Source organism: Neopoerus faecalis (genome assembly GCF_029218125.1).
Lineage (GTDB): Bacteria > Bacillota > Clostridia > Oscillospirales > Oscillospiraceae > Oscillibacter > Oscillibacter faecalis_A.
The window spans coordinates 1-114,928 of sequence record NZ_JARFXX010000002.1 but is presented as its reverse complement, the minus strand read 5'-3'; the positions used below and the strand labels follow the sequence as shown (position 1 = coordinate 114,928).

The 114,928-nt window shown below is 53.0% G+C and carries 109 protein-coding genes, 3 tRNA genes, 1 pseudogene and 1 riboswitch (1 of these 114 cut by a window edge); of the genes and pseudogenes, 56 read left to right on the top strand and 57 right to left on the bottom strand.

The annotated features are described in order from the left end of the window. Both PY311_RS02850 and PY311_RS02845 read right to left on the bottom strand, forming a co-directional pair. Window positions 1–966: the 5' portion of an ABC transporter permease gene (locus PY311_RS02850; RefSeq protein WP_286147172.1), read on the bottom strand. 24 nt of this gene lie to the left of the window's left edge; the window shows 966 of its 990 coding nt (coding positions 1–966); it begins with the start codon at window positions 964–966; its stop codon lies off the left edge, out of view. 91 nt (window positions 967–1,057) lie between these two features. Then, window positions 1,058–2,059 (bottom strand): ABC transporter substrate-binding protein, encoded by a 1,002-nt coding sequence (locus PY311_RS02845; RefSeq protein ID WP_286147171.1) that lies wholly within the window; start codon window positions 2,057–2,059, stop codon window positions 1,058–1,060. A 453-nt stretch (window positions 2,060–2,512) separates the two neighbouring features. On the opposite strand from PY311_RS02845, the gene PY311_RS02840 reads away from it, so the two are divergent. Beyond that, window positions 2,513–3,586 carry a M24 family metallopeptidase gene (locus tag PY311_RS02840; RefSeq protein ID WP_286147170.1) on the top strand — a complete coding sequence of 358 codons (1,074 nt, stop codon included), beginning with the start codon at window positions 2,513–2,515 and terminating at the stop codon, window positions 3,584–3,586. Window positions 3,587–3,731: 145 nt separating this feature from the next. Then, entirely contained in the window at window positions 3,732–5,348 is a 1,617-nt protein-coding gene (locus PY311_RS02835; protein ID WP_286147169.1) for a putative manganese-dependent inorganic diphosphatase, read from the top strand. An 87-nt stretch (window positions 5,349–5,435) separates the two neighbouring features. Here the strand turns inward: PY311_RS02835 and PY311_RS02830 are convergent, their stop codons facing one another. The 7 genes from PY311_RS02830 to rpsT form a co-directional block, all read right to left on the bottom strand. Continuing rightward, a complete protein-coding gene (locus tag PY311_RS02830) occupies window positions 5,436–6,872 on the bottom strand; it encodes an amidohydrolase (RefSeq protein WP_286147168.1) in 1,437 nt (478 codons plus the stop codon). 21 nt (window positions 6,873–6,893) lie between these two features. Then, window positions 6,894–7,616 carry an amino acid ABC transporter ATP-binding protein gene (locus tag PY311_RS02825; RefSeq protein ID WP_286147423.1) on the bottom strand — a complete coding sequence of 241 codons (723 nt, stop codon included), beginning with the start codon at window positions 7,614–7,616 and terminating at the stop codon, window positions 6,894–6,896. Window positions 7,617–7,620: 4 nt separating this feature from the next. Next, a complete protein-coding gene (locus PY311_RS02820) occupies window positions 7,621–8,280 on the bottom strand; it encodes an amino acid ABC transporter permease (RefSeq protein WP_286147167.1) in 660 nt (219 codons plus the stop codon). Between the two features lie 24 nt (window positions 8,281–8,304). Then, window positions 8,305–9,144: a transporter substrate-binding domain-containing protein gene (locus PY311_RS02815; RefSeq protein ID WP_286147166.1), complete on the bottom strand. Its 840-nt coding sequence runs from the start codon at window positions 9,142–9,144 to the stop codon at window positions 8,305–8,307. Between the two features lie 237 nt (window positions 9,145–9,381). Continuing rightward, window positions 9,382–9,984 (bottom strand): TIGR01440 family protein, encoded by a 603-nt coding sequence (locus PY311_RS02810; RefSeq protein WP_286147165.1) that lies wholly within the window; start codon window positions 9,982–9,984, stop codon window positions 9,382–9,384. Between the two features lie 99 nt (window positions 9,985–10,083). Continuing rightward, a complete protein-coding gene (locus tag PY311_RS02805) occupies window positions 10,084–10,599 on the bottom strand; it encodes an ECF transporter S component (RefSeq protein ID WP_286147164.1) in 516 nt (171 codons plus the stop codon). Between the two features lie 221 nt (window positions 10,600–10,820). Beyond that, on the bottom strand, window positions 10,821–11,084 hold the full coding sequence (gene rpsT / locus PY311_RS02800; RefSeq protein ID WP_286147163.1) for a 30S ribosomal protein S20: 264 nt from the start codon (window positions 11,082–11,084) through the stop codon (window positions 10,821–10,823). A 182-nt stretch (window positions 11,085–11,266) separates the two neighbouring features. Between rpsT and gpr the strand changes: the two genes are divergently transcribed. Further along, window positions 11,267–12,172: a GPR endopeptidase gene (gene gpr / locus PY311_RS02795; protein ID WP_286147422.1), complete on the top strand. Its 906-nt coding sequence runs from the start codon at window positions 11,267–11,269 to the stop codon at window positions 12,170–12,172. A gap of 41 nt (window positions 12,173–12,213) precedes the next feature. On the opposite strand, the gene PY311_RS02790 is transcribed toward gpr, so the two are convergent. Continuing rightward, window positions 12,214–12,969, bottom strand: a complete 756-nt coding sequence (locus PY311_RS02790) for an exodeoxyribonuclease III (protein ID WP_286147162.1) — start codon at window positions 12,967–12,969, stop codon at window positions 12,214–12,216. Window positions 12,970–13,131: 162 nt separating this feature from the next. Between PY311_RS02790 and PY311_RS02785 the strand changes: the two genes are divergently transcribed. The 8 genes from PY311_RS02785 to PY311_RS02750 all read left to right on the top strand — a co-directional run bounded on the left by PY311_RS02785 (window position 13,132) and on the right by PY311_RS02750 (window position 21,520). Further along, entirely contained in the window at window positions 13,132–14,481 is a 1,350-nt protein-coding gene (locus tag PY311_RS02785) for an MATE family efflux transporter (RefSeq protein ID WP_286147161.1), read from the top strand. 55 nt (window positions 14,482–14,536) lie between these two features. Continuing rightward, on the top strand, window positions 14,537–14,950 hold the full coding sequence (locus tag PY311_RS02780) for an EamA family transporter (RefSeq protein WP_286147160.1): 414 nt from the start codon (window positions 14,537–14,539) through the stop codon (window positions 14,948–14,950). A 387-nt stretch (window positions 14,951–15,337) separates the two neighbouring features. Further along, window positions 15,338–17,386, top strand: a complete 2,049-nt coding sequence (gene metG / locus PY311_RS02775) for a methionine--tRNA ligase (RefSeq protein ID WP_286147159.1) — start codon at window positions 15,338–15,340, stop codon at window positions 17,384–17,386. Between the two features lie 263 nt (window positions 17,387–17,649). Continuing rightward, window positions 17,650–17,826 (top strand): hypothetical protein, encoded by a 177-nt coding sequence (locus tag PY311_RS02770; RefSeq protein ID WP_286147431.1) that lies wholly within the window; start codon window positions 17,650–17,652, stop codon window positions 17,824–17,826. Between the two features lie 76 nt (window positions 17,827–17,902). After that, window positions 17,903–18,553, top strand: coding sequence for an HAD family hydrolase (locus PY311_RS02765; RefSeq protein ID WP_286147158.1), 651 nt, complete (start codon window positions 17,903–17,905; stop codon window positions 18,551–18,553). A 415-nt stretch (window positions 18,554–18,968) separates the two neighbouring features. After that, a complete protein-coding gene (locus PY311_RS02760) occupies window positions 18,969–19,448 on the top strand; it encodes an RNA polymerase sigma factor (protein WP_350309694.1) in 480 nt (159 codons plus the stop codon). Continuing rightward, entirely contained in the window at window positions 19,438–20,511 is a 1,074-nt protein-coding gene (locus PY311_RS02755; protein ID WP_286147156.1) for a DUF4825 domain-containing protein, read from the top strand. Before PY311_RS02760 ends, PY311_RS02755 begins: the two co-directional genes overlap by 11 nt. 118 nt (window positions 20,512–20,629) lie before the next feature. Beyond that, a complete protein-coding gene (locus tag PY311_RS02750; protein ID WP_286147155.1) occupies window positions 20,630–21,520 on the top strand; it encodes a YitT family protein in 891 nt (296 codons plus the stop codon). An 84-nt stretch (window positions 21,521–21,604) separates the two neighbouring features. Here PY311_RS02750 and PY311_RS02745 read toward each other — a convergent pair whose 3' ends face one another. The 3 genes from PY311_RS02745 to PY311_RS02735 form a co-directional block, all read right to left on the bottom strand. Then, complete coding sequence (locus PY311_RS02745) at window positions 21,605–21,973, bottom strand: DUF4368 domain-containing protein (RefSeq protein ID WP_286147154.1); 369 nt, start codon at window positions 21,971–21,973, stop codon at window positions 21,605–21,607. Between the two features lie 51 nt (window positions 21,974–22,024). After that, window positions 22,025–23,899 carry an ATP-binding protein gene (locus PY311_RS02740; protein ID WP_286147153.1) on the bottom strand — a complete coding sequence of 625 codons (1,875 nt, stop codon included), beginning with the start codon at window positions 23,897–23,899 and terminating at the stop codon, window positions 22,025–22,027. A gap of 63 nt (window positions 23,900–23,962) precedes the next feature. After that, window positions 23,963–24,038, bottom strand: a riboswitch (cyclic di-GMP riboswitch). A gap of 89 nt (window positions 24,039–24,127) precedes the next feature. Continuing rightward, a complete protein-coding gene (locus PY311_RS02735; RefSeq protein WP_286147152.1) occupies window positions 24,128–24,283 on the bottom strand; it encodes a hypothetical protein in 156 nt (51 codons plus the stop codon). A 120-nt stretch (window positions 24,284–24,403) separates the two neighbouring features. Here PY311_RS02735 and PY311_RS02730 point away from each other — a divergent pair, with 120 nt between their 5' ends. From PY311_RS02730 to PY311_RS02675, 12 genes are all read left to right on the top strand, one after another. Next, entirely contained in the window at window positions 24,404–24,997 is a 594-nt protein-coding gene (locus tag PY311_RS02730; protein WP_286147151.1) for an NUDIX hydrolase, read from the top strand. Between the two features lie 12 nt (window positions 24,998–25,009). Then, window positions 25,010–25,732, top strand: a complete 723-nt coding sequence (locus PY311_RS02725; RefSeq protein WP_286147150.1) for a response regulator — start codon at window positions 25,010–25,012, stop codon at window positions 25,730–25,732. An 81-nt stretch (window positions 25,733–25,813) separates the two neighbouring features. After that, window positions 25,814–27,628, top strand: coding sequence for an ATP-binding protein (locus PY311_RS02720; RefSeq protein ID WP_286147149.1), 1,815 nt, complete (start codon window positions 25,814–25,816; stop codon window positions 27,626–27,628). A 24-nt stretch (window positions 27,629–27,652) separates the two neighbouring features. Then, on the top strand, window positions 27,653–28,900 hold the full coding sequence (locus PY311_RS02715; RefSeq protein ID WP_286147148.1) for a hypothetical protein: 1,248 nt from the start codon (window positions 27,653–27,655) through the stop codon (window positions 28,898–28,900). Window positions 28,901–28,932: 32 nt separating this feature from the next. Continuing rightward, complete coding sequence (locus PY311_RS02710; protein WP_286147147.1) at window positions 28,933–29,742, top strand: hypothetical protein; 810 nt, start codon at window positions 28,933–28,935, stop codon at window positions 29,740–29,742. 225 nt (window positions 29,743–29,967) lie between these two features. Beyond that, on the top strand, window positions 29,968–31,269 hold the full coding sequence (gene murA / locus PY311_RS02705) for a UDP-N-acetylglucosamine 1-carboxyvinyltransferase (protein ID WP_286147146.1): 1,302 nt from the start codon (window positions 29,968–29,970) through the stop codon (window positions 31,267–31,269). A gap of 87 nt (window positions 31,270–31,356) precedes the next feature. After that, complete coding sequence (locus PY311_RS02700; protein WP_286147145.1) at window positions 31,357–32,151, top strand: MBL fold metallo-hydrolase; 795 nt, start codon at window positions 31,357–31,359, stop codon at window positions 32,149–32,151. Next, window positions 32,139–32,621: a 23S rRNA (pseudouridine(1915)-N(3))-methyltransferase RlmH gene (gene rlmH / locus PY311_RS02695; RefSeq protein ID WP_286147144.1), complete on the top strand. Its 483-nt coding sequence runs from the start codon at window positions 32,139–32,141 to the stop codon at window positions 32,619–32,621. The genes PY311_RS02700 and rlmH overlap by 13 nt, the downstream gene beginning before the upstream one ends. Window positions 32,622–32,689: 68 nt before the next feature. Further along, entirely contained in the window at window positions 32,690–34,417 is a 1,728-nt protein-coding gene (locus tag PY311_RS02690; RefSeq protein WP_286147143.1) for a phospho-sugar mutase, read from the top strand. 218 nt (window positions 34,418–34,635) lie between these two features. After that, window positions 34,636–35,511: a YitT family protein gene (locus PY311_RS02685; RefSeq protein WP_286147142.1), complete on the top strand. Its 876-nt coding sequence runs from the start codon at window positions 34,636–34,638 to the stop codon at window positions 35,509–35,511. A 98-nt stretch (window positions 35,512–35,609) separates the two neighbouring features. Then, complete coding sequence (locus tag PY311_RS02680; RefSeq protein ID WP_286147141.1) at window positions 35,610–36,530, top strand: DMT family transporter; 921 nt, start codon at window positions 35,610–35,612, stop codon at window positions 36,528–36,530. 147 nt (window positions 36,531–36,677) lie between these two features. Continuing rightward, window positions 36,678–38,018, top strand: a complete 1,341-nt coding sequence (locus tag PY311_RS02675; protein ID WP_286147140.1) for an MATE family efflux transporter — start codon at window positions 36,678–36,680, stop codon at window positions 38,016–38,018. 44 nt (window positions 38,019–38,062) lie between these two features. Here PY311_RS02675 and PY311_RS02670 read toward each other — a convergent pair whose 3' ends face one another. Beyond that, window positions 38,063–38,635 carry a TetR/AcrR family transcriptional regulator gene (locus PY311_RS02670; RefSeq protein ID WP_286147139.1) on the bottom strand — a complete coding sequence of 191 codons (573 nt, stop codon included), beginning with the start codon at window positions 38,633–38,635 and terminating at the stop codon, window positions 38,063–38,065. Between the two features lie 317 nt (window positions 38,636–38,952). Between PY311_RS02670 and PY311_RS02665 the strand changes: the two genes are divergently transcribed. Beyond that, window positions 38,953–41,961, top strand: a complete 3,009-nt coding sequence (locus PY311_RS02665) for a hypothetical protein (RefSeq protein WP_286147138.1) — start codon at window positions 38,953–38,955, stop codon at window positions 41,959–41,961. A gap of 3 nt (window positions 41,962–41,964) precedes the next feature. Further along, complete coding sequence (locus PY311_RS02660; protein WP_286147137.1) at window positions 41,965–44,175, top strand: efflux RND transporter permease subunit; 2,211 nt, start codon at window positions 41,965–41,967, stop codon at window positions 44,173–44,175. Between the two features lie 279 nt (window positions 44,176–44,454). On the opposite strand, the gene PY311_RS02655 is transcribed toward PY311_RS02660, so the two are convergent. Next, on the bottom strand, window positions 44,455–45,600 hold the full coding sequence (locus tag PY311_RS02655) for a DUF2974 domain-containing protein (protein WP_286147136.1): 1,146 nt from the start codon (window positions 45,598–45,600) through the stop codon (window positions 44,455–44,457). Window positions 45,601–45,726: 126 nt separating this feature from the next. Between PY311_RS02655 and PY311_RS02650 the strand changes: the two genes are divergently transcribed. Both PY311_RS02650 and PY311_RS02645 read left to right on the top strand, forming a co-directional pair. Further along, window positions 45,727–46,326, top strand: a complete 600-nt coding sequence (locus PY311_RS02650; RefSeq protein WP_286147135.1) for a single-stranded DNA-binding protein — start codon at window positions 45,727–45,729, stop codon at window positions 46,324–46,326. 164 nt (window positions 46,327–46,490) lie between these two features. Continuing rightward, window positions 46,491–46,565 (top strand) — tRNA-Cys (locus PY311_RS02645). A gap of 99 nt (window positions 46,566–46,664) precedes the next feature. Here PY311_RS02645 and PY311_RS02640 read toward each other — a convergent pair. Continuing rightward, a complete protein-coding gene (locus PY311_RS02640; RefSeq protein ID WP_286147134.1) occupies window positions 46,665–47,915 on the bottom strand; it encodes a tyrosine-type recombinase/integrase in 1,251 nt (416 codons plus the stop codon). Between the two features lie 102 nt (window positions 47,916–48,017). After that, complete coding sequence (locus PY311_RS02635; RefSeq protein ID WP_286147133.1) at window positions 48,018–48,689, bottom strand: helix-turn-helix domain-containing protein; 672 nt, start codon at window positions 48,687–48,689, stop codon at window positions 48,018–48,020. 330 nt (window positions 48,690–49,019) lie between these two features. Here PY311_RS02635 and PY311_RS02630 point away from each other — a divergent pair, with 330 nt between their 5' ends. The 8 genes and pseudogenes from PY311_RS02630 to PY311_RS02595 all read left to right on the top strand — a co-directional run bounded on the left by PY311_RS02630 (window position 49,020) and on the right by PY311_RS02595 (window position 52,353). Further along, a complete protein-coding gene (locus tag PY311_RS02630; protein ID WP_286147132.1) occupies window positions 49,020–49,205 on the top strand; it encodes a helix-turn-helix transcriptional regulator in 186 nt (61 codons plus the stop codon). Between the two features lies 1 nt (window position 49,206). Beyond that, a complete protein-coding gene (locus PY311_RS02625; RefSeq protein ID WP_286147131.1) occupies window positions 49,207–49,905 on the top strand; it encodes a replisome organizer in 699 nt (232 codons plus the stop codon). 3 nt (window positions 49,906–49,908) lie between these two features. Beyond that, complete coding sequence (locus PY311_RS02620; protein WP_286147130.1) at window positions 49,909–51,165, top strand: replicative DNA helicase; 1,257 nt, start codon at window positions 49,909–49,911, stop codon at window positions 51,163–51,165. After that, entirely contained in the window at window positions 51,159–51,329 is a 171-nt protein-coding gene (locus PY311_RS02615; protein WP_286147129.1) for a hypothetical protein, read from the top strand. The genes PY311_RS02620 and PY311_RS02615 overlap by 7 nt, the downstream gene beginning before the upstream one ends. Before the next feature lie 27 nt (window positions 51,330–51,356). Further along, window positions 51,357–51,560 (top strand): hypothetical protein, encoded by a 204-nt coding sequence (locus PY311_RS02610; RefSeq protein ID WP_286147128.1) that lies wholly within the window; start codon window positions 51,357–51,359, stop codon window positions 51,558–51,560. Continuing rightward, window positions 51,553–51,843: pseudogene (locus PY311_RS12770) on the top strand (hypothetical protein); the annotation flags it as partial. The gene PY311_RS02610 and the pseudogene PY311_RS12770, both read left to right, overlap by 8 nt. Before the next feature lie 120 nt (window positions 51,844–51,963). Then, the gene (locus PY311_RS02600) at window positions 51,964–52,191 is read left to right on the top strand and encodes a hypothetical protein (protein ID WP_286147430.1); all 228 of its coding nucleotides are present in this window, start codon (window positions 51,964–51,966) and stop codon (window positions 52,189–52,191) included. Window positions 52,192–52,194: 3 nt separating this feature from the next. Further along, window positions 52,195–52,353, top strand: a complete 159-nt coding sequence (locus tag PY311_RS02595; RefSeq protein WP_286147127.1) for a hypothetical protein — start codon at window positions 52,195–52,197, stop codon at window positions 52,351–52,353. A gap of 1,090 nt (window positions 52,354–53,443) precedes the next feature. On the opposite strand, the gene PY311_RS02590 is transcribed toward PY311_RS02595, so the two are convergent. Further along, entirely contained in the window at window positions 53,444–53,638 is a 195-nt protein-coding gene (locus PY311_RS02590; protein ID WP_286147126.1) for a RepB family protein, read from the bottom strand. Between the two features lie 335 nt (window positions 53,639–53,973). Here PY311_RS02590 and PY311_RS02585 point away from each other — a divergent pair, with 335 nt between their 5' ends. From PY311_RS02585 to PY311_RS02565, 5 genes are all read left to right on the top strand, one after another. Further along, on the top strand, window positions 53,974–54,201 hold the full coding sequence (locus PY311_RS02585) for a hypothetical protein (protein WP_286147125.1): 228 nt from the start codon (window positions 53,974–53,976) through the stop codon (window positions 54,199–54,201). A 72-nt stretch (window positions 54,202–54,273) separates the two neighbouring features. Further along, entirely contained in the window at window positions 54,274–54,444 is a 171-nt protein-coding gene (locus PY311_RS02580) for a hypothetical protein (protein ID WP_286147124.1), read from the top strand. 297 nt (window positions 54,445–54,741) lie between these two features. Beyond that, window positions 54,742–55,215, top strand: coding sequence for a hypothetical protein (locus PY311_RS02575; RefSeq protein ID WP_286147123.1), 474 nt, complete (start codon window positions 54,742–54,744; stop codon window positions 55,213–55,215). Window positions 55,216–55,258: 43 nt separating this feature from the next. Beyond that, window positions 55,259–55,504, top strand: a complete 246-nt coding sequence (locus PY311_RS02570) for a hypothetical protein (protein WP_286147122.1) — start codon at window positions 55,259–55,261, stop codon at window positions 55,502–55,504. Between the two features lie 1,219 nt (window positions 55,505–56,723). Next, entirely contained in the window at window positions 56,724–57,224 is a 501-nt protein-coding gene (locus PY311_RS02565; RefSeq protein WP_286147121.1) for a hypothetical protein, read from the top strand. A 37-nt stretch (window positions 57,225–57,261) separates the two neighbouring features. On the opposite strand, the gene PY311_RS02560 is transcribed toward PY311_RS02565, so the two are convergent. Further along, complete coding sequence (locus tag PY311_RS02560; protein WP_286147120.1) at window positions 57,262–57,828, bottom strand: hypothetical protein; 567 nt, start codon at window positions 57,826–57,828, stop codon at window positions 57,262–57,264. A 58-nt stretch (window positions 57,829–57,886) separates the two neighbouring features. On the opposite strand from PY311_RS02560, the gene PY311_RS02555 reads away from it, so the two are divergent. The 3 genes from PY311_RS02555 (at window position 57,887) to PY311_RS02545 (ending at window position 60,502) form a co-directional block, all read left to right on the top strand. Further along, window positions 57,887–57,962 (top strand) — tRNA-Pro (locus tag PY311_RS02555). A 227-nt stretch (window positions 57,963–58,189) separates the two neighbouring features. Next, window positions 58,190–58,263, top strand: a tRNA-Val gene (locus tag PY311_RS02550). Window positions 58,264–58,501: 238 nt separating this feature from the next. After that, on the top strand, window positions 58,502–60,502 hold the full coding sequence (locus PY311_RS02545; protein WP_286147119.1) for an ATP-binding protein: 2,001 nt from the start codon (window positions 58,502–58,504) through the stop codon (window positions 60,500–60,502). Between the two features lie 295 nt (window positions 60,503–60,797). Here PY311_RS02545 and PY311_RS02540 read toward each other — a convergent pair whose 3' ends face one another. The 11 genes from PY311_RS02540 to PY311_RS02490 form a co-directional block, all read right to left on the bottom strand. Continuing rightward, window positions 60,798–62,294: a tyrosine-type recombinase/integrase gene (locus PY311_RS02540; protein WP_286147118.1), complete on the bottom strand. Its 1,497-nt coding sequence runs from the start codon at window positions 62,292–62,294 to the stop codon at window positions 60,798–60,800. Next, window positions 62,258–63,460, bottom strand: a complete 1,203-nt coding sequence (locus PY311_RS02535; protein WP_286147117.1) for a tyrosine-type recombinase/integrase — start codon at window positions 63,458–63,460, stop codon at window positions 62,258–62,260. Before PY311_RS02535 ends, PY311_RS02540 begins: the two co-directional genes overlap by 37 nt. A 358-nt stretch (window positions 63,461–63,818) precedes the next feature. After that, on the bottom strand, window positions 63,819–64,181 hold the full coding sequence (locus PY311_RS02530) for a hypothetical protein (protein ID WP_286147116.1): 363 nt from the start codon (window positions 64,179–64,181) through the stop codon (window positions 63,819–63,821). Further along, entirely contained in the window at window positions 64,178–64,621 is a 444-nt protein-coding gene (locus PY311_RS02525; protein ID WP_286147115.1) for a helix-turn-helix domain-containing protein, read from the bottom strand. The genes PY311_RS02530 and PY311_RS02525 overlap by 4 nt, the downstream gene beginning before the upstream one ends. Then, window positions 64,621–64,830, bottom strand: coding sequence for a helix-turn-helix domain-containing protein (locus PY311_RS02520; protein ID WP_286147114.1), 210 nt, complete (start codon window positions 64,828–64,830; stop codon window positions 64,621–64,623). The genes PY311_RS02525 and PY311_RS02520 overlap by 1 nt, the downstream gene beginning before the upstream one ends. Before the next feature lie 461 nt (window positions 64,831–65,291). After that, the gene (locus tag PY311_RS02515) at window positions 65,292–66,209 is read right to left on the bottom strand and encodes a HipA domain-containing protein (protein WP_286147113.1); all 918 of its coding nucleotides are present in this window, start codon (window positions 66,207–66,209) and stop codon (window positions 65,292–65,294) included. A gap of 14 nt (window positions 66,210–66,223) precedes the next feature. Next, window positions 66,224–66,646: a helix-turn-helix domain-containing protein gene (locus PY311_RS02510; protein ID WP_286147112.1), complete on the bottom strand. Its 423-nt coding sequence runs from the start codon at window positions 66,644–66,646 to the stop codon at window positions 66,224–66,226. Between the two features lie 223 nt (window positions 66,647–66,869). Next, on the bottom strand, window positions 66,870–67,046 hold the full coding sequence (locus PY311_RS02505; RefSeq protein WP_286147111.1) for a hypothetical protein: 177 nt from the start codon (window positions 67,044–67,046) through the stop codon (window positions 66,870–66,872). Continuing rightward, complete coding sequence (locus PY311_RS02500; RefSeq protein ID WP_286147110.1) at window positions 67,027–67,695, bottom strand: hypothetical protein; 669 nt, start codon at window positions 67,693–67,695, stop codon at window positions 67,027–67,029. The genes PY311_RS02505 and PY311_RS02500 overlap by 20 nt, the downstream gene beginning before the upstream one ends. Window positions 67,696–67,816: 121 nt before the next feature. Further along, window positions 67,817–68,281, bottom strand: coding sequence for a DUF6550 family protein (locus PY311_RS02495; RefSeq protein ID WP_286147109.1), 465 nt, complete (start codon window positions 68,279–68,281; stop codon window positions 67,817–67,819). Beyond that, entirely contained in the window at window positions 68,278–68,601 is a 324-nt protein-coding gene (locus tag PY311_RS02490) for a DUF6809 family protein (protein ID WP_195615058.1), read from the bottom strand. The genes PY311_RS02495 and PY311_RS02490 overlap by 4 nt, the downstream gene beginning before the upstream one ends. 361 nt (window positions 68,602–68,962) lie before the next feature. Here PY311_RS02490 and PY311_RS02485 point away from each other — a divergent pair, with 361 nt between their 5' ends. From PY311_RS02485 to PY311_RS02450, 8 genes are read left to right on the top strand one after another with little or no spacing between them, the layout of a single operon-like run. Continuing rightward, a complete protein-coding gene (locus PY311_RS02485; protein WP_286147108.1) occupies window positions 68,963–70,675 on the top strand; it encodes a phosphoadenosine phosphosulfate reductase domain-containing protein in 1,713 nt (570 codons plus the stop codon). Window positions 70,676–70,694: 19 nt separating this feature from the next. Beyond that, a complete protein-coding gene (locus PY311_RS02480; RefSeq protein ID WP_286147107.1) occupies window positions 70,695–71,570 on the top strand; it encodes a DUF4007 family protein in 876 nt (291 codons plus the stop codon). Continuing rightward, the gene (locus PY311_RS02475; RefSeq protein WP_286147106.1) at window positions 71,567–75,094 is read left to right on the top strand and encodes a DUF6079 family protein; all 3,528 of its coding nucleotides are present in this window, start codon (window positions 71,567–71,569) and stop codon (window positions 75,092–75,094) included. Before PY311_RS02480 ends, PY311_RS02475 begins: the two co-directional genes overlap by 4 nt. Before the next feature lie 11 nt (window positions 75,095–75,105). Beyond that, a complete protein-coding gene (locus PY311_RS02470) occupies window positions 75,106–76,239 on the top strand; it encodes an aminotransferase class V-fold PLP-dependent enzyme (RefSeq protein WP_286147105.1) in 1,134 nt (377 codons plus the stop codon). Window positions 76,240–76,260: 21 nt separating this feature from the next. Continuing rightward, window positions 76,261–78,420 carry a DEAD/DEAH box helicase family protein gene (locus tag PY311_RS02465; protein WP_286147104.1) on the top strand — a complete coding sequence of 720 codons (2,160 nt, stop codon included), beginning with the start codon at window positions 76,261–76,263 and terminating at the stop codon, window positions 78,418–78,420. Further along, window positions 78,407–78,598 (top strand): hypothetical protein, encoded by a 192-nt coding sequence (locus PY311_RS02460; RefSeq protein WP_286147103.1) that lies wholly within the window; start codon window positions 78,407–78,409, stop codon window positions 78,596–78,598. Before PY311_RS02465 ends, PY311_RS02460 begins: the two co-directional genes overlap by 14 nt. Beyond that, entirely contained in the window at window positions 78,595–80,670 is a 2,076-nt protein-coding gene (locus PY311_RS02455; RefSeq protein WP_286147102.1) for an AAA family ATPase, read from the top strand. Before PY311_RS02460 ends, PY311_RS02455 begins: the two co-directional genes overlap by 4 nt. Beyond that, window positions 80,670–81,209 carry a hypothetical protein gene (locus PY311_RS02450; RefSeq protein WP_286147101.1) on the top strand — a complete coding sequence of 180 codons (540 nt, stop codon included), beginning with the start codon at window positions 80,670–80,672 and terminating at the stop codon, window positions 81,207–81,209. Before PY311_RS02455 ends, PY311_RS02450 begins: the two co-directional genes overlap by 1 nt. A 204-nt stretch (window positions 81,210–81,413) precedes the next feature. Here PY311_RS02450 and PY311_RS02445 read toward each other — a convergent pair whose 3' ends face one another. Beyond that, window positions 81,414–82,460, bottom strand: coding sequence for a Fic family protein (locus PY311_RS02445; RefSeq protein ID WP_286147100.1), 1,047 nt, complete (start codon window positions 82,458–82,460; stop codon window positions 81,414–81,416). A gap of 835 nt (window positions 82,461–83,295) precedes the next feature. Here PY311_RS02445 and PY311_RS02440 point away from each other — a divergent pair. Both PY311_RS02440 and PY311_RS02435 read left to right on the top strand, forming a co-directional pair. Further along, window positions 83,296–83,922, top strand: a complete 627-nt coding sequence (locus PY311_RS02440) for a hypothetical protein (RefSeq protein ID WP_286147099.1) — start codon at window positions 83,296–83,298, stop codon at window positions 83,920–83,922. A gap of 102 nt (window positions 83,923–84,024) precedes the next feature. After that, window positions 84,025–84,579 carry a hypothetical protein gene (locus tag PY311_RS02435; RefSeq protein WP_286147098.1) on the top strand — a complete coding sequence of 185 codons (555 nt, stop codon included), beginning with the start codon at window positions 84,025–84,027 and terminating at the stop codon, window positions 84,577–84,579. A 68-nt stretch (window positions 84,580–84,647) separates the two neighbouring features. On the opposite strand, the gene PY311_RS02430 is transcribed toward PY311_RS02435, so the two are convergent. The 6 genes from PY311_RS02430 to PY311_RS02405 all read right to left on the bottom strand — a co-directional run bounded on the left by PY311_RS02430 (window position 84,648) and on the right by PY311_RS02405 (window position 89,302). Further along, window positions 84,648–85,877, bottom strand: a complete 1,230-nt coding sequence (locus PY311_RS02430; protein WP_286147097.1) for a tyrosine-type recombinase/integrase — start codon at window positions 85,875–85,877, stop codon at window positions 84,648–84,650. A gap of 55 nt (window positions 85,878–85,932) precedes the next feature. Next, the gene (locus PY311_RS02425) at window positions 85,933–86,151 is read right to left on the bottom strand and encodes a helix-turn-helix domain-containing protein (RefSeq protein WP_058963782.1); all 219 of its coding nucleotides are present in this window, start codon (window positions 86,149–86,151) and stop codon (window positions 85,933–85,935) included. A gap of 67 nt (window positions 86,152–86,218) precedes the next feature. Further along, window positions 86,219–88,159 (bottom strand): MobP3 family relaxase, encoded by a 1,941-nt coding sequence (gene mobP3 / locus PY311_RS02420; protein WP_286147096.1) that lies wholly within the window; start codon window positions 88,157–88,159, stop codon window positions 86,219–86,221. Further along, window positions 88,147–88,314, bottom strand: a complete 168-nt coding sequence (locus tag PY311_RS02415) for a hypothetical protein (protein ID WP_286147095.1) — start codon at window positions 88,312–88,314, stop codon at window positions 88,147–88,149. The genes mobP3 (PY311_RS02420) and PY311_RS02415 overlap by 13 nt, the downstream gene beginning before the upstream one ends. Before the next feature lie 56 nt (window positions 88,315–88,370). Next, entirely contained in the window at window positions 88,371–88,577 is a 207-nt protein-coding gene (locus PY311_RS02410) for a hypothetical protein (protein ID WP_286147094.1), read from the bottom strand. Between the two features lie 179 nt (window positions 88,578–88,756). Continuing rightward, window positions 88,757–89,302 carry a helix-turn-helix domain-containing protein gene (locus tag PY311_RS02405; protein WP_286147093.1) on the bottom strand — a complete coding sequence of 182 codons (546 nt, stop codon included), beginning with the start codon at window positions 89,300–89,302 and terminating at the stop codon, window positions 88,757–88,759. A gap of 566 nt (window positions 89,303–89,868) precedes the next feature. Here PY311_RS02405 and PY311_RS02400 point away from each other — a divergent pair. Continuing rightward, on the top strand, window positions 89,869–90,633 hold the full coding sequence (locus PY311_RS02400; RefSeq protein ID WP_286147092.1) for a sigma-70 RNA polymerase sigma factor region 4 domain-containing protein: 765 nt from the start codon (window positions 89,869–89,871) through the stop codon (window positions 90,631–90,633). A 132-nt stretch (window positions 90,634–90,765) separates the two neighbouring features. Here PY311_RS02400 and PY311_RS02395 read toward each other — a convergent pair whose 3' ends face one another. The 12 genes from PY311_RS02395 to PY311_RS02340 all read right to left on the bottom strand — a co-directional run bounded on the left by PY311_RS02395 (window position 90,766) and on the right by PY311_RS02340 (window position 103,390). Beyond that, on the bottom strand, window positions 90,766–91,731 hold the full coding sequence (locus PY311_RS02395; protein WP_286147091.1) for a hypothetical protein: 966 nt from the start codon (window positions 91,729–91,731) through the stop codon (window positions 90,766–90,768). 34 nt (window positions 91,732–91,765) lie between these two features. Continuing rightward, window positions 91,766–92,464, bottom strand: coding sequence for a hypothetical protein (locus PY311_RS02390; RefSeq protein WP_286147090.1), 699 nt, complete (start codon window positions 92,462–92,464; stop codon window positions 91,766–91,768). A 239-nt stretch (window positions 92,465–92,703) separates the two neighbouring features. Then, on the bottom strand, window positions 92,704–94,563 hold the full coding sequence (locus PY311_RS02385) for a DEAD/DEAH box helicase (protein WP_286147089.1): 1,860 nt from the start codon (window positions 94,561–94,563) through the stop codon (window positions 92,704–92,706). Window positions 94,564–94,626: 63 nt separating this feature from the next. Continuing rightward, a complete protein-coding gene (locus tag PY311_RS02380) occupies window positions 94,627–95,358 on the bottom strand; it encodes a DEAD/DEAH box helicase family protein (RefSeq protein ID WP_286147088.1) in 732 nt (243 codons plus the stop codon). A 42-nt stretch (window positions 95,359–95,400) separates the two neighbouring features. After that, window positions 95,401–96,927: a site-specific DNA-methyltransferase gene (locus tag PY311_RS02375; RefSeq protein WP_286147087.1), complete on the bottom strand. Its 1,527-nt coding sequence runs from the start codon at window positions 96,925–96,927 to the stop codon at window positions 95,401–95,403. Further along, window positions 96,917–97,216 (bottom strand): hypothetical protein, encoded by a 300-nt coding sequence (locus PY311_RS02370; RefSeq protein WP_286147086.1) that lies wholly within the window; start codon window positions 97,214–97,216, stop codon window positions 96,917–96,919. The genes PY311_RS02375 and PY311_RS02370 overlap by 11 nt, the downstream gene beginning before the upstream one ends. A gap of 134 nt (window positions 97,217–97,350) precedes the next feature. Then, entirely contained in the window at window positions 97,351–99,132 is a 1,782-nt protein-coding gene (locus PY311_RS02365; RefSeq protein ID WP_286147085.1) for a GmrSD restriction endonuclease domain-containing protein, read from the bottom strand. An 84-nt stretch (window positions 99,133–99,216) separates the two neighbouring features. Beyond that, the gene (locus tag PY311_RS02360) at window positions 99,217–100,665 is read right to left on the bottom strand and encodes an RNA/DNA-binding domain-containing protein (RefSeq protein ID WP_286147084.1); all 1,449 of its coding nucleotides are present in this window, start codon (window positions 100,663–100,665) and stop codon (window positions 99,217–99,219) included. Further along, window positions 100,658–100,873 (bottom strand): helix-turn-helix domain-containing protein, encoded by a 216-nt coding sequence (locus PY311_RS02355; RefSeq protein WP_286147083.1) that lies wholly within the window; start codon window positions 100,871–100,873, stop codon window positions 100,658–100,660. Before PY311_RS02355 ends, PY311_RS02360 begins: the two co-directional genes overlap by 8 nt. 378 nt (window positions 100,874–101,251) lie before the next feature. Next, window positions 101,252–101,698, bottom strand: coding sequence for a DUF6550 family protein (locus PY311_RS02350; protein ID WP_286147082.1), 447 nt, complete (start codon window positions 101,696–101,698; stop codon window positions 101,252–101,254). A 25-nt stretch (window positions 101,699–101,723) separates the two neighbouring features. Next, window positions 101,724–102,680, bottom strand: a complete 957-nt coding sequence (locus tag PY311_RS02345) for a tyrosine-type recombinase/integrase (RefSeq protein WP_286147081.1) — start codon at window positions 102,678–102,680, stop codon at window positions 101,724–101,726. Then, a complete protein-coding gene (locus PY311_RS02340; RefSeq protein ID WP_286147080.1) occupies window positions 102,677–103,390 on the bottom strand; it encodes a tyrosine-type recombinase/integrase in 714 nt (237 codons plus the stop codon). The genes PY311_RS02345 and PY311_RS02340 overlap by 4 nt, the downstream gene beginning before the upstream one ends. 185 nt (window positions 103,391–103,575) lie before the next feature. On the opposite strand from PY311_RS02340, the gene PY311_RS02335 reads away from it, so the two are divergent. Beyond that, window positions 103,576–105,441, top strand: a complete 1,866-nt coding sequence (locus PY311_RS02335; protein WP_286147079.1) for an AAA family ATPase — start codon at window positions 103,576–103,578, stop codon at window positions 105,439–105,441. On the opposite strand, the gene PY311_RS02330 is transcribed toward PY311_RS02335, so the two are convergent. After that, complete coding sequence (locus PY311_RS02330) at window positions 105,394–105,885, bottom strand: hypothetical protein (RefSeq protein ID WP_286147078.1); 492 nt, start codon at window positions 105,883–105,885, stop codon at window positions 105,394–105,396. The genes PY311_RS02335 and PY311_RS02330 overlap by 48 nt on opposite strands. Window positions 105,886–106,054: 169 nt before the next feature. Between PY311_RS02330 and PY311_RS02325 the strand changes: the two genes are divergently transcribed. Then, a complete protein-coding gene (locus PY311_RS02325) occupies window positions 106,055–107,779 on the top strand; it encodes a DUF262 domain-containing protein (RefSeq protein WP_286147077.1) in 1,725 nt (574 codons plus the stop codon). A gap of 77 nt (window positions 107,780–107,856) precedes the next feature. Here the strand turns inward: PY311_RS02325 and PY311_RS02320 are convergent, their stop codons facing one another. The 7 genes from PY311_RS02320 to PY311_RS02290 all read right to left on the bottom strand — a co-directional run bounded on the left by PY311_RS02320 (window position 107,857) and on the right by PY311_RS02290 (window position 114,851). Further along, a complete protein-coding gene (locus PY311_RS02320; protein WP_286147076.1) occupies window positions 107,857–109,479 on the bottom strand; it encodes a tyrosine-type recombinase/integrase in 1,623 nt (540 codons plus the stop codon). After that, window positions 109,443–110,645 carry a tyrosine-type recombinase/integrase gene (locus PY311_RS02315; protein ID WP_286147075.1) on the bottom strand — a complete coding sequence of 401 codons (1,203 nt, stop codon included), beginning with the start codon at window positions 110,643–110,645 and terminating at the stop codon, window positions 109,443–109,445. The genes PY311_RS02320 and PY311_RS02315 overlap by 37 nt, the downstream gene beginning before the upstream one ends. Continuing rightward, entirely contained in the window at window positions 110,646–110,948 is a 303-nt protein-coding gene (locus PY311_RS02310; protein WP_286147074.1) for a hypothetical protein, read from the bottom strand. Window positions 110,949–111,064: 116 nt separating this feature from the next. Continuing rightward, entirely contained in the window at window positions 111,065–113,032 is a 1,968-nt protein-coding gene (gene mobP3 / locus PY311_RS02305; protein WP_286147073.1) for a MobP3 family relaxase, read from the bottom strand. Continuing rightward, the gene (locus PY311_RS02300) at window positions 113,020–113,433 is read right to left on the bottom strand and encodes a hypothetical protein (protein WP_286147072.1); all 414 of its coding nucleotides are present in this window, start codon (window positions 113,431–113,433) and stop codon (window positions 113,020–113,022) included. The genes mobP3 (PY311_RS02305) and PY311_RS02300 overlap by 13 nt, the downstream gene beginning before the upstream one ends. A gap of 798 nt (window positions 113,434–114,231) precedes the next feature. Then, complete coding sequence (locus tag PY311_RS02295) at window positions 114,232–114,645, bottom strand: helix-turn-helix domain-containing protein (protein WP_286147071.1); 414 nt, start codon at window positions 114,643–114,645, stop codon at window positions 114,232–114,234. Continuing rightward, on the bottom strand, window positions 114,642–114,851 hold the full coding sequence (locus tag PY311_RS02290; RefSeq protein ID WP_286147070.1) for a helix-turn-helix transcriptional regulator: 210 nt from the start codon (window positions 114,849–114,851) through the stop codon (window positions 114,642–114,644). The genes PY311_RS02295 and PY311_RS02290 overlap by 4 nt, the downstream gene beginning before the upstream one ends. Between the last annotated feature and the right edge of the window lie 77 nt (window positions 114,852–114,928).

The window sequence follows — 114,928 nt, the reverse complement described above, 5'->3', positions numbered from 1 at the left end:
CGTTGCCTCCGCCTCGGCGGAGACATCTGCCCCGCCGGCCTTCACAGAAGCATGGAAATATTTGCCCTTCCAGTAGGGAATGGACAGGAACACCGCCACCACCAGCGCGGAGAGCGCCTTGAGGTAATTGGGGTTCAGGCCCATGGCCAGCACCGCCTGCATGACGATGTAGTAAATAATAGCGCCAATGGACACGCTGACCAGCTTCAGCGCGAAATTGCGGAACACCTTCCCCAGCAGCACATCGCCGATGATGACCGCGGCAAGGCCGATAACGATGGCCCCCCGGCCCACATTGATCTCGTTGGCGCCGTTGTACTGCGCCAGCAGCGCGCCGGACAGGGCCACCATGCCGTTGGAGACCATCAGGCCCAGCACCTTATTGAAATCGGTGTTGATGCCCTGCGCCCGGGACATCCGCTCATTGGAGCCGGTGGCCCGCAGGGAGCAGCCCAGCTCCGTGCCGAAGAACCAGTACAGCAGCGCGATGAGCACCACCGTAAAAAGGCCTACTACGAAGATGGGATGGCGGTAAAACGGCCGCGTCCCCTTGGCAACGTCCTGCACGAACCGCAGAGAAACCAGCAGCTTTTCCAGCACCTCCGGGTTTGTAATGCTGATGGCCACGCTGGCTTTCATGCTCATGATGGCCATGTTGATAGACCACAGGCTCAGTTGGGTCAAAATGCCCGCTAAAATGGCCGGGATGCCGCACAGCGTATGGAGCAGCCCCGTGACAAGGCCCGCCGCCATGCCTGCCAGCACCGCCGCCAGCAGTGCCGCCGGCAGGCTCACGCCGCCGCTGAACAGCACGGCGAACACCGCGCCGCCGGTGCAGAATGAGCCGTCCACCGTCAGGTCGGCAATATCCAGAATTTTATAGGTAATGTACACGCCGATGGCCATGATGCCCCAAATCAGTCCCTGGGACACGGCGCCGGGCAGCGCATTGATGAAGCCGGTCATAAATCAGTTCCTCCGTGTGTTGGGCCGATGGCCCGAAATCGTGGGGAGAGCGGCGGAGCAGAGCGCTCCGCCGCTGCGTGTGTGCCGCGTTTTAGGCGATGGCCTCATACCCCTCGGGTACGGTGATACCCAGTGCCTCACAGGCGGCGGGGTTGTACTTCTTGGTGAACTGAGGCGCGTACTCGATAGGCATTTCCGCCACATTGCTCTCGCCGGTGAGAATCTTCACCGCCATCTGGCCAGTGGTGACGCCCAGATCATAGTAGCTGATGGAGAGGGTGGCCACGCCGCAGCCGGAGCAGACGCCCTCCTCGCCGGCGAACACGGGAATCTTGCCGTGGCAGATGTTGTCCACAATGCCGGTGTTGTTGGCGATGGTGTTGTCCGTGGGGACATAGAGCACATCGCTGTTGTCAGCGGCAGTCTGGGTCACGGACGCCATATCATTCGTGTCGGAGAAGGGATACTGGGTGCAGGTGAGACCCAGCGCCTCCAGCGCGGCCTGTACCGTGTCCACCTGATACTGGCTGTTGGCCTCTGCGGAGCAGTACAGCAGGCCCACGGTCTTGGCATCGGGGCACCACTCGGGAATCATGGCAGCCTGCTGGTCCAGCGGGGCCAGGTCGGACGTACCGGAGACATTGGTACCCACGGTGCCGTTAAAATCAGGGATATTCAGCGCCACGCCGTACTCCGTAACGGCGGTGCCCAGCACCGGGATGTCGCCGGTAGCGGAGGCAGCGGCCTGCAGCGCGGAGGTGGCATTGGCCAAAATCAGGTCCACGTTCTCGGAGACAAAACCGTTGACAATGGTGGAGCAGGTGTTGGACTCACCGGCAGCGTTCTGCTCCTCAAACCGGACCTGCTCGCCCAGCGCCTCCGTCAGAGCATCCTTAAAGCCCTGCGTGGCGGCGTCCAGCGCCGGGTGGGGCGCCAACTGGCAGATACCCACCAGATACGTCTTGGCGGCGTCATTCCCGTTGGCGGCGTCACCGTTATTTCCGGCAGGCGTCTCCGCCTTGGAGCCGCCGCAGGCGGCAAGGCCCAGCGCCATGGCGCAGGCCAGTACAAGCGCAAGCAGTTTCTTTTTCATGGTAATCTTCTCCTTACATTTTTTGTTTTCTGATGAAAGCTGTTTTTCCCCCGGGTGCTGCCGGAACCGGCAGCACTGCGGTAAAACAAAGAGGGGGTTCTGTCCGCGGAACAGAACCCCCTCGCGTTTTTCACGAAAAGCCTATTTCTCACAGGACAGCTTTAAATTTTCGGCGTCATAAAAGAAGCCCGCGTAAAAGCGTGCGTAAGTAAAGTAATAGGCATAGCTGTTCTGACGCATAGCGAACTCCCTTCTGCTCTTTAAAGCTGTTTGCTGTTATTACCATACAGCTTTAAACCGATAAAGTCAACTGTAAATTCTGACAAAAAGCGTCTTTTTCAGAACAGCGGAAATTTTTTTGACATCGCCTGCCGGTTCTGATAGACTTCTGTTGTATCAAAGCCGAGCGCCTCATCGGCGCCGATGGTTTTTTCGAAAAGAGGAAGCGAATATATGAATCACTTTGCCAAAATTACTGAGAGCTTGGAGACACAAGGGCTGGACGCCATGCTGCTCACCTGCGAGGCCAACCGCTTTTACGCCTCCGGCTTCCATTCTTCCGGGACGGATGGTATCGCCCTTGTGACCCGCCGCCATAACTACTACTTTACGGACAGCCGCTATACGGAGGCCGCCGCCCGTTCTGTGCAAAACGCCGAGATTCGGGAGGCGAACCGCCAGCACCCCTATTCCGCCCTCATCAACGCGGTCATTGACGCGGAGGGGCTGAAGCGGATAGGCTACGAGGACGAGTACGTCACCGTGGCGGATTGGAGGCGCTACACGGAAAAGCTGCACGGTGAGCTTGTTCCCGCCTCGGCGCTTCTCTGGCAGCTCCGTGCCGTAAAGGATGCCGAGGAGCGGGACTGTCTCATTCAGGCCCAGCGCATTGCCGAGCGGGCACTGACGGAAACGCTGAACGATATCCGCCCCGGCGTGCCGGAGCGGGAGATTGCCGCGCTGCTGCTCTACCGGATGCTGCACTACGGCGCGGAGGACAAGTCCTTTGACCCCATTGTGGTCTCCGGCCCCAACGGCAGTCTCCCCCACGGCGTTCCCGGGGATAAGCCCATTCAGGCCGGGGAATTTGTCACCATGGACTTTGGCTGCAAGTACGGCGGCTACTGCTCCGACATGACCCGCACCGTGGCAGTGGGTCATGTGACGGAGGAAATGGATACCGTTTACCATACGGTCCTTCAGGCCCAACTGGCGGGCATCGCCGCGGCAAGGGCCGGCGTCAGCGGCGCGGCGGTGGACGGCGCCGCCCGGACGGTCATCGAAAACGCCGGCTACGGCGCATTTTTCGGCCACAGCTTCGGCCACGGCGTCGGCGTGGAGATTCACGAAAGCCCCAACGCCTCCCCCGCCAACGCGCAGCCCCTGCCCGCCGGGGCAGTCATCAGCGCGGAGCCGGGCATTTATCTGCCGGGGAAGCTGGGTGTCCGCATTGAGGACGTTGTGATTCTCTCGGAGACCGGCTGCGAGGACATTACGTTGGCTCCCAAGGAGCTGATGATTCTCTGAAACACCGTCTCCGGCCGCCTTTTTCGTCAAATGGGCTGTGGAAGCGCCTGCTTCCACAGCCCATTTTGTGAAAGGCAACGTTGACAAACCGGGCGCGCACATCGTATCATTCTAAGAGAAAATACAGCTAAAAAGGAGTTTCCGTATGGATACCGTATATATTACCGGCCACCGCAATCCCGACACGGATTCGATCGTGTCCGCCATGGCCTATGCCGCCCTGAAAAACGCGCTGGGCCAGCGGCAGTACCGCGCCGCCCGTCTGGGGCAGATCAGCGACGAGACGAAGGCCGTGCTGCAGAAGTTTGACGCCCAGCCCCCGGAGCTCATTCACAACGTCCGCACACAGGTGCGGGACCTTGTGTACGATACGCCCCCTACCCTCTCCCCCGCCGCCACCATCAGCCGGGCATGGCAGATGATGCAGGCGGACCACATTTCCGTTATGCCCGTGTGCAATGAGGACGGAACACTGTACGGTATGCTCTCCGCCGGCGATGTGGCCAACTACGATATGCTGGCTGTCCGCAATTCCGGTGTGAAGAATGTGCCGGTATTCAATCTGCTGTCCGTTTTGGAGGGCAAGATCATCAACGAGGGCGGCGAGCTGCGGGACGAAATTTCCGGCGAGGTAACAGTAGCTCTGCCCGCCGGCCGGGAGAATCTGCTGTTCTCCTCGGCGGACAGCATCGTGGTCTGCGGCGACCAGCCGGATATGATCAAGCGGGCGCTGGAGCTGCGGGTGAGCTGCGTCATCGTCTGTCAGGCGGAGGTCAGCAAGGAGCTTTTGGAGCTGGACACCGACACCTGCATCATCTCCACGCCCTACGATGCCTACCGGGCTGTGCACCTTGTCTGCCACGCCCTGCCCATCGAGCGCATCTGCAAGAGCCATGACCTCGTGAGCTTCCATCTGGACGATTACATCGACGATGTGCGCGACACCGTTCTGGAAAGCCGTTTCCGCGCCTACCCCATTTTAGATGAGAACGAGCACGTTGTCGGCACGCTGTCCCGGTATCACCTGCTGCGTCCCCGGCGCAAGCAGGTCATCCTCATGGACCACAACGAAAAGGCTCAGTCTGTCCCCGGTCTGGAGCAGGCCAACATTCTGGAAATCGTTGACCATCACCGGCTGGCGGATATTGAGACCGGCAACCCCATCTACGTCCGCAACGAGCCTGTTGGCAGCACCGCTACCATCGTGGCGGGTATGTATCAGGAAAAGGGACTGATGCCTACCGCGAAAATGGCCGGGCTCATCGCCGCTGCCATCGTGTCCGACACGGTCATGTTCAAGTCCCCCACCTGCACCCAGCGGGATATTGACATCGCCAACCGGATGTCCCGCATCGCCAACGTCCCGCTGGACGAGCTGGGCCGGACCGTCTTCTCCGCCGCCTGCGGCGAGGACAAGAGCGCCGAGTCCATCCTCACGGCTGACTATAAGGAGTTCCACATCGCAGGACACAATCTGGCGGTCAGTCAGGTCACGTGCATGGATTCCGACCTTTTAATGAACCGCAAGGACGAGTTTTTAGACGCCATGCTGCAAAAAAAGACAGCAGGCGAGCTGGACGCCGTTCTGCTGATGATCACAGACGTTCTGCGGGAGGGCTCCTATCTTCTCTACATCGGTGACGAGGAGAGCATCCGGCAGGCCTTCGGCATCACCGGCGAGGAAAAGCACGCCTTCTTCATTCCCAAGCTGATGAGCCGGAAAAAGCAGATCATCCCCGCGCTGTCCGCCCTGTGGGGCTAAGCGGCGGCTTACAATTTTTCGTATATACCAAGCACCCCCGGCTTCCAAGAAGCCGGGGGTGCTTTTATCATTTTATGAGTTGGTTTCTTAATAGCGGCCGATAGGCGGCGTGACGTAATCCGGCAGCGGGCAGTGATAGCTGCCGCCGTTTTTCCGTTTCAGCTCCTCCCGGGCCTTCTCGATCAGTTCCGGCTGCTCCATGGTGCGGATGGCCGCCAGCGTCATGGCCTCCGCCGCCCGCAGCATTCCCTTCATGCCGATGGGGGAGCAGGAAAAGGCGGTATTCTGCCAGGAGTGGCCTACATTGCCAAGGCAGGAGGCCGCCATGTGGAGCATGACCGTGGGCGTGGCATAGCCCACATCGCCCACATCGGTAGAGCCGGAATGATAGCCGGTCTCCTTGGGGTCAAAAGGATGAATCACGCTGTCCAGCGGCCGTTCCAGCGCGGCGTCCAGCTCCTCCGGCTCGAAATACGCCCCCAGCTTTTCCCGGATACCCACCATGGTTGTCCGGGGATAGGTGTGGAGAAATTCGGAGGCCAGACGGTAATCATCCTCCGTCCACTCCGGCGCGCCCAGCTCCCGCATACACGCATCCGCCACGGCGCCCAGCGTGCGGTTTGCCATGTAGTCGGAAAAGGCCATGGTGATCTCATACTGCATCTTCGTGCCGGTCATCAGCGCCGCGCCCCGGGCCACGTCCACCACCCGGGTGAACAACTCCTGCACCTGAGAGACCTTGGGGGCACGGACCTCGTACTTGATGACCGCGTGGCTCTGGACCACGTTGGGGGCCGTGCCGCCGGGGTCGGAATAGGCATAGTGGATGCGGGCCGCGTCAATTATATGCTCCCGGAGGTAATTGCAGCCCACGTTCATCAACTCCACGGCGTCCAGCGCGCTGCGGCCCAGATGCGGCTCCGCGCCGGCGTGGGCAGCCACACCGTCAAAAGTGAAATTCGCGCCCATGATAGCCACGCTGCCCTTGGAGCCCACCTCGTTCACGCTTTCCGGGTGCCACGTATAGGCAAAATCCACCCCATCGAAATACCCGGCCCGGGCAATGAACTGCTTGGCACCGGCGCCCTCCTCGGCAGGACAGCCAAAGAGAATCACCATCCCGTCCTTATGCTCCCTGACGAGATAATCCTTCAGCGCCGCAGCGGCGGCAAAGCACCCGGCCCCCAGCAGATTGTGGCCGCAGCCATGACCGGCTCCGCCGGGCTCCACCGCCTCCTGCACCGGGCAGGCGGCCTTCTGGCTCAGGCCCGCCAGCGCGTCATACTCCGCTAAAAAGCCCACCACCGGCTTGCCGCTGCCGCACTTGTATGCAGCGGTAAAGGCCGTTGGGATTCCGGCAATACCCTCCTCAATGGTAAAGCCCTCCGCTTTCAGCGCGGCGATCAGGGCGGCGGCGGACTTCGTTTCCTCATAGGAAAGCTCCGCATAGCCCCAAATCTCCTTTGCCAAGGCAACGGCGGTGTCCGCCTTGGCGGCTACCAGCTCCTTTACGGTTTCAATCATGCCCTCAACTCCTTTCATCCCTTAGAGCACCATACTCAAAAATTTGATGGTGCTCGGCTCGTGGGGACAGGTGAATATCTGCTCCGGTGTCCCCTCCTCCTTGATCACGCCATCGCATATAAACAGCACCCGGTCGGAGATTTCCCGGGCAAAGCTCATCTCATGGGTGACGATGAGAATGGTCATGCCGCTGCGGGTCAGCTCCCGGATGACGTTCAGGACCTCCTTCACCATCTCCGGGTCCAGCGCGGAGGTGGGCTCGTCAAACAGCATGACCTCCGGCTTCATAGCCATGGCCCGGACAATGGCAAGACGCTGCTTCTGGCCGCCGGATAGTTTCCGGGGATATTCGTCCGCCTTATCTCCCAGCCCCACCCGGCGCAGCAGGGCCATGGCCTCCTCCCTGGCCTGCTCCTTGGGAACCTTCTTCTCCAGCACCGGCGCCAGCGTCACGTTTTCCAGCACCGTCATGTTGGGAAACACGTTGAAATGCTGGAATACCATACCGATGCTCTGACGGTATTTGGCGATGTTCAGCTTTTTGTCCGTCACATCCTGTCCCTTGAACAGCACCTGCCCGGAATCCGGGGTCTCCAAAAGATTCAGGCACCGCAGGAAGGTGGACTTTCCGCCGCCGGAGGGGCCGATGATGGACACCACCTCGCCCCGGCGAATTTCTGTGGTGATACCCTTGAGGACCTCTAATTTTCCGAAGCTCTTTTTCAGATTCTCCGTCCGTAAAATCGCGTCAGTCACTGACGGTCAGCCTCCTTTCCAGAACACCCAGCAGCCGGGACAGCACAAAATTCAGCACAAAGTAAATCACGCCCACAATGGTCAGGGATTGCAGGGCAAGGAACGTGGCGGACTGGACCGTTTTGAAGCTGGTCATCAGCTCGCCCACAAAGAAAACGGAGGCCAGCGATGTTCCCTTCACCGTGGAAATAAATTCGTTGCACAGGGCGGGCAGAATGTTCTTCACCGCCTGCGGGAAAATCACATGGCTCATAACATGGGACTCGGAGAGGCCGATGCTGCGGGCGGCCTCCCACTGGCCCTTGTCCACAGCGCCGATGCCTGCCCGGATGATCTCGGAAATGAAAGCGGAGGCGTTCACCGCCAGTGCCGCCACGATGCACTGGGTATCGCTGAGCTCAAAGGGGACCAGCTTGGGAAGGCCGATCCAGAAAAAGTAGAGCTGGAGCAAAATGGGCGTGCCCCGCAGGACCTCGATATACGCCTTGGAAATGCCCCGCAGGAGCTTGAATCGGCTCATCCGCATCAGGGCTACCAGCACGCCCAGCAGTGCGCCGAACAGCACCGTTACGGCGGAGATCCACAGCGTCCCCCAAAGTCCCGAGAGATACACCGGATAATATTTTACCAGCAGCTTTCCTACCTTTTCCATGGTTCCCCCTCCTTGCTCCGGCAGTTATTCGATGCCCAGCTCCGCGGCTGCGGTCTGGTACTCACCGTACCATGTCTCAATGCTCCCGGCGTCCTTCAGCTCGGCGATGCACTCATTGACCACCTCGGCCAGAGACTCCGTTCCCTCCTGCGGCATGGCCACGCAGGTGCCGTTCATGTTGGGGTCCACATCAAAGCGGTAATCCGGGATGGACAATCCGCCGTTGGCGTCGGCATACAGTTGTGCGGAAGCCGTGGAGCAGATGCACACATCCGCCTTGCCCTCAGCCACTGCCAGATAACCGTCCGTCATATTGGCCACCAGCTTGAACTCCTTGCAGTCGCCGTTTCCATACTCGTTATACAGCGCCTCCTGTACGGAGCCGCTCTGGGTGATGACCACGGCGTCCTTCAGCGAATCCAAATCGGTGTATTTCCCGACATCCTCTGTGCGGACAATGAATCCGTAGCCCGTATTGGTGGAGTAATACACATCACTCAGCCGCAGGCTCTCCGCGCGGGAGGGGGAATAGGCGATAGCGGAGATGGCAAAATCATATTTGCCGTCCGCAATGCCGGAGAGTACAGCGGTGAAATCCAGCGCTGTGATCTTCAGCTCCACACCGAGCTTATCCGCGATGTACTTGGCCACCTCAATGTCCATGCCCTGATACTGCTCGTCCCCGCTCTTAGTGGGATCCACATATTCATAAGGCGCGAAATACGGCTCCGTGCAAAGCTCGATACAGCCCTTTTCCTTAATCTGCGCCAAGCGGTCCTTGCCCGCATCGCTCTTGCTGCCGCCGCAGGCCGTGCAGACCAGCGCCAGAGCCGCCGCCAAAATAACTGTAAAAACCTTTTTCATATCCGTGCCCTCTTTTCAGTGGATTTCGGGGTGTTTCTTCTCTCATCTGTTGCTCCTTATTTTAGCAGGCCGTTTTCTTTACGTCAATACTTTAGCGTGGTAATTCACTACCAAATTACCATAAAAAATTTTGTGGACCCTTGTGCTTTTTTGACATACACCGCTGCACGCGGACATTCTGTGCAAAAAAGTACCGCCCAGAGCATACGCTCCGGGCGGTACTTATCTTGAAACCGCTTAATCCTCACAGGGATAGCCGTTTTTCAGCTCCTCATCGTAAACGGCGCGATCGCCGCCGATGAACTTGGGCCGGGTCCGGGCCGCAAGGACCATGGCCTGCCCGATGTGGTTCTGGGCCAGCCGCACCGGCACCGCCACTTTTTTCAGGTGCATTCCGATGAGCGTACCGCCGATGTCCAGTCCGGCATCCGCACGAATTTCCTCCAGTGCCGCCGGATGCCGGAACGCCTGATAGGCGGCGGTCGCAAAGGAGCTGCCCGCCTTGGGCTGTGGCACCACATTGACGATCTCCGCGCCGGGAACGGCCTCCCGCTCCACGATCAGCGCCCGGTTCAGGTGCTCGCAGCACTGGGCGGCCATGTAAACGCCCATGGGGGTGAATACGCTGTCAAGCCCCCGGAAAATGGCGTTGGCAACCTCCGGTGTGGACCAGCTTCCCACCTGATGCCCCACCACCTCGCTGGTGCTGCATCCGATCACCACGATCTGTCCCTTATGCAGTCGGGCCGCCTCCGCCAACTGCCGGGCCGCAGCGGCCGCCTCCTGCCGAATTTGCTCCAAAAGCCCGGAATCCTGCAATTCATGTACAATCCCTGCCATCGTTGACCATCCTTTCACACGCCGAAGCTCGTTTTCCAAAAAGCGGTACAAGCCGTGAGAGGCAAAAGCCTCTCACGGCGTTCCGTTGATTTCTGTCAATTAGAGACCCAGACCGGCCTTCTTCGTGACCTTTGTGCTCTCCAGCACCACAGCCAGCACCATGCCGATGGCAATACCGGCCACGCCCTGCACAATGTTGCCGGGAATGCTGGCCGCTGCGGCCAGACCCTTGCCCAAAATCGTGGAGGCGTAGGCGAAATAGCCCAGCACCATAATGACCTCGCCCACAATGCCGCTGACCAGCATGGCGTTCTTGCCGCGGCCCAACGCTCTGAAAATCAGCGCGGCGGCAATGGCGTCCACCGCCTTAATGACCAGCGTGCCAGGGGCATAATGAGCATAGACGCCCAGCAGGTCCACCAGCATGGAACCGATACCGGCAGCGGCGCCGCCGTACCACGGGCCCAACAGCCAGCCGGAGAGCAGCACGAAGCAGTCGCCCAGATTGACATACCCGCTCATGGGAGAGGGAATCTGAATGATGCTGGTGGCCACATACACCAATGCTGCCATCAGGGCGCTGAGAACTAACTTCTTAACTTTCTGATCCTTCATCACAATCACCTGTTCCGGCGCGTTGCGCCTGTTATTATTGGCAGTATACCGCATATTGATATTATCTCAATATCCAGAATTTACAAAAATAATAAGGTCAGATAAAAATACAACCTATCGCTCGTTCCTTTTGGTAACGTTGAGGGGAGAAAAATCACCCAAGAAAAAGCAAAATAATATAAAAAAAGGAACGTCCAGCGGACGTTCCTCTCATTGGCTTATTAACCGATCTTGTTGAGCTTCAGGGTCATAGCGCTCTTGCGGTGAGCAGCCGTGTTCTTGTGCAGAACACCCTTGGCGACAGCCTGATCGACCTTCTTGACCGCAACCTTGTACGCGCCATCGGCCTCGGTGCGATTGCCTTCAGCGGCAGCCACCTCGAACTTCTTGATGGCGGTCTTCAGCTCGGACTTCGTAGCCTTGTTGCGCGCGTTGCGGACCTCACCGATGAGAACACGCTTCTTGGCAGACTTAATATTCGGCAAACCAAACACCTCCTCCTGATATTTCTTGGCGCGGCTTCAGCTTTTTCCACCGTGCAGAATGATATTTTAGCAGAGAACTTTTTAAAAAGCAAGTCTTTTTTTGAGATTTCTTTATTTTTTTGCATAATGCGGATATCTCCGCAGATGATAGGAACAGAAGCACAAGATTTTGTATGCGGGAGGTGTCATTTTTGTTTGAAAAGCGCACAGACCTTGCCTTGGAGGCCCGGGAGCTGTGGCAGGAATCCGCCGGAAAGACTACCCGCCTGCCGGGAGTCAAGGCCCGGGAAACAAAACTGCAGGGCTACCCCCTGACCCGGGTGGACATTCTGGATGAGGCAGGCAAACAAGCGCTGGGAAAGCCCGTCGGCAGCTACCGCACGCTGGACCTCACCGCCTTCTGGCAGCGGGGCGACGGATTTTTCGACCGGGCCGTGCAGGCGGCGGGGCAGCAGCTCCGGGAGCTGCTGCCGGAGCAGGGGACCGTTCTGGTAGCTGGATTGGGAAATCGGGCCATGACGCCGGATGCCGTAGGTCCGCTGGCAGCGGATAGCGTTCTTGTCACCCGGCACCTGCTCTCCGCACAGCCCAAGCAGTTTTCCGGCTTCCGCGCCGTGGCCGCGCTGCGTCCCGGCGTTCTGGGGACCACCGGCATTGAGGCCGCCGAGGCAGTCCTGAGCCTGACGGAACGCCTGCAGCCCGCCGCCGTCATCGCCGTGGACGCGCTGGCGTCCCGCCGGACGGAGCGGGTCTGCGCCACTCTTCAGCTCAGCGACAGCGGAATCGTACCCGGCAGCGGCGTCGGCAACCACCGCGCCGCGCTGAACCGGGACACGCTGGGCGTGCCGGTCATCGCCGTGGGCGTTCCCACCGTGGTAGACGCCGCCACGCTGGCGGCAGACCTGTTAGAAGCTGCCGGAATCGGGGACATCGACCCGGAGCGGCTGCGAAGCGGCCAACAGGGACTCATGGTCACACCCCGGGACATCGACTTTCAGGTGCGGGAGCTCGGCAAGGTCATCGGCTACGCCATCAACTGGGCCTTGCAGGACTTGGAAATTGAGGAAATCAACGCCCTTCTGAGCTGACGCGCCGCGAGCTGTACACCTGTCAAGACAGGTGTATGGTTTTAAATATCCAGCTCCAGCACCACCGGGCAGTGGTCGCTGCCCATGACCTCGCTCCAGATGTCGGCGCTTTTAATACGCTCACGCAGCCGGTCAGACACGATGAAGTAGTCGATGCGCCATCCGGCGTTGTTTTTCCGGGCGTTGAACCGATAGCTCCACCACGAATATGCCCCGGTCTTATCGGGATAGAGATAGCGGAACGTATCCGTAAAGCCGCTTTCCAAAAGCTGCGTCATTTTCGCCCGCTCCTCATCAGAAAAGCCTGGATTCATGCGGTTGCTCTTGGGATTTTTGATGTCGATCTCCTCGTGGGCCACATTGAGGTCTCCGCAGTAAACCACCGGCTTTTTGGCATCCAGCTCATGAAGATAGTCCCGCAGGTCATCCTCCCACTCCATGCGGTAGTCCAGCCGGGAAAGCTGGTCCTTGGAGTTGGGCGTATAGCAGCAGACAAGGTAAAATTCCGGGTACTCCGCCGTAATGACCCGGCCCTCGTGGCGGTGGATGTCTGCGCCGAAATCGCAGGTGACGTTCAGCGGCGTCTGCCGGGTGAACACAGCCGTGCCAGAATAGCCCGCCTTATCGGCGCTGTTCCAGTAGCGCGTATAGCCCGGCAGCTCAAATTCCGCCTGCTCCGGGCGCATTTTCGTCTCCTGAAGGCAGATGACATCCGCGTCGGCAACCGCGCAGAAATCCAGAAAGCCCTTGCCAAGACAGGCCCGCAGACCGTTGACGTTCCAAGATACAAATTTCATAGCGTCTCCCCGCCGCCTTTTAGGCGGCATCTTTCAAGTATGCTGCTATTTTATCCGATACGCGCAGAAAACGCAATGTCCGAGCCGTAAATTGCCGGGACGCTCTTGCTCTTTTTGTAAAAGGGGTGTACCATATCATTAAAAAATATTCTGAGGTGAAACGTGAGCAAACGCGGCGGTGTACGGAATATGACCACAGGCAGTCCCCTGCGGCATATCCTTTTATTTTCCCTGCCCCTGCTGGCGGGCAACTTTTTGCAGCAGTTTTATAATATGGTGGATAGCTGGGTCGTCGGCAACTACGTCAGCGATGCGGCGCTGGCCGCCGTGGGCGTGGGCTTCCCGGTGCTGTTTTTGTTCTCCTCCCTGTTCTCCGGCATTGCCACCGGCGGCACGGTGGTCATCGCGCAGGCATTGGGCGCGCAGAAGCCGGAGCGGGTACAGGCGGCCATCGGCACGCTGTATACCGCCTTTGTCCGGGGCATTCTCCCCATCACCGCCGCAGCCGTGCTGCTGGTGCGGCCGCTGATGGTGCTGCTGCGGGTGGACCCCGCCGCGTGGGCGGAGACCCGGACATATCTGTTGGTGGTCTGCGCCGGAATTATCGGCAGCATCGGCTATAATCTCAACGCCGGCATTCTCAGCGGCGTAGGCAACAGCTCCGCAACGCTGCTGTTTTTGGCGGTGTCCACCATTTTGAACATTCTTCTGGACCTGACGCTGGTGCTGGCGGCGGGACTGGGCGTTTTGGGCGTGGCGCTGGGAACGGTCATCGCACAGGCGTGCAGTTGGCTTTTCGGCATCTGGTACATCAACCGCAATTACCCGGCGCTGGCCATTCATCCCTTCAGCGGCATTTTTGACAGGAAACTCTTTGCCGAGATCATCCGCATCGGCCTGCCCAGCGGACTCCAGATGTCCCTTGTGGCGCTGGGGGCCATGTTTGTGCTCTCCAAGGTCAACAGCTTCGGCAAGGCGTTTACCGCCGGGTTCAATGTCGGCAACAAGCTGGACACGCTGGCCTTCCTCCCCACCCAGAGCATGGCCGCCGCTGTGATCTCCTTCGTGGGGCAGAACATGGGCGCCGGGCAGGTGGACCGGGCCAAACGTGGCACACTGATCTCCGTGGGCCTTGCCATCGGCTGGACGGTGTTTTCCTCCGTCCTTGTGGTGCTGTTCTGTGACCCCCTCTCCCGTATTTTCTCCCCGAACAGTACCGTGATCGCGGTCAGCGCTGTTTATCTCAAGACCGTAATGCCGCCCTACTTCCTGTTCTCCACGCTGTTCGTGCTCAACTCCGCCATGCGGGGCGCCGGGGACAGCGTATACCCCATGGTCAACGTAGTGGCCTCCGTCATTTTGATTCGCGTTCCGGCACTGTATCTGCTGGCGGACCACCTCGGGCCGGAGTATATGTTCTGGAGCTACGGCATCGGCTGGGTCATCACCTGTGCCCTGTCCGTTTACCATTACGCCGCCGGGAAATGGCTGGGGAAATACCGGGCGGATTAGTTTGTATTCCCTTCGGACATCGATTCCCGAAATAGAAAGAAAAGAGTCAAATATCATGTGGCTCCTGTTAGCGTTAGCGTCCTCGGTCTTTGCGGCCCTGACCTCCATCCTGGCGAAAATCGGCATTGACGGTGTCAATTCCAATCTGGCCACCGCCCTGCGTACCGCCGTAGTACTGGTAATGGCATGGGGAATGGTGTTTCTCACCGGTGCCCAGAGCGGCATTGGGGAGATCAGCCGGAAAAGCTGGCTGTTCCTGATTCTCTCCGGTCTTGCCACCGGCGGCTCATGGCTGTGCTACTATAAGGCGCTGCAATTAGGCGAGGCGTCCAAGGTCATCCCTATCGACAAGCTGAGTATCGTCATCACCATGGTGCTGGCGGCGGTCATCCTAAAGGAGCAGTTCACGCCCAAGTCCATTGTCGGCTGCGCCCTTATTGCCGCCGGTACGCTGCTGATGGTGCTGTAAAAGCGGTTTTTCTTGACAAAAATGGGCGTCCGCTGTATACTTTCGGTATCTTGGAGCAAATTGCATAAAAGCAGGCAATGATGGGGAGAGTACGTCTCCCCCGCACGCAAAAGAGAGTCCCGGAAGCTGAAAAGGGACGCGGAGCGGGAGGCGGAACATGGCCCCGGAGCCGCGCGGAAAGCGCCCTTGGGCGTCCAAGCGCGCCGGGTACGCCCGTTACAGCGGCAGGATGCGGTCCGCCGCACCCGCAAAGGCCCAAGCCGCGAGGCTCGGACGAAGCAAGGTGGTAACACGGCCCTTTCGCCGTCCTTGAGTCACGCACTCAGGGACGGCGTATTTTTTTCAGCAACACGAAATTTAAGTAAGATAGAATCGAGGAATACAACTATGGGAAAAGATACGTTCTATATCACAACACCGATCTATTACCCCTCCGATAAGCTGCACATCGGCCACACCTACTGCACGGTGGCCACGGATACGATTGCCCGCTATCACCGCCTGAAGGGCGAGGACGTTATGTTTCTCACCGGCACGGATGAGCACGGCCAGAAGATCGAGCAGAAGGCCAATGAGGCCGGTGTGACGCCGCAGGAGTTTGTGGACCGCATTGTGGACGGTCCCCGTGGCGTCCGTGATCTGTGGAAGCTGATGAACATTTCCAATGACCGCTTCATCCGCACCACGGACGACTACCATGTCAAGGCCATCCAGCGCATTTTCAGACGGATGTATGACAACGGCGATATCTATAAGGGCACTTACAAGGGCAAGTACTGCACTCCCTGCGAGTCCTTCTGGACGGAGAGCCAGCTCAAGGACGGTTGCTGCCCCGACTGCGGCCGCCCGGTGGTGGACGCTGAGGAGGAGGCTTACTTCTTCCGCCTGAGCAAGTACGCTGACCGTATCCGGGACCTGCTGGAGAACACCGACTTCCTCCAGCCCCGCTCCCGCGTCAATGAGATGGTGAAAAACTTCATCGATCCCGGTCTCGAGGATCTGTGCGTTTCCCGCACCAGCTTCACCTGGGGCATCCCCGTGGACTTTGACCCCAAGCACGTTGTCTACGTGTGGGTGGACGCCCTGAGCAACTATATCACCGCGCTGGGCTATGAGAATGACCGCTATAATGACTACAAGAAATACTGGCCCGGCATCAACATCGTCGGCAAGGAAATTGTGCGGTTCCACTCTATTATCTGGCCCGCCATGCTCATGAGCCTCGGTGAGCCCGTTCCCAAGCACGTATTCGGCCACGGCTGGCTGCTGCTGGACGGAGGCAAGATGTCCAAGTCCAAGGGCAATGTGGTGGACCCCTATGTGCTGGCGGAGCATTTTGGCGTGGACGCTCTGCGCTTCTTCCTGATGCGGACGTTCCCCTTCGGCTCTGACGGCAACTTCTCCAACGAGCTGCTGATTCAAACCATCAACACCGACCTTGCCAATGACCTCGGCAACCTTGTCAGTCGCACCACCGCCATGGTAAGTAAGTATTTCGGCGGCAAGCTGCCTGCCGACTGCGGCGCCACGGCGGACGAGAAGCAGCTGGCCGCCATGGTCCGCATGGGCAGCAGCGTGGAGCTCTCCGCCAGCGGCGACACTGTGGACCCCGTGCTGTACGATGCCCAGCTGGTGGCTCAGGCCGCCGGTCTGAAGAAGGCCTACGCCCACGAGATGGAAACCTTTGCTCCCCACAACGCGCTGGCGGAAGTTTTCAAGGTCATCCAGCGCGCCAACAAGTATATCGACGAGAACGCTCCCTGGGCGCTGGCCAAGGACATGGAAGCCAACGGCGCGCGGCTTGCCCATGTGCTGTACGTTCTGCTGGAGGCCACCCGCATCTGCGGCACACTGCTGACGCCGTTTATGCCCGAGAGCATGGACAAGCTCTTTGCCCAAATCGGCGCCGGTGAGGCAGAGCGGACTTGGGAAAACGCGGATCTGTGGGGCGTTCTGCCCGAGACCGTTGCGGTGGTCAAGGGCGAGAACCTGTTCCCCCGCCTGGATATGGACAAGGCGTTGGAGGAGCTGGAGGCCGCCGAGGCCGCTGCCCGCAAGGCCGCGCTGCCCGCCGTGGAGGTGGAGCCGCAGCTCACGGAAAAGGTGGACTTCGACACATTCTGCAAGTCTGACTTCCGCGCTGTCAAGGTCAAAGCCTGCGAAGCGGTGAAGAAGTCTGAAAAGCTCCTGCGCTTCACGCTGGATGACGGTACCGGCACGGACCGTCAGATTCTCTCCGGCATTCATAAGTTCTATGAGCCAGAGGAGCTGGTGGGCAAGACGCTGGTGGCCATTGTGAATCTGCCGCCCCGGAAGATGATGGGCTTTGAGAGCAACGGTATGCTCCTCTCCGCCATCCACACGGAGCAGGGTGAGGAAAAGCTGAACCTTATCATGGTGGATGACAAGATTCCGGCGGGTTCCAAGCTGTGCTGATTACTTAGGAGGGGGACTTGTCCCCCTCCTAACCACCTCCCACCAGTCTGCGGACTGGTGAACGTGCCCAAGGCACTTAGATCAAAGTATTTTTGTCAGGCACATGTCCTGACAAAAATGATTTCAATTTTTCCATGCGGGACACAAAGTATCTTCATCAGAGTATCATTCGTCAGGCAAAAAAGTCCCTTGCCCCGCGCGGGCAAGGGGAGTCCCCCAGGGATGCCCTGGCAAACATCATCTGAATTTTAAAGGAGATTTCTTTGATGAAAAACAAAATAAAGCGGGCGGTTATTTCGGTAGTTGTATTTGCAGTGATTTATATATTATCTGGTTTTATCATTGGTTGGCATAGCTATGATATGTATCTCAAGGCAATTGAATTTTTAGCTGCTATCATAGGTGCAGGGTGCTATTGGATCGGCAGTAACGAACAATAAAATACCAGGTTTTTCATCTGCGCTCTATCGGCGCAGATGCTGTAAGTTTCAAAATTTACGGAGATTGAGGTCATTCATGCGGTTACAAAGCGCGATTTTTGATATGGACGGGACCCTGCTGGACTCCATGCCCACGTGGCGGGAGCTTGGCCCCGCCTTTTTGCGGGAGGCCGGCATCCCCGCCACGCCGGAACAGGAGCAGATGCTCCGCACCATGACAGACCACGAGGTAATTCCCTATCTCCGGGAGGTCTGCGGCCTGCCGTGGTCGGAGCAGGAGATCATGGACAAGATCATCGCCCGGATGGAGGATTTTTACTCCACGGCGGTGCGGCCGAAGCCGGGACTGGAAAAATTCCTCTCCATTTTGAAAATGGAAGGCGTGTGGATGTACGTGGCCACCGCCACCCACCGCCGCCTGACGGAAAAAGCCCTGAAAACGGCGGGCATCGACCACTATTTCCGGGGCATCGTCACCTCCGCCGACGCCGGAAGCCACAAGTCGGAAAGCGCCGAAATCTACGAGATGGCCCTGCGGCGGCTTCAGTCCAACAAGCGGGACACCGTGGTTTTTGAGGACGCCCTCTACGCTGCCCGCACCGCCAAGGCGGCGGGCTTCCGAGTGGCCGGTGTCTATGACGTGACCGCGGAAAAGGATCAGGCGGAGCTTCAGCGCATCTGCGACTATTACATCCGCTCCTATGAGGAGTTGGTGGAAACACTGTAATTTTTCAGGTAAGCAGTCATCGATAAGGTGATGAATTTTCCAAGGCGGTAAGGAAGAGTGTGCGCGGGAAACTCAAGAAGGGATACACCGTCACAGCATGACGATTCCCAGCCCTGATAGGTTGCCAATCATGCCGTTTCCTCGAAATATCCTCGCTGTATCTGCCGCAGGCAGCGCTTCGGCTGTTTCCCTGCGCCATTTCAATCAGAAATTTTGAGAAGCCTTTAAGGCTCTCAAAATTTGTTCAGCGTGTGAAAAAGTCTTTTCGACACGCTGAACATGGGTCCCGGTGGGGGCCCGTTTTTTCTATCCGGAAGCAATCCGCAAAATTTTTTGCACCGCCGTGTAACGAAATGCCCCGCCGGGGGATATACCCTATGAAAACACCGGGAAAGGAGGAACCGCTGTGGAGGATATGGAGGCCGTTTACCGCCGCCACGCTCAGACCGTTTATAAGTTCCTCCTGTCCCAATGTCACAGCGCCCAAATGGCAGAGGAGCTGACACAGGAGACCTTTTATCAGGCGGTGCGCTCTATTGACCAGTTCGACGGCAGCTGCAAGGTGTCCGTCTGGTTGTGCCAGATCGCCAAGCACCTGTGGTATCAGCATTTGCGGAAGGCCAACCGGGAAACGGAGCTTCCTGAGGAAGCAGAGCTGCCGCTGGTGCCCTCCGCCGAGGAGGAGGCCGTCAGCCGCTCCGGGCAGTTAGATCTGCTGCGGCGGGTCCATGAATTACCGGAGCCGGGACGTGAGGTGGTCTACCTCCGGGCCTTCGGCGGGCTGTCCTTCCGGGAGATCGGCGAGGTGCTGTGGAAATCGGAAAACTGGGCCCGGGTGACGTTTTATCGGAGCAAGGAACGCTTGCGGCAAGGAGGCAATGACCATGAAGAATGATTTGACCTGCGGGGTGGTGCGGGACCTTCTGCCCTCCTATGTAGAGGGGCTGACCGCGCCGGAGACCAACGAGGCGGTGGAGCGCCATCTGTCGGACTGTGCGGACTGCGAGCGGCTCCGAGCTGAGCTTGCAAGCAGGGACGTCCCCGGCGCGCCGGAGGAGGTCAAGGAAGTCGATTATCTCAAAAAAGTCCGGCGCCGGGGGCGGCGGCGGGTCATGATAGCAGTGGCCGTTACCGTTCTAATTTTAGCGCTGGGAATTGCGGCCAAGCTATTTCTGATCGGCTCGCCTGCCATCTGGGACAACTGGGAAAATCCCAACTGGATGGCTTACACAAACGTGCCGAATCAGCTGGACATCCGCTTCTATTCCGAGTTTCTGGACACGGCCTACTGTAACTGGAACGTGACCAATGAAAACGGCATTGTCCGTGTCAGCGCGCGAAAGGTTCTCCCCTCGGTTTTCCATGATACATCGGATCATTGGGAGCATATTTTGCTGAACGGTGTGCGGGAGGTCTGGGTGTCAAATCAGTTGGTCTGGCAGGGCGGTGTCATGATTTCCCCGCAGATCGACCGTGTCTATCAAGCCAAGACGCCCTATGTGGGCAATGCCCCCGCCGTGGGGCGGGTAGTCAGTGTCGCAAGATTCAACTTGTGGGGTGACTACACCATGGAATTGCAGACCTCTGCCCAGCCCTACCGGCTGACCCTGCGCTATTCCAGCTCTTTTACCCCGGAAGGGATGGAAAGCGGCACCAAAGACATCTTTCAGGATATGGCGGCAACATTGGTTGCCATCGGCAACCTGGACGAGATCGAATGTGCCTTTCAGGGCGGCAATGACCAGTCCTGGTCCTATGTGCTGACGGTGGAGGAACTGAATCAGGCTCTGCCTCAAATCATTTCTGCCTACAATGAACGGTTTTTGAATCAAAAGGACTGTCCCCTCTATGCCAGCGTGAAGGACTACGGGGATTCCTGTGCCGATCTGGATCAGCTGTATGATGCTATGTGGTGGGCCATTGAACTGGGTGCGTATACACCTCAAGTCCAATCATAAAAAAGGTTCCGGCGTCCGCGGACGCCGGAACCTTTTTTATCGGGACCTTAACGTCCTCGTTCTGGTCACACACCTGTGGAATATGGTATAATGGAAAAAACGAAAAGTGAGGGGTCCCATGAAAAAAAAGCTCCGCACCCTGACTGACGGACTGCGTTGGTCCTCCTTTGCACTGCTGTTGGCCGCCGGTATCATCAACGCCATCGGCGTCACCATGTTTTTGGCCCCGGTGCACCTGTACGACAGCGGCATTTCCGGCACCTCCATGCTGCTCTGGCAGATCACGCCGGAGCGGTACACCCTGTCGCTGTTTCTTCTGCTGCTGAATACGCCGCTGTTTCTGTTCGGCTGGCGGAAGCAGGGCACGGTCTTTACGGTGTACTCCCTCTGGGCGGTGCTGGTGTACTCCGGCGCATCGTATCTCATTACCAACGTCCTCCCTATCGACGTTTCCACTGCCTCGCCCTTTGCGGGGAAGGATCTGCTGCTGTGCGCCCTGTTCGGCGGGCTGATTTCCGGCATCGGCAGCGGTATGACCATCCGCTTCGGCGGTGCCATTGACGGCGTTGAGGTCATGGCGGTCATCTTTGCCAAGGGGCTTGGTTTGACAGTGGGGACGTTCGTGATGATCTACAACGTGCTGCTCTACATCGCCATCGGCTGTATTTTCAAAAGCTGGGTGCTGCCGCTGTATTCCATCGTGACCTACTGCGTGGCTATCAAGGCGGTGGACTTCATTGTGGAGGGTCTTGACAAGGCCAAGTCCGCCATGATCGTCACCAATCAGGAAACTGCCATCAGCGCGGCGCTGTCGGAGGCCTTCGGCCGGGGCATCACCCACATTGACGCCCGAGGCTTTTACTCCGGACAGGAGCAGACCATCATCTACTTTGTAGTAAATCGCTTCCAGATCGCACGGCTGAAATCCATTGTGACTTCCATCGACCCCAACGCCTTTATCACTATCTCGGACGTATCGGACGTTTTGGGAAAGAGCGTACATAAGTAAAAAAAGCGGGACAGAGGTTTTAGCGTAATGTCAACAAGGAAGTTTTTTAACTGATGAGAGAAGCAGCGTAATGTACTTTGTATGTTACGCTGCTTTTTTCTTGTGTTTTACAATGATTTGCAAACTTTCTGCCGCACCGATAAAGGTGTAGTAGATTTCAATTCGCTGTTCCCGGTGTCCGCTGCTCTTATCGCCCTCATGAACGATGATCTTCTCAATCAGGTCACGGAGCATAGCAGGTGTCAGTTCCTCGAAGTCAGCATAGCGGTACTCCGGCAGGCTCTCCAGCCGCAGGGCGATATGCCCGCCGATATCCGTGTATTTGATGGCATTGGAGATAATGTTGATAAGAATCTGTTTGAGGCGGTTTTCATCGCCCATCACCACGCGGTCGGTACACTCACACTGTACGGTGAGCTGCTGTCCCCTTTTTTCGGCAAGGGAGTGGAGCATATCCGCGCTTTCCCGCAGACAGGCCGCCGGGTCAAAGGGCTGCTTAACAAGCTACACCATACCGTGCTCCAACTGGTTCACATCCAAAATGGAGTTAATGAGCATCAGCAGGTAGTTGCCCTCTTTCGTCACATTGTTCAGGGCGCTTTCCAGCTTCTCCGGGTCATTTTTATATTTCTGAGCGATCTGCGTCATGCCGAGGACCACATTGAGGGGCGTTCGGATGTCATGGCTCATTTTAGAGAAAAAGTCCTGCTTGGCCGTGGTGGCCTCCTCGGTCCTTTCCAGCGCCGCCGCAAGCTCCCCGGATATTTTCTCCTGCCGCTTTTTGCTGCGGGAGGACTGGATATACAGCGCCGCCATCAATACCAGCAGAATAATGGTGGAGGACACGACCGCAAGATAAATGGGATAGTCAAAGAGATACTCCGCCAGCGTCGGTATGGCGGTTTGTTCCAGATATTTCTGCACGATCTCCGCGCTGATGCCGTCGGCGACACCCGCCAGCGTCTTTTCCCACGAGCCGTAAAAATGAGTGCTGTCATTGGCGTTGACGCCCATGCTCAGCTCCAGCACGGCCCCCGGCACGATATCCACCCGCAGTCGGTTCTGCAGATCATCCCGCGCAAGCCGCTGGGCCGTATAGGTCATAAGCAGCGCGGCGTCCGCCTCGCCGGCGAGGACCTGCTGCGCGCATTTCTCCGCCGTGCCGACCACGGTAAACTCCATGTCAGGCCATACGCTTGAAACGATCTCCCGCACGGAGATATGCTCGTCATCCGCCACGAGTCTTTCGATTTTTTCCGATGCGCCGCGAACGCGCAGGACGGACACGGTTGTTGACAGGTATGGCTCCGTAAGCCTGTAGCGGCAGCCGGTCTCATCCTCGTTGCCGCCGCTCATATCCATCCAGATATCCACATCACCGGCTTCGACAAGGGCCTCATATTCCTCTTTCGATGCCACCGGCACGATCTCATAGGGCAGCTCCAACGCCTCTGCTGTTGCCCGGAAAATATCTGCCGCAATGCCGCAGGCCTCACCGTTTTCATACCATAAATAGGGATTGGCGTCCGGGTTCATGACTGCGCGAATCGGCTCGCCGCCATCCTGCATTTTCTTCAGCAGCGTTTGCTCCGCTTCTGTCAGCTCCCGGTTATTCTCCTCAGAGCCGTAGTATTTATTATAAAACTCCGTCCGCCAGTTGGGCGTCTCCACATTCATGCTGTCGATGGCATCGTCCAGCCGGTCGATCAGCGCCTGATCCTCCTTGCGCGCCATGATGTAATAGGGCATCTCGCCGAAATTTTCAATGGTCTGCTCGTCCTCCGGAATACGGATATAGCTGTTGACAAGGGCGTCCACCTCATCGTTGACCAGCGCGTTGGACAACTCCGTGGGCGTTTCATAATAAATGATGTCGCAGTCAAAGCCCTTTTCCTTCACGAAATCCAAAAACACGCCGTTGTAGGTATGCCGCCGCAGAAAGCCAACCCGAATCCCGTTGTAAGTCCTGTAGTCCCCTGCTACGATTCGCTCATTGCCCACCTTGATGTTCATGCAGGTAGATGAAGTAATGGCCGGATGGGTAGAAAAGGCGAATTTTGCCTCCCGCTTTGCCGTTCGCCGGGCCGCCGTGTAAATATCCAGCTCGCCGTTTCGCAGCATGGCCTCACATTTGGAAGCGGTCTTATCGTAGCCCACATAGGAAAAGGTGCATTGCAGATATTTGGAGATTCCCTGCATCATCTCGTAGCCATAGCCGGAGCGCTTGCCGTTTTTATCTTGAATATGGTAGCAGTCAAAGGCGTAAAATGCCACCTTATAATCCGGCGTGTCCAGCCGCTCCATAGCATCGGCCCGAATGGGACACAGGGATACGAGCATGAGCAGCAGGCTCATGACCGCAATGCACTTTTTTCTCACGGGTCCTACCCTCCTGAATAAGTATAGCACCCTATGGAAATATCCATAAGGTGCCTGTGTGATTCTCATAACTATCTGCCATTTTACAGGCCCTATAGCTTTGCGTCACGGCCTTTTGACCGCTTTGCCCATATTCATTTTCCGTCTCCGCGCAGGGCGAAAAACGGCTGCCCCTGCTCGCTGTCTATCCAGCGGGGGATATGCCTTTCTCGGTACGTCTTGTGATGCTCAGTGTATTATATCGGAAAAAACATACTTTTTCAGCAGATTTTTGATGACAAAGTAATTCCCCGGCGGGCGTGCCTGACCCCGCATTTCTTTTGCCCCTAAAGCGTGCTGCGACACAAATGCACTGCCTTGGAAAATCGCTTTGTCATAGGTCATAGCCGCGCCGCGCTTTTTTGCAAAGAGCTTTCTGTTTTTCGGCACCGATTCCTACCCTCCGTCCGGTAAGTCAGATGTTCCTCTTTGCTTTTGCACGATTTCGTGCTATACTATAAGGTGATGAAATATAGATGGGCGTTTGCCCGGAAAGCAGAGGTCAGCACCGTGAAGATGCCTGAAAATCTGACGGAGGTCAAGCTCCGGCAAACAGATATATACACCGGAAAAATTCTCAAGCTGCATATTGATGATGTCCGACTGCCCAACGGCAGGGAGGCCGTGCGGGAGGTTGTGGACCATGTGGACGGTGCGGCCGTGCTGGCGCTGGACGAGGAAAACCGCGCACTGGTAGTCTGGCAGTACCGCTATGTGTTTGGCAGGGTCATGGCGGAGCTGCCCGCCGGAAAGCTGGATCCCGGCGAAGACCCCGTCACCGGCGCACTGCGGGAGCTGAAGGAGGAAACAGGCGCCGAGCCGGGTACGCTCCTGCCGCTTGGCCGCATGATTCCGGCCCCCGGCTGCTACGGGGAGACATTACACCTGTTTTTAGCCAGGGATTTGACCTTTGGCCCGCAGCATTTGGACACGGACGAATTTCTCAATGTGGAGCGCGTTCCCTTTGACGAGCTGGTGCACCGCTGCGTCAACGGAGAGATCGACGATGGCAAAACCGTGGCCGCCGTGCTGCGGGCCAAGGTGCTGCTGAATCTGTAATGGGAGGACAACATGGAACAGAAGGCTGAACAGCAAAAAACCGTTCTGATCGTGGAGGACGAAAAAAATATTGTGGACATTCTGCGCTTTAATCTCCAGCGGGAGGGCTACCGCACTGTGGAAGCCTATGACGGGGCGGACGGTCTGGAAAAGGCCCGGAGTGAAAATCCGGACATCATCCTGCTGGATGTGATGCTGCCGAAGATGATCGGCTTTGACGTCTGCCGCACCCTGCGGGACGAGGGCAACAATGTGCCGGTCATCATCCTCACCGCCCGGGAGGAGGAGGCCGACAAGGTGCTGGGGCTGGAGATCGGCGCCGACGATTACATCACCAAGCCCTTTTCCATGCGGGAGCTCATCGCCCGGGTGGGAGCCAACATCCGCCGCACGGCCATGAACGCCGCCGCTTCCGCCAGCGCCGCCGAAACGGCCATGCCGGTGACCGGCGGGCTCTCCATCAACACGGACAGCCATCAGGTTTTCCGGGATGGTACACCTCTGGAGCTGACCACCCGGGAATATGAGCTTTTGACTTTCCTTGCCAGCCACCCCAACAAGGTCTACTCCCGCATCGACCTGATGGAGCAGGTCTGGAATTACGGCTACGTGGGCGATGACCAGCGGACGGTGGACGTCACCGTCCGGCGGCTGCGGGAGAAAATCGAAACGAACCCCGCCAATCCCAAGTACATTCTGACCCGCCGGGGCGTGGGCTACTATTTCGCGGTCTGAGTCTGCCGCTTTCAATTTTTCTCCCGGTGAGGACACGCCGCCCCACGGCGGGCAGTCCCCACGGAAAGGGTGGTGAACCGTTTGTTCCGCAGTCTCCATATCAAGCTGACGCTGATTCTCCTGCTGCTCATCACATCGCTGATGGCGGTGGTGGGCGCGTTTTTGACCACCAGTGTCACCAGCTTTTATATCGACAGCTTTTATCAGCAGATGAGCAGCGCTTTCGGCGCAGACCGAAAGGCATTTGTGGCCGACCTCCGCAGCGCCGCCGGACAGCCGGACGGTGCCGACCGCATTCAGGAAATTTTAGAGGTCAATGCCGGTATGCTGGGCATTGACTACCGTACCCGCAATTACTATGTGCTGGACGGGACCTCCGGCACCTATCTTGTGGGCAGCTCCGATGCCGCCGCCCTGCCCCGGGAGCAGTCCGCCAATCTGCTGACTGCCCGGAATGCCGTAGCGCAGGCGGACAGCGCCACCGTCGGTGACGAGAGCAATATTTCCGCAGATTACATGGACGTTGCCATTCCCATTTTCGGCGGGGACAACGCCTATATCATTTACATTTTAGACAATAAGGACACAGTCTCCGAGCTGAACAACCAACTGTTCCAGATCATTATGCAGGCGCTGTTCATCGGGCTTCTCATCTCCGTGCTGCTGAGCTTCCTGCTCTCGAAAACCATGGTAGGCCCCATTGAAAAGCTGACCGTCGGCGCGGAGCGGGTGGCTGCCGGAGACTTCGGCAGCGAACTGCCGGTGGAGTCCACGGACGAAATCGGCATTCTCACCGGCACGTTCAACGAAATGGCCGGCGTGCTGCAATCAACGCTGGCCGCCGTGGAAAACGAGCGCAACAAGCTGGATACGCTGTTCCTCCACATGACGGACGGTGTGGTGGCTTTTGACCGCGAGGGGCATCTCATTCACTGCAACCCCGCCGCCACGGAGCTGCTGCACCGGGATATTGACGAGAGCTGCACCTATGAGGAGCTGCTGGGGGACCTGCATCCCTTTGACAAGGTGCTGGCCCTGCAGAAGCCCAATTACATTGAGGACGAGCTGGTGGTGGGCGACCGGACGCTCGCGCTTTACCTGACGCCCTTTTCCGATCAGGCTCAGGGCGGCGTTTTGATTCTGCTCCATGACGTCACGGAGCAGCACCGCAATGAGGAGCGGCGGAAGGAATTTGTCGCCAATGTGTCCCATGAACTGCGTACCCCGCTTACCAATGTCCGCAGCTATGCCGAGACCATCCGGGATGCCGGTGACGATCTTCCCCGGGACATGGAAAACAGCTTCCTTGACATTATCATCACGGAAACGGACCGCATGACCCATATCGTGCAGGACCTTTTGACACTGAGCCGGTTGGACGGGGGCCGGGCCGACATGGTATTCACCCGTTTCCCCTTCGGGGATGCCATCGAGAGCGTTGTCCGCTCCAACAGTCTTAACGCCAAGCAGCGGGGCCATGAGCTGACCTACGCGCCGGAGGGTGAGCTACCTCTGGTCATGGGCGACCGCAGCCGCTTGGAGCAGGTCATGATGAACATTCTCGGCAACGCCATCAAATATACCCCCGATGGCGGCCATATCCGCGTCACTGCCGGTGCCGGGGCAGACACCGTCTGGATGGAGGTCTGCGATGACGGTATCGGTATCCTGGAAAAAGACCGCGACCGCATTTTTGACCGCTTTTACCGGGTGGACAAGGCCCGATCGAGAGAATCCGGCGGCACCGGCCTCGGCCTCTCCATTGCAAAGGAGATCGTCCAGCGGCACCACGGCACCATCACCCTTGCCCCCCACGAGGGGCCGGGCACTACAGTCCGTCTGGAGCTGCCCATCACCCAGTCCGTACCGGAAACCTCCGGCCGGAGCGTACAGTAATTTTCAGGAAAGGAGCGGGCGAATATGCGTCACCGGGACTTTATTCAAAATATCACCATCACGCTTTTGACGCTGTCGGCCGTTTTCCTGTTTTCCCGGACGCAGTTTTTCCAGTTGGGGGCCGCTGCCGGCAGCGGCTATTGGCAGCACCTCACCGCGCCCATCGGCAGCGGCGAAACGGACACGGCTCTGTCCGACCGCCTCCTTGCCCCGGTGCGGCTGGCGGTCTCCGGCGAGTACGGCCGATACGGCAGCGTGTCCCTGACCACCGGCGGTGAGGAATTTACACCGGTGAAGACACTGCTGCGTGAGGTCATCGGCTCCGCCCGGAGTCTGTCGGATTCCTCTTGGGCCGTCTTCCGCGCCGCGCTGGAAACCCCCTCCGTTTACTGCGATTTTCTCTCCGCCCTGCCTGTGGAGTATCTATCGGACCTCATGGGGGCGGAAACGGACCTTTCTCTGACCGTGCGCGGCTTAGCCGCCGCAGAGCAGGGGGAGCAGGTCATCCTTTTGCTGTGGGACGGCGGGAGCCGCTATTATCAGTGCGCCACCGCCGTGCAGCGCTCCGCCTTGCAGGAGGTGCTGGAGCAGTTTGATTTTGGTGTCTCCACCTTTGCTTTTGAAGAAGAAGCCGGTCAGCATCTGGCGCCTCTTTCCCTGTTCCCCGACCCGCTGCCGGAGCTGCCTCAACTCACCGCCGGTGACGCGGCAGTATCCACGGAAACGCTGCTGACCGCGCTGGGCTTCAATCCCCACACAAACTCCCGCTATGTGGATTCCGGCGGCGCGGAGGTCATTGTGGAGGGGGACCGGGTCATCCGTCTTGGCAGCAGCGGCGCCCTTTCCTACAGCAGCGGCGGCGAAGCCGCTCTGACGGTGGAGGGCAGCGGGACTGTCCCCTCTGCCAGCGAGGCGGTCAGCGGCGCTCTTGCGCTGCTGGAGCAGCTTTTGCCGGAGGGCGGGGAGACCACGCTCTATCTGTCCGCCTTCCGCCGGACTGAGAGCGAAACGCATCTGACCTTCTCCTATCAGTTCAACGGCGTGCCGATTCATTTTGCCGATGGCTCTGCCGCCGCCGAGATCATCCTCACCGGCAATATCATCTCCACGCTGTCCCTGCGGCCCATGCTGTACCTTGAGGACGGTTCCTCCGCTCTGCTGCCGCTACGGCAGGCCATGGCCATTGCCGAACGGCAGGACGGGGCCGAGCTGTCCATCGGCTATGCCGACGCCGGGACGTATCCCCTATCCGCCGTGTGGCTGGCGGACTGACGTAAGTTTCTATGTAAGGAAGTGAGAGCCGTTTGGAGCGCTATCGTCTAAAGAACATCATCATATTGATTTTAGCGCTGCTGAACGCCTTTTTGCTGGCGGCGCTGTCCATCCGCGGCTCCGGCGCCCGCACTGCCCGCCGCACCCAGCAGCAGGAGCTGGTGGCTCTGTTCGCCGCTGACGGAATGGAGCTGGACCCTGCCCTGATACCGGAGGATACCGCCGTGTCTGTTTATACGCTGACACGGGACGAGGCACTGGAAAAAAAGGTGGCGGCCTATCTTTTGGGGGAAACCCCGGAGGGGGCCTCACAGGGCGGCGGCATTTACACGTACAGCACCGCCCGGGGCGCGGCGATCTTCCGGGACATCGGCAGCTTTGACGCCGCCGGGACGCTCTCTCAGGGCAGCGCCGAGGATTTCTGCCGGGATTTTTGCGAGGAATTTTCCTACTCCGAGCCGGTGTTTACACTGGACGATACCGGCAGCGGGACCGCCGCCGCCGTGCGGCTGTGGAACCGCGCACCTGTTTTCAATGGCTCTATTACCTTTACCATTGACCACGGAAGCGTTATGACCGTCAGCGGCTCCCTATTGCCGGACACTGCCGTGGAAACGGCCTCGGATACGGAGCCTCTCACCGCCTTCGCCGCCCTGATTGCTTTTCAGCAGATGCGCCATGAGTCCAGCTCCGTTGTCTCCGCCATTACGGAGATCAGCCTGTGCTACGAGCTGCAGAACACGGCCGCGGCCTCTATGACGCTGGTCCCCTCGTGGCAGATCGTCACGGACACGGCCATCTTTTATGTAAACTGCATATCCGGCACCGTCCGCAGGGCATGAGACCGACTGAAAAATGCGCGGTTTGGAAAATTTCGGACGGTTTTCAATGAATGATTTGCTTTTTACAAAGCGATATGCTATACTGTCATGAGAATATCAAAGTGGGATTTTCTGCTTTTTTCAAATGAGGACTGTTCCTCTGCATGATGAGCCGCATCAAAGGGAACGCTATTCCCGAGACAAGGCTGTTCCATGCGTATATTACCTTGAAACGAGGTCACGAGCTTGACAAAATATATCGTTCACGGCGGTAAGCCCCTGTTCGGCGAGGTGGAGATCAGCGGCGCGAAGAACGCCGCCGTTGCCATCATTCCTGCCGCTATTTTGGTAGACGGTGTCTGCCGCATTGAAAATATCCCCCAAATTTCCGATGTAACGGCGATTCTGAAGATTTTGGAGCAGTTGGGCGCCTCCATCCGCACCATCAACCGTCATACGGTGGAAATCGACAGCCGCCATATCCACACCACCCGCACCTCCTACGAGCTCAGCCGGAAGCTACGGGCGTCCTACTATCTCATCGGCGCGCTGCTGGGGCGCTTCGGCAGAGCCGAGGTCGCCATGCCCGGCGGCTGCAATTTCGGCGGCGTCCGCCCCATTGACCAGCACGTAAAGGGCTTTTGCGCGCTGGGCGCCGGCGTTACCACCGAGGGGGGCTACATCAATGCCTCCGTGGAGTCCGGCTGCCTCACCGGCGCCAACATCTATCTGGATGTCGTGTCCGTCGGCGCCACCATGAACATCATGATGGCCGCCGTATTGGCCAAGGGCGACACCGTGATTGAAAACGCCGCCAAGGAGCCGCACATCGTTGACCTTGCCAACTTCCTCAACTCCATGGGCGCCGATATCCGCGCCGCCGGTACGGACACCATTAAAATTCGCGGCGTGGACCGTCTCACCGGCGGCTCCTACGCCATCATCCCCGACCAGATTGAAGCCGGCACCTATATGGCCGCTGTGGCCGCCACCGGCGGACAGGTCCTTGTCAAGAATATCATCCCCAAGCACATGGACTGCATCACCGCAAAATTGCAGGAGTGCGGCGTTGAGGTGGAGGAACGGGATGACACGCTGCTGGTCCGCCGTACCCATCGGCTGAAGCGGGCTAACATCAAAACACTGCCCTATCCCGGCTTCCCCACGGATATGCAGCCCCAGATGACCACAGTGCTGTCTCTGGCCGAGGGCACCAGTCTGGTAACGGAGAGCGTTTGGAGCAGCCGCTACCGCTATGTGGACGAGCTCAAGCGCATGGGCGCCCACATTCAGGTGGATGACAAGACCGCCGTGGTGGAGGGCGTGGAAAAGCTCACCGGCGCCCCCATTCAGGCCTATGACCTGCGGGCCGGTGCCGCCATGGTCATTGCCGCTCTGGCCGCACAGGGGGAAAGTGAGATTTCCAACGTGCAGTATATTGAGCGCGGCTATGAGGACATCATCGGAAAGCTCCGGGCACTGGGCGCGGACATCCGCGCCATAGACGAGCCGGATGAAAGCTCCCTGCCCACCGCACAAATCTGTTGAACCCTACGTCCGTCAGGGAGTGTGCCGGCCTTGACCGGCGCGCTCCCCGGCGGACGTTTTTTCATTATACAAAGCGAGGTATTTTTCTTGACCACCGTACATACCCTTGCCAGCGGCTCCTCCGGCAATGCCGCCCTGCTTTCCTGCGATGGCGCTTCGTTTCTGATTGACGCCGGCATTTCCTGCCGCCGCATCACCGCCGCGCTGAAGGCGCTGAGCCTATCCCCGGCAGAGCTGGACGCTATTTTTATAACCCACACCCATTCCGACCATATTTCCGGTATGGGAACGCTTTTGAAGAAAACGGCCTGCCCCATTTTTGCCACGGCCCGCGCCTGCCGGGAGCTGCGCTACCGGTTGACGGACATTGACGCCCGTCTTATGGCCATCGACTGCCCCACGCGCCTTTTGGGCGTAAGCGTCACGCCGATTCCCACCTCCCACGATTCCCCCGGCTCCTGCGGCTGGCGGTTCGACACGGAGGATGGCAGCATCGGCTTCCTTACGGACACCGGCTATGTTACCGATGAAGCGCTGGACCTGCTGCCGGGGGTGGACCTTGCCATCATAGAGGCCAACCACGATGTTGAGGCGCTGTGCTCCGGGCCGTATCCCTACTCCCTCAAGCAGCGCATTTTAGGGCCGGAGGGACACCTGAGCAACGAGGATGCCGCCCGCCTTGCGGTCACGCTGGCGGAGGCAGGCGCCTCTGAGCTGGTGCTGGCGCACCTGAGCCGCGACAATAACACCCCGGCCATGGCGCTGAACGCGGTCACAGCGGCGCTGGAGGCCGCGGGGCTGTCCCTGCCGGTATCCGTGGCGCCCCGGGAGTGCACCGGGCCGTGCCACACCGCTCACAGGAGGGCCGTATGCAAAAGGTGACGATCATCTGCACGGGAAAGCTGAAGGAAAAATTTTATCTGGACGCCGCAGCGGAATACGCCAAGCGGCTGAGCCGCTTCTGCACGCTGACAATTTTGGAGCTGCCGGAGGAACGGCTGCCGGAGTCTCCCTCCCCTGCCCAGATCGAGGCGGCGCTGGCCCGAGAGGCCGATGCCGTGCGGGCAAAGCTGCCTGCCGGATGTCTGCTCATCGCCATGTGCGTAGAGGGACAGGAACGCTCCAGCGAGGCGCTGGCCCGCTATCTTGCGGAGGCCGCCGCCCGGGGTGCCGGACACATCGTCTTCCTCATCGGCAGCTCCTACGGGATGCACCCCTCTCTGAAACAGCAGGCCGATCTGCGGCTGTCCATGTCCCCCATGACCTTTCCCCATCACCTGCTGCGGGTCATGCTCTTGGAGCAGATCTACCGGGCCTACCAAATCAACGCCGGAAGCAAATACCATAAGTAGACGCGCCGGTTTTTTATTATTTGCCGTTTTCCTATCAATTTGTTTATATCTATAAGGAGGTACTGCAAATGGATTTCATGCAGGAATACGAAAAGTGGCTTCGCAGCCCTGCCCTCTCTCCGGCCGAGCACGCCGAGCTGGAGGCCCTTCGGAATGACCCCAAGGAGATTGAAAGCCGGTTCTTCGGCCCGCTGGAATTCGGCACCGCCGGGCTCCGGGGGACCATGTACACAGGTCTGCACAACATGAATATCCATGTGATTCGCTGGGCTACACAGGGCTTTGCCAACGTCATCGCCGCCGAGGGCGAGGAGGGCAAGCGCCGGGGCGTGGCAATCTGCATGGACTGCCGCAATCACTCCATGGAGTTTGCCCGGGCCGCCGCCGAGGTCTGTGCTGCCAACGGCATCCATGTCCGCATTTTTGAATCCCTGCGGCCCACGCCGGAGCTGAGCTTTGCCGTGCGGGAATACGGCTGTCAGGCGGGCATCAACGTCACTGCCAGCCATAATCCCAAGGAGTACAACGGCTACAAGGTCTACTGGTCCGACGGTGCACAGCTTCCGCCCCACCATGCCGAGGCGATTGCCAAGGAGCTGACACAGATCGATATTTTTGATGGCGTAAAGCGCATGGCCTTTGACGAGGCCGTGAAGGCGGGCCTTATTGAGACCATGGGCGATGAGACCGACCGCAAATTCATGGCCCATGTCACAGCCATGATCAATGACCGGGAGACCGTTGCCCGGGTGGCAGACAAATTCAAGCTGGTCTACACGCCGTTCCACGGCTGCGGCTACAAGCTGGTGCCGGAGGCACTGGAGACGCTGGGAATCAAGCATTTGATCTGCGTGCCGGAGCAGATGGTCATTGACGGGAACTTCCCCACGGTGGTCTCCCCCAACCCGGAAAACCCGGAGGGCTTTTATCTGGCCATTGACCTTGCCAAGAAAAACGATGTGGACTTCATCCTCGGCACGGACCCGGACAGCGACCGTGTCGGCATCATGGTGCGAAACCATGACGGAGAGTTCCAGCCCGTCACCGGTAATCAGACCGGCGTGCTGCTGCTGGATTACCTCATCGGCGCCATGAAACGTGCCGGCAAGCTGCCGGAAAAACCGGTGGCTCTTAAAACCATTGTGACCACGGAAATGGCCCGGAAAGTAGCGGAGAGCAATGGCGTAAAGTGCTTCGATACCTTCACCGGCTTCAAATTCATGGCGGAAAAGAAGAACGCGCTGGAGGCCAGCGGTGAGGGGAAGGTCATTTTCTCTTACGAGGAGTCCTACGGCTATATGCTGGGCGATTACGTCCGGGATAAGGACGCGGTCACGGCCTCCATGCTCCTGACGGAGATGGCGGCATGGTACTACGCGCAGGGCATGACCCTCTTTGACGCGCTGAACGCTCTGTATGAAAAGTACGGCTACTACGCTGAAAAGACCCACAATCTGGTGATGCCCGGTCTGGACGGTCTCCGGGACATGGCAAAGCTCATGGCGGACCTCCGCGCCAATCCCCCGACGGAGATCAGCGGCGTGAAGGTAACGGTCCGCAAGGATTATACCGATGGTAGCGTCATCGACTGCGCCACCGGGGCCAAGAGCCGCATGGAGCTTTCCGGCTCCAACGTGCTGCGCTACGAACTGGCCGATGGGACAGTGATTCTGGTCCGTCCCTCCGGCACGGAACCGAAGATCAAGGTCTATATTCTGACACAGGGTGCGGACGCGGCAGAGGCCGCCGCCAACATCGAAAAGTACGGCAGATGGGTCGCCGCCCTGAAGCCCTGAGCTTTTTTCCTCGCAAATTGGTAAAGCGCCGCCCGGAGTCTTCATTTCCGGGCGGCGCTTTTTTGTTTTCCGGCATTTTGGCGGGCATTTTGCAGGTTGCAAAAGTTTTCTTGCATTTTTCACTTATTTTTGCAAGATTTCTTGCATTTTTGGCAAAATGGGCGTATACTCCGTGGCTGGAACGCCGTTCCAAACCAATGCCAAAGGAAGTGTTTCCCTTGCGGAATGAGCAGAAAAAGCAGCTTAAAAGCTATCTCATTGTCACGGCGTCCGCCGTTTTAATGGGCTTCAGCTATGAGCTGTTCGTATTTCCCAACGCCTTTGCCCCTGCCGGACTCAACGGTCTCATCACTATGGTGCAGTATCTGTTCCACATCAACATCGGCTATCTGTCGCTGCTTCTGAACCTGCCGCTGATTTTTCTGACATGGCAAAAGCTGGACGCGGATTTTGCGAAAAAGAATCTGGCCTTTGTGCTGGTATTCTCCTTTGTGACGCTAATGCTGGGGCACATAGACCTCAGCGCTATTGCCTATCACACGGACAACGGCACCTCTACCATTTTAGGCCCCATGGTCGCCGGCGCCATCAGCGGAGCGGTGGGCGGCACGGTCATCCGCCAGAACGGTTCCACCGGCGGCACGGATATTGTGGCGGCATGGGTGCGGAAAAAGTACCCGGAGGCCAGCTTTGTCTGGGTCATTTTCTGCCTGAACGCCTCTGTGGCCGCCCTGTCATTTTTCGTATATGGCTACCGCTTTGAGCCGGTGATTCTCTGCCTGATCTACTGCTACCTCACCTCCAGCATCAGCGACCGCATCCTCAAGGGCGGCAAGACCGCCCTGAAGTTTGAGATCGTCACACAGGACCCGCAGGCCCTTTCCCAGCGGCTCATTCAAGAGCTGCACCACTCCGTCACGCTGCTGTCGGCGCAGGGGATGTATTCCCACACCCCCCGCTCCATGCTGATCTGCGTGGTGAACCGGCACCAGATCGTCCGTTTTCAGGAGATTTTAGCGGAGTTCCCCAATACATTTGCCTATGTCTCCACGGTCAATGAGACCGTCGGCAACTTCAAGCGCATCACTTCCTGACAAAATAGATTTCAAACCGGCCCCGGAGGGCCGGTTCTTCATTGACAGGCGCACCCGCCCCGATTATAATGCTTCCGTGACTTTTCGACTTGATAAGGGTGATTTCTACGAAGCAGACCATCTCTCCCGCGCTGCGGGGCTCTCTCTGCGCCGTGATCGGCGGTATCTTCTGGGGCTTTTCCGGCACCTGCGCTCAATATCTTTTCTCCAATTTTCATGTGCCGCCGCTGTGGCTTTCCTGTACGCGGCTGTTTTTCACCGCCATTATTCTGACGGTTCTGGCCCTGCTGCGCCACCCCGCTGCCTGCCGGGACATCTGGAAGGACCACCGGCACGTAGCGTGTCTGGCGGCCTACGGTATTTTCGGCCTCATGGCCTGCCAGTCCGCCTATATCATGGGTATTTCCTATTCCAACGCCGCCACCACAACGGTTCTGCAAACTCTGAGCCTGGTTTTTATTCTGCTTATCACCTGCGCCCGTGTCCGGCGCTTTCCCACGAAAATCGAGACCGCCGCGCTGCTTCTGGCGCTGTTCGGAACGTTTCTGCTGGCCACCGGCGGCAAGCCCGGTCAGCTTGTCATCTCCCCTGCCGGACTTCTCTGGGGCCTTGCCACAGCGTGGGCCGTTGTACTGTACAGTATGCTGCCGTCAAAGCTCTTGGAGCGCTATGACCGGGAGACCGTCACCGCCCTCGGCATGGCGTTTGCCGCCGTGACGCTAAACCTTCTCTGCCGGAGCTGGCGCTATGATGTTCAACTGCCCCTGCGGGGCTGGCTGGCGGTGGCCGCCATTGTGGTGCTGGGCTCCGTGGTCTCCTTTTCCCTCATCATGCAGTCCATCGTGGATATCGGCCCCTCCAAATCCTCCATGCTGGCCTCCTCGGAGCCGCTGTCCGCTACGGTGTTTTCCGTTTTGTGGCTGGGGACCTCCTTTTCCGGGACGGACCTCATCGGCTTTGCCGCCATCATCAGCACCATTTTCCTGCTGACCCGTCCGGACAAAAATACTGCCTCTTGACTTTCCCGCCGGAATGTGATAGAGTTACCGGCAGTCATCGGAGGGTCTGTGATCGTAATTGCAAGGCTGGATAAGATGCCGGGTGCGCCCGGAATCTTATCCGGCTTTTTTGTTGGAAAAACATTCTTCGTTCGGGAGGTTTGATTTATGGAGCAACAACACGATTTTACCAAGGGACCGATTTTACCCCTTCTGCTGCGCTTTGCGCTGCCGGTGCTGCTGGCCTTGCTGCTTCAGGCCATGTACGGTGCCGTTGATTTACAGGTTGTGGGGCGCTTCGGCACGGCGGCGGACATCTCCGCCGTGTCCACCGGCGGCCAGATCATGCAGTCCATCACCATTGTCATCACAGGGCTTGCCATGGGCGTGACCGTGCTGCTGGGACAGCGCATCGGTGAGTGCAATCTCCGGGAGGCCGGGCGCGCCGTAGGCTGCGGCATCTGCCTGTTTGCCATCGTTGCCGCAGTGGTCACGGTGGTGATGCTGCTGGCCGCGCCCCAGACCGCCGCCATCATGCACGCCCCGGTGGACGCCTTTTCCGGCACAGTGGCCTACACCCGCATCTGCTCTGCCGGTGCGGTATTCATCGTGGCCTACAACATTCTCGGCAGTATTTTCCGGGGCATCGGTGATTCTGTTATGCCCCTCATTACGGTGCTGATCGCCTGTATCTGCAACATTGCCGGTGACCTGCTGCTGGTGGGCGGCTTTCACATGGGCGTAGCCGGAGCGGCCTATGCCACCGTGGCGGCGCAGGCCATCAGCGTGGCCCTTTCCCTGATTTTGATTCGCCGCCGCAAGCTGCCCTTTACGCTGGAACGGGGCGACATCCGCCCGGACGCCGCCCTCATCCGGCAGATTTTGCGCTTGGGCAGTCCGGTGGCCCTGCAGGACCTGCTGGTAAGCCTTTCGTTTCTTGCCATCATCGGCATCGCAAACTCCATGGGCACCGTTCCCTCCGCCGGTGTGGGCGTGGCGGAAAAGCTGTGCGCCTTTGTGATGCTGGTCCCCTCGGCCTATATGCAGTCCATGTCCGCCTTCGTGGCCCAGAACATCGGCGCGGGGCAGGCGCGCCGCGCCGCCCGGGCGCTCTGGTGCGGCGTGGCGACCTCCCTTGCGGCAGGTTTCATCATGGGCTGGTTCACATTTTTTCACGGCGATATTCTGGTGGGCCTGTTCGTTGATGACGCGGCGGTCATTGCCGCCGCATGGGAATATCTGAAGGCCTACGCCATCGACTGCCTGTTCACCAGCTTCCTCTTTTGCTTTGTGGGTTATTTCAACGGCTGCGGCCAGACGCTCTTTGTCATGGTGCAGGGTCTACTGGGTGCCGTGGGGATTCGCCTGCCGCTGGCGTTTCTCATCAGCCGTCTGCTGCCCGGCTCCATCTTTGCCTTGGGGCTGTCCTCCCCCTGCTCCACTCTCATTCAAATTCTGCTGTGCGGCTTCTGGTATGTCCGCTGCCGAAAGCAGTGGAAGGACGCATAAAAAATCCCCATTGGGTCTGACCCAATGGGGATTTTCTTTTATTTTTATCCGGCGTTCTCGCTGCGGCTGCTTTCGCGCTCCAGCGCCAACCGGATATTTCCGTCCAGTAGCCGCCCCAGGTGGTCGATGTACGCCTCCGCGTCATATTTCATCCCGTCCTGAAGCCACAGAGCAGTCAGGCCCTCCAGCGCGGCGGAGTAAAATTCCGCCAGCACCCGGATGTCCTCCTCCTGTACTGTCAGACCCTCGGCCTGTCCCTGCACATAGGTCATCATGGCTCCTAAAATGACCTTGTGGTAATAGCGCCGCAGTGTGCCCTGATTGGCGGAATTATAAAGGTGAAACACCGCCCGCTTATTTTGCATGGCAAAGTCCGTGGCGTCCAGAAACGCCTCCTGCCAGCTCTCGTACCGTCGCATTTTCGTCAGAAAATCCGCAGCCTCCATCTCAAAAATATCCTCTACCAGTGCATAAATATCCGCGTAATAATAGTAAAAGGTATTGCGGTTCACCGCGCCGGTCTCCGCAATATCCTTAATGGAGATCTTATCAATGGGGCGCTCGTTGAGCAGCCGGATAAACGCCCGCCGGATGGCATTTTTTGTTTCCTGCGCCATGTTTTTCCTCCAATTTTTCTCTTTTATATACCATCAGTTGACAAGGGCAAATATGCCCTTATCAACTGATGGTATGATGTGTTGATTATACACTGAAAGCAGCTTCCACTTCAAGGAAAATTTTTAACGGCGCCTTTACTGAAAATTCAGGCAATTTCTCGAAACCGCCCAAATTTTCTCAGCGGCGCTCTCCATAGAATCAGGCACAGGCCAAGGTATGTCCATATTCTTCCCCGGAAGAAGCTGGTAAACTGATATTATAAGAGAAGCCCCCGGCAAGCTCCCGCAAAAATTGTGTGTAAAAGGAAGAAAATGCCATGCGTCATCCAGTAAGAACCGCGAAACGGCAGCTTCTCCGCTTCGGAAGCTGCGTCCTCTCCGCCCTGCTGGCGTTGAGTTCTGTCCCCGTGTCCGCAGTGGATAACGGCGTGTCCCCCGTCTATGATGAGGCCTATTATGCCATGACGGATTACTATGGCAATCTGACGGAGGGCAGTGTGGTGAAAAGCTATCTCACCAACGGCTATTCCACCCTAACGGACTACGGCCAGTATGACGAGGTGCTGAACCTGACGGACGGGACCGTTCCCTCCTCCGCTGGCGGCATGACCACCTTCCGCTTTGACGCCGGCACGGCGCCCTCTCATTTCTATTTTGAGGGTAAGACCACCCGTCCCTTTGAGGCGCTGCCGTGGACGCTGGCTGTCAGCTACAAGCTCAACGGCGTTCCCACCCGCGCCGAGGAACTGGCCGGAAAAACCGGCGTTGTGGAAATCAATCTGGACGCCATTCCCAACCCGGACGCTATCGAGTACGCCCGGAACAACTACACGCTGGAGGCCATGGCCATTTTCAATCAGGACGATATTCTCTCCCTTGAGGCCCCCGGTGCACAGGTGCAGCTCATCGGCAATCTGCGAGCTGTGCTGTTCATCGGCCTGCCCGGCGAGGAGTGCCACTACACCATCCGGGTCGGCAGCGAGGATTTCTCCTTCGGCGGACTGACGTTCATGCTGGTCCCCGCCACGCTGAGCCAGCTGGAGGAGATTGCCAAGCTCTCCGAGCGCAAGGATGACCTTGAGGACAACTACAATAAGCTCTCCGGAAGCCTTGATTCTCTGCTGGACGCGCTGTATTCCATGACCGGCAGCCTCAACGCCTCCGCCAGCGGCTTGGATAAACTAAACGAGGCCCGGGGCATCTTCTCGGGCGGCAAGGGCGTTCTCTATGATGGGACCGACGCTCTGCGGGAGGACCTTTCCAACCTGTCCGAGCTTTTGGACCCGGTGGAGGGGCAAATTGAAACGCTGAGCCGCACCATTTCCGATTCCAAATCCGTCCTGAACAGCATGAGCAATACCTCCAGCGACCTCCGGGACGAGCTGGAGGACCTTGAGGACGCGCTGGACCGGCTGGAAAGCACCGGCGATCTGCGCGATGTTCTCAGCGCCTGCAGCAAGCTCAGCGGCAGTCTGGTGTCTCTGCGGAACGCGCTGGGCGTCACCGGCAGCACTGTGAAGAAGGACACCACCGAAGCCATCGACAATGTACAGGGCGTTGGCAGCAAGACCATTGAGCAACTGAAGGCGGCCCACAGCGCCTATGCTTCCGACCGGCAGACCTATTATACCCTTGTCCTGAAAAAGCAAGGTCTGGAAGAAACACAGGCAGCGAGTCTGGCCAAGGTGGCAGCGGGCGCTATGGCAGCCGGTTCCGTAGACGCGGCGACCACCGCATTGAAGGGACAACTGACAAAGCTTGAGCTTGCTTATGCTGCGGCGGCCACAGAAGATGAAAAAGCTGAAATTGAAGCTAACATCATCGGCATAAAGGCGGCGATTCAATATTTACCCGCACTGGAACAAGCCTATCAGTCCAAGGAGGCCATGAGCTTCCAAACATTCTGTCAGAAGGTACTGGGGCAGAGTCCCGCCGACGCCAAGCAGACCGCCGACCTCTGGCTGCTGTATGCCAGCGGCAAGTTGAAGACAGACGCTGGTACTACCACCATCACCGGTGAGCTGCTGCAAAATGATCCCGAGGAGGGCAGTGGCTCCGACAGCGGTTCTGTTTCGGACAGCGGCTCCAATTCCGGCAGCGAAAGCCCATCCGGCGGCGGTTCCGACGCTGGCTCGAACACCAACGCCGGTAACAACAGCGGCAATATAACCGGTTCCGGCAGTTCTTCCTCCGGCAGTTCTTCCTCCGGCAGTTCTTCCTCCGGCAGTTCTTCCTCCGGCAGTTCCGATTCCGGCTCCGGCAGTACCGGCAGCAGTGACAATAACAGCCAGAACAACGCTTCCGGCGATAGCAATGACACCACCGGCGATGGCAGCACCCCGTCCGCCCCCGCAGAGGGCGGTGAAAACGGCACGAACGGCAATGAGGGTGAAACCGGCAATACCGGTGCTGGCAGCGTTACCACCGGCGATAATAATGCCACAACCACAGAGGGCGGTGAAACCGGCGCAGACGGAGGCAAGGGCGAAACCGGCGGTTCCACTGCAGCCACTCCCGGCGAATCCGAAAGCGTAGGCGGAGCAGCCATCGACCTGATTGCAGGAGGATTGGACAGCGCCACCAAGCAAATCAAGGACCTGCAAAGCGGCCTATATACCACCATGGACAATATCGCCAAGCCCACCGGCCGGGTCATTGACGATTTGGCCGCGCTCTGCGCCCGGTTGAGTGAACTGACCTCTCTGCTGAATAAGGCCGAAGACCTGACGTCAGCGCTCTCCGGTGCCAGCGGCGAACTGCGGAGCATTCTCAAGGATGCCGAGGAATTGCAGGACCTTCTGGATGAGTACGAGCCGACCCTGCAGGAAACGCTGAAAACCGTCAGCAGCCTCAGCGTCAGCGCCAACAAGGCCATCCGGGACACGCAGAAGCTGGTCACAGACACCGAGGCGCTGCTGAAGGCAGCGGGCACACCGCTGGATGCCGGTACGAAGCAGTCCCTTGAGGCGCTGGCCTCCGTGCTCCGGGGCGCGGCCCGCACCATGAGCACTGCCGGTGAGATCAAGGACGCCAAGACGAGCATCTGCGAGATCATTGAGGACACGTGGGACGAATACACCGGCGATGTCAACAATCTCCTGTTGATGGACGCCACCGCCGAGGCCGTTTCCCTGACGGACAGCCGCAACCCCGCCCCCCAGAGCATTCAGGTCCTCATCCGCACACAGGAGATCACAGAGCCGGAGGAGGATGAGGAGGAAGCGGCAGCTGCAGCGGCAGAGAAGACCACATTCTGGGGCCGTATCGCCCAGATGTTCAAGGACCTCTGGGCCGCTGTCACCGGCCTGTTCGGCGGAAAGGACTGAGTCATGATCGAACGACTTGCCAAATGGCTGACCCGAAAGCCGCGGCTGGTGGCGCTGGCGGCTGTGATCATGCTCATTCCCGCCGCTATCGGCTATATCTCTACCCGCATCAACTATGATATTCTCTCCTATCTTCCGGAGGATCTCGAGTCCTCACAGGGTGAGAAGCTGCTGGAGGAGCCATTCAAAATGGCGGCTACCAGTATGCTCATTGTGGAAAATATGCCCGCCGGATACACCAACAGCCTCATCAATGACATCAAGGCCATTGACGGTGTTTCCAACGCCATCTGGATCAGCAATCTCATGGGTATCCAAATCCCCACGGATATGATTCCCGCCAATTTCCGGGATATGTTCTTCGCCGGGGACGCTACCATGATGATTATTCAGTACAGCCATCCCGGCGCATCGGACGAAACCATGGAGTGCATTGAGCAGGTGCGAAAGATCTGCAACGAAAAATGCTTTTTGGCGGGCTTCTCCGTGGTCATCAAGGATACCCGCGACCTGATGGATAGCGAGCTTCCCATGTTCGTAGGCCTTGCGGTGCTGCTGGCCCTCTGCGCCATGCTGCTGACACTGGAATCCACGGTGCTGCCCTTTATCTTCCTTGCCAGCATCGGCTTTGCGGTCATTTACAATTTCGGCAGCAACATATTCTTAGGCGAGATTTCCTACATCACCAAGGCCATTGCCGCCGTGCTGCAATTAGGCGTCACCATGGACTACTCCATTTTCCTCTACCACCGCTACGAGGAGGAGCGGGCCAACTATACGGATAACCGGGACGCCATGGCCGCCGCCATTGTTGCCGCGTTCCGCTCCCTGTCCTCCTCCAGCGTAACCACCATCGCAGGCTTCCTGGCCCTGTGCGTCATGCGGCTGACACTGGGGCGGGACATTGGCATCGTCATGGCCAAGGGCGTGGTGCTGGGCGTAGCCACCGTGATTCTGGTACTGCCGAGCCTTGTGCTGATTTTCGATAAGCAGATCACCAAGCACAAGCACAGAAGCCTTCTTCCCAGCTTTGACCGGATGAACACCTTTGTCCTCCGGCACCACAGGGCCATTATGGTGCTGTTCATCCTCTTGTTCATCCCTGCCTACTACGCTCAGTCCCACGCCGGAATCTACTACAAGCTGGACGAGTCCCTGCCCCGGGACCTGCCCTCTATTGTCTCCAACGAAAAGCTCAAGGACGATTTCGACATGGCCACCTCTCACTTCATCGTTCTGCGGGACGATCTGACGCCTGCGGAAATGTCAGATATTGAGACCCGGATGGAGCAGCTCAAGGGTATCACCTCTGTGGTCTCCTACCACAAAATACTGGGGACCGGCATCCCGGATTTCTTCATCCCGGACGCCGTGAAGGATATGCTCAAGCAGGGCGGCTATCAGCTCATGATGGTCAACTCCAGCTACGAGCCCGCTACCGACGCCGTTTCCGGCCAACTGGACGAAATGAACGCCATTTTGAAAGAATACGATGAGCACGCCATGATCACCGGCGAGGGCGCCATGTACCGCGACCTCATCGACACCACCGCCGTGGACTTTGTGGTGGCGAACTACCTTTCCATCGCCTGCATTTTCCTCATCGTGGCATGGGCGTTCAAGTCCATTTCCATTCCGGCGGTGCTGGTGGCCACGATTGAGCTGGCCATTTTTCTCAATCAGGGCTTCTGCTACTTTTCCGGGGCCTCCACGCCCTTCATTGCTCCCACCATCATCAGCTGCGTGCAGCTGGGCGCTACCGTGGACTACGCTATTTTGATGTCCTCCCGCTTTCAGGAGGAGCTGCAAAGCGGCAAGAGCCGCATAGAGGCCATCCGCATCGCGGCGGATTCCTCTGACGCCTCTATCATTACCAGCGCGCTGGTGCTGTTCTGCGCCACGCTGGGCGTGTCCTTTGTGTCCTCTATCGACCTCATCGGCGCCATCTGCATCATGCTGGCCCGGGGCGCGCTGATCTCCGCGTGCATCTGCCTTCTGGTCATGCCCGCCGTGCTGTATGTCTGCGAGCCGGTGTTCAACAAAACCACGCTCCACTGGCGGACGCCCGCGCCGCCCCAAAAGCCCCGCATTGCCAAGGCGTCCAAAAAGGCGATTGCTCAGCCCGCTTCTACGGACGAGGCGACTCTGCCGGAGCAATCCGCGCCGGAGGCCGCCCCTGCCAAGGAGAAAGAGCGGGACACCGCCAACGTATAACAATGCCAGACACAGCAGGACGCACCGCTTTCGCGGTGCGTCCTGCTCAGCGTGTCGAAAAAGTCTTTTCTCCCCGCTGAGCAAGTTTTCAGAACTTTATAAAAGTTCTGAAAACTTAGGATTTTAATGGCGCAGGACACCCTTCTTGGGTTTCCCGCGCACACCCTTCCTTACCGTTGCGGAAAATTTATCACTTTATCGACAGCCTCAGCAGGACGCACTGCGAAAGCGGTGCGTCCTGCTTTCTATCTATTCGCCGTTACAATTTCAAATGGGCTTCTATTTTTCCTTTTTGCCGCCTAACAGCGTTTCAGCATCCTCCTGCAAGCCCTCCAGCGTCATGCGGAGATTGCTCATAAACAGGATGCCGGTGAACCTCAGCAGCGCCTCCCGGGTCTCCTTGTCCAGATTTTTCAACGCCTTCACCATGGTCCCCGCCGTTTTAAAGCCCTCCGCCCGCAGGTCTGTCAGTGTTTTTGCGCCGGATGCCTCTAAGATTTGGAACACGCTGTCCACAAACTGCTCCCGCCGGGCTACCGGCAGCTCCCTGACCCACGCCCGCAGCTCCCGGTCCGTCAGCTGGGCCTGCCGCGTAACGCCGTGCAGATGCACAAAATGATTGCCCCGCACTTCCCACGAAAAACCGTCATGCTGCATCAGGCCCTGCTGGCTGCTGTCCACCACGGTGTAGTCCTCCTCATGCTCCAGCAGCATTCCCACCACCGAGGACTTGGGTACGATGGTGTGGATGCGGTCCTCCAACCGCCTGTGCTGCGGCAGGGACAATATATCGTCCCGGAAGCCCGGCCCATCGTTGGACCATACCGCACAGATGCGCCGCTGTACCGCCGCCGGGGCAAATACCCCGGCCCACACTGCCAAATTGCCGCCCTTGGAGTGTCCGCCCAGCCGCAGCTTCAGCCGGGGACACAGCCGCGCTATTTCCTTTGTGTACGCCACCGCCTTTTTCTGCGCCGGGACCTCTGCCATGCAGCTCAGGTAAAAATCCTCCTTCCAGCCCGCCAGCGTATCGTCTGTTCCCCGGAAGGAAAAATAGGCCGTTCCGTCTCCGCAGAGGATGGTCAACGCCGCGAATTGCTCCGCCCGCTCCGTGTCCAGATGCTCCCGGTAGCCACACAGTTCCATATCCCGGAACCGCGGCGTTTCCGCCATGCGCCGCAGCATTTCCGGGATGCGGTTGGGCACCAGAACACCCATATTGACCAATTCGCCCCGGTTTCCGGCCTGCCAGCGCTGCGCTGCCTGCCAAAGCGGCACACGCGGCCCCTCTCCCGGTGCTGGAACGATGCCGCTGAAGTCTATAAAGGAAAGCTCCGCTAAAATCAGGTTATCCACCTCGTTGAACGGGCTCTGACGCAGAGTCAGGTCCCCCCGCCAATCCAGATAATCCAGTAAATTTGCCATCTGCACACCTCCGCACAGTTCTATGGTGCTATTATATCCGCCGCCGGCACAGGTTACAAGTGGTTCTATCGCTCCGCGCCGCCGCATAGGATGAAGCATCACAGACGAGAGGTGGACGAGACAGCGATGCAAGCATACAACGAGGTACTTTTAGAGGGTGTTCCCACCGGGACGCCGGAGCGCTCTCACGAAAATCACGGGCAGGTCTTTTACCGGCAATTCATAGAGGTCCCCCGCCTTTCCGGCACAGCCGATCTGCTGCCTATGCTGCTACGGCAGGAGCAGCTTGCTGGTGTTCATTCAGGAGAGCCGCTGCGAATCGATGGACAGCTCCGCTCCTTCAATAACCGCACCGTCACTGGGCGGCGTCTGATTTTGACAGTCTATGGAAAGGCGCTGCTCCCGCCGACCGGCGAGGCCGTGAATCAAATCATCCTCTCCGGCACGCTCTGCAAGCCGCCTGTCTACCGCCGGACGCCGCTGGGCCGTAGCATTTGCGATCTGCTGCTGGCCGTTCCCCGGAATTATGGGCGTGCGGATTATTTGCCGGTCATCGCGTGGGGCCAGACCGCCCTGCAGATCAGTACTCTTGATGTCGGCGCGCTGCTTTCGCTGAAGGGGCGAATCCAGAGCCGCATTTACCGAAAGGTCACGGATACAGGGACAGAGGAACGGACCGCCTATGAGGTCTCGGTCATGAATCTGCTGGATACCCCGGAGCTCTGACCTAAATAATCTGCGCCGCTGTCCGAAATTCCGGCAGCGGCGCGGGGCATTTCGCCCTTCTTCCCTCTGCTTCGTCCCTCTGCTTCGTCAAAAAATAATGCTTGACAAAATGCTCATTATACGGTATCCTATATGAGCATTCAGCAAAATATAAATATAGTTTTGGTGACATAGCCAAGTGGTAAGGCAAGGGTCTGCAAAACCCTGATTCCCCGGTTCAAATCCGGGTGTCACCTCCAGAACGAAACCCTGTAACCGCAATGGTTACAGGGTTTTTATCATGCTTGTTTTAAGGCGTTTACCCCATCTTTTACCCCTTACAGAAATTTTACCCCATTTTAGGAGCCGGAAACGGTCTTGATGAACTGCTCCATGCGGCTTGCGCTGTCCTGTTTCATTTGGTCTGTCACATGGCCGTAAACGTCCAGTGTGAAAGCGGCTGTGGCATGGCCTAAATTCCCCTGCACGGTCTTAATATCGTCCCCGGAGCGGAGCGCCGCCACGGCGTAGCTGTGCCGCAGATCGTGAAAGCGGGCGTCCGGTCTGCCGATGGACGCAGCGGCTTTCTTAAATGCCCGATAGAGGGTCGGCTTCGTGATATGGTTCCCGGTCGCATCCGTAAACACAAGGCCGCTTTGCTGCCATAGCGGGCCAGCAAGGAGCCGTTCCTTTGCCTGCTCTATCTTCCGATGCCTCAGACACTCTATGACAAAGGGTGCCGCCGTGATCGTCCGGGCCTTGCTGTTCTTTGTGGGAACAAGCTGGTATGCTTTCATGTCCTTGTCCTGATGAAGCTGCATCTGCTTGTTGATCGTCAGAATACCGTTATCAAAGTCCACACAATCCCATGTCAGCCCCAATAGTTCCCCTTGCCGCAGGCCGGTGAACAGGGTCACAAGGAAAGCGTCCTCGAACGGGTTCCCCCGGATAGCTTTCATGAAGTCTGCGATCTGTTTTTCATCAAGAGGCTTTATTTCCTCTTTCTGGACTTTTGGCAGCTTGCAGAAATCTCCATCCGCAGGGTTTAGTGGGATATATCGGTTGATTACTGCCTGCCGCAGAGCGCCATGCAAGACACCATGCACGTTCTTCACCGTCTTTGCGGACAGCGGAGCCGTTTCATAAACCGTTTTTCCGCCCTTCTTGACGATCTTTCCGGCCTTATCTCTTACAGGCACTTTCTTCCCGCTGGTCATGAGCGTATTGAAGTACTTTTGTACCGTGTGGGTATCCAGTTCTCCCAGCTTCACCGCCGCAAGATAAGGCTTGATATGGAGCCGTATATCATCCTTGTAAATCTTCACTGTGCGGGGCTTTACACCCTCAAGGTATGTATCCGCCCAAATGTCCAGCCACTCACCCAGGGTCATTTTACACGGTTCCCGGTATGCTTTATTGTCCACCGCCGCCACAGCCTGTGCCAGCTTTTGCCGGACTTCCTTTTGGGTCTTGCCGTAAACGGATTTTCTGACCGGCTTTCCTGTGCCGGGATCATGCCCCACGATAAAGCGGGCCTCCCATGTGCCGTCTGCCCGCTGCCGGATGCTTCCGGACCCTTGCGCCGCTCTGGTATTTGATTTTCTTGGCACTGCAATTCCTCCATATTTCGTGTTATGATTGGAGGGCAGTAGGCCGTTGCAAGTTTACTGCCCCCATGACCGCTTCCGGTGTTCCAGCACCGGGGGCGGTTTTTATTCTTTCTGTTTCGGGATATCAATATTTCTCGTTCCTTGCTGTACTTCATGCGCTACCGCGCTAAGAATATTTCTCAATGGCTCCGCTACTCTATTCCACAAGGCATCGAGCAGCACATCACACGGAGCAGAGAACGGCTCCTTTGCCCCGTCTACATTGAGAGTAATTTTCCAATTACGATCAAATCGTCCAGTAAACCGCATATAGGACCATGCATTACCAAGTACACGGACAAATTCAGGGCTTTGGAGTAGTACATTAAGTGCAAGAAATGCCCGCGCTTCTTCTTGCAAAGTATATTCACACGGATTTTCAACGCTACTAACCTTTTCGTTTGCTTGATTGCCCAAATCTGCCGCTGTTTCCGCCGCCCCCGCAATAGAAGCAATTTGATTTGCTGCTTTTTCTGAAAAGCCGAGTTCAGCGAGTGTAATTTGCCGGGATGCATCGTAAGTGTAATCAGATAGCCCTAATAGCCAGTCTGATGTAACACCACAACGGTCCGCAATTTGGGCCAGTACATCAGCTTGCGGCAAACGATCTCCATTTTCGTAGAAGCCAACAGTGGGACGAGAAACACCAATTCTTTCAGCAAAATCTTTTTGCGATTCCGCTCCACGCAATTCATTGAACCGCTCCGCAAATTTTAGTTTTCGTTCTCGCTTCATTTATTCACATCCTTGCTTTAAAAATCTTCGTTTGTACACACCTGCATCAACTTTTCTCGGACCAGTTGTGCACGCTCTTGTTGTTTGCTATAATCAGGATAGCAGATAACAGTTGAAGAGTCAACAACAAATTTTATTCTGGAGGTTTTTCATGACTAATTTCGAAATTCGCCGCAAGGCAGCGGGAGCAGGTGTAAAACTCTGGCAAATCGCTGAAGCTCTGGGAATTGCAGACTGCAGCTTTTCCCGGAAGCTCCGACGTGAACTCTCCCCAGAGGAAAAAGACCGCATCTTACAAATTATCAAGGAGCTTTCAAAGGAGGCAGAGCGATGACACCGGCTGAACCCGTGGCGGTTAATATGACGCAAGCCGCGCAGCTTTTAGGGGTATCAAGGCCCACTCTCTACCGACTTGCCAAGGTGCCGGGCTTTCCCGTTGTTCATCTCGGCGGCTGTACGCGGGTGCTGGTGGATGATCTGCGGGCATGGGCGCGGCAGCAGGCGCAGGAGGAATAAAATGGCGAAGCGGAGAATGTTCTCGCTGGATGTGGTTGACACGGATGTATTTCTCGACCTCCCAGCCAGTTCACAGAGTTTGTACTTTCATCTTGGTATGAGGGCTGATGATGACGGATTTGTGTCATCTCCTAAAAGGATTACAGCAATGGTTAATGCTTCTGGGGATGACTTAAAATTACTGATTGCGAAAGGCTTTATTATCCCGTTCGAAGCTGGCGTATGCGTAATCCGGGATTGGAAGGTAAATAATTACATCCAAAGTGACCGCTATGCGCCATCAATTTACATTGAAGAAAAACAGCATTTGTCTTGTGAAAAAAACGGTCGATATAGTTACTCGGATACACCGTGTATACAAAATGTTTCCAAAGCGGATACACAGGACAGGAGAGAAAAGGGAAGAGGAAGGAAGAGTAATGGGGCGGCTACGCCGCCACGCGCGAAGCGCTTCACCCCGCCCACGTTAGCAGAGGTTCAAGCCTATGTGGCTGAACGCCATTCAGCGGTGGACCCGCAAGGCTTTATCGACTTTTACGAGGCGAAGGGTTGGATGGTTGGCAAGACCCCCATGCGAAGTTGGCAAGCGGCTTGCCGAAATGCGGAGAACTGGGATAGGTGGAGACATGATGCGAAACAGTCAAATTCTGAGCAGCCCGCTCCACAGTTTGACCCGGTAACCGAAACATGGCGGAGGTAGCACATGGAAAATGTTTTGAATGAGTACGGCGTGATCGGCTCCCTGCTGATCGATGCCACGCTATTCCCGGAGGCTTCCGGGCTGTCCGAAGATGATTTTACACTTGTCCCGCTCCGTGAGGTATTCCGGGCCATGCGGCGGCAGTTCGCAGAAAACGGCAGCTTTGACGCGCTCACCGTTCGGGCAGAAGCGGGGCAGCATTGCCCGGAGGTGACGGACAAGCTTCTGCTGGAATCAATGGAAATTACACCCACCACCGCCAACCTTACCGTCTATGTGTCCGCCGTCAAGGAAGCTTTTTTGAGCCGGAAGCTGGCAGTGCTGGGAAACGAGCTGGTTTCCTCTGGCCGTACCCCCGCCGAGGCATTAAGCCATGCACGGACGGTCATCCAGGAACTTGCAGAGGACGGCGGGGCCGGAGAAGCAACGACCGTTGCCGACGCTCTGAATGCCCTCTGTGACCGGGTCGAGCGTCAGGCTGAGGGGAAAGCCCCCTGCGTTCCCTCTGGCCTTGCCGGATTGGACAAACTGCTGGGCGGCGGTTACATCAACGGTGGGTTACATATCATCGGCGCAAGGCCCGCTGTCGGCAAATCCGCCCTTGCCTTGCAAATCGCACTGAACGCCGCCAAAACTGGGACGAGGGTTGTCTATGCCTCGCTTGAGATGACCTCTGAGGACTGCTCCGCCCGTCTGGTGGGCAATCTGGGCGGCGGTTCTGCGGCTCGGTTCATGTTCGGCGGAACGTTGGAGGAAGAAGAATACAAGCGGTTTGCAAGCGGGATGTCTCAGCTTTCCAAGCTGCCCATCGTATTTAACCGCCATTCCGGGATGAACGTCCGGCAGATTGAAGCCCTGTGTTTCCGGGAAAAGCCGGGTCTGCTGGTGGTCGATCACTTGGGGCTGCTGGAACCACCGGAAAAACGCCTATCGCTCTATGAATCTACCACCCGGAACAGCCGTGCGCTCAAGTTGCTGGCTATGCGGCTGAATATCCCCGTGCTGTGCCTTTGTCAACTGAACCGGGCCGCTGCCTCTGACCGCTCCGGTGAGTTCCGGGCTACCATGGCCAATCTCAGGGAGAGCGGAGCCATCGAACAGGATGCAGATACTGTGTGCCTGCTGCACGATCCGCCCTGCGAGAGCAGCGGAGCGGGAACACCGTCTCTGCTGGAGCTGTGGCTTGACAAGAATCGACGCGGGCCATGCGGTCATGTCGATGCAACCTTCTACAAGGCGACCGGGAGGATCGTATGCTAACTCTCGAACAAGCCTGCACCATTCTGCGAGGCACAAAGCCAAAGCGCCGCAAGCGTGATCGCTACCGCCAGAGGGACGGTCTACAGCATCGCTTTGCGCCCCTGCTGGATGTGTCAGACCGTGACAAATTTGAACAGAAGCTCAACGATTATTTCCGGCTGTGAGCCGGTCAGAACAGAAAGGACAACATTATGAACGGAAATAAAATTCTTCAGATCATTCCCGCCCCCGCCAATTTGCTATGGGGGTTCGACGGCCATGTTTCCCACCCGGTAGTCTGCCTTGCTCTTGTGGAGCTGAGCAGCGGAGACAGGGAAATCCATGCTATGGGGCTGACCAACTGCGAGATCATCGAAGATTTGAGTGAGGCCGGGGCAATCCTGATGAATGAGTGAAAGCAGGAGATCGGTGACAAGCGGAAGAATGTCACAGCGCAAGGGTGCGGCGGGGGAACGGGAGCTTACAGATCACCTCCGCCGCGCCGGGTATCCCGTTTCGTGGGGCGGGAACAGGACATACGGGACTGTGCCTGATGTGTTTGGCCTACCCGGTATCCACATTGAGTGCAAGCGCGTGGAGCAGTTGAACATAGCAAAGGCAATAGAGCAAGCTGTACGGGACGCAGAACGGTTTCAGGATGGTTCCCCGGCAGTGTTCCACCGCAAGAATAAAGCCCCATGGCTCGTTACCATGAGGCTTACCGACTGGCTTTCCCTGTATGCCGCCGCACAAGATCACAACGCGCACGCGCGTTTTTTTATACATCCCTTATCCGATTTTTCTATGAAAGGAGCCACTATGAACGTTTGGGACACCGAGAAGCCGGTTACCGTCAACACCGGCAAGAACATCATCGAATATTTCCGGGAGGGCCGGAAGCTGAGCGTATGCAAGCCGAACTGGATAGACAAGGACGGAAACGAAAAGCGGGGCAAAACAGTCATCCTTGATTTGGACGCTGTGGCAAGCACCTCCGCCGCCATCAAACTTTTGGAAACCGTACTCACTGCCGTAAAGGGGAGATAAGCTATGCCCAGAAAGAAAACAGAACCCGAAGTAAAAGAAACGGTGACGCTCTCCGTAGAGGTCAGCCAAACAGTCTACGAGCAGATTTGCAGAACCGTAGAGGTCTGCGGCTTTGAGAGTGTTGAGGACTGGCTGATGGATGCTATCGCGGATAAAATTTGAAAAAAGGCCTCCCAAAATGGGAGGTCTTTTACTATGCCAAGTGGAGAAGCCGTCAGGAACGGCCATAAATGCCCGTAAAAGCGAAGATGGGCACTTTCTGGTGTGTGTTGTATATTCCGATGGGAAGGGCGCGTTCAAAGGCCGTTTAAAGGCGCTTTGCGTGGCACTCACAAAAGGAGCCTGAATGAAGTTTCCGGCCCTGACGTAGGTCCAGCACCTACCGCGACGGAAACTCATTCAAGCCCTGCTGACAAGACCGTGCCAATCCAACCAGCCTTGCCACCAATGGTGACGCTGGGACACAATCTCAGCTATTTCTCACAACGCGGGCGTTCAACATGGAGGACACCTCCCCGCAACTTACGGTCAAACCGGTTCCCGCGTCTGTGAGGGTCCGATAACATCCGGGGCCAGCTTGGTAGGTCCGTAACCTACGGCTTCCCCGAATGTATCAGACGTTTGCGAAGCAGTCCCCACAAATGCTGACGCAGGTCCAGCACCTGCCGCAAATGTGGGAAACGGCTCCGTAAGGGTATGCATCCCCTCATTGCGTATTTTAGCATAGCGGTCTGCGTTTGTGAAGCCCATAGATAGTCTTTTATAATTTTCGCGCTGCGGACACACAAAACCCCCCGCCCCTTTTTCCCCTACCCCAGTCCAGAAATGGGGCAAGGGGATGCGTGGAATATGTCCTATACCACGAGGAAGAGACACACCCTGTTTTTCCGCTACCCCCCTACCCTCCACCATCCGGCCTCCATCTCTGGTCTCCTGAGCCGCCAGACAGAGAAGCCCCGGCCCTGAGCGGCTTGATCGCCCCCAGGCACAAACAAGAAAAGGCCGGGGCCAGCGTGTAATCAGTGATTTGGCTATATCCAAAGTTATCTCGGCGAATCGGATGGGAACGTTCTCTGCGCAAAAAACAACGAGGACATTCACCAGCTTCTTTCCAACGGGGTACAATTCCCCAAGGCGATGGCTGACGATATCCTCGCTAAAAACAGTGTATCACAGGATGACGCAAAAAACAACCAGGGCATTCTCTCTGAAATCCCGGCAGGCACATAGAGTACAATCCCGACCTTCTGCATTATTCCGCATCTTCTTTTTCACCTATGCACTCAAGAACATAATTTCGCAGAACTGCATTAGATGTTTTCCCCTTGCTGGAACAGTATTCCTTGAATTTATCAGCCTGCTCTTTCTTTACCCTGCAAGCTAAACTTGAAATATTTTCGCGCTGGTATTTAGCTGATGCTCTTTTTTGAGCTTCTGTTGCCGCCAAAATATCATCTCCTTTTAAGAGATAGTATAGCAGAAAGCTATGTGTTTAACTATATATATTCTGTATAAAATATATGGTTAATATTGTAGATTTTGTCTATTGATATATGGTTAATCATATAGTATCATATAATCACAGCAAGGGAACAAACGAAAACAGTTGAGACACCGGCAATCGTTGAAGCCTGACACCGAGATCACGGACAAGGGCGGAACGGTATAGGGAATGGGAAGCAGAGAGGCCACAGCCCTAATGACCACCGCCGCCGGAGTTCCCCAACGTACCTTGACAATCGAATATCGGCACCGTATAATGAATGCATGAGGTGGTAAACGATGACCAATGAAGAGAAGATCCTGCAACTGCTGGAATCTCAGCAAGCAGAACTCCGCAAAATCAATTCCAGACTGAACGGAGTAGAATCTAAGATCGATGGAATAGAGGCCAGATTGGATAGGCTAGAAGAAAATTCCGAAATCACACGGGACGGCGTAAACGCTCTGATTGAGTGGGCCGAGGATGTCAGTAATGCAATCCGTTTCCCGCTCCCCAAGCTCAAGTAAATAGATCTGATTACATACATGGCGGTGCCGATATTCGGTGCCGCTTTTATTTTATCTTGGGAGGTAAAGAACATGAGTTCACAGGAATTAGAAAGCAAGTGCCGGGAGCTGCGGCAGCTCCAAGCCCTGATCGATGAAGCACAGGCAGAGGCTGATGCCATCCGGGACGCAATCAAGGCCGCTATGGGCGCTTCTGAGAGCATGAACGCCGGGGAGTATAAAATCTCACATGGAAGAGCGTGACCAGCGCCAGAATCGACACCAGCGCCCTTAAAAAGGCTCTGCCGGATGTGGCGGAGCGGTTCACCAAAGAAACCACCGTGCGCCGCTTCTCCGTAGCATGATGGGAGTGATCGCCGCCGTTGCCGGGGCTATCCAGATAGCAAGCTGGGTGATAGCCCTTCTGGATGCAATAGAAAAGCCCTCTGTACCACCGCCGTCCAAAGCAAGGCACAGAGAGCCGTAACCACCAACCACCACAGGGAGGTTGATACCCTGATTGTATCAGCCTCCCGCCAAGAAAGCAAGGAGGATTTCACAATGAATAGAACCGAGTATATCCAGCAGAGAACCGCCATTGATGAAGCTGCCCGGAAGATTGCCCTTGACCTGATCCGTGAGCAGTTCCCGGATGTGGAGTGGACGCCATCCGGTCAGTGCAAGCTCTGGCAGAACGGCACTCTTGCCCGACTTCACCCCGCCTATGATGAAAGTGTCCCGTGCGGAGGAGGAATGTTCGAGGTTAACTTTCTCACCGGCTCCGTACTCTACGCAGGCGCGGACTTTTCCAAAATGACCACCGCCGCCCGCATTGACCCCGATGCCTATACAGTGGAACACCGTGGGGAAACAGTGGTGTTCACCGTCTGGCGCGGGACCGAAGCCGCCGTAATACGCTTTGAACGTGAAGCCTATACCGGCAGCATTGCTTTCCGGGCGATCCGCGAGGATGAACAGGGAGCCTTTATAAAGCTGGGTTCAAAAACAGTACGCAAGAGCGGAGAGGGCGCATGAGCGCCCCTCCCTAACAGTCACAAGGATAAATGGAGGATTTACTATGGAAAAAATCACAATGGACGAAGTTCAAATCAAACTGGAACAGATCGAAGCCAGCTTGCAGCTCACTTTAGAGGGGATGTGCGAGGATTTTGCCGCAGTCCGGAACAGCACCGGCGAAAACGCCAAATTCCTGTCTCTAAGCGCCTGCCGACGAACCAACACCGTTTATGCCCCCGCCCTTGACTTGATTTGCGATGCCCTTGCCGCACTGGAAACCAGTGTCAATGAAGCTGTAAAACAATAAAGGAACGCCTATAAACACGGGCAAAATTATGATTATATCATACAAAAATCTTTCAAGAAATTGCTTATGCACTGGCAATGAGAAAGCATTTGTGGGAGGATATAACCAGTCAGGGGAAGCTGCAACACATCGCGCGAGGACAAGAAAACGGCACATTTTATCAGCAATCACGACAAAGCAAAAGAGGGCGGCCACCATGGTCAACGATTTTTACTATGACAATCTGGAACAGATCCTCGCCTTTACCGGTGGGCGACAGCTTCTGAACTGGCTGACATTCGGAAATTCACCGGCATGAAGGATCTGCGCACCATTCAGCACCATTTCCCTTTGCAGAAGGGCGGGTACATCTCCGCCGCCACCTTTGCCCGCCAGCTCTGCGGAGGAAAAAAGCAATCCCGGGTATAAGAAAAGCCTCGGAATGATCCAAGGCTTGACAGGACTTGAGAATTTGCTATAATGAAAACAGAAAGGGCGCTGCGACAAGCGGTCAGCCTTTACGTTCTATTTCTTGCGAAATGACCGCTCGGGCAAGGGGCGGTCATTTTCTCTTGCAAATCTGAATAATCAGACCAGCAAAACCAATCAGTACCAAACAAAGCTGAAACAGCTCTGAATATGTAACCATTGGCATCACCTCCCTTCCGGGAAGTGCTGACCGCCTGCCGTTCGTGCAGCGCCTATCGACAGGATAACATGGGAACCATCAAAAAGCAACGCTGTTTTCTACCCCTTAGTTTACCCCTTACAGATTTTATAACGTGATACAGCATTTTACACACAAACCCGCAAAGCACTGAAAACACACGGTTTTTGAGATGCGCTGATACAGCATTTTACACTACCCAGCCAGTTCAAATCCGGGTGTCACCTCCATAAAGAGTTACCGGTATAGATGCGTCTGGCGTAAAGCTAGGCGCATCAACCGTTTCCGGTCTTTTTTGAGCCCGGATTTCTTCTTTTGAACCATAGATTTTTATAGCGCTTTTGGAGCGACTGACGTGATTCGAACTGGGGCATATCCGAATTGCGACAGTTTTTCACCACCAGCGCCCTTTTAGAGAAGATTTTTCTCTCGAAAAAAGTGGCATCATCGCGGAAAAAAGATCACAAATTTTTGGGCGTCGTTTGTTGGCTTTGACCAGCCAAAAAAGCGGCGCCCTTTTTCATTTCCCGACAACAAAAAGGGCGTCTCTGTCGCATCTCCGGCAGGGGCAGCGTGCTGTACCGGCAGGAGCGTGCCGCCCCCGGTGCGCAGGCTGCGCTGCAAAGCGTAATCGACACCGCCAAAATGACTTCGGAATACATGGCGATTCTGGAAACCGCCCCGCGGCTCAAAGCCGGCGGACTGGATGGCGACTACCGCAGCCTCGCTGACTTTGGCGGCACGGTGCTGGCGGGCCACCCCACCGAGCGCGGCGTCCAGTTTGTGACTTGGGAGTGGAACTACGACCGAGAGGGCGTCCATCGCGGGCATTATTTCCAGAACGACTACGATGCCGCCAAACGCGATTTCACCGTGCGCAGCGGGCTTGTTCCAAAAGACGCCCTTTTTGAGCCAGAGCAGCTTGCGCAGATCTACCACGCACTGTCGTTCGTCCGTGAACAGGACGAAACTCTATCCTTCGGACGGGATCAGGAACTGGCGGAGCTCATGGACCAGATTGGCGGACTGCTGCCCCCGAATGCGCCGCGGCAGCGGGATAGCCTTCAAATATAATATCTTAGAAGTGGAGGTCGAAAGCAGCAATGAAAGCCTATAAAAAAACGGGTGGCTCGCTCACGTCCAAGACATTGAGACGGGAGAGGTCATTCAGGATGGAACGCCTGTGAGTCAGGTGAATATGAACCACATGGACGAAGGCATTTTCACAAACCGTGAAGCGTTCATTCTCCACGAGGCTCAGATCGCCGACGCGCAGAAAGAGATTACCGTCGGCATTTTTAAGCGTAATAATATTCAACTCGTAATTATTAGCAGCGGTGCCAGTGATAATCACATTGAGCTTGGCTTGGCGATGGTGGTATCGGCGTTCACCTTTGCTGCATTCATAATCTTCATCATCAATATCATCTCCGGCAATTTTCGCTTGACTTTCCACCAGATTTCGGTAGAATAAAAATAGTGTGCAGCTAAATTTTTTATTGAACGCTGAATAGCCGGGATTAGCGCAGTTGGTAGCGCGCTTGCTTTGGGAGTGCCGTGGCGGTATCCGGGACGGGGCAGGGCGAAACGCCGCAAAGCCTTGCGACACAGGCGATAGCAGGTTTTTCCCGGTTGCTGAAAACGGCACAAAAGCAGCTTTGACCACAGGAATGACCACAGACAGAAAAATCTTTGATTTTCTCCCCCACCGTGATATAATGGCAGAAATTAAATATCCGGGTATAGCGAAGTTGGTATCGCGCCTGGTTTGGGACCAGGAGACCGTGCGTTCGAGCCGCACTACTCGGACCAAAACCCCTCTGAAATCAACGATTTCAGAGGGGTTTTTCTTATTCTTTGTCTATTGCGGCGCAATTTCTGAGTTACTCTCTACAGCAAAACCGTCCGCTTTCGGTAGTAAATCCTGTCGGAAGCACTTTTAATATACAGAAGTCCATCCCACACAAAAGCCTTCCATCAAACATTTTTCCCTCTTGCAGTATTAATTTGACTGTGTTATAATTTTAATATTCCAATTAGCCGTATTAGCTTAGTTGGATAGAGCGCCTCCTTGACTAAGAGGTAGACGGGGGTTCGAGTCCCCCATACGATCATTTTAAGCTGTTGCTTTTTATATTTGTATTCAACTCCTCTTTTGGTCTTTTTTGATTCCAAAAGAGGAGTTATTTTATGTCAGCAATAATTCGAGTGTAAAGCGGCCAAAAAGCCGCACGGCACTCGATTTGGAAAACTTTAATGATGGAAACTGTAAATGACATAGGGCGTTTTCCTATGACACTCGTCCAAGTAACCAATCAAAGCAATTCTATCAGCAAGGAGGTTGCTACCATATGAGACCGTTTTCAATCAATATACGCGGTCGCGTAAAAAACTTTAATCTTCCTAAAAATCAGCCACTTGTGCCGCTTTTTGAGGCTATCGTGAATGCAATTCATGCCATTGGTGAGCGGAAATCCACCGATCCATCTTTTGAAGGCCAAATAATTATCAGAATTCTTCGTGATGGACAGTTTGTACTCGATGGCACTGGTGAATTGCCCCAAATTCAGTCCTTCGAAATTATTGATAATGGAATTGGATTCAATGAAGCAAATATTGCTTCGTTTATGGAATCGGACTCAACATACAAAGCCCAAATTGGCGGCAAGGGTGTCGGACGGTTTTCTTGGCTGATTGCATTCGAAAAAGCTGAGATAGAGAGTGTCTATTCCGAGGAAGATGAATATGTAAAACGATCCTTTGATTTCTCCATTTCTAATTCTGGCATCAATGATACCCTCACCGACTGCACCGGGTATAATGATAATCAAACGACAGTCAGATTGCTCAATTACATTAAACCGTATGCCGATAATGTTCCTAAACGCAGTATTACCATTGCTATGCGGATAATCCAGCATTGTCTTGTATATTTTATTTCTGATGATTGTCCCCAAATCATCCTGCAGGATATTGATGAAACTCATAACTTAAATCATATATTTAAGGAGAAAATTCGATCTGAAGCTAACAGCAAGACTATTGTCTTGAATGATGAAACCTTTGAGTTGCTCCATGTAAAAGCCGAAGAGTCCACTATCAACGGCAACAAATTATATTTGTGTGCACATAACCGCTTAGTAGAAACAAAAGAACTGGATAAGTATATTACCGATCTTGATCGACAAATCTTCGAAAAAAGTGGATTCTGGTATGTTGGTGTTTTGAGAGGGCATTACCTCGATGAGGCCGTTGATATGAACAGGCTTTCCTTTAACATTCCTGACGGTGGCCCATTAGATAGCATGGCAAACATGATTACTATGGATCAGATCATGCGAGCGGTTGTCGTCGAAGTAAATGAATTTCTTAAAGACTACCTTCAGCCTATTGCCACAGAAAAAATTCGAAGAATAACAGATTATGTAACGCATCGGGCCCCACAGTTTCGTCATCTGTTGAAATACACACCTGAGGCAATTGCGAAAATCAAGCCTAATTTAAGTGAGGATAAATTGGATGATGAACTACATCGTATAAAAAGAGAGTTCGATAGAACAACAGCCAAAGAAAATACTCAGCTTCTCGATGAACTGAATAAAGGTGTAATCAGTTCAGACGAGTACATACAGAAATTTGGATTGCAAATCGAAAAAATAAATAGCGCTAATGGGGCCGCATTAGCCGAATATGTTGCTCACCGCAAGGTTATCCTCGACTTGATGGAGTTTGCAATACGTCAAAATGATGATGGGCATTTTCAAAAAGAGAGTTTTCTCCATAATATCATTTATCCAATGAGAACAACCTCTGCGGATACTCCTTATAGCAATCATAATTTGTGGTTGCTGGATGAGAAGCTCGCCTATTGCAGTTATATTTCCTCCGATATTCCGTTTAATAACAATCCGAAAGAAGACCGAACAGACATAATGATCTTGGATTCTCCAGTCGCTGTTTCTGATGAAGAAAATGACGGTCGAGAATACGAGAATATTGTCTTGTTTGAACTCAAACGTCCGATGCGAGATGACTATAATAGCAGTAATAATCCTGTCAATCAGTTATATGAATATGTTTCACAGTTGAGGAGCAACAAAAAAAGGGATAAAGATGGACGTGTAATCAGAGTCGGACAAAACACCAAATTCTACTTATATGCCGTGTGTGACATCACAACCACATTAGAGCAGATTTTGGATTTCCACGATTTTTCACAAACACCTGATAAACTTGGGTATTATAAGTATAATGATAAGATGAATGCATATATCGAAATCTTATCTTATGACAAAATTATAAATGACGCAAAGAAGCGCAATAGAATCCTCTTTGATAAACTGGGGATATAATTTTCTGTAATTCTGTCATACATGAAATACCAATTCACAGTCATATTCCGAAACCAAAGTGGTTGTGGAATACGCTCTTTGCTCGTGCCGAGCTGAAACCAGCGTCCCCCCATTATTTCCGAAGTGCCCTAACACACAATCAAGTGTGTTAGGGCACTTGTTTATCAGTTAGGTCGTATTCATAACCAGAATCATAAACAGTTCTCTATCATTGTTTTATTGCGGTGTAGAATTTGAGACATTGTGTTGTAAAGTAAATAGTGTACCAATCACTTCACACTCTTACCGGTGTTTTTTATGTCTTCTTTCCCCGCTTTTTCCGCTCTTCTGGCGGACTTCCATTACCTTCGTCTATATCCCTCAGCCGCTGCGCTTCCGCAATTTCCGCTTTCATCTCCACGATCAGTACCTTCAGCTTCTCCTCGCACTCCTCACGGGTATGGGCGTAGACATTGCGGGCGTGCTTTTTGCCGTCGGGCCATTTGGGCGAGTAGCGGCCTTCGAAGAGATGGTCGTTGATCTCACTGACGCAGCCGGTACCGGATCTGCGCTTGCGGCCCACGTAGGGCTTGAAATCGGTCATACTCGGCTTTTCCGCCTGGGCCGGGGCAGTTTCCTGCCCCGGCTCTGAAGCGTCCTCCTGCGGCGCTGCTTTGCCGATGCCGCGGTCGATGTTGGCGGCGGCCGTGAGCCGCATGTCGTCGGTGATGTGGGTATAGATGTCCAGTGTGGTGGCCGCCGACACATGGCCCAGCATGGCGGAAAGCGTTTTCACATCCATACCGTTCTCCAGCGCCAGCGTTGCGAATGTATGGCGCAGATCATGAAATCTAACATGCTTGCACCCTGCGTGTTCCAGAATGAGCTGCAGCCTGCGGCGCACCACGCCGGGTGTAATGGGACAGTCCTCCTTCACCGGTGACGGGAACATCCAGCGGGAGTCCACCGTCTTTTTGTACTCCCGCAGCACTGCCACCACCGCGGGCGGCAGGACGATCTTGCGGACGGAGTTCTTCGTCTTGGGCGTGCTGATTTGAAGCTGGCCGCGCACATCGTAGACCTGTTTATTCACATTCAGCACACCGGTTTTGAAGTTCAGATCGTCCCACTGCAGCGCCATGAGTTCACCCCGGCGCAGGCCGGTTGCCAAGTCCAGAAGGAACACTTCGTAGTAGCCTTCAAACTTCGCCTGGATAAGAAACCGTTGCAACTCCTCCCGCGTCAGCACCTGCATTTCCCGCGCCTTCTTCGGCGGCAGCTTGCAGCCGATGGCCGGGTTCACGCGAATCAGTCCATCCTGCACCGCCTTCTCCAATGCGGAGCGGCAGGTGGCGTGGCACATACGCACCATTCGGTCGGACAGCCCTTCGCCGTACTTGTCGGTGAACCGCTTCCGGCCGCTTTTCTTGAGCCGACCGTAGAACTGCTGCAGGTCGTTCTGTGTCAGCTTATTCAGCGGGATGTCCCCAATCTCCGGGATGATGTGCAGACGGATGCGGCTCTCGTAGGTCTCCTGTGTGGTGGGCCGGATCTTGGGCTTGGAGTGATTCTCATACCAGTATGTCAGCCAATCCCCGAAGGGCATCTCGGGCCGCACCTTCTCCGGCTTCAGCCCGCCGCAATCCTCCTTGAGCTTTTGGAGTTTTTCAAGGCACTCCTTCTTCGTTTTAGCGAGAACATTTTTCGTTTTGGGATAGCCGTTATCGTCATAGCCGATGACGATGCGCCCCTCCCACCGACCATCCTTGCGCTGTCTTACGGTTCCGTCTCCGGCTTTTCGTTTTCTTGCCACGGTTTCAACTCCTTTCCGAAGATATCTTCCATGAAGCCGCCTACGATGCCGCAAGCCTGCTTTTGCATATCTGAGGTGACATGGGTGTAGGTATCCAGCGTGAAGGAGGCGTTGGTGTGGCCCAGGATACCGGACAGGGTTTTGGCGTCCACGCCGCTGGTGAGGGCGTGGGTTGCGAAGGTGTGGCGCAGATCATGAAAGCGGATGCTGGGCAGGCCCGCCCGCTGGAGCAGCGTCTTCATGTGGCGATAAGCTGCATTGGGATCGACGGAATCTTCCGGCCTCACCGGGTCAGGGAATATCCATTGGCTGATGGCATCCGCTCTACGCCGCCGCAGGATTTCAGTCACGCTGTGCGGCAGGATGATGGTGCGCATACCTTGATTGGTCTTTGTCTCACCGACGGTGTACTCACCCTTCCGCTGGCTGTGGAGGGTGCGGCACACCTTCAGCGTCCCGGTGTCCCCATCGAAGTCGTTCCACTGCAGACCGCAGATCTCGCCGCGGCGCAGGCCGGTCATCAGCTCCGTTTGGAAGAAGTCCCGCCACACCTCGTCCTGCTCCACCACCGCAAGGAAGGTGTCCAGCTCCGCACGGGTGAGGATGCGCTTTGGTTTATAGTTGGGCTTGGGAGCCGTTGTCCCCTCGGTGGGGTTCCTGGGAATGACATGCGCCTGCACAGCGTCTTTCAGTGCGGCGTGGAGGGTGGAGTGAATGTGGCGCACCATGGAGTCGGAGAGCTGATGCCCCATCTCGGGATGCTCGTGGATGCGTCCCTCCGTTTTTAGGCGGCGGTACATCCGCTGGATGTCCTGCTGGGAGATGAGGGAGATTTGCTTGTCGCCCAGTTGCGGCTTGATGTAGTATTCGATATAGCAGCGATAACTTTTGAGCGTGCCGGGCCGCACCGTGTCCGCCTTGTACTCCGTGAGCCAACGGTCCAGCCACTCGCCCAAGGTCATGCGGCTGTCCTCGGTCAGTTCCACATCACGGTAGCACTCGATGTTCTGGTGGAGCTTGTCCAGCAGAGCCTTTTGCGTCTTGGCGTAGACATGGCGGAACAGCGGCTCGCCGTTTTCCTTGTGGCCGATAACGATACGCCCTTCCCAGCGTCCGTCGTCACGCCTTCGCACCATGCCGTCACCGGCCGGTCTTCGTTTTGCCATGCATTTCACTTCCTTTGGATTCAATTTCTTTTTGCAACACAAACAACTACCACACTTTTGCGGAAATAGCTACTGAATTCTTCTGCCAGCTTTGACCACAAAATTGGCCAGAAATCGGGGTAAAAATAGGGCTTGGGGCCGGTATGACGTCGGTAGAAACCCTTGCAAACACTGGCTTTTTCGGATTTTTAGCGTCAGAGCGGATCCATGAGCCCGGAAAGAGCGTCGCATTGTCCCCGGCCGCAAACCCTTGAAAATGCCCGCACTGCGGGCATTTGTGGGATGGACAGGGGCGTTTACGACCCCGGTCCTTTCTCCTGCTTTCCTTTCGTCGGCGGCAAATCGGTCTGATTTTCGGTTATCCTGCCCGGTCGATCATCCACGTCGCATCATCCCCTTCCGGGCAGAGCACGCTGCGATAGGTACTGATGTCTGGTACCATGCCGCGGCACATCATTTCGTTGCATAGCAGCATGCGGAGCACCGCAGTGCTGTAGACACTCCGCATCTCGTCCCGGCACCGACGGGCAACGGTCTTTTGCTCATCGGTCAGATCACCGTAGTGTTCATCGCAGAGGAACAGGCGAAGCTCCTCTGCGTCGATGGGGTCGGCATGATCCTTGTTCCACGCCCACCGGATGTAGCGCACTGTGTCGTGTGTGCGCCGTAGGACCATCATCGGGTCATGGTCTACGATAAAGTTTGCAAGCTGCTGCATCATGCGCTTTCCTCATTTTTCTCGTTCTGTCGATTCAACTCGGCCAGCCGCTTTTCTGCCTTTGCCCGTTCCATGTCACGCTCCACCTGTAGGAACTGCCGCTGATAGTTCAGCTCCATCGCTTCCTGAACGGGACGGATGGTGTAGATGAGACTGCCGTTGCGCACGCGGCCATCCTTCGTTGTGACGGTGCTGGGTTCGGTGCGGATGAGTCCCTTCTCCTCCAGACCAGCCACATACTTTCGCACAGTGTTTTCACTCAGCTGCACCGCCCGGCCGATGGTGCGGTAGCTGGGATGGCACTGGTAAGTTTTGCGATCCTCGCAGCGCAGGAGGTAATTGTAGACGGCGATCTCGTGAGAACTGAGTCCGAGATTGAAGACCTCGTTTGGGACAAGGTAGTAGTGCTTGTTCGGGTCCCGCTTGGGCCAGCGCTGGAACATCAGGCATCACCTCCTGTCTGCTCATCGACCCACCGGCAGAACTTTTCTTTGGGCACCACGATGCGGTTTCCGATCCGCAGCGCGGGGAAGCCCGTTTCGCGCATGAGCTCATAGGCGCTGGAGATGGACACGCCCAGCACCTGCGCCACCGTGTTCGCATTGAGGAACAGCGGCAGCTGGTCATAGTTGGTAAATGTGGATTCTTGCATTGGATTCCTCCTTTATAATTTTTGATGTTTGTTGACGGAAGCTACAACGCAGCCTATAGGCATCACTCCTTTCAGTTCGATTTGAATACAGAGAATTGCTCCCTGCTAAATGCCTTAAAAAATCCCTCCACTTATCGCGGAGGAAAACATGTTTTGCACACCCTGTTTTAGAAAAATTTTTCTTTGTCTATCGCGGCGTATCTTTTGAGACAGCAAATAGAAGTTCCATACCATCCAACAGCTTCATGAGGGACAATTCTAACATTCCTCTACCTATTGCCGTTCTTCAGCAATTTTTGGGCCTTTTTTCTATGCGATCCACACGCTTAAAAATCGTTTTCATGTTCATGCCGGATATCCTAAAATATACGCCATTCCGTTTCTTTGAATCCCATACATACCATGGACGCAAAAAGGGAGCCGCGCCAATTGGCGCGGCTCCCTGAGTCGAGTGTTCGGTTTTACATTCCCAGCGTCGGTGAGGTATGCTGCTCCTGCACCATCAAAAGTTCCAAGCTGTAATCCAAAATCTTCTCTTTGCGCTCGGTCAGCATGGTCAGATAGAATTCACGCTGGATTGGCAGCAGTTCAGGGACACCTTCGAGAAAGTCATGGATCGCATCGAGGTCGATTCTTGAGCAGACACGCTTGAGCGCCTCATTGCAATCTGGATTCTTCAGTGAGGAGATGTAATCGAAATAAGATATCTTTTTCCCGCCTTTTTCGATAGAGGAAGTTGGGAAGGTATAGATGCGCTGGTCGATTTCCGCTTCGTCTTGCAGCACAGTTTTCATCCGTTCCAAATCAAGCTGCGGGTACAGGCAGGAACCGCAATCATAGATCGGCGCTAACTCTGCCTGCTGCTTTCCCTCATCCACCAGGAAACCCCAGTTACCGTTGTGCCGGTCGAAGTTTCCAAGGAACGCATCCGCAATAAACATGTCCCAGAAAAATTGCCGCAACTCATCGGAGGGATAAATACTCTGCTCCTCGATGGCCTCCAGAATGGAGGACAGTTCTTTTCCATAACCGTTCTGTTCACTGTCGATGCAGGTATTCTTCAGATGGGCAAACTCGATGAGCCGTTTTCCGTCCTCTGTAAAATCCCGACAGGCAACTACCAGCTTTGTCTTGCCGCGGCTGTCCGTATAGTTTCCGAGGAGCGTTTCCTGTGTCCGAAAGCCCAACATTTCAAAGATATGACAGGCGACATATTCGCTGATGCAGCCGTTGCTGTAACTCATATCCCGATTTCGGCTGGGCTTTGGCGGGAACTTGAGCATATAACTATGTCCTTGATAGGTGATATTGATTTTATTCCCATTGGCTCCGCCGTAGGCGCGGAAGCGGTTGACTGGGCAGTTGGTAAAATCAATCACAGGTTCTCACCCCCTCATAAATATTTTGCGCGAAGATAGTCTGCCTGCTCCTGCGTGATGGCATTGCTCCATTGATTGGAATTGATCGCGCTATATAATTCTCCCCACAGGCAGTCCATATAAGACACTTTGTCTTTTTCGCCCTGAATGTACTCACGGAGCGCTTTATCCAAACTGGCGGGCAGATTCTTTTCCAAATAGGTTCGGTCAGTCGGCTTGCCACCATGCATTTGCGGTTTCTCCACGGTCAGCGTAATGAGCTGCTCCATCGGGATACCCAGTGCGGAGGACAGCTTCATCAATGTTCCGGCACTGCATCGGGAAAGCGTTGTCTTGCCGGAGCAAATGTCCGCCAGCGTTGCCCAAGGCACACCGCTTTTCTTGGAGAGCTGGTAGCGGGAAAGGTTCTTTTCCCGCAGTATCTGTTGGATCGTCATATACATCACCGCTTTTATTATATCGGTGTGCCGATAATCAGTCAAGAGAAAAGCTCCTAAACCTCTGACCGGTCTATATGTCTGCATTTGCGCTACTGCCGATTATTACGATATAGAGAGCGGAACAAGCATTTATGGCCTGTCCCTCTACTTTTTTCTGTCCGGATTTTGAAAGTGTTTTCCTTGTCTGTGGCGGCTCAACCGTTGAGCTGTTGCCTATGCTCTACTCTCCGTCGTCATCAGACCATGATGAGATCATGTGAATATCGCCGGTGTCCATATCCATCGCCATGTGATCGCCCATGCGCAGCATGAGATCCCCATCGGAGTCCATCGCCATGCTGTCTGAAATGCTCACGGCGAAGTCGCCGTCAGCGTAGTCAAAAAATCGATTGCACACTGTACCCGCCTCCTCTATTGAAATATCTGTTATAAACCTCATTCACCGCTTCCACATACACAACAAAGGATGGGTGGTTACGATCCTGCCAAGACAGATACATGTTTTTCTTCTCAAGATACCTGTCACGAACCTCCTGCCATAAACCTTCTTCCTTTATTTCATCCGCTCTATCTTTTACTTGATGTGAGCGCGGCACTTCATTCCATGTATACTGATTCCAAGATTTATTATGTACTAACCGCATATAGTTTCCTTTCGGATTTTTCTTGATAATCGCAATATCAAAGCTGAATTCAACATTTGGAGTATCCTTAAAATGCAGCAGTGCAGTCAAACAAGAAGTTGAATCTTGTGCATCCGAAAAGAACTTTCTGCCCACCGCTTTGTTAAGGGCATTTCTAATTGTATCTTTCAGCAATCGCGGGTCGCGATACTCGTTATCTGCCTTCATGACCAAAAGGTTGTAGTCCAAGTCATACGGGCCATCTCCGTTTCTCGTGATCATATTCTTTGCACCACTTCCAACAAGCGAAAACTGTGTATAAATGCCTTTCTTTTTCAGCAACTCGCAGGTTTCCTTCAGAACATACGAACAATCCGAACGATAGCGTTTTGCCTCGGATTCGTAAACGAACTCATACGCCATATATACTCTCCTTCTCGCCCATGCCACCCATTCAACATCGAGGTTAAATCATTATAGAATAGCATAGAAAGTTTGATTGTCAATAGCGATTTGACCCTATTTTGAATGTTTCCCGCACATTTCACCCCATGATCCCAATTTTGTTGCCGTTTTCGTAAATATCCGTACCATCTTCACAGCGGTTGGGCCCCTCGTACTCCACCCAGCCGAAGCCCGTCACATAAACCTTGTCGCCGGGCTGCAGTTCTTTAGAAGGTTGGGACAGAGTCTGCTCTGGTACAGAATTTTTACCGGGCATCTGCTCTGCGGAAGGCTGGAGTTCAGAATCTGCGGGCGTTTCAATAGACTCTGTCTCTGGTTCAGGACGTTCCTCTTGGGATGCTTCTTGCTGCGAAATCTCGTTTTCCATCTCTGTCAGTGACGCGGAATTCTTTTCTGTTATTTCCACGACAGTCGCTTTCCTGGCGCTCACAGCGGTTCCTGCGGCTGGGACGGGTGTTTCCTCGACTGCGTTGCCATGTGGCCACACGGCGGCACACAAAGCGATACAAGCGGCAATCATGGTTGCTATGACGAACTTCTTCATTTCTCTTCCTCCCTTGCAGATACGAAACGAGCCCCCAATCCCATTGCCGTTCGGCAGGAGACTGAGTGCTCGTTTTCGTAGTGATTCAGTTCTATGGACAGCTTCCACGCCAGTTCAAATCCGGCGATAAAGCTGTCGATGGAGGTATCCTCCGCAATGCGATCCTTTGCGTCGATGATTTGAAGTACCAACCGGCGCTCCGGCTTGCCCAGCACCTCACTAAGTGCTTGATGACATTCCTCAATTTCCTGTTTCTGAGCTGGAAGTTCAGGTGGGGTGTAGAAACAGTCATATAGGTCTTTCAGCAGCTTGTATTTCATGCGCTCGCCTCCTTGCAGCACAAACATATACCACAGTTCGGCGGAAACAGCTACTGAAACTTTTTTAGAAAAATAGCGGCTGGAACATTACGTTTCAGCCGCTATTTTGGCTGTGGGGTATTCGTGGTGCGCTCTCGCAGGTTGGCTATACCCCCCAACTTTGAATACATGGGTATATAATTGACCTTATCTATTATAAAAACCCTACATACTGACTTGTTAAATCTTGTGCGATAACATATTGCGGTTTACCCTTCGACATGATAATATATATTCTGTATAGATATTTCAATTTTCAAAGAGTGACCTTACTATATAAGGCCTACTTGATATTTTCTTTATACAGTTGTGTGAGGCTGAAATGATAAAATATACGTGCAAAAACTGCAATATCACAACCGAATTATCTGAGTGTCCGCACTGTGGAGAGAGAACAGAAATTGTCAATTCCACGATATATTGGTGCAAGTTTTGCAATATTCCTACTTTTGCTGAACATTGCCCTATTTGTGGTTCTAAGGGAAAGCGGATTGGATCAGACATTCGCCCCGTATTTCCTCAGGAGAGGCTTCTGTTAGAGATTTTACTGGACTGCCCGCTTAAGTATAAAAACTCTTCTGTTTGGAATACAGCAGGAAACTATTACTACGCAGATGGCGAGAAGCTTCCCTTTACAGCCAGTCAGACAAAAGATGTTGACGCAGACTATATTAGAGCGCAATTAAAGTTGTACGAAGTCCAAAACCAAAACACCGCATTTGAGGCAGTCATTGAGAAATTCTTGCTTGCTAACAGAAAGCGTTACGAAAATATCACCGACGAGGCGACCCGATTTATTCGCAAAATGGCCGAGAGTTACGACACTACAGAGATGTATGTCTCATTTAGCGGTGGTAAAGACAGCACAGTCGTTTCAAGCCTTGTTATGCGCGCCCTCTGCACTGAAGAGATTCTGCATATTTATGGCGACACTACACTGGAATTTCCTGAAACCGAAGCGTATGTTACCCGGTTCCGCAAAGCTTATCCTAAGACCCCAGTCTTGACCTCTCGAAACAAGGACAAAAATTTTGAGGAACTCTGCGAACAGCTCGGTCCTCCGAGTCGTGTGATGCGCTGGTGCTGCACTATCTTTAAGACTGGTGCCATCCAGAGAAAAATCACATCTTTATTCCGTAGGAAGAAACGAATCCTCACATTCTTCGGCATCCGCAGAAGTGAATCGGTCTCTCGAAGCAAATATGACAGAGAGTCCGATAGCCCTAAAATTGCGATTCAAAAGACCGTCTCGCCAATCATTGATTGGTTGGATTTTGATATTTGGTTGTATCTTTTGACCACGGGTATTGATTTCAATACAGCGTATCGTCTTGGATACACACGTGTTGGCTGCTGGTGCTGTCCAAATAATAGCGCCTGGTCTGGGTTTATGTCGCGGGTATATATGCCGGAGCAGTATGAGCGTTTTCGAAATCTTCTTATTGATTTTGCAAAGAAAATAGGAAAACCCGATCCGGAAGTCTATGTTGATGACGGAAACTGGAGGGCTCGTCAGGGTGGTAACGGCTTAGAGTACGCTAAAAGCTCTGTAATTACCTTTGAGCCCTGTGCCCTGCAGGAAAACACCTTGAATTTTGAACTGCAAAAGCCAATTACAGAAGAACTCTACGAGTTATTCAAGCCTTTCGGCTATATCAATTATGATCTTGGCAACGCCCGACTTGGCGAAGTGTATGTCCTGGATAAGGATGGAACCCTACTTCTGAAACTTCAAGGCAAAATTGGAAGCAAAACATTGAAAGTAAGTATTCTCAATAAAAAGGCTGGTCATTGCAAGAGCATCAAAGCCGTTGAGGATAAAGTAAAGTGTCAGATCACTAAATACCAAATGTGTATGGGTTGCCTTGGCTGCGAAAGTGCTTGTTCCAATGGCGCAATCAATATACAGACCGATCATACCGGACTTCTCTCATATAAGATTGCCGATCATAAGTGCGTTCGTTGCGGCCTCTGCATCGGGCACTACGATGGTGGATGCTATATGCGGAAAGTCATGACGATAAAACGAAGTTAAAAGTTAAAGGAAGACCTGCATGGACAAAAAAGATTACAGACTTAAGGGTCATGAATCATTTACTCTTCGAGAAGGATGGCTCACAAAAGGCTTGAACGCTGTGCATGAAAACCCCAGAGTATTTTCCGAAAACAGCGGCGCAGACGCACTTGGAGTTGGTACGAACATGGCAAAGTCCATCCGTTACTGGATGCGTACTGCTGAACTCACTAAGGAACACCCGCGTGATGGCGTTACTCTGACGGAATATGGAAATCTTATTTTCCAGAATGATCCCTATTTTGAAGACATTTTTTCTCTCTGGGTGATTCATGCAAACATCGCCAGGAATTTCAAACTCGCGACTTCCTGGAATATCTTCTTCAACAATATTGATGTGACTTCTTTTAAGAGAGAAGAACTCATCAATATGATGACGGAAAATATTATCAATATTACTGGCGATACAATGCCCCCAGAGCGTTCTATTGCAGATGATTGCGCTGCAATTTTGCAAATGTACACCGAAAATGGGGATGTACCCTCTGATCCGGAAGAAAAGAGAATCAGTCCTTTTGCAGCGCTGGGATTTTTAAGTAAGGTGGATTCCAATACCTTTGAGAAGAAACATCCTGCCAGGGATTTGATTGACCCCTCCCTGATCCTATATGTAATCGCCGATAAAATTCGCGAAGAAAATGTCCTGTCTATTGACGACATTGTTTCCGGAAATAATATGCCAGGCAAGGTCTTTTACCTTAACCGAGTATCCATTAACGAATATCTTGACCAGCTCCAAAATAAAGGGTACATCCGCGTAAATCGCACGGCTGGTTTGGATGTCATTTACCCTGCATACATGCCTACGACTTATGCAATCCTTGAAGAACACTATGAAAGAAGCCATAACGCATGAAATTACTCGAACTCATCAAAATTGATAATCGCTTTGAGAAATCTGTGAACCTTACTCTTGATCTGTATGTCCAAGATAAGATTGACGGATACATTCCCACACGATCCTCTGTCAACATTCTTGATTCATATATTAACGAAGTTCGTAGCTTCAGCGGTAATCGAGCTACGGTTTTAATTGGCCCCTACGGCAAGGGAAAAAGCCATCTGCTGCTGGTTTTACTGTCCATTTTGTCTCAGACCTGCCAAATGTCTGCAATCAAAAAGTTGGTTCAGCGCATCTCTGCAGTTAATCCTGATGCTGCTTCCCACATCAGTGATGTTATGGAAAATCAGGGACAGTTCTTACCCGTTCTTATCAACGCCAACGGCAACAACTCTCTGAACCAGGCTTTCATGCGTGGCTTGACCTCTGCGCTGGTTCGTGATGGCTTAGATGACGTAATTCCTGATAATTACTACACCGAGTCAGTCAAGATGCTCCTGAACTGGCAGCAGAACTTTCCCGATACATATAAATTGTTCCAGAGGAAACTGAATAAAGAAACCATCGATTCTTTTATCAAGAAACTGGAGTCTTACGATGAAAAGGCACTGGAATTTTTCCGTGCTGTTTATCCGGAATTGACTTCTGGCGGCATGTTCAATCCGCTAATCGACAATGAAGTTATTTCCGTCTATCAATCTGTAAACCGAATTCTGCGTGAAAAGCATGGTTATGCAGGCATCTATATCATTTTTGATGAATTTAGCAAGTATATTGAGGGGCATGCGGTCGAAGGCTTTGCTGATGATATGAAGATCCTGCAGGATATGTGTGAGCTGTGTAACGCCTCTAAAGATGAGCAACTGCATCTCACTTGTGTCGCACATAAGAGCATTAAAACCTATGGTGCTGCTCTGCCTGCTGAGATTTTGAATTCTTTCAAGGGCGTGGAAGGACGCCTGAAAGAGATATATTTTGTTGTTTCCTCTCAAAATAACTACGAGTTAATTTCTGATGCCATTTCAAAGACTCCTGCATTCGATAGCTGGGCCAAGGGAAACCAGCTTTACGCAGATCTCATTGAAAAGTCCTATGCACTGAAAGCTTTTAGTTCATTGTTTACTCCGGGAGACTACAATGAAATTGTGGGTAAGGGATGTTTTCCCTTGACTCCTGTTGCTGCAATGTTGCTACTGAACCTAAGCGAGAAGATTGCCCAAAATGAACGCACAATCTTCACCTATATCGCAAGTAAGGACGCTAACGGCCTTGCCCGGCATGTTGAAAAGAGTAAAAACGATAAATTTGTCGGTGTTGATAGCGTTTATGACTACTTTGTTCCTCTGTTTAAGGAGGAGGTTCAGGTAGGTATTCACCATGAATGGCTGAAGGCTGACTATGCACTCTCTCAGATTAAAACTGCTGTGGAAGCGGCTGTTATCAAGAGCATTGCGGTTATCCGAATGATCAATAATGCCGATGAAATCACAGCATCTGAAAAGTTTATTACGCTTGCAACAGGCCTGGACAAAGCCGATATTCAGATTGCTCTGGCACATCTGAGTGACAGAAAACTGATTGAATTCAAAGCCCGTACTGGCGCATATGAATTTAAAAATAATGTTGGTGTGGATATTGAGCAGGCTATTGCTGACTGCATGAAAAAGCGCTTTTCTAAAGCGGATCCCTGCAGCGTCCTGGCTAATGTCGTAAAAGAAAGGTACATTCTCCCTAAGAAGCATAACCAAACCTTCTGTATGACCCGCTACTTCAACTTTGCATATATGACCTATGCACAGTACATGAATTTGAAGGATTTGTCTTATCTAACCTGGCCAAATCGCCCTGATGGCGTTATAGTGATGATGATGCCTTCTGAGGAGATTGATCGTGCCGCGGTCGAGGCACATACTAAAGAGATTTCTGATCCTTGCCTTATCACCTGTCTACCAAACGTCTCGGTTACCTGTGACGAAATAGCTAAGTATTATCTGGCCATCAGCAGCCTCCACAATAATAGCACTTTTATTGAAGACAATTTGGTCATCAAAAAAGAACTTGAAAAACTCGCAGAGGAAACCATTATAGCTCTGAACGAATGGGTAAAGAATACCTACTATCCTCTTCAAAACATCTACAGTATGGATGGGCCAATCGCTATTGGCCCTAAGGGATTGAATCGTCTTGTCAGTGATATTTGTGACACAGCCTATCATTTTACTCCCAGAATCAACCATGAACTGATCAACCGCCATGAAGTAACTGCTCAAGTTGCAAAAGCAAGAAATACAATTCTTGATGAGTTGCTGAATGGAAAGGATGTTTCCAAGTATGATAATGGTACGAGCGCAGAATCCACGATTTTCCGTGCAGTCATGATTCATACCCAAAGTGACGAAAACATGCGGAGAGTTCGGGCGGAATTGGAGCAGTTCTTTGCCAGTTGCGTAAATCAAAAAAAGTCCTTTGACATCATTATTACCAGACTGACTTGCGCTCCTTATGGCATGAGACTGGGTGTTCTGCCGTTCTATATTCTTGACAGCTTGCTACGGCTTGAGAACATGCCTATTATCTATCTCAACAAAAAGGAAGTAGTTCTGGATCTGGAAACAGTCAACAACATCGTCAAGCATCCCAAGGACTATTCGCTCTATGTTGAATTGGAAACTGTGCAAAAAGCTGAATATGTCCATGCTTTGGAGACGCTCTTTTCAGATTACAGTGAATACTGCAGAGAAGTAGATAAGAAGAATCGACTGGCCAAGATCTCCTGCATGATGCAGTCATGGTATCGTTCTTTGCCACAAACTTCCAAGACTTTTGAGGATCCAGACCGCGATGACCAGGATATCAAAAGTATTATTGCCTTTCGCAAACTCTTTACAGATATCTACCTTAATCCGCGTGAGATTATTTTCGAACGCCTGCCCAAAATCTTCAAATCCACAGCTACTACAGATACGATTGCGGCAGTGCAAGTGGTGAAAAACGAGATTGATTCCCATATTCATTTTGTCCGTGCAACTGCTATCAAAATTATCCGCGATACTTTTGGTTTTGCCGAAGAAACTAATCTCCAGCAAAGCCTGCTCACCTGGTATGATAACTTACCAGAGGTTGCGAAAAATAGCATTTTTTCGGCAAGAGTCAGTAGCCTGATCGAATATATTCAGGCAGTTGATACTGGCGATACAGATGATATCGCCAGTAAAATTGTCAGAAAGACAACTGGTATGTTCATCGAAGACTGGAAATCTGGTTTTGAACGCAAGTTTAAGGATGAACTTAAGGAAGCGGTTGACGAAGTCCTTTCCAAGAAGGAGAATGCCGTAGACACTTCCCAAAAAATCTTGCTCATGTCTGATGACGGCACCTCAGTGGAGCGATTCTATGACTTTGATGCTGAGAATCTTTCCACCACTGCAACTTTCTTTAGGAATGCTCTCGAGGATGTGATGGAAGAGTATGATGGTATTCTTGAAAACAACGAAAAGATTGGCGTATTGATGGATGCTATCAAGAAACTAATGACTTAAGGAGTCCCAACATGATTTACTTGGACAACGCAGCAACCACTTTTCCAAAGCCAGAAAGGGTTTACACTGCACTTGAAACAGCAAATAGAGAGTTGTCATTTAACGCTGGTCGCGGCTCATATAAAGCTGCCCGAGCCGCTTCTGCAATCATCGATGATACAAAGAACCGCCTTCTTTCTCTTTTTCATGCGACTGGGTATGCGGATATAGTTTTCACCCCCTCTGTGACCCATGCATTGAATCAGGTTCTCAATGGACTTGATTTAACCGGAAATTCCGTTATCTATGTTTCCCCCTATGAGCACAACGCAGTTGCCCGCACAGTCTATCAGTTATCGGTAAATTCTGGGGCAAGTGTTAAAATGCTTCCTCTGACTAAGGATCTGCAAATTGATTTGGAGAAGGCAAAGTACCAGTTTAGCATTAATTCGCCTTCTGTCGTAATTCTGAATGCACTCAGCAACGTCACAGGATACATTCTGCCTGTGGCAGAGATATTTTTGATGGCGAGAGAGTACGGAGCAATTACCGTTCTCGATGCAGCCCAGGCAGCTGGATTGATTGATCTGGATATGCCAGCTTTAAATGCTGATGTTCTCTGTTTTGCTGGACATAAGACTTTGATGGGACCTTTCGGTATTGGAGGCTTCCTAATTAAGCACGGCATCACTTTGAAAAAGGTGTTGACCGGTGGAACTGGAAGTTCATCTTTGACTCTGGATATGCCCGAGGAGGCTCCTGGACGCTATGAAGCTTCCAGCACAAATGTTGTGGCAATAGCAGGTTTGAACGCTTCCTTAAAGGGCCTTGACATTAATGAACACAGAAAAACCCTTTGTGAATTGACGGAGTATTTGCTTGAGGCGCTGAATGGTATTCCGTCCGTTAACCTTATGGGCACATTTGATACTGACAAGACCCTTGGAATCGTTTCTTTTGTAGTAGAAGGGTATCAGTCTGACGAAGTCGGCATCATCTTGGATGATGAATACGACATTGCCGTCCGCACCGGATACCACTGTGCTCCATATATCCATGATTATCTTGGCGACAAGCCGTATCATGGCACGATTAGAATTGGCATCGGACAATTCAATACAAAAGAAGACATCGATGCACTGATAAGTGCAATCAAGAGTCTCTAAGTACACGCAAGGGGGTAAATTATGAGTTTTCGGGATCTGGACATAAAAATCAGATATCGCTCCAATGAGCACGATTTTCCCCGGGACTTTTTTATCCCCGTACTTAAGGAGACAGTTGTGTACAAGCGTTCTGTCGGATATTTTTCTACATCCTCTCTAATCGATCTGAGTACCGGACTGTTTGCTATGGCTGAGCATGGAGGAAAAGTCCAGCTCATCTGCTCTCCCAAATTGAGTTCGGAGGATATCCAAGCCATTGATCTTGGTTACAAAACTCGTGAAGAAGTTATCATCGGAGCCTTGGAGGTTAGTTTGACTTCACCACTGAATTTTTTTGAAGAGGAAAGGCTAAACCTAATCGCTAATATGGTTGCTTCCGGAATGCTTGAGATGCGGTTGGCGTTCATGAGCACTGATACCGGAATTAATATTTACCACGAAAAAATAGCTATTTATATTGATTCCGACGGAAATCGAATCAGTTTTACAGGCTCTATGAACGAATCGAGCAACGGATTTGATGAGAACTTTGAGTCCATCTATACTTTTTGTTCTTGGAAGGATCAAAGTCAAATCGATGCTGTTGCTGAAGCTGAGCGGGACTTTGACAACAACTGGATTGATAATACGAAGAAGCTTAAAGTTGTCCCATTCCCTGATATCATCATTGATAAGCTACTCAATTTCCGCAAATCAACTGTGGACTATACAACGGATGAGCGGGAATACGGCTATAGATCCTACATCAAGAAAAACGCCAAATTTCACATGCCTGATTATGTGAAGATGCGCGGCTATCAGGATACTGCGAATGACCAATGGTTCAAGCAGCACTGCAAGGGTATCTACTCCATGTGTACTGGTGCCGGCAAGACCTTCACTGCACTTGCAGCTATGGTTCGACTGGCTGAACAACTAAATGATAAGTTGGCGGTTTTTATTGTCTGTCCGTACATTCACCTTGTGAGCCAGTGGGAAGAGGATGTGATTGAATGGGCTCCCATACCAATTATTGCACATTCAAAATCTACCACTCCACGCTGGGAAGATCGTCTGAAACAAGCGTGTAGACGCTTCAGAAAAGAAGGGGCACCCTTTGTTTGTATCACAACAAATGATACTTTCTCAGGCCCGAAAGTTCAGCCCTATGTAACCAAATTCACCGAGGATGATAATATCTTATTCATAGTGGATGAAGCCCACAACTTTGGCTCAGAGACCCTGTCGAGTATTATGCCTGAACAGTTCAAGTATCGCATCGCACTGTCCGCCACGATTGAGCGTCATATGGATAGGGCTGGTACAGCGCGGCTATTCCGCTTCTTCGGGGATGAGGTGATCAACTATGGTCTGGAAGACGCAATTCGGGACAAAGCCCTTGTCCCATATGACTACTTCCCTATCCCTGTTTATCTCCAGAATGATGAACTCAACACTTATCAGCAACTGACCAGAGAGCTCAAGAAGTATTTAATTCAGAAGAACGGTAAGCTGCGGGTTTCTGAGGCTGGAAAATTCATCGTTTACCAGCGAACAAGATTGTTGGCAGGTGCCAGGGGTAAAGTTGCGCTCCTAATGGAACTGATGGGTGACTACCGAGATAAAAAGAACATCCTTGTATATTGCGGCGCTACGATGGCGGAAGATGAAGACTCCGGTGAAGAATCTCGCCAAATTGATCTTGTTACCCAAAAATTAAGATCTGAATACGGTATGTCTGTCCAACGCTTTACTGCCGAAGAGGATTTAAAGGAACGGCAGAATATCAAGGAATATTTCCAAGATGGCTTATATCAAGTCATCACAGCAATCAAATGCTTGGACGAGGGTGTCAATATCCCCGGCATCCAGACAGCGTTCATTCTTTCAAGTTCCCGAAATCCAAAAGAGTTTATCCAGCGCAGAGGCAGGCTTTTGCGCCGGAGCGAAGGCAAAAATAAGGCTGTCATTTATGATTTTGTAACATTGCCCCGTGATTTAGATGACGTCCTTCCTACAAACTATAATGAGGACAAGAGCATTATTCTGGGTGAGCTTGCACGAATCAATGAGTTTGGAAAACTTGCGTCGAACCGTGAAAAAGCAGAAGAGTTAATGACTCACATTATGGATTCTTATGGAGTTTATATTGACATAGAGGAAGAAACAAAGAAGGCGGAGGATTACTATGGTGACGAATGATTCTAAAATCAATAACGCTCGTGTTATGACTATGTTTATGGCAATCAGAAATTTTGAATTGAAGAATGTTCGCACTCTACAGTATGACAGTAAAGACATGGTGAAGAGAATTACGAACTATATCGTCAAACAGGCCGATAATGCTGCTTCGGATTCAAAGGAGGCAGATGTCGAATGAAATTTGAAAGTATTAAACTACATAATTTTATGCGCTACAAGGGCGAAACCGAGATTCGTTTTTCTTGTAATAACACCAAAAATGTAACTGTCGTTTTGGGCGATAATGCTTTTGGAAAAACAACCCTTGCGCAGGCGTTTCGTTGGGGGCTATTTGAGGAACTCAATACTACCAACTACACAAAAAAGAAGGATATCGTCCTTCTGAACAATGAAATTATTGCAACAATGTCCCCAGAAAGTCGGCAAACTGTTTCTGTTGAAATTGTGATCCGCGATGGGAATACCCAGTGGAAATTTACCAGAACTGCATATTTCAAACTGAAGCCTTCTGGAGACCGCAATTTAGCGATTGCCCAGGACGGCGAGTCCAAGCTGACCATGATTATTATTCAGGATGGTATTCCTGGTAAAGTTATCAATAACAATGGTGCAAACGCCGGTGCCGATGAAAAGAAGTATAAGCAGGGGTGCGTCCAAGAGACAATTGAAAATATGCTTCCCCGTAGCTTGTCCAGTTACTTCTTCTTCGACGGTGAGCGTTGGGGCGATGCAAAGGCCGCTAAGAGTGAAGTGAAGGGGTCCATCAATACCATTCTCGGTGTTACTGGCCTCATTGAAATGATGAAGCATATCAAAGATGGTCAAGGAAAAACTGTACTAAAGACTCTCCGCGAACGCATTAAGGGTTCCGGCGACGAGTATGACCGTCTGCAGGCAGAAATCAAGGCGTTAGATGATTCCATTGACCAATATGAGCGCCAAATCAAGGATGAAGAGGACGCTCTTGAAACTTCTCAGCGTGAGCGCGACAAACTGGCTAAAGATTTGAACGATAATCGCCAAGTTGAAGAAGATCAAAAAAAGTTTTCCATATTGGAAAAAGACATTTCCAATATGGAAGAAGATCGCGAGAATTACTATGCCGATGTTGTTAAATTGTTTAGTAGTTCTGCTCGATTCTTCGCCGGCGAAATGTTACCTCAGGTGGATGCACTTCTTTCTAAGGTTGATCTTGAGGGAAAAGATATTCCTGGTGTTACTGTTGATACTGTTGATTATCTGATTCATCTCGGAAAATGTCTCTGTGGCAGGGATTTGAGCGAAGATTCTGAGGCGTATAAAAACCTCATGCAACTTCGCAAGGTCATTCCTCCCGAAATGATTGGCGGCGCTGCAGGAAAGTTTCGCGATTTGCTCTGCGATTGGAAATATAATGCGCAGTCATTGATTTCCGATGTTGAGGATAAGGCAGAAGATTTCGACTCTATTCAAGATCGAATCTATGAAAAGGCCGATGAGAAGGATGCTTTGGAAAAGAAGATGGATCGGAAGGCCAATATCGCTGCTCTCCGGAGAAACTATAACATATGGGTTAAATTGTGCCGCGACCATGAGCAAAAGCGAAATGAGTATATAGCTCATCTTGAATATGCAAAAGAAAGCCGTGATAGTAAGAATCAGCAGCTTGATGTTCTATCCCGTCAAAATGAGGCAAACGAGTCTGTCAACCGAGCCATTGCTTATGCAGAGGCAGTCTACGCTATGGCCGATCGTCAACTAAAAAAGAAACAGAGTGGCGTGTTTGAGCAGTTGAATGAAATCATTGCTGAGAACTTCGATAAAATGTTCAACGACGGTGAAAAATATGCCAAACTGGAAGATGACTACCGTATCCATGTGTATTACCACAGCGTAGGTGGCTCCATGGACTATGAGGAACAGAACCTTTCGAACGGTGAGGCGACCGCTATCAACTTTGTTTACATCGTCTCTGTGCTTGAGTTAGCACGGCGTAAGGTTGCGGAGGAAGCCGACGAAGGTGAGATGGACAGTGGCATCATCAACCTGCCTCTGGTTTTGGATGGCCCGTTCTCCACTCTGAGCAATGAAAACACCAGTTTGGTTGCGAAAAAACTTCCGGAATTTGCGGAGCAGGTTATCATTTTTATGCTGGATAAAGACTGGGCCTCTTCTGGTCTTGAAGAATTTGTCTTGCCTGAATATTGCTATCGTGTGAATAAGGAAGAGAAAGCTAATAGCTCTACTATCGAGAGAGGAGGGTCCGAATAATGGCAGCAAAAAAAGAACCGCCCCATACCTTTGAGTATTTTAAGACCAGCGAAGTCTTTATCAATGGCCGTTTTAAGGAATATGTCGATAAGATGTGGGTTCAAAACAAAGTCCAGGAATCCATGGTAAAACGCTTAGTCGATCTTTATGCAATTGCGGCTGTTATTGGTCTCCGAATTAAGCGTCGTCTGCCCGACGATCGAGCAGGAGATGACAAGCGGCGTACAGTCCAGATGATGCAGCTGACCGATACATATCAAACATTAGCGCCAATTATGAAGCTGGTGTTAATGCTTGATGAAAGCCGTGGTCTCAACGAAGAGGAACGCATTCGTAGCGCATTTCGGATCCCTGAGACCAAGGAAGAGCATGACGCAGGTATGGAGCTCTTTAACAGCTATGCCAGAGGTGGCATCGAGTATATGTATGAGATGCTGGTTGTGCGCCCTGGAACCCCTGATGATGAATATGGTGACCAGCGGATCAATAACATTCTTGCACTGCTGAAAGATCCAATGGAATGTTCAGAAATTGGATAATGAGAGACAAGAACCATGTGGAATGAAGTAAGGGAATATATCACGACTACAGTCAAATAGAGATATCTTCTATTTGATTAACAGTACCCTATTCTCTTATCCATTGTGTCGCAAACTTTGAATGGCACAGTGACTTCCTCAAAAGGGACAAAAGGGCCGCACCTGCTCGTATGAACAGGTGCGGCCCTCTAATTTGACGGAAATTTAATTCAGTCTGAAATAGCAGGTGTTTTTACCTTTTCCTTCTTTTTTCAACTCACCGGCTGCGACCAGCTTGCGCAAGGCCCCCTCTATGGAACTGTCGCTGAGCGTTGGACAGAACTCCCGGATGTCCTGCTTATTGAATCGTCCAATTCTATTCTTGCTTGCTCTGCACACCATTTCCAGTGCGGGCAGCTTGGTTTCTACCAGCGCCGCACGATCCTCAAAGTCCTTATAGGCCGCAAGGATCGTCCCGAGCAGGTACTTGATGAATGGCACTACATCTTCCGTGCCTTCGTGCCAGCCGGTTTGCGCCTGTGCAAGCGCATCGTAGTACAGATCTTCATTTTTGGCGATTTTGGCTTCAAGGGAGATATACTTGCCGACATAAAAGCCGTTTCGGTACAGAAGCAGCGTTGTGAGCAATCGGCTCATTCGTCCGTTGCCGTCATTGAAGGGGTGGATGCACAGAAAATCATGGATGAAAACCGGAATTGCAATCAACGGCTCCAGTTCCATATTCCCGATTACTCGGTTGTATTCCTCGCAGATTCTGTCCAGCGCTTCCGGCGTTTCGTAAGGGGCAAGCGGCGTGAACAGCGTTTCCACATGACCGTCCGGGTAGGTAGCGGTGATATAATTCTGCACACTTTTTGTGCGCCCCGCAAGCGGGTTATTCATGTGGCTGTACAGAATTTTGTGAAGCTGCAGGATGTAGTTCTGCGTAATTGGAATCGCATCAAAGCTCTCGTGAATGATACTCAGCACATCGCGATATCCGGCAATTTCCTGCTCGTCACGGTTCCTCGGCATAGTTTTCTCCTCGACGAGCTGCCGGATTCGGGTACTCGTGGTAACGATGCCCTCAATGGCATTCGATGCCTCAGTACTCTGTATTTTGGCGATCTCCACGAGCTTTTCGAGTTCCTCCGGGCGCTGCTTCAAATACAGTTCCTGCTTGCCGACTTCCTTGTATATGGCCGCAATCAGGCCAAGAACATCCGAGTCCCACTTCTGCTCCTTGATTGCAGAGTAATTGAAGGTTCTCACTCCCTCACCTCCATTCGTTTTCCCTTAAATGATAATATAAAATAAGGGAATAGTCAATGGGCTGTGCCATAAATCCCTTACTATTATGCCTGTATTAAGGGATTTATACTCAGTTGATGGAAAAGAGCCTGCGATTATTTTCATGCTGTAAACTCACTCTTCTTTGTCTATAGCGCCGCAGCTTCTGAGCCGCCACCCCGCAGAAACCACTTGCATAACACCCTGCTCAGAGTTACAATGCAGCCAACAGCAATGAGAAACGCTTCCCGTCCGGCACCGGTGAATCTTCACCGGAAACCGGGCGGGAAGCGTTTTTGACCACATAGATTACCACAGACGGCTCTGGAACACCCGGAAACAGCGGAGATAAGAGCGTCAAAGAGTAAGTAAAACAAATTAAAAAGCACAAAAAACTGCTATAAATGAGCAGAAAAAGTGTTCTCAATAAGTTTGGGAGCAGGAGGCCCAGGGTTCGAGTCCCTGCACTCCGACCACCTTTCTTTGAAAAACCGCCTTTTTAGGCGGTTTTTCTGCGTTAAAAGTTCGACTTTCAGACTGCATTTGGCCACATTTCAACTGTGGTCAGAGAGGTAAAATGGCCGTTGCACCCTTGGTATGGAGGAATGCCGAAGGCCGCTAAATCCCTAACCAATCCCTAACAGCAAACGAACCCCCAAGAATTCGCATATCAGACGATACGGCGATTGAAATTGAGCGTAATCTTCACTATAATAAATTATGATAGGAATTTCATGCGTAGGCATAATCCTTGCCGATGTAATCTCGCGAAATTTACAACCTCTTTTATAGAGTAGAAAAGGAGGTACAACCATATATGGAGTACATAGTAATTGGCATTTGCCTCATAGCAATCGTTGCTATTGGTGCGCGTATATTTTTCAAACCCAAGTCGAAAGCCACAGTGACACCAACAGTCTCTGTGTCACCCAAAGAAGACGAAGAACTATCCCTGTCTGCGCCGCAAGGTGAGTCTGCACATGATTTGGTCATTCAAGTAGAAATGCTACCTGCCGAAGCTATCAGCGAAGAAGGCAGTTTGGTTGAGATCACAGACAGCAAGGTTTTGGCTCGAGTCAACAACCTTATTCCCAATTTGGCACAAGCCGGCAACGCCGTGAATAACGCTGGCCAAGCTGTAGAAGCCCAAGGAGAGGTTTTGTATCGTGCTATTATTCCTGCCGGAGCAAAACTAACGAATTCCAGAGGAATGGAAGGTGCTGTTCGAGGTTTCTATCGTGGTGCAGATGGTATCCAAGGGCACGCAAATTTAGTTGCAGTTGAAGCGCAGAAAGGTAGCGCTGTTGTTGCCAACACAGCTGCAGCCGCAATGGGTGTCGCATCAATGGTTGTTGGTCAATATTACATGACACAAATCAACGCAGAGTTAGGACAGATCAGTGACGGCATCTCAAAAATTTCGGATTTCCAAGACAATGAGTAGCGGAGCCGGGTTTTCTCTCTGGTCAACCATGTTAAGACAATCGCTGAGTTTCAGGGGGAGATTCTTGAAAACGATGAATTGAGGCTTTCTAAAATCGCACAGTTGGATAGTCTGGAAGAAGAATGCACTAAGCTTTTAGGGCAAGCCAATCTCACCTTGGCAGGCTTCGCAAAGAAAACTGACCTCGATTTTGAAGCCTATGAAAAGGAATTGCAAGAAGCTCAGAACTGGTACATTTATCAGAACACCTTACTGAAAATGCTCTATAAGATTTCTGACCTGAGATTCACCCTGCATCTCGGTGCAGTGTCCAGAGAGCAGTGTACCGCATTGCTACCGACCTATACTCAGCAAGTCGAGGAAACACAAACTCGCCTAACGCATTGGCATCAAGGAACCACGAAACGTCTTAGTGTCGATACTGCAGAAATACACCGGAAGAGGGGTGGTTGGGATAAAGCTATTCATTTCATCCCCGGACTGATAAATGATGCGTGGAATTTCTGCTCCATATCTGAACGAACTGCTGGTATGATCGATTCGCAGGTTGGCGGACACAATGAACTGCACCATGATAGCTCAGACCTCTATGTTGAAGATGTGCAGTTGATTTCGAAGGATGGGAAAGTATACTATTTGCCTTCGCACAAAAAATGAGGGAGTTTTCCTTACAACAGAAAATGGACGCCCAAGGGACGCATTTGTCCCTTGGGCAACTTTCGTTCTTACCCCACTTTTTCGAACGGAATCACCTTGCACCGGCTCTCCTCCGGCGGGTCGGGAGGTTCCGGCGTGGTCGTTGCCGTTGCCGATTCCATGAAGCCGCCGATCTTCTCAGCCGCACCTCTCTGCATATCGTTGGTGATATGCGTGTAGGTGTCCAGCGTGAACCCGGCGCTGTAGTGGCCCAGCATACTGGACAGGGTCTTTACATCCACGCCGCTGGAGATCGCCATGGTCGCGAATGTGTGTCTGAGGTCGTGGAAACGTACATGCTCCTCGATGCCTGCGTTTTTCAGCAGCTTCCGGTTGATCCTCGACACGGCGTCCGGACTCCAGTAGCCGCCTGTCCGGGGCGACGGGAACAGGATAGGGTTGTCAGGGTGCTGTTCATGCTCCTGCACCAGCAGGTCCACCGCCTGCTGCGACAGCGCCACCTTGCGGACAGAGTTTTTCGTTTTCGGCTCTGTTACATCCAGCTCGCCCTCCATGCGGGTGACCTGCTTGTTCACTGTCAGGATGCGCTCTTTTACATTCAAGTCCTCCCACTGGAGCGCCAGCAGTTCTCCTCGGCGCAGGCCGCTGGACAACTCCAGATAGAACATGGGCAGGACACCGTACTTCTCCGCTTCCTGAAGATATCTGCCGATTTTCTCCGGCGGGAGGATGGTCATCTCTTTCTTGTCCTTGGGCGGGATGCGGCAGTTCTCGCAGGGATTGTACGGGATGAGCCGCTCTTTCACCGCCTGCTTCAGCGCCGCCTGCAGTACCGCATGGACACGCCGCACGAAGGTGTTGGACAAGGCTTTGTCGTTCTGCTTCGACCCACGCTGCATCCTGCCGTTTTCTTTCAGGTCGTTATACATTCTTTGGATGTGGATGGACGAGAGCTGCTTGAGCTTGATCGCGCCGATGGCCGGAATGATGTGGTGTTCAATGATCCCCTCATAGCCCTTGGCGGTGTTGTAGCGGATGTTTGGCTTGCTGTAAGTCTCAAACCACAGTCTGCACCACTCCGCTGCGGTGTAGTCGCCCGTGTGATTGAGTGGCACGCCGCGATTCTCCCGAATGGCTTTCGCCAGCTTTTCTTTGCACTCCGCCTGAGTCTTGGCGGACACGCTTTTCTGGATGGCTCGGCCGGTGACCGGGTCGATGCCCTGGGTATATCTGCCCTCCCAAAGGCCGCTGGGCTTTTTGCGGATACTGCCCTCGCCGTTGGCTCGTTTCTTGGTCATTTATGATCCCTCCTTTTTAACACAAACACATACCACAGAATTTCCGAAATAGCTATCACAATATTTCAGATTTTTTCGCGGCCTGTTCGTCGATCCATTCCATGAATTTGTCACGGGGAACGATGATGCGGCTGCCCAGGGTGATGGTGGGGAAATCCCTGCGGTGGGCCACCTCGTAAGCGTGGGCCAGACCGATGCCCAGCACATGGGACACATCCTCCACGGTCAGCATCAGCGGGAGTTCGTCAAAAGAATTGTATTTGGATTTTCTCATTCAGTTCCTTTCTACCTTCCGGGCGGAAGGGTTTTTTCTTTGTTTTGCGGCGCAGTTTCTGAGCTACTTACATGGTCAGATTGGGCCACTGCTCCTCATGGTCGTCCGGTTTATGACCCAAGGCCATGCGCTTTTCTTGAAGCTTCTTCAGCCGCTTCCGGTCGATCTGGATACCGCCGGGTCGGGACTTGGGTACGGAGTTGTCCCGGAACACCCGGCTCATGTGGTGGAGCAGCCGGGTCACCGCCAGCATCGCGGAGGGCGGACGGTTTTCCTCCAGATGATCCAAGAGGTACTGGGCATACTGGTTGTCCTGTTCGGCGGACCGGGTCAGCCAGTAGACGGCCTGCTCCTCATCGTAGGGAACTTCCTTTACGGTGAGGTACAGCTTGCCCAGCATGTACTGGGCGTACTGGTTTCCCCGTTCTGCCGACTCGGCGAACCACTCTATGGCGTGCTCAGTATCCTTTTCGATAACTTCGCCTTTGAGACACTCTTTGGCCAGCCGATACATGGCGTAGCTGCTGCCGTTGACTGCGGCGGTGTACAGCCAATTCATTCCCAGACGTATATCCCGTACCTCCACATCATCGGAGAGGTACAGCTTGGCCAGAGAGTACTGCGCCACCAGATGTCCCTGATCCGCCGCCTGCTCGAACCAGTACCGTGCTTCCACCGAGTCCGGGATTAGCAACGGTCCGTCCTGCCAGAGCTTTCCCATCAAGTACTGGGCATACATATCGCCGTTCTCTGCCAGTTTGTCCATTTCAGAGACAGCGTCGCTCCGTTCCTCCATGGTCAGGCTCTCGTCCCGGATGATATCCCGCAGCGTCCAGTAGGCGTAGGAGGCGTTTCGGTATTCCTCCGGTTCGTCCTGCTGATTGAGGCCCTTCTCCTCGAAAGTAATCTCACCCAACCGCAGGCGCTCCGCTTCCTGAATGACCGCGTTCTTGATCTGCCGGAACTCTTTTTGCTGTAAGAGCGGGATGCGTTCTTGGGGCTTGTCGTGATAGTAGCTGTCCACCTTGCCCTGGAGCATCAGCCACTGGTCATAGCACTTGCTCACGCCGGGGAGCCGCTCCATCTCATCAACAATTTCATCCACCAATTTCTTCAGCCGCTTTGGGAGGTAGCCGTAGGACTTCTTGCCCTTGACCGTTTCAAGCTGCGCCGCCAGCTCCAGCACGAGCCGCTCGGCATCCGGGTGGTCGCACATACTATCCCGCATGGTCTGCACCAGCTCCAGCAATGCCCGCCGCGCTTCCCGTACCAGCTCGTCTCTGGACTCAGACTTCTGTTCGTAGAGGTGCAGCATTTCGTTGCGGAAGATATCATTGGTCAGCTTGGACTTGATCTGACGGATACCTTCCTTGGAGAGGTAGGCCTGTCCCGGCTTTGCGGACCAGGCCATCATGTGGATGTGCGGGTGCTCGCCCTCGTCGTGGAAGGCCGCGTACCAACGGAAGTCACCGGGCGGGATCTTCATTGCCGCCGCGATGTCGTTGCGGTGGGCTCGAATGAGATTTCGCCACGCCGCGGCGTTGTCGAAGCCGAGCCGGGCAGCATCCTCACGCTTGAGGGAGATGATGTGCGTCCACACGTTTCCGGTGTAGCGCTCCAGCTCCGCCATGGCTTTCTCCAGCGAAACAGCGTCGTCATCTCCGAACAGGCCGTGGGTACCAATGCGCTCAGCACGAGGCCGGGTGGCAATGTACTTCATATACTGGTCTGACTCATGGATGGCATCCCAGTTGGACTCGAGAGCCAGTGTGATGAACGCAGAGGCGTTGACTTTCGTGGGCTTCGTCAGGTAGTCCTCGTACTCATAGAGCGTCTTGCTGTCCGGGAAGTCTTTCACCAGCTTTACGATGAGCTGCTCCTGCTTTCGGGTGGGCGGACGGTCATCCGGGATGAGCTCCACCCGCTCCCGGGTCGCGATGTAGCGCAGGTATCCGGAGGCCCCGCCGGTGCTTTTGATATAGGGACTCTTGAGGATCAGTCTTGCCATTCATCATCCCAGTCCGGCTCCTGGCGGGAGCGCGCATACTTCTCCAGAGAGATGATACCGTTTGTGGCTTTCACATTCCGGACACTCTGCGCGCGCCTACGCTTCAAGTCCTCCCTGTCCATCTCGAACGCTTCCGCGACGATACCGTTGGTCATGTCCTGCTCCACGCATCTGGTAAAATCTCTGCGGGCGATCTAGTCCTCCAGTCTGCTCAGCCTGCCGTCGATGGCAGACATGATCGCCATGGCAAGAGCGTTGTGTTGTCCTGCATTCCCAGATAGTCCACATAGAAGTTCACGGCTTTCTCGATGAACTCATTTTTGCTCTGGCAGTTGTCGGCGGCGTACCACTGTTCGATCCTTCTTCTGGTTTCCGGCTGCATCCGGAATGCAATACGATCTCTGGTCTCTTTACTCATTCAATTCCTCCTTTTTGCTGTAAGACATCCTTGAAAAGCCCTGCAACACGGGGCTTTTCGGGAAAGCTGACGCCATTGCCGCTTTTTTCGCCTCTCAAAGACGCCAGCTTCAAGCTCCCGAAACTGCCCGCACTGCGGGCAGAAGTGGCGGCTGCGACGGCACTTGCGACGCCATGCCTTTATCCTGCTTTTTCTTTCGTCCTGCAAAAGTCTGCCGAAAATGGCTCACACCCGGCTTCAATCCTCTGGCTGGGACTGGGACTCGCTTCCTCCCGGAAAGGCGCACACAAGGCGTTCTGGCGGCCCTGGGCGTTGGACTTTTCGAGGAGCTGCGCCGCACGATAGCGGGCGGCAGCCTCCTCTGCCTGCCGGAACTGCCGCTCATAGAACGCTTCGAGTACACCCGGGATAGGACGAATGGTGTAGAGCAGATTTCCGTTCAGCGGTTTTCCATCTTTGCTCTGCACGAGTGTCGGCTCGGTGTAGATGAGACCTTTCTCCTCCAGCTGCCGCACATACTTCGCCACCGTGTTTTCACTCATGCCGATCGCCTTGCCGATAGTCTTATAGCTGGGATAGCACTGGTAGGTTTCACGGTTCTCACACCGGAGCAGATAGGCGTAGAGGGATATCTCCCGGTAATCCAGACCGATGCTGAATATCTCGTTGGGCACCATAAAATAGTTTTTCTCTGCGCTGCGCTTGGGCCATTTCTTGTAACTCAATTCATACCTCCTGTGTTGTCGTAGACTTCTGTGGCGTTCACACAGGGAGCGTGCGGAAAATTTTCATTGCTTTTCCGCTGCCCGTTTGCTATACTTTGGTTAGTTGATTTGTGCGTGCCTGTGTGTGCGCCGAGCCGCCGGACTGTTGCCGCAGTCACGGCGGTTTTTGTTTTGCGGTCGTACTGGTGTGCATCCCTCCTCTGCTGTGCAGCTGAGTCTTTTACTTTCATCTGTGAGCTATCTTTTTCGCCTCCTCCGTGTTAGAATGATTTATATAGCCGTGCCGTTGGAAACGGCACATAGCAAAAGACCGTGCTCCCGGGAGCACGGTCAGAGATGGAATGACCTTCCGAGCGAGTTGCCGTATGGCGAAGAGCGCTCATGCTCTCATAGGGTGCTCTGTCAAAGGCCTTGTGGGTTCGTCAGCGCGGAGGCCGTGCCGTACCGAACCGAAGGAAACTCCACCCGGGTGAAATTGTCCTTCTACTATTACTTAGAGAAAAATTGAAAAATCGGAAGGTCGATAATTGTAAACTTTTTGTGAACGCAGAAAGGGCGGTGAGCTCATGTCCTTCAAGGATACCCAGTCTTATAAAGAGCTTCAGGCGGATTGGCGCTGGATACGCTCCATGGACCCGGAAGCTGCCGCTGCCGCAGACCAGTGGGTGAAGGAGCATCCGGAGGAGTGGAAGGAGCTGGAGCACATGCTCTACTACAGCGAGGCCAACTTTCACAAGCAAGTTGCGCCGGATACTCTGGAAGATGTGGATATCAAACAGCCCATCTCTTACAATCCGGAAGCGTTCCTGCCGGAGGAAGTGCGCAACGCGATCTATGACGATATGCGCTGGTTTGACCGGGCGAAGTATCTGCCTGAGGGATCTGATGAAGACCCGCTCATGTATGTGCGCAAAGAAATTGACGAGGGACTGCGTGAGCTGACCGAGTTGCAGCGGGAGATCCTGTTTCGCACCGTCATCAACGGAGAGTCCACCGAATCCGTCGCACAGGACAAACAGTGCTCGTCCAGAAACATCCGGGATATCCGCGCCCGTGCGCTTCGACAGATACGGGCCAAAATCAAAAGACATGAAGGCTACGGCAGGCCCGACGTTGCCATCATTATTTTGCTGTTTATGCTGCTTGTTGGTGTTCCGCTTGCTTGCTGGGGAGAACAGCTTTGGACCGCATATCCCTGGCTGGAGCCTGTGGCTGCAGTGCTTAGCGCATTGGTTGTGGCTGTCATGTTCCAAGATTCCTTTCGCAGAGAAGCAGAAAGTCTGCTGCGCCAGCACTGGGCCAGCTTGAATGGGGCGCAGAGGAAAGAATAATTACAAAAGAGGGAGTAAAACATTTTCGGTGTTTCACTCCCTCTTAGTATGTGGTGACAATTTGCATTATGGTCATAAAGGTCAGTCTGATAAAAAGGTTCTCCCCCCACACAGCATATGAGAAAATCCTATTTATACTTCAATGCTCCCTGTAGCATCTCGTGAAAAAATCGCTTTAATTAGCGCTGCTATAATGCAGGGATATATTCTTGCAGTTTCATTAGAGATTGTCCAAACTTGGTTGTTTTCGTCGGGATCTGCACCGTGGTCTGCCGCATTGCGGACTTGTCCAACGAATTCAATCATCCCTCGATGTTTTTTCGAAATGTGTGCAGATAATGCATCTCGCTTTTGCAGTATCCCATTTCTACCGCTTAAAGAGACTCCTTTTCTTATTGCAAAATCAGCTAAAAAAGATTCAAATGCATTTGCCGCACAAACAACGATAGAACGAACATCCATTGTCCCAGAATGAGTTTTCTGCAATGCCTCAACCAAAGGGGCAAACACATTGGATGTATTAACAAAAGTATACAGATTTTCCCCCCAATACGTACGCAACGAGTTTTCGGTAATGTTTGCTGAGCGAAGCGCAGCTTCAATAATACCTACAGCATCCACATCCTCAACAAAGCTATATAAGTTTGCGCCTTCGCTTTTAAGCGCCTTTGCGTAGGTAGCAATGCTTATAAGCGTATTTTTCACGTCTCTCTCGTTGGAGGTCATCATATGTAGGGTTTTCGTTTGGCGACAAGCAAGCTCAATGGATTTTGTAAAACCGTATCGTGTCTTGAATGTATTATATGGAGCATATTGCTCCAAAATCAAGCGCATAAACACAGCCTTCTGCTCGTCTGATGATGCAGATACAAGCTTCCGGGCCAAAAATGATGGAGACCCATAACAGCCTCGTGAACTATCAAACACAATTAACTGAAGTTCACATGCCATCTGAAGTGCTTTAAGAACCTGATCGTCAGTTGCTATTCCCGTGAACTCTGCGATGAAATCCTTTGCCGCTTCAGAGCCTTTTGCGATGACAGCATCAACAACTGCAACAATATCCTCAGCAGTAGTAAGCACTATGTTATAACTCATACTGCACCTACTTTCTCTGTTATGAATAGCTTAATCATTCAGACAACTCGTAAAGCAGTTGACTAATTTTTTCGCCGAGTCCATCAATATCTGCTGGTGTACAGTTGATATTGATGTTGATGACAATAGAGTTCTTTGCCGAAATTGTTGCAACGGGAAGCGCTTGTTGGGCAACTGGTTCTGAATGCGTTTGCTCAGCAGATATGGTATTTGATGCAACAGATACTCGGGCAGAGCTTGGTTCATCCAGGACAGATAGCTTGCCGTCAACCTCTGACAATACCCCAACACTCTTAAAAATTTCAATCAGTGCTCCAGCTCCTGCGCGAGATTCCTTAGCATCTTTGAGTCCTGAAGAATAAATAATGTGATTAATGAAACTCGAACGATCCATGCCATTACGAATTCGGACAGCAGACAACATCCGGTTTAAAAAATCAACTTCAGCAATAATCTCTTTCCAAATCCGGTCAACTTCATCTGTAATTTTTGAGGTATATGCTCGTCCTAAAGCGCGTCCCGTTTCGGTTGCTGCTTTTTTATTGCCCTCCGTGATCAAACCCACTTGTACCATAAAACCATTGTTCTTGCTTACAATAGTACGAGGTACTCCAGTGGCTTGGGTTATCTCGTCCAATGATAGTGCGGTTCCTTCTTTCGTATTCGCATACGCTTGGAACAGTTTAATCAGCTCCTCATACGATGAGCACGGAAGTTTAAAGGTCTCTGCCATTTTCTATTCCTCCAATTCTTTTATTTGATGATATTTCTGTTGAAACATCAAAGCTACAAGCACCTAAATTATTATTCGCAACCGTATTAGTATTCAAAGCTTTGACGCTAAATTTAATGCAACAATATTGACTATATCGAGTGTCATTAGATTCACGAAAAACTTAGCGTTTCCATGAAGAACAGATTTTGTACATTACACATTTAGCTAAATTGTATTTGCAGAGACTATTTGTTAATTTAGTATTCTCCAAACCTTTTTGCCAACTGCATAAACGACGAGTTTGGCATTACCTGCTTGGACGGGATAAACAGATACCGCCACTTCTTATAGCCGTTTGCCTTGCCCCAGCGAGAGGCAACCTCGCAGTATTGGATACCGCGCTTTTTCTTAGCAATCACATCCGGGTCATTCAGCTTGTCCTCACCCTTGACCTCTACGAGATAAATAGTGTCCTCGGTTTCCACCACAAAGTCCGGCTCATAGTTATGACCGTGGTTATAGGTGATATTGAACTCCTGCGGCGCAGGACGAAGCCAATTCTGTACATCAGCCGATTCTGTTTCCAGGATTCGTGCCAACAACAGCTCCGGGCGGCTGTCAAATTTAGCGGTGCTGAACACGCCTCGTTTTATCCCCTCAAACAGCACAGACTGGATATTTTCCGTATACTCATCAGAGAAAAGGTTCACACGTTCAGAGTAACGATAGGATTGCTGCAGATTATACTTTCTTGTCCCGACCACTTCTTCCTGTAAAAATCCGTTTTCACAGTAAAAATGCTGGAGCATCTGCTTGTAGATTTTATTGCCAATATCCCGCTTGTACATCATAATGATGTTTTGCATTCCGTTTGTGCCATATCGGGTTTCGTAATGGTCGCAGACCTGAGTAATCAGCTTGAACAGCAGTTTGGAACACTTTTCGTAATCGATTTCCGGTTTTGCACGCAGCTGTTCCAGAATGACTTTTTTAGGATTGTATCCTTCAAAATCAATAGCGTTGCCCTTGATGCGCTGCCTGTCCTGCATATCCTCCAGATTCTGCACAAGCAGCTCATTCCTAATCGGCACATGGGTGAACTCCGCCATATCCGAATCAAAGTCCACAAACACATATTCCTCGACCCCGGCATCCGTAACCTTAATGCGTGGAATCGGGATGAATTTATTCACAGCAGCCCGGTGCGTTTCCTCGGTCTGCTGAAGCATCCATGCGGCAATCGGCATTTCGTTCTCTTTGAACGTTTGACCAAGGTCTTTGTCCTCGGATACCTGCTGCTTGACCGTTTCTACGATTTGCTGTGCCTGCGTCGGAGTGACCGTATGCGCCGGGGTATGCTGAATGTGCTGCTCAACCTCTGCTTTGATCAAGTCAGCTGCCTTCTTGATCAGTGCATCTGTGGTATCCGTCTTTTCAATTTGAGTATGAGCATACGCTTTTTCCAGCTCGGCATCCGGATTAGTTTCTATTGTCAGCTGAGTATAGACCACTTCTTCGGGCTTGATTTCTTCTGCTTTAATGACATTCCCAGCCTTAAAAATAGAATCACCCTTCTGTGCCTCCGCCAGAATATCATTGAATTTATCATGGGCAGTCAGCATGACGGCATCCACATCCCGATCACCGGTGCGCTCTCCATAGGGTAGGCGCAAGCCGCGACCAACCATCTGCTCTCGAAGAATCTTGGATGCTGCCGTGCGAAGCGGCACAATGGTATAGAGGTTGTTGACATCCCAACCTTCCTTGAGCATATTGACGTGGATTACGATTTCTACCGGGTTTTCGGGATTCTCCACATCCAGAAGCAGCCGGGTGTTGGCTTCGGTTTCTGCACCTTTCTGCTTGGAATGAACAACGATGGTTTTGTTGCGGTATGCGCCGCCACGAAACTCGTCCGACTTTACAAACTGCTCCACCCATGTTGCATGGTCGGTATCTTTACAGACCACCAACATAAACGGCTTCACGACCTGCTTTCCATGGTTGACAGCATAAACCTCCAGTTTCCGTTTGGTGCTCTCATGACAGGTGATGCCGTCCAGCAACATCATTTTATCCAGCTGTTCATCACCGAAGTTATAGAAATCAATGTCCAAGCGGGTCACGGCATATGGGGTACGGGTATAGCCGTCCTCGATGGCCTTGGACAGCGGATATTCTTATACAACATTTTTGAAAGGAACTTGCTTGTTCCCCTTCGTCACAAGGGGAGTCGCAGTTAGCTCCAATCCCAGCAGCGGATGCAGTTCGTTGAGTGCCTGCATACCACGCTCTGCCCGGTAATGGTGAGATTCATCCATAATCAGCACCAAGTCCGGCAGGTCGGAGAGTGCCTGATAGAACGAGTCACCGATGAGCTCGTTCACCTTCTTCATGTTTGCGCCCTCTTTGTTGAACTTATCGATGTTATATACGAAGATATGTACATCGGATTCAAACAACGAGAGGTTCTTTTCCCGGTAATCGTCATCCGTGATAATTTGCGGCTGTACGGTAAAGCAGCCCAGCCCCCGGAACACATACTTCGGACTGCCGTTATCACTCAAATCCTTCTTGAGCTTCTCATAGATCGTGGTATTGGGCGCAACCACGAAAAAGTTTCGGATGTTGTGCTGCGTATACAGATAGGCGATGAAAGCGCCCATCAGCCGGGTTTTACCCACGCCGGTGGCCAGAGCAAAAGTCAAAGACATGAAATCCCGCTCAAAATCCGTGCAAATCGGATACATGGCGTGAACTGCACCCAGTGCTGCTTTCAGATTCATGCCCTTGCGCAGGGGCACTGCATTCGTGATTTCTTCCAGAATTTTCAGAGATTTTGTCTGCGGCTTCCGCAGGGACATCACACCGCTGATATAGTCCGTGGTATAAAGCGGAAAATCATTAAACATCCTGTTCCTCCTCGTCATCATACACTGGCGGATGGACGATGTTCAGATTGTAGTCGGTCTTGCCAAACTCACAGCGTTCCAACAACATTTGCGGAATTTTCTTGACGGCAATGTTGTCGTAAGCCTTGTCCAGCTCACTGTCAAGGAGCGGCAGGCGATAATGAGATATTCACCGTCCTCCATGGTATCCTTGATGGAATCCAGGTAGGTGCTGTTCAGGTGACGGGTCGTCACAAATAGGTAGCTGTTTTCGTTGCCCACAGACTGCTTCCAAAATAATTCTCCGTCCGGCTGATAATGGAATCCCTCGTGCAGGGCAACGGCAGCCGCCAGCATATTGGCATCGTAGTCTTCGTTGATGACATATTCGTCAAAGGCGTCTTTGTTGATAAGGGTAGGTGCGACCTCATAGAAGCGATACCCGCCGCCCTGCCAATTCTGCGCTTTTGTGATGCCGCCGGGGTCTTGACCCGCAATCACCTTGTCCGCACGCACCTTGCAGTGGGTGTAGGCGTGGTTGCCCATTTCCACACCAATCCAGCGCCGACCCATTTTCTGTGCTACGGCAGCAGTCGTGCCGGAACCGAGGAAAGAATCGAGAACAAGGTCGCCGGGGTTGGTTGCAATGTGGATGATGCGTTCAATCAGTCGTTCAGGCTTGGGCGTGTCAAAAGAAATATCACTGCCAAATAAAGCATTTACTTCGTCTTTAGACTCACCGGTGTGCCCAACTTCGTCCTGTGGCCACCATGTCCACGGCACAATTCCCTTTGCTTCTGATAAAAATTGTTTCCTACGTGGCACACCATTTCCGTCATTGCCAAAGGTTACTCTGCCGTCCGCAAGTGCTTTCTTAAACTCTGATTCTATCACTTTCCAGCAATTTCCCGGTGGCGGTGTGTGTATTTTTCCGTTTGGTGCGACAATCTCATACATTTGATTAGGCCGGTATCCTTGCGCAAGTAGAGAAACAGATTGCCAAGAGCCACGAGGATCATTATCCGGATTTTTATATGCCTTAAGCTGTTTTTCTGTAAGCGGAAGGTAATTCCGAGTTTTTTTAAATGCATCCTTGTCTTTTACATAAACAAGGATATACTCATGTGAATCTCCGATGGCCTCTCGGTTTTCGCGTGAATATCGCTTTTGCCATACAATAGAGGCAAGGAAACATGAACGGCCAAATAATTCATCACACAAAACCTTCAGATAGTCACGTTCGTTATCGTCGATACTTATCCATATCGACCCCGTATCATCCAAAAGGCTCCACATGATTTGTAGCCGAGGGCGGATCAAATTAAGCCAAAGACTATGTTCAATATTGTCATCATATATATTTGCAGCATTGGCATTATACGGCGGATCGATATAGATGCACTTTACCTGCCCGGCAAATTTGCTCTCCAGCGCTTTCAGTGCCAGCAGATTATCCCCATGGATCAGCATATTCTGCGTCTCCAAATCGGCGGCGGTGTTGGACAGTGCCGTGTTTTCAATCAGCAGACGCGGTTCCACTCGAATCGGTTCGTCCTTGCCGTACCATGTCAGTTCCAGTTTATTGGCCATATTTCTGCCACCCTTCCTTTGCCGCAAGTGCTGCAAGCTGTTTCTCTAAATTATAACGAATATCGGAATCTGTTGCCTGTTCAAAGGGACGAGTCTCCGTTGCTGGCAGCGCTGCGATTGCAACAAAAATCTCCGGGTGCTTTGCGTTGTTCTGAATGACCTGTTTCTGCGCCGCAGAACGGTCAAACGGATTCTTCTGCAATTCATTCCATGTATCCAGAATGTCCTTTTCCAAATCGGTGAGGTATTGTTTCTCTTGCAAGAAGGTTATCAAAATATTATAATCCATCAGTTATTCTCCTCTGCGCCAGTCATTTGCAAGGTCTATATTAGCAATCAGTTGAACATTTTTCCAACTATCGCTATAATTCCTGCGGTTTCTGTACACAACACAACCACCCCGAAAGGCTTTATTTGTAAATATCACTCACACAGCCTCTGGTACGCTTTACGAACAGTCTTCGCCATCAAAATCCTGCGCTGATTTAGGAACTCCATGTATTCCATGTTTTCAAAATTATTCGGTAGAGCGTGTTCCTTGCAGGTTTTGCGATAACCTTCTTCGCCCAGCTTTTGGCGGTAATGAGAGACATAATCTTGGGGCGCCTTATCTGAAATCTCGATGTTGGTGGCGTAGTCGAGATAGGTAAAGTTTGCGATCTGGTTCCGGTCACGGTCGCTGGTAAAACCAATGCCAGTCAGGTAGTTTTTCGGGAAAATGTGATGCTTGTCGATAGCATTCTTCGTTCCGCTGGAACCCAAGATGAAATACTTGGATACTGGGGTGTTGCTGAACAACATAGGAGTATTCAGCACGATCTGAGCTGCCACATATCCATACCACGCCGGAGAAATAGCCGCAGCGCTGTTCAGCTCGTTAGGTAGAGTCAAACTGAAATAATCGTCTGTGAAGTGTGTTTCGATTACACGGTCAATATAGGCAATGAACTCTGCCGCCGTATGAACATCACGCAGATCTGCAAATTGCTTTTCCACTTCGGACTCCGTGGAGCCGGTGTAGAAATATGTGATGGTGCTCATAAAGAACCACTTGCTGGTGCATTTCTTCAACTGCGCCGCATCCAGTTTGTAGTCGTATTTGGCAATCAGGTAAAGGACATAACTGAAAACGATAGCGTTGGACGATGCAATCAGCTTGTCGCTGATATATCCGGCCTCTGCCACGATGTTAATGAAACTGTGCCAGTTGTTAAGGTTCATGACCTTGTCCAAAGCGTCCTTGAAAATCTGGAGATTTTCATACCGGACTTCATCAGAGAACTTTCCAGTCTCAAGATTTTTACCTCGCAAAAGCATGTAGGCGTATCTCAACCGGGCACGCTTGAAACCAACGCCAACGGCCATGCGAATCAGATGAGAAGGTTCAATTGCCAAAAGTGTGTTGTAAGAGGTGTTGGCGGCTGGTACTCTGGATGCTGCTGCAAACGCATTGATCTTATTACTGGTTTCATTCTCGTAAACGGAGATAAGAGTCTGAATGAAGTTGTTCTCCGTCAGACTCTGTCCGCCAGAATTGACTCTGACGAAAATATCTGCGACATCTTCTTCGTCTGCCGTGTAACTGATTTCCAGAGTAGGCAGAGAATAATCAGACAAATTCAGAAGCGCATTGATGTTATCTTCGATTCTATCTTCTTCCTCGTCTGTCAGCAAGGGGAGTTCTTTCTTACTGCGGCCTTCGTTGGCTTCCTTGATAAAATGTCGCCGCAGAGAACTGATGGAATTGTCCTCTTTTGCCAGGAACACATCACTGATGCGACTGATCCACTCGGTGTCTTTTTCGTATGCCTGGGACCACACGGCAAATTCGCGAGTCAGCGGATTATAGGAGATTTTTATTTCACGATCTGCGAAATTCTTGTCCTTCACCTTGACCGCAAACATAGCCGCAACAAGGGCAGTCAAGCGCTGCTGACCGTCAATGACGAGTTCCTTAGGTTCTTCATAGGTTTTTGAGTTATCTCCAATCGTGCTCTTTTTGCTCTCATAATCAACTGGAGACTCCCACAGCATGATATAGCCAATGGGATAGCCCTTGAGCATAGAGTCAAACAACTCACGAACTTTATTGTCCCTCCAAACAAAAGGACGCTGAAGATCAGGCAGACCGATGCGGCCATTGCGTACATCTTTGACCAAATCCCCGACTTTACTGGGGATATTCTTAAACAGTTCTTTTCCCATCTGGATCCTCCGAAAAGCAACGCTATGGTTGCTGCATTTTCTCTATATAAGTCTACCATAAGTGGTGTCCGTTATAGTGGACACTTAGGATTTCAATTTGTATGTTCTATTGCGGTTGCCGCCTTCGGTAATAATGATTTCTTCTTTCACCATTTTTGTAAGCACTGCTCTGGCACGAGGACTACTGATCTCCAACAGATCCGCAATCGTTTTACAATCCGCTTGAATCTCGCGGGTCAAGTATTCGATGACGGATTGTTTTTGCCTGCTGTAAATTGTGTGATTGCTTGCTTTTATCGCTTGCTTTTTACCGCTTGCTTTTTCAAAAACGAGCGATAAAATTGTCCGCTCCGGCTCGAGTTGCTCTGTAATCTCCGGAGTTGTCCAATTTTGCTCGCGCCAGACGCGGAAGATATTCGGAATGCCGCTACCAGCACGCTCACCGATATCGATCAGGTTGAACATTTTCAGCATCGTTCCGTTCCGCGGATCAGAAACACCGCCGCTCTTTGCGGCATCAATTTCGATGCGGAAGCTGCCTGGGTTGGACATCGTAATGCTATTACGCTTTTTGACGATGACCAGCCCCTGTCTGCCGTAATAATCGGCATTCACCAGACAGTTGGCCAGTGCTTCACGCAGAGCCTGATGCACAGGGGTATCATCCACTCTGGTGCCGCCATCCATTTTAAACGGTACTTTAATGTCCTGAATCAGCTTGTTATAGACGCGGAAATAGAAGTCGTACACATTGCCGCTCCAGTCTCCGGAGGAGGAGATGATGCGGTCAGTCCAGCGGGTATCAGCGTCATACTGTTCCTGATAGTCCAGAAAGTAAGCATTGAATTCCCGCACAATGTCGTATTCATTGCCGAACATGAGAAGTCCGGCAGAAGTGGGATGCTTCTTCCCATCAGAGCCGATGCCCACAGCGCCCAGCTTCAGAAGGAAATCTTCATCCTCCAGCGCCTCCCATACATGACCGGGGCGGGAGAGGCGCATCCTCTGGCGATAGCTGCGGACACTCTCCTGATTGAACACTGTCAAGTCCATCTCGTTCAGAACCAGCATATCCTGCGTCTTTACCGATGCATCACGCACCATAGCCTGATACTCCTCCTTGGTGCAGCGATAGTCGCCCTCACCGTTACGTCGGTAGGTGCAGAGCGGGTTGCCGTCCACATACACCGGTTTATAGGAGCGCTCGGCACGGGGGACATTGATGACCACGATATGGTTGCCGTCGACCTCTTGGACGAATACATCTTTGGATGACAACACATTTACGCTGGTCTTGTTGGGATTATTGGCGATGTCCCAGAACTCCTTGATGAGTCTGTCCGGATCGGGCAGATCCACCGTGTGCAGGGATTTGTCTGCCCATTCCTCCACTCCCAGTAGGATAATGCCACCGTGGGTATTGGCAAAGGCGGAATAGGTTTCCCAAACGCTCCTGGGCAGTCCGCCAAGGGCTTTCTTGGCCTCGATGCGGTTGTTCTCCCGATATTGCTCGATTTTGGAAAAGTCAATCATGCTGCTCCTCCTTCACCAATTCGATGATGTCGCAGAAGTCGCAATCCAGCACAGTGCAGATCTTCGTCAGAATCTCTGTGCTGACATGCTGGTTCTTGCCCAGCTTGGCAAGGGCGGTGGTGGACATGCCAGTGGCTAAGCGGAGATCCTTCTTTTTCATGTTTTTATCGATCAGGAGCTTCCACAGCTTGTTATAACAAATCGTCATTGTAACACCTCATCCCCAGAGTATACACTGATACAGGTTAATTTTAGCATGGAGACGCCATTTTGTCTATCAAAAATCCAGTTTTCAGATCTGTGTTTTCGATTTCAGAGAGAAGATTTCGAATCATCTGGTCACGATGAAAAAGCCACGGAAATGTTCCGCTTCGCTCCCGCGGCTATTTCATTGTTTATGCGGCTCAACTGTTGAGCCGCTGCCTATATTCTACTCCTCGTCGTCATCAGACCACGAGGAGATACCATTGGCTTTTTCAACTCCACATCGGCAAAAAGTGGTTGGTATCATAATATGATACCAACCACTTTTCGGTACAGCAGCTTTCGTAATCAAGCAGTATGCCCGCTCCCAGCAGATCCTGTTTCAGCCCATGCTCCCGATTTTGTTGCCATTCTCGTACATATCCGCAGCATACTCGCGGTGATTCGGCCCCTCGTATGGTACCCAGTCAAAGCCCGGAATATAGACCTCATCGCCGGGCTGCAGTTCTATGGTCGGCTGCGGTGCGGGAAGCTCAGTCTCCAACTGCGGTATTTCGGCCACAGATGTCGGCTCTGCCGGTGCAGGGACTGGGACGGCACCAAGTTCCTCGACCGGCTCCGGCTGTGGAGTCGCAGCCTTTTCTTTCTCTGTTGGCAAATCAGGTTCTGTTTCTAATTTGACCTCTGCGACAATCGGCTCTGGGGCGGTTACGGCAGGTATTTGGGGCGGTGCGAGTGTTTCCTCGACTACTTCGGTCTGCGGCCACACGGCGGCACAAAGGCCGAGGCAAGCGGTAAATGTTGCGGCGATGATGATAAGCTTTTTCATGTTAGCTCCTTTGGCGAAACAGTTATCAGAACTTCAGAAGATTATCCAGAATATTTGCCGCCTGCTGCAGCTCGTCCTGAGTGGCCTCGTTTGGCAAATCCTCATTTTGTGCCTTGTGGGGCAGATACGGTTCATAGTTCTGCCGGGTTATCGATGGCCGGTAATGTCCCAGCATCCGTGCCAGTTCTTTGGCTTCCATGCCGTTTCGCAGAGATAGGACGGCACAGGTGTGCCGGAGATCTGTGAATCGGATGTGGTCAAGCCCTGCTTCCTTGATGATCTCATTATGCATCCGGCGCACCATCTGCGGCGAGTATGGCCTTTGCGTAGCCGGATGCATGAACATCAGCGGACTGTTTGGATGCTTGATGTGTTCCATGATCAGGAGGTCGACCACCTCCGATGCCAAGGTTATTGTTCTCGTTTCTGAGCCATATTCAATCAGCTCCCGCCGTTCTACAGAGCGCTGCTCCGATATGGTCAGCGTCCTATCCTTTACCTTGAGGTCATTCCATTTCAGGGCGATGAGCTCACCCTGCCGTAGGCCGACCGTTAAGGCCAGCATGAACATGGGGAGATGCCCCAGCCGTTCTGCCGCATCCAGATAATCCTCCATCTCCAGCGGCGTCAGCACATCGGCATTGACCTTCTTTGGCTTGGAGTAGTGGAACGCTCTGGCGGGATTATCGCCAATCAGGCCATCCCGCATGGCTTGGTCCAGGCATTGCTGGAGCAGGCGGTGGATGTGCCGCATGGTTTCTCCTCCCAAGCCAGAGCTGCCGGGTCGATGATTGCCGAAGCGCCGCCGTTCCTCCAGAAATTCTCCGACTATCTCCGATGTCAATTCAGAGAGCGGTATATCTCCCAAGCTGGGGAGAATATGGTTCTTGAATACATAGTTGTGTGCCGCATAGGTAGTCGGCCTGCTCTGGGACTTATCGTAGGTTTCCTGCCAGTAGATGATGTATTCCCGAAGCGTCATATTCCCACCTCCATGCACTGCCGCTGCAGATTCCGAAAGGCTACCCACGGGAGCCTGGCCTGCTTGAGGATCTTCTTGTGCAGATAGTAGAACTCGTGGAGCTTGTACGGCGCTCCGGTCTTGGCATTGAGGAACACATAGGGCGAGCCGGTTTCCGGTATCTGCTCCAGAAGATGTGCTGCCTTTTCATTGAGTGTCAGCAGGTGCTGGCCTCTGAGGATGTACCTGTAGCGGACATGAAAATCGGTCCACGACAAGGTGATCAGTTCACATTGCCGCAGGCCACTTGATAGTCCTGTATAGATGAGGGGAAGTACGCCGAGCTGTTCTGCTGCGTTCAGGTAACGCTGGAGCTGCCCCAATCGCAGAGGGGCTGTTTTGTATTCCTCTGCCTTGGGCTCCCGGCAGAGCCGCACCGGGTTGTAGGGAATGAGTTGGTCCTGTGCCGCTTCGTCCATGCACCGCCGCAGAAGCAGGTGGACGCACCAGACGCTTCTGGCACTGAGCCCCCAGCTCTGCAGGCTGTCGTAGAAATCCGTGACCGTCTGCTCTGTTAGGTCAGAGAGCTCCATATTTCCGATGCTGGGGAGGATGTGGCTGTAAATCAGATTGCGGTACCCGCCCTCGGTGTTGCCGTTCCATTTGTGCCGATTGGCGGTGAACCACCGGCCGCACCATTGCCCAACCGTCAGCTTGTTTTCTTTCTGCATATCATCGCCTCCTTTTGGCAAACGAACAATATCACAGAAAGCAGGAAATAGCTACTGAAAGAACAGAATATTTGCAGAAGAAAACTATTCCGAACAATGCCGTTACTGTTCGGAATAATATAGTTGATTTTATTCAGAATAGTGGTTATAATGTTCCTAACGAACTGCAATGGAGGTATTCCAATATGACGATCAAAGAAGCGGCTGCCGCTTGGGGCATTACTGAACGGCGGGTCAATGCGCTTTGCAAAGCCGGACGCATTTCCGGCGCGTATAAGGAGGGCAGGCAGTGGTTTATCCCGGACAGCGCTCAAAAGCCGATGGATAAGCGTGGCCGCCGGAGTGCTGTGAAGCCCGCAGAGTCATCCGTGCGCAAACCTTTGCCTATTGGTGTGTCTGATTACCGGGATGCCTGCAAGAACTACTACTATGTGGACAAGACCCTGATGATCAAGGAATTTCTGGATGAGCGCCCCAAGGTATCCCTGTTCACCCGTCCCAGACGTTTTGGCAAGACGCTTAACATGGACATGCTCCGCACATTCTTTGAAAAGACGGCCGAGGACACTTCCGTTTACTTCAGAGATAAGAAAATCTGGTTCTGCGGAGAATCCTACCGTGTCCATCACAGAAAGTATCCTGTGATTTTTCTGACTTTTAAGGACGTGAAATATACTTCTTGGGAAGAAACCTATCAGACGCTCCAAAAGCTGATCGCGCAGGAATTCCGCCGTCACGATGAATTGGCCTCCAGTTCTGCGCTCAGTGATTACGAAAAAGAGGAATACTCCATTCTCGCAACAGAAGCTGCTGATGAAGTGGATTATCAAATGTCCCTGCGGACATTGACGCTGCTGCTTCATAAGCACCATGATGTTGCCCCCATCGTCATCATTGACGAATACGATACTCCCATCCAGCAGGGACATGTGAACGGTTTCTATGATACTGTCATTGGATTTATGCGCAATCTGTTTTCCGGCGGTCTGAAGGACAATCCGCATCTGAGCTATGGCTTCCTGACCGGCATCCTGCGTGTTGCAAAGGAGAGTATCTTCAGCGGCCTGAACAACCTGAAAATCAACTCCATCTTGGATGAACGTTATAGTGAGTATTTTGGTTTCACCTCGGACGAAGTGCGTGAGATGGCGGAATACTACAGCGCATCTGATAAGTATCAGGAGCTCTGCGATTGGTATGATGGGTACCGCTTCGGTAATACCGAGATTTTTAATCCCTGGTCTGTCATTGGATACTTCAACAACAACTGCCGTCCCAAAGCATTTTGGCAGTCCACCGGAAGCAACGACATCATCCGTGAGGTGCTGGCTTCTGCAACACCGGATATTATGGAGCGTCTGGAGCTGTTGATGAAGGGCGAGTCCTTTGTTACGCACATTGACACCGGTGTCATTTATCCGCAGATTCAGAATGATTCGTCCTCTGTTTACAGCTTCCTGCTGGTGGCAGGTTATTTGAAGGCTGTGAGCTGCGACCAGTCTTACGGCGAGGATTATATGTGCGAAGTGGCTCTGCCCAACAAAGAGATTTCTTTCGTCTACAGCAAGGAGATCCTCTCTCAGCTTGAGAATATTATTCCTCGATCCGTTGCTGTTGCTATTCAGGAAGCTATCTACAAGGCAGATATCGAATCACTGCAAAAAACTTTGGAGAAGTTTCTGCTCCAAACAATTAGTTTCCATGATGCTGCCGACGAAACATTTTACCATGGTCTGATATTGGGTATGTGCGCTGTGATGGACAACAGCTATCGCATTACCTCCAATCGCGAAGCTGGTGATGGACGATTTGATATTCAGCTGCTTCCTTTGAATAAGCGGCTGCCTGGCATTTTGATTGAATTAAAGGCCGGGAAAGGCCGCTCTGAAACACAGCTTGAAGACCTTGCCAATGTTGCCTTGCAACAGATCAACGACCGTGCGTACAGCGTTGATCTGCAGGCAATGAATGTTACGTCAATTATAAAAATCGGCATTGCATTCTCAGGCAAAAGAACACGTATTGCTGCCGAAAGGCAAAACATCGAATAACCATCTTCGTTCAGCAGGCTGGCTATCATCCAAGTCAGCCTGCTGTTTCTTTGTCATCGCGCTTATTTCTTTGTTTATGCGGCGCAATTTCTGAGCTGCTCTCTGCGGTAAAAAGCACCCGCTGCCGGGGACAATCCCGGTCGGAAGCACTTTTAATATACAGAATTTAATCCCACACAAATCCCAAAAGGCGAAAGCGGTGCCTGAAACGAACAGGGCAAAAGAGTTCCAAAGAGGAACCGCAGGAGTGCCGGAAAGTGTCAAAGAGTGTGACACAGTTCTGCCTGAAGGTTTAGACATAGGTTTGGGAGCAAGATGTCGGGAGTTCGAGTCTCCCATCTCGGACCAAAATCCCTCTGAAATTGTTGATTTCAGAGGGATTTTCTTATTTTTCTCTACCATAATTTGTTTGCAGAATAAATCTTTCAAATGTGAACTTTTCAAAAGTCTGCCCCTATATTGTACTTCTTTTCCAATCATGATATAGTAATTAGTAATCATACTGTCGGTTAGATTTGAGTCAAAATTCCCGTATTCTTTTGTAAGCTCATTTTATAGTTTATTCCTTCTTCAGTCGTTTCTTTCCATCTAAGTTTCAACAAGGAGTTTGGCTATGGATGCACACAAAGCAATTATCACAAATATTTTCAATAATTCCACGCTCGTTGAGGTTCCTTTCTTTCAGAGAGCCTATGTTTGGAAGGAAGACCTTTGGGGCCGCATGATTGAAGATATGGAGTTTATCGTTAAAACGAACAAACCCCATTTCTTTGGCTCGATCATTCTTAAAGAAGGTCGCAGGCCAAATCTTGGTGAAAATTTTACCGATTGCAGAACCATTGTTGATGGACAGCAACGCTTGACAACTTTTCTCCTCTTTATGAAAGTTCTATGCTTAAAGCTTGGTCAACCTACAACTTTTGATTGCCAGTTTAGAATCATGGGACAGTCAATCGCTCTACGTCACGGAAGGAATGATATCGAAGCTTTTGAATTGGTCATGAGTTCCACATCCGCATCTAAAATTGAAAATCCTGCACCTCAGTCCAGAATTATCGAGGCTTACAATTATTTTATCGACCACATCGATGAAAATAAGCTCAACATTATGACGGTCATGATGAACGCCCAATTTGTACGCATTGATTTGAATGCCGACGAGGACGAACAGCAGATTTTTAATACGATCAATTCTCTCGGTGTTAATTTGACGACCTCGGAGTTACTGAAAAACTATTTTTTCAGCAGAGATACCATCAGTGAATATGAAGCAAAATGGGCTGCTGTTTTTGAAAAAGATGATGATGCAAAATCTTATTGGGATACCGAGATTGAGACTGGCCGCATGAAGCGTGCTGTCATTGACATCTTTTTTGATTCTTTTTTTCAGCTTTTTATTCAGGACAAACAGTATAATATCAGCAATGACGATAAAATCATGTATGGCAGGGTTGATAGCCTGGCTCAATCCTATCAACACTTTATAGACCACTATTGTAATGGGGATAAAAGTATTATTCTCAACCAGATGAAAGATTACGCTGTCTGTTTCAGAAACACATTTAGACCCGAAACCTGTAGTACAAGCATTCCGAGCACATTTGGTATTGAACGGCTAAATATTGTAATCTTTGGTTTAAAGACATCCACGCTCATTCCTTATATGCTGTACATTGCAAAGAATGTATATGATGAGAATGAGCAAAAAGCCATGTATGGCATTTTGGAAAGCTATATCATGCGCAGAATGGTCGTCCATGCGCTCACCAAAAACTATAACAATCTATTTACATCGCTGATCCATAATGAAGTTTTAGATGTAGACACTTTAGCAGCCAAACTCAACAGTAGTAATGATGCAACAACATACATCCCTACTGACGAAGAATTGTTGGATGGATTCCAAAAATCGAAGCTGACCAATCTTCAAACCAGAGGTATCCTTTACCTCATTGAAAGCCATATCCGCCCCGCGAATAGCGCAACATTACTTCTTGGTTTTGATGGATATAGTCTGGAGCATCTCATGCCTAAAAAATGGAGAAATAACTGGCCCGCTTGCGCTACGGATGACCTTGCAAAGCAAAGAGACTCAAAATTGCTTACGCTCGGAAACCTTGCTATTATCCCCCAAGCACTAAACGCATCAATACGAGACAGCGATTGGGTTACAAAGAAATCAGGAAAGGGTGTAAATAAACCCGGACTCGAAGCATGTGCTAAGGGACTAATTACCTTGAATACTGTTCTGTTGGAATCTGAATGGTCAGAACAGTGCATAGATATCCGAGCTAACTGGTTGTTTAAAATTGCAAAAGAACTTTGGAAGATCTGCTAATAACAAAACACAATATCAAGTTGCCACTTCTCTCTTGATATTGTGCTTTGTCTGATAGTTCTGTTAAGTACTGACACCTATCCATTATCTATATTAATAATTGCGGTTTCTGATTCTTCTCTTTCCCCTCTCCCCAGCATTGCCGCTACCACCCCATAATGTTTCTTCACCGTATTCCGTGCCAGGCCGGTTCGTTTGGCGATGGTCGAGAACTCCGTGATCTCCGGGTGGAGGCGCATATAGTCCCACAGCTTGCGCTGCTTTTTGGTCAGCTTTTCCGGCGGGGCGATGCCCGCAAGCTGCTCCTTGAGATTTTTGCGTTCCTCGTTCATCTCCGTGATCAGCGCCTTCAGCTTTTCCTCGCACTCCTCGCGGGTGTGGGCGTAGACGTTGCGGGAATGTTGCGTCCCATCCGGCCATATGGGAGAATAGCGTCCCTCAAACAGGTGGTCATTGAGTTCGCTGACGCATCCGGTGCCTGGTTTCCTTTTCTTCCCCACATAGGGCTGGAAGTCCACGATGCCTTTCCGCTCCGGCTCCGTTTCTTCCCGTGGTTCTGCCTTGCCGATGCTCCGGTCGATGCTGGCGGCAGCAGCGCGCTGCATATCGCCGGTGATGTGGGTGTAGATGTCCAGCGTTGTCACCGCAGACACATGGCCCAGCATAGCGGAGAGGGTTTTCACATCCATGCCGTTTTCCAGCGCCAGCGTTGCGAAGGTGTGCCGCAGATCATGGAATCTGACACGCTTGCAGTCTGCCCGCTCCAGTATCGTCTGAAGCCGCCTTCGTGCCACGCCGGGCGTGATCGGTCGGTCCGCCTTCACCGGGGACGGAAACATCCAGCGGGAATCCACCTTTTTGCGGTACTCCCGCAGCACGGCCAGCACCGCAGGCGGCAGCACCAGTTTTCGAACGGACGCTTTTGTTTTCGGTGGGATGATCTGCAATTCGCCGTTTACCGTGTACGCCTGCTTGTTGACGGTCAGCACGCCGGTTTCAAAGTTCAGATCCTCCCATTGAAGTGCTATCAATTCACCCCGCCGCAGGCCGGTGCAGAGATCCAGCAGGAATAGCTCGTAGTACCCGTCCGCCTGCGCCTGAATGAGAAATTTCTGCAATTCCTCCCGATCCAGCACCTGCATTTCCTTTGCCTTTTTCGGCGGCAGCTTACAGCCGATGGCGGGGTTTGTACGGAGCAGGTCATCCCGCACGGCCCGTTCCAAGGCAGAGCGGCAGACCGCGTGGCACATCCGCACCATGCGGTCGGAAAGGCCCGCTCCATATTGCTCCGTCAGACGCTTGCGGCCGTTCTTTTTCAGCCGCCCGTAGAATTGCTGCAAGTCATTCTGTGACAATTTGTTCAGCGGAATCTTCCCGATCTCCGGCAGGACATGGTTGTAAATGACGTTTTCGTAGTTGTTCTGCGTGGAGGCGCGGAGCGTCGGCTTGCTGTGGGTTTCATACCAGTAGCATAGCCAGTCCCCGAACAGCATATCCGGTTTGACCTTTCGGTCATTCCGCCCCACCATGCTTTCAGTGAGCTGCCGCAGTTTCTCCTGACATTCCCGCTTTGTTTTGGCGAGAACATTCTTCGTCTTGGGAAGGCCGCTGTCATCATAGCCGATGACAACGCGGCCCTCCCACCGGCCGTCACTGCGCTGTCTTACGGTGCCGGTTCCGCTTTTCCGTTTCTTTGCCAAGGTCTCAGCCCCTTTCCGAGCAAATCTTCCATGAAGCCGCCAACGATGCCGCTGGCGGCTTTTTGCATATCCGGTGTGACATGGGTGTAGGTATCCAGCGTGAAGCTGGCGTTGGTATGCCCCAGAATCCCCGACAGGGTTTTGGCATCCACGCCGCTGGCGATAGCATGTGTGGCGAAGGTATGCCGCAGATCGTGGAAGCGGATGTCCGGCAGTCCTGCCTTGCGCAAAATCGCTTTCATGTGCGTGTAGGCGCAGTTCGGAGACAGCGGCAGCTCCGGTCGGACAGGGTCTGGGAAGATCCATTGCGTGATCGCATTCTCTTTTCGGCGGCGCAGAATTTCCGCCGTGCTGCGGGGCAGGACGATGGTGCGCTCACCGCTTCGGGTCTTGGTCTTGCCCAGCATATCGATCCCCAGCTTTCGGTTATGAAGGGTGCGGCGCACTTGAAGGACGCCGTTCCGCGCGTCAAAGTCCTGCCACATAAGTCCGCAGATCTCGCCCCGCCGCAGGCCCGTGGTCAGCTCCACGTAGAAGAAGTCACCCCAGACCGCATCCTCCCGCACGGCATCCAAGAAGGTATCCAGTTCCCTGTCGGTCAGGACACGCTTCGGCGCAAGGCTTGCCTTTGGCACCGTTGCGCCCACGGTGGGATTCTTGGCGATGATATGCGCATGGAGGGCGTCCTCCATCGCCTGATGGAAGATGGCGTGGAGGCGGTTGATGGTGGTGTCCGACAGGGCGGAACCAAACCTCGGATGCTCCCTGATCCGGCCGTTCTCTTTCAGCCTCCGATAGAGTTTCTGCACATCCTGCGATGTCACCAGCGACACCTGTTTGCCGCCGAGCTGCGGCTTGATGTAGTTTTCGATGCAGCTTCGATACCCCGCAAGGGTGCCGGGGCGGACGGTGTTCTCTTTATAGTCCGTCAGCCAACGGTCCAGCCACTCCCCCAGGGTCATGCGGCTGTCCTCGGTCAGTTCCACGTCCTGATAGCGTTCGATGTTTTGATGGAGCTTTTCCGTCAGCTCCTTTTGTGTATGCGCATAGGCGTGCTGGAAGATGGGCGTACCGTTTTTCTTGTGGCCCACCACGATACGGCCCTCCCAGCGGCCGTCCTCCCGCTTGCGCACCATGCCGTCGCCGGACGGTCTTCGTTTCGCCATTTAGTCCTCCTGTTCCGATGGATGGCAGATGTGTTCTTCTTCCTCCCGCTCGAAGGAGTAGAGCCCATCTGCCTCCAGCTCTTTCGCCATGCCCCACGCCAGCTTGAAGCCCACCGTGAAGCTCATCAGCTTGGATTCAACCAGCAATGTGTTTTGTGCGTCCAACAGCCGCAGCAGCTTTCTGCGCCCCGCAGCATCCATATCCCGCCGCAGTTCCTCCTGGGCACGTTCGATCTGGGTGTCCAATTCTGGATGAGACTGCCGGTCGAAACGCTTTTGCAGGGCTTTCATGTAGTCATACATTGCGGCACCTCCTTTTTGGCAACCACAACACATACCACAACCCGGCTCACAAAGCTACTGTTTTCCGAAATGTTTCTTTGACTATTGCGGCGCAAAAACTGAACATCTCGCCCCCTTCACATATGGAATTTCATTGAAAATCCTTGCTGCTGTTCCAACTCATGATCGTCCGGCTTGTGACCGAGGGCGACGCGCTTCTGCCGCAGCCGCGCCAGCCGCTTGCGGTCGATTTGGACACCGTTGGCAGCGGGAGCCGGGGCGTTGTCCCGAAAGATATTGCCCATGTGGTAGAGCAGCCGGGTGGCTGACAACAGGACGGCGGGCGGCTCCTGTTCGCCGCGCTCCATGCGTTTCATGAAAAATTCCGCGTAGGCGTGGCCGTTATCCCGCGCCGCCGCGAACCATTCGTAGGCGGCGTCCATGTCCTTCGGAACGCCCTCGCCCATGAGGGTCAGCTTGCCCAACAGATACTGTGCGTAGGCGTTGCCGTTATCCGCGGCCTGCCGCAAATATGACACTGCTGTTTCGGCATCTTTTATCGTATTTTTGCCGCTGAGATACTCCTTTCCCAGCCGGTAGGCGGCGAAATCGTTGCCGTTGTCCGCCGAGCGTTTCAGCCAGTAGATGCCCTTGGCGGGATCATGAACGTCAGCATCGTCGGAGAGATACAGCTTACCAAGGGCGTACTGCGCCGCATCCAAGCCTTGCTCGGCCGCGCGTTCCAACAGCTTTTGCGCTTTGGCTGTGTCGGGGATCAGCAGCCCACCGTCACGGTACGCCGTGCCGATGATGTACTGCGCGTAGGCGTCGCCTGTATCCGCAAGCTGCTCCAACTGCTCCGCCGCTTCATCCCGTTCCTCCAGAGGGTAACTCTCATCGTTGGCCACGCTTTGCAGATCCTGACACGCATAGCTCATGGCGTAGGCGCTGATCTGCTCACCGTTATCCTGCATTTCCTCGTCCTCAAAGGAAAACCTGTTCATACGAAGATGCTCCGCCTCACGGATGACCGCGTTCTTGATCTGGCGAAATTCCTTCTGATGAGACAGCAGTGGGCGCAGCCGTTTCTTCCCCTCCGAGTAGTAATCCTCCACCTGACATTGCAGCTCCCACCATGTCTGGTAGCACGCATCCACGGTAGGCAGCCGCGCCATTTGGTCGACGATCTCATCCACCAACTTTTTCATCGGCTTCGGCAGATAGCCGTAGGTTTTCTTGCCCGCTACGATGCTGAGTTGTTTGGAGAGTTTCCAGATCATCTGCTCCGCCTCTGGGTGGATGCAGGTCATCCCCCGCATGGTCTGCACCAGTTCCAGCATTGTCCGCCGCGCTTCCCGTACCAGCTCATCACGGGATTTGCTTTTCTGCTCATAGACGTGCAGCAGCTCCTGACGGAAAATTTGGTTGGTGAGCGTGGACTTGATTTGGCGGATACCGTCTTTGGAAAGGTACGCCTGATTCGGATTCACCGACAACGCCATCATGTGGACGTGAGGATGATTGCCCTCGTCATGGAAGGCGGCGTACCAGCGGAAATCCTCCGGCGGTATTTTCATCGCCGCGGCGATGTCATTGCGGTGGGTACGCAGTAATGTGCGCCATGCGTCCGCATGGTTGTAGCCCAGCCGCTCCGCATCCTCTCGGTGGAGGGAGATGATGTGCGTCCACACGTTGCCGGTGTAGTGATCCAATTCGTCCGCGACAGCGGCGAGGTCAACGGCATCGTCATCTCCGAAGAGACCGTGTTCCCCCAGCCGCTCCGCTCTGGGCCGCAGGGCGATGTACTTGGCGTAACCTTCCATGCCCTGTACCCGATCCCAATTCGATTCCAGCGCCAGTGTGATGAGCGCGGACGCCGTTGCCTTTGTCGGGCGTGAGAGGTAGTCCTCGTACTCCATCAGTTCTTGTGCGTCAGGAAAATCCTTCACCAGTTTTGCGATGAGCTGCTCCTGCTTGTTGGTGGGCGGACGGTCATCCGGGATGATCTCCACCCGCTCCCGCGTGGCGATGTACTTCAGATAACCTCCGGCACTTTTTTCACCGCCGCACTTGATGTACGGACTTTTGACGATCAGCCTTGCCATGCTTCGCTCTCCAGCTCACGGAGCTTTTGCTCTAACCGCAGCTGACCGTTGGTGCGCTTGACGGCGGCGATGCTCTTGGCCCGCTCCTGCCGCAGCACTTCCTCGCTCACGTTGAGGCTTTGTAGGAGAATGGACATCGCCATGTCCATCTCCACCGCCTGCTTGTAGAGCAGCGACGCGATGCGATCCTCGAAGATCTTCAGCCGCGCGTCGATGGCGGATTGCACCGCACGGGGCAGCGTGGTGCTTTCGCCTGCGGCCAGCATATCCGCGTAGCAGTTCACCGCTTTTTCGATGAACTCATTTTTGCTGCGGCAGTTATCTTCCTGATACCACCGCTCTATTTTTTGCTTGGTCTCCGGCTCTGGCCGGTAGGTCAAGCGATCCTTGTTATCGCTCATAAAATGCCTTCTTTCTTACTAAGACGCCGTCGAAAAGCCTGTATTCATCGGCCTTTCACGGACGGCAGACGCCAATCGTGCAAAAAATCTTCCGAATAGACGCCACAACCGCCTGCGTTGAAACCCCCGTCAACTGCCCGCACTGCGGGCAGAAGTGACTGGGCGGAGCGTCGGTTCCGACGCCAGTCCTTTATCCTGCTTTTCGTCGGCGCAAGCTCCATATCCCTCATTTCCGCCGAAAGCGGCGAAAACTCACTCATCCCGCTGCGTCTCCTCTTCCCACCGAACCCGCTTCGCTGGGCTTCGGCGGGAGCCCTGTTTTCTTTGACGACCATTGCTTGCAGGCATCTCCACCTCGCTTCCGACAAGAAACAGCACACGGTAAAAGTTCGGCTTCAACACCTCCGGCACAAACGGCTCACGTTCGTTTTCACAGGTGAAAGCGGGTACACACTTGCCTTCACCAACAGGATCGCACACACCGGCTCACACGGCGAAACACGGGGCGTTTTGGATGGGGGTGGTATCACTACCCTCGGAGCGTTTTGCGCGGTTCGGAAACCCTGCGCGGCCGGGACTTAAAACGGCAAACTTTGCCGCTTTTGGGCCTTGGTCGAGGGGAATCTCGAAGAACGCAGAAAGCCTGCGGAACAGCGATGCGTTCATGCGCGTCGCTGTTCCGAGGCGTCGCGGCCCCGCTGGGCTGCGTGATCCCATTGCTGTTTCTCTCATCGCATTGATGGGCTTCACGGTTTTGCTTGTCCATGATAACAGCACGCAGAGAACATATCTGCTGTTTCACACGCTGGTCTGCTCCATGCGTCTTGCCACTCGCTGCCGTTCCTTTGCTCTGTCCACAGCATCCATCTGCCGCCGATAAAATTCCCCGATGGAAAACTGGATCGGCAGAATAGTGTAGAGCAGACTTCCGTTTTGCTTGCGCCCGTCCCTCGTGATGATGCTGGTGCGCTCGGTTCGGATGAGTCCGCGTTCCTCCAACTCCTGCACATACTTCCGCACGGTGTTATTGCTCATACCCACCGCCTTGCCGATGGTGGCATAGCTGGGATGGCACTGATAGGTCCTGCGGTCTTCGATGCGGAGCAGGTAACCGTAGACAGCGATCGCGCCGTGAGACAGACCCAGCTGATAGATCTCATTGGGCAGAGGAAAATAGTTCTTGACCGGATCGCGCTTTGTCCAAGTTCTCATCTGGCACCTCCAGTCTGCCGCTCTACCCACTGTTGGAATTTATCCTTGGGCACCACGAACCGACTTCCGACGCGCACAGACGGAAATACTTCTTCGTGCATCAGCTCGTAGGCACTGGAGATGGACACGCCCAGCACCTTTGCCACCAGTTCCGCGTTGAGGAACAGCGGCAATTCATCGTAGCTGTGATAGGTCGATATTTTCAAAATCGTTACCTCCAATAGAATTCAGAGAAAAATTACTTGCGTTTCGGAGGTCCCTCTGTTAGACTGTTTGCAGATGG

What these genes read in the sequence shown, in the direction of transcription:
- PY311_RS02845 (WP_286147171.1), bottom strand. Translation starts at nt 2,059, where the DNA reads ATGAAAAAGAAACTGCTTGCGCTTGTACTGGCCTGCGCCATGGCGCTG.
- PY311_RS02840 (WP_286147170.1), top strand. Translation starts at nt 2,513, where the DNA reads ATGAATCACTTTGCCAAAATTACTGAGAGCTTGGAGACACAAGGGCTG.
- PY311_RS02835 (WP_286147169.1), top strand. Translation starts at nt 3,732, where the DNA reads ATGGATACCGTATATATTACCGGCCACCGCAATCCCGACACGGATTCG.
- PY311_RS02830 (WP_286147168.1), bottom strand. Translation starts at nt 6,872, where the DNA reads ATGATTGAAACCGTAAAGGAGCTGGTAGCCGCCAAGGCGGACACCGCC.
- PY311_RS02820 (WP_286147167.1), bottom strand. Translation starts at nt 8,280, where the DNA reads ATGGAAAAGGTAGGAAAGCTGCTGGTAAAATATTATCCGGTGTATCTC.
- PY311_RS02815 (WP_286147166.1), bottom strand. Translation starts at nt 9,144, where the DNA reads ATGAAAAAGGTTTTTACAGTTATTTTGGCGGCGGCTCTGGCGCTGGTC.
- PY311_RS02810 (WP_286147165.1), bottom strand. Translation starts at nt 9,984, where the DNA reads ATGGCAGGGATTGTACATGAATTGCAGGATTCCGGGCTTTTGGAGCAA.
- PY311_RS02805 (WP_286147164.1), bottom strand. Translation starts at nt 10,599, where the DNA reads ATGAAGGATCAGAAAGTTAAGAAGTTAGTTCTCAGCGCCCTGATGGCA.
- PY311_RS02790 (WP_286147162.1), bottom strand. Translation starts at nt 12,969, where the DNA reads ATGAAATTTGTATCTTGGAACGTCAACGGTCTGCGGGCCTGTCTTGGC.
- PY311_RS02780 (WP_286147160.1), top strand. Translation starts at nt 14,537, where the DNA reads ATGTGGCTCCTGTTAGCGTTAGCGTCCTCGGTCTTTGCGGCCCTGACC.
- metG (WP_286147159.1), top strand. Translation starts at nt 15,338, where the DNA reads ATGGGAAAAGATACGTTCTATATCACAACACCGATCTATTACCCCTCC.
- PY311_RS02765 (WP_286147158.1), top strand. Translation starts at nt 17,903, where the DNA reads ATGCGGTTACAAAGCGCGATTTTTGATATGGACGGGACCCTGCTGGAC.
- PY311_RS02760 (WP_350309694.1), top strand. Translation starts at nt 18,969, where the DNA reads ATGGAGGCCGTTTACCGCCGCCACGCTCAGACCGTTTATAAGTTCCTC.
- PY311_RS02755 (WP_286147156.1), top strand. Translation starts at nt 19,438, where the DNA reads ATGAAGAATGATTTGACCTGCGGGGTGGTGCGGGACCTTCTGCCCTCC.
- PY311_RS02750 (WP_286147155.1), top strand. Translation starts at nt 20,630, where the DNA reads ATGAAAAAAAAGCTCCGCACCCTGACTGACGGACTGCGTTGGTCCTCC.
- PY311_RS02745 (WP_286147154.1), bottom strand. Translation starts at nt 21,973, where the DNA reads ATGCTCCACTCCCTTGCCGAAAAAAGGGGACAGCAGCTCACCGTACAG.
- PY311_RS02735 (WP_286147152.1), bottom strand. Translation starts at nt 24,283, where the DNA reads ATGACCTATGACAAAGCGATTTTCCAAGGCAGTGCATTTGTGTCGCAG.
- PY311_RS02730 (WP_286147151.1), top strand. Translation starts at nt 24,404, where the DNA reads ATGAAATATAGATGGGCGTTTGCCCGGAAAGCAGAGGTCAGCACCGTG.
- PY311_RS02725 (WP_286147150.1), top strand. Translation starts at nt 25,010, where the DNA reads ATGGAACAGAAGGCTGAACAGCAAAAAACCGTTCTGATCGTGGAGGAC.
- PY311_RS02715 (WP_286147148.1), top strand. Translation starts at nt 27,653, where the DNA reads ATGCGTCACCGGGACTTTATTCAAAATATCACCATCACGCTTTTGACG.
- rlmH (WP_286147144.1), top strand. Translation starts at nt 32,139, where the DNA reads ATGCAAAAGGTGACGATCATCTGCACGGGAAAGCTGAAGGAAAAATTT.
- PY311_RS02690 (WP_286147143.1), top strand. Translation starts at nt 32,690, where the DNA reads ATGGATTTCATGCAGGAATACGAAAAGTGGCTTCGCAGCCCTGCCCTC.
- PY311_RS02675 (WP_286147140.1), top strand. Translation starts at nt 36,678, where the DNA reads ATGGAGCAACAACACGATTTTACCAAGGGACCGATTTTACCCCTTCTG.
- PY311_RS02670 (WP_286147139.1), bottom strand. Translation starts at nt 38,635, where the DNA reads ATGGCGCAGGAAACAAAAAATGCCATCCGGCGGGCGTTTATCCGGCTG.
- PY311_RS02665 (WP_286147138.1), top strand. Translation starts at nt 38,953, where the DNA reads ATGCGTCATCCAGTAAGAACCGCGAAACGGCAGCTTCTCCGCTTCGGA.
- PY311_RS02660 (WP_286147137.1), top strand. Translation starts at nt 41,965, where the DNA reads ATGATCGAACGACTTGCCAAATGGCTGACCCGAAAGCCGCGGCTGGTG.
- PY311_RS02655 (WP_286147136.1), bottom strand. Translation starts at nt 45,600, where the DNA reads ATGGCAAATTTACTGGATTATCTGGATTGGCGGGGGGACCTGACTCTG.
- PY311_RS02650 (WP_286147135.1), top strand. Translation starts at nt 45,727, where the DNA reads ATGCAAGCATACAACGAGGTACTTTTAGAGGGTGTTCCCACCGGGACG.
- PY311_RS02635 (WP_286147133.1), bottom strand. Translation starts at nt 48,689, where the DNA reads ATGAAGCGAGAACGAAAACTAAAATTTGCGGAGCGGTTCAATGAATTG.
- PY311_RS02630 (WP_286147132.1), top strand. Translation starts at nt 49,020, where the DNA reads ATGACACCGGCTGAACCCGTGGCGGTTAATATGACGCAAGCCGCGCAG.
- PY311_RS02625 (WP_286147131.1), top strand. Translation starts at nt 49,207, where the DNA reads ATGGCGAAGCGGAGAATGTTCTCGCTGGATGTGGTTGACACGGATGTA.
- PY311_RS02620 (WP_286147130.1), top strand. Translation starts at nt 49,909, where the DNA reads ATGGAAAATGTTTTGAATGAGTACGGCGTGATCGGCTCCCTGCTGATC.
- PY311_RS02615 (WP_286147129.1), top strand. Translation starts at nt 51,159, where the DNA reads ATGCTAACTCTCGAACAAGCCTGCACCATTCTGCGAGGCACAAAGCCA.
- PY311_RS02610 (WP_286147128.1), top strand. Translation starts at nt 51,357, where the DNA reads ATGAACGGAAATAAAATTCTTCAGATCATTCCCGCCCCCGCCAATTTG.
- PY311_RS02600 (WP_286147430.1), top strand. Translation starts at nt 51,964, where the DNA reads ATGAACGTTTGGGACACCGAGAAGCCGGTTACCGTCAACACCGGCAAG.
- PY311_RS02595 (WP_286147127.1), top strand. Translation starts at nt 52,195, where the DNA reads ATGCCCAGAAAGAAAACAGAACCCGAAGTAAAAGAAACGGTGACGCTC.
- PY311_RS02585 (WP_286147125.1), top strand. Translation starts at nt 53,974, where the DNA reads ATGACCAATGAAGAGAAGATCCTGCAACTGCTGGAATCTCAGCAAGCA.
- PY311_RS02580 (WP_286147124.1), top strand. Translation starts at nt 54,274, where the DNA reads ATGAGTTCACAGGAATTAGAAAGCAAGTGCCGGGAGCTGCGGCAGCTC.
- PY311_RS02575 (WP_286147123.1), top strand. Translation starts at nt 54,742, where the DNA reads ATGAATAGAACCGAGTATATCCAGCAGAGAACCGCCATTGATGAAGCT.
- PY311_RS02570 (WP_286147122.1), top strand. Translation starts at nt 55,259, where the DNA reads ATGGAAAAAATCACAATGGACGAAGTTCAAATCAAACTGGAACAGATC.
- PY311_RS02545 (WP_286147119.1), top strand. Translation starts at nt 58,502, where the DNA reads ATGAGACCGTTTTCAATCAATATACGCGGTCGCGTAAAAAACTTTAAT.
- PY311_RS02535 (WP_286147117.1), bottom strand. Translation starts at nt 63,460, where the DNA reads ATGGCAAAACGAAGACCGGCCGGTGACGGCATGGTGCGAAGGCGTGAC.
- PY311_RS02530 (WP_286147116.1), bottom strand. Translation starts at nt 64,181, where the DNA reads ATGATGCAGCAGCTTGCAAACTTTATCGTAGACCATGACCCGATGATG.
- PY311_RS02525 (WP_286147115.1), bottom strand. Translation starts at nt 64,621, where the DNA reads ATGTTCCAGCGCTGGCCCAAGCGGGACCCGAACAAGCACTACTACCTT.
- PY311_RS02520 (WP_286147114.1), bottom strand. Translation starts at nt 64,830, where the DNA reads ATGCAAGAATCCACATTTACCAACTATGACCAGCTGCCGCTGTTCCTC.
- PY311_RS02510 (WP_286147112.1), bottom strand. Translation starts at nt 66,646, where the DNA reads ATGACGATCCAACAGATACTGCGGGAAAAGAACCTTTCCCGCTACCAG.
- PY311_RS02500 (WP_286147110.1), bottom strand. Translation starts at nt 67,695, where the DNA reads ATGGCGTATGAGTTCGTTTACGAATCCGAGGCAAAACGCTATCGTTCG.
- PY311_RS02495 (WP_286147109.1), bottom strand. Translation starts at nt 68,281, where the DNA reads ATGAAGAAGTTCGTCATAGCAACCATGATTGCCGCTTGTATCGCTTTG.
- PY311_RS02490 (WP_195615058.1), bottom strand. Translation starts at nt 68,601, where the DNA reads ATGAAATACAAGCTGCTGAAAGACCTATATGACTGTTTCTACACCCCA.
- PY311_RS02485 (WP_286147108.1), top strand. Translation starts at nt 68,963, where the DNA reads ATGATAAAATATACGTGCAAAAACTGCAATATCACAACCGAATTATCT.
- PY311_RS02480 (WP_286147107.1), top strand. Translation starts at nt 70,695, where the DNA reads ATGGACAAAAAAGATTACAGACTTAAGGGTCATGAATCATTTACTCTT.
- PY311_RS02475 (WP_286147106.1), top strand. Translation starts at nt 71,567, where the DNA reads ATGAAATTACTCGAACTCATCAAAATTGATAATCGCTTTGAGAAATCT.
- PY311_RS02470 (WP_286147105.1), top strand. Translation starts at nt 75,106, where the DNA reads ATGATTTACTTGGACAACGCAGCAACCACTTTTCCAAAGCCAGAAAGG.
- PY311_RS02465 (WP_286147104.1), top strand. Translation starts at nt 76,261, where the DNA reads ATGAGTTTTCGGGATCTGGACATAAAAATCAGATATCGCTCCAATGAG.
- PY311_RS02460 (WP_286147103.1), top strand. Translation starts at nt 78,407, where the DNA reads ATGGTGACGAATGATTCTAAAATCAATAACGCTCGTGTTATGACTATG.
- PY311_RS02455 (WP_286147102.1), top strand. Translation starts at nt 78,595, where the DNA reads ATGAAATTTGAAAGTATTAAACTACATAATTTTATGCGCTACAAGGGC.
- PY311_RS02450 (WP_286147101.1), top strand. Translation starts at nt 80,670, where the DNA reads ATGGCAGCAAAAAAAGAACCGCCCCATACCTTTGAGTATTTTAAGACC.
- PY311_RS02440 (WP_286147099.1), top strand. Translation starts at nt 83,296, where the DNA reads ATGGAGTACATAGTAATTGGCATTTGCCTCATAGCAATCGTTGCTATT.
- PY311_RS02430 (WP_286147097.1), bottom strand. Translation starts at nt 85,877, where the DNA reads ATGACCAAGAAACGAGCCAACGGCGAGGGCAGTATCCGCAAAAAGCCC.
- PY311_RS02425 (WP_058963782.1), bottom strand. Translation starts at nt 86,151, where the DNA reads ATGAGAAAATCCAAATACAATTCTTTTGACGAACTCCCGCTGATGCTG.
- mobP3 (WP_286147096.1), bottom strand. Translation starts at nt 88,159, where the DNA reads ATGGCAAGACTGATCCTCAAGAGTCCCTATATCAAAAGCACCGGCGGG.
- PY311_RS02415 (WP_286147095.1), bottom strand. Translation starts at nt 88,314, where the DNA reads ATGACCAACGGTATCGTCGCGGAAGCGTTCGAGATGGACAGGGAGGAC.
- PY311_RS02410 (WP_286147094.1), bottom strand. Translation starts at nt 88,577, where the DNA reads ATGAGTAAAGAGACCAGAGATCGTATTGCATTCCGGATGCAGCCGGAA.
- PY311_RS02400 (WP_286147092.1), top strand. Translation starts at nt 89,869, where the DNA reads ATGTCCTTCAAGGATACCCAGTCTTATAAAGAGCTTCAGGCGGATTGG.
- PY311_RS02395 (WP_286147091.1), bottom strand. Translation starts at nt 91,731, where the DNA reads ATGAGTTATAACATAGTGCTTACTACTGCTGAGGATATTGTTGCAGTT.
- PY311_RS02390 (WP_286147090.1), bottom strand. Translation starts at nt 92,464, where the DNA reads ATGGCAGAGACCTTTAAACTTCCGTGCTCATCGTATGAGGAGCTGATT.
- PY311_RS02380 (WP_286147088.1), bottom strand. Translation starts at nt 95,358, where the DNA reads ATGTTTAATGATTTTCCGCTTTATACCACGGACTATATCAGCGGTGTG.
- PY311_RS02375 (WP_286147087.1), bottom strand. Translation starts at nt 96,927, where the DNA reads ATGGCCAATAAACTGGAACTGACATGGTACGGCAAGGACGAACCGATT.
- PY311_RS02370 (WP_286147086.1), bottom strand. Translation starts at nt 97,216, where the DNA reads ATGGATTATAATATTTTGATAACCTTCTTGCAAGAGAAACAATACCTC.
- PY311_RS02365 (WP_286147085.1), bottom strand. Translation starts at nt 99,132, where the DNA reads ATGGGAAAAGAACTGTTTAAGAATATCCCCAGTAAAGTCGGGGATTTG.
- PY311_RS02360 (WP_286147084.1), bottom strand. Translation starts at nt 100,665, where the DNA reads ATGATTGACTTTTCCAAAATCGAGCAATATCGGGAGAACAACCGCATC.
- PY311_RS02355 (WP_286147083.1), bottom strand. Translation starts at nt 100,873, where the DNA reads ATGACGATTTGTTATAACAAGCTGTGGAAGCTCCTGATCGATAAAAAC.
- PY311_RS02350 (WP_286147082.1), bottom strand. Translation starts at nt 101,698, where the DNA reads ATGAAAAAGCTTATCATCATCGCCGCAACATTTACCGCTTGCCTCGGC.
- PY311_RS02345 (WP_286147081.1), bottom strand. Translation starts at nt 102,680, where the DNA reads ATGACGCTTCGGGAATACATCATCTACTGGCAGGAAACCTACGATAAG.
- PY311_RS02340 (WP_286147080.1), bottom strand. Translation starts at nt 103,390, where the DNA reads ATGCAGAAAGAAAACAAGCTGACGGTTGGGCAATGGTGCGGCCGGTGG.
- PY311_RS02335 (WP_286147079.1), top strand. Translation starts at nt 103,576, where the DNA reads ATGACGATCAAAGAAGCGGCTGCCGCTTGGGGCATTACTGAACGGCGG.
- PY311_RS02325 (WP_286147077.1), top strand. Translation starts at nt 106,055, where the DNA reads ATGGATGCACACAAAGCAATTATCACAAATATTTTCAATAATTCCACG.
- PY311_RS02315 (WP_286147075.1), bottom strand. Translation starts at nt 110,645, where the DNA reads ATGGCGAAACGAAGACCGTCCGGCGACGGCATGGTGCGCAAGCGGGAG.
- PY311_RS02310 (WP_286147074.1), bottom strand. Translation starts at nt 110,948, where the DNA reads ATGTATGACTACATGAAAGCCCTGCAAAAGCGTTTCGACCGGCAGTCT.
- mobP3 (WP_286147073.1), bottom strand. Translation starts at nt 113,032, where the DNA reads ATGGCAAGGCTGATCGTCAAAAGTCCGTACATCAAGTGCGGCGGTGAA.
- PY311_RS02300 (WP_286147072.1), bottom strand. Translation starts at nt 113,433, where the DNA reads ATGAGCGATAACAAGGATCGCTTGACCTACCGGCCAGAGCCGGAGACC.
- PY311_RS02295 (WP_286147071.1), bottom strand. Translation starts at nt 114,645, where the DNA reads ATGAGAACTTGGACAAAGCGCGATCCGGTCAAGAACTATTTTCCTCTG.